The organism is Acinetobacter sp. SM34 (assembly GCF_022012365.1).
Classification (GTDB): Bacteria; Pseudomonadota; Gammaproteobacteria; order Pseudomonadales; family Moraxellaceae; genus Acinetobacter.
On record NZ_JAKLTP010000006.1, the window covers coordinates 1 to 115,343 of the forward strand.

The window sequence follows — 115,343 nt, forward strand, 5'->3', positions numbered from 1 at the left end:
TGACCAGTTCAATCGGGCTTTCCAGACGTTGCAGTAAGGTTTTAAGTTGGGCTGAAGTATTTTGATCTAACATGGCTAACGTCTCCAAGGGAGTAAATGCTTATTTAATAAAGCCATAGTAGGCTAAAATTATAAATAGGTAAAACGATTCATCTATATAAAAACAATCGCTTTAATAGATTGATAATTTATTTACGAATGATGTTCTATCAAATAGGTGATGGTTTAATGTGAATTTTCAAGTATTTAATCAAAATTAAAGCATTTTTTATAAATGATTGCATACTTCAGAGCAATTTTGATTATGATGGCATCATGCTCTAACAAGGTTATAAAAATGCAACTAAAATCTGGAATTTATCAACACTATAAAGGCAAATTATATCAGGTCTTCCATGTTGCCACCCATAGCGAAACGGCTGAGAAACTTGTGGTTTATCAATGTTTATATGGCGATTATTCAATGTGGGTACGTCCTTTAACCATGTTTCAAGAAATGGTCACCCTCGAGAATGGTGAAGTTGTGCCAAGATTTAAATTAATTCAAGAAACGACATAAGCTGGATTAAAGACATCGATAAACGCTAGACTCAACAGAATAATAAAATAGAGATATCTACGATGAGTATGAGTGCGACATTCCAAAAACGAATGCATGAGCTGTATCAGGGATTTATTAAATTTGATGCCTTACAAAAAGATCGTATCCAGCGTTATCGAAATATCGAGCCAGACTCTGCTTTATTTTTAGCCATGCAGGTGCGCCTGCAGCAATCCAAGGCTATTTTGGAGATTGGCACTTCAACCGGTTATTCGACTTTATGGCTGGCCAATGCAGCGCAGACTTCACAAGGTCATGTCACTACTTTGGAAATTGATCCGGCACGTACCCGGCAAGCTCACCAATATGCCCATGAACTGCAATTAAGTGAAGTGATTGATTTTTGGGTGGGGGATGCGCAAAGTTTTCTTGAAAATGCCGAACAGCAATATGACTTTATCTTGCTGGATGCGGAACGGGATACCTATGTTGATTACTGGCAGTATTTGCAGCATATGCTGCATCCCAAAAATGGAGTCATGTTTGTCGATAATGTGATATCGCATGCAGCAGAAGTTAAACAGTTTATTGAATTGGTGAAAAGTGATGAACGTTTTATGAGCATGACCCTGTCTATTGGGGCAGGCTTATTTATGATTTGTTATAAATAAAAAAATTAATTCATGGTGTTTAAAAATCAGGGATAAACCCTGATTTTTTTAATCAATCGAAACCCGGGTAAAGTGCAAATCATATTCGAGATATTTATGGACAAATGCTGCCTTATCATTGCTGCGAAGCAGGTTGTTATAAATGAATTCCGGAACAGGGTGATAGAGTTCAGCTGAACCATTATTATAAAAAATTTTAAGATAACGTGATGACGGACTGTATTTCCAAAAAGTTACAGCAATTTGTGTTCCCATAAGCACCTCATTTTTTATATGACCAAAGCCATTTGATGTCTTACTGAGCATGACCATACTGATAAGGTCATCATTGATGTATAACAGAAATAATTGCCGAAAGGTAGCTTGGAATTAAGATTTAGTGTCCTGTTATTTTCAAATACAACACAAACTAGACCGATTAAAATCTATACTGTCAAAGCACACCTTTAAACTTCACGATGATGATGTTTAGCATGTGGTAGATGTCTTTTGATCGGACGATTCATAGTCTACTAAATACGCATAAATGTGTATTTATAAAGTCTGAAATGCAAATGCAGATTAATTTAAGAACAAATCAATAACCAAAAAATTAATAGTAAAAAAACCACGCTAAAAAGCGTGGTTTTTGAATCAGTTCAATCTAATACAGATTAGATTTTACCAACTAGGTCAATTGAAGGAGCTAAAGTAGCATCGCCTTCTTTCCATTTAGCTGGGCAAACTTCACCTGGGTGAGCGTGAACATATTGAGCTGCTTTAACTTTACGAAGAAGTTCTTGAGCATCACGACCAACACCACCAGCGTTGATTTCAACGATCTGGATTTTACCTTCTGGATCGATAACGAAAGTACCACGGTCAGCAAGACCAGCAGCTTCGATTAATACGTCGAAGTTTTTAGCAAGAGTCCAGTTCGCATCACCAACCATTACGTATTGGATTTTTTTGATTTCTTCTGAAGAATCATGCCAAGCTTTGTGAGTGAAATGAGTGTCAGTAGAAACTGAATAGATTTCAACGCCTAATTTTTGGAATTCAGCATAGTTGTCTGCAAGGTCACCCAATTCAGTTGGGCAAACAAAAGTAAAGTCAGCTGGGTAGAAGAATACTACAGACCATTTGCCTTTAAGATCAGCTTCAGTTACTTCGATGAATTGACCATTTTGGAATGCAGTTGCTTTAAATGGTTTAACTTCTGTATTAATTAAGCTCATCATTGTCTCCATGATTGAGGTTTGTATTTGATTTCCAAAAGGATAGCGAATTTTTTGTTATTGCTGAAACAGTATTTTTATATTATTGAAATCGGAAAAACCGAATTAACTAATATAAAGCCTACAATTCCACCAAATCTGATTCTTCTATCTATCTATTCAATCATCTAAGCATGATGATTGAATGACAAAAGCGCAGTTCTTCAGCTTGTCTAACAACATGAAGGTTCATGCACTAAAATTCAAGGGTAAATTTTTTAAAAATTAAATTTGTTTTTAGGATGAATCAATTTTACTTATTTCTCATCATCCTGGCTTAGGCGACACTTGGTGATCAAGTGCTACTTGATCGCTTGAATTATGCTCAAAGCTAGAGGATTTAAAATATTCTTGTATTTAAAACAGCATGAATAAATATCTTGCTGGCTTTCTCTCTGCGACGTTACAGCGTAAAATACTCAGTTCAATTTTTTTGTTTTGGGATAAGTTATCTGTGGTCAGTCATTTAAATGTAGATCAATGGGTCATGGCACGTGACCGTCATCGTTTAAATCGACTTCGCAAAGGTAAAGATGCCAATGAAAAGCAATATCAGGAATTATTAGAAAAATCGAATCATAAAGTTCGTGAGCGTCTGTCACGTGTTCCGAACATCAAACTGAATCAAGACCTGCCGGTTACCCAATATAAAGACAAGCTGATTGAAGCGATTCAACAGCATCAAGTGATTATTGTGGCCGGTGAAACCGGTTCCGGTAAAACGACTCAGCTGCCGCAAATTGCCATGCTGGCCGGCCGGGGTTTAACCGGCATGATTGGACATACCCAGCCACGTCGACTGGCTGCACGTAGCGTATCGCAACGTATTGCCGAAGAAGTCGGGGAAAAGCTGGGTGAGTCGATCGGTTTTAAAATCCGTTTTAATGAACAGGGTTCGCAGGATTCCATTGTCCGCTTAATGACGGATGGTATTTTGTTGGCAGAACTGGCCAATGACCGCTACTTAACCAAATACGACACGATTATTATTGATGAAGCACATGAGCGTTCGCTGAATATCGACTTCATCATGGGCTATCTCAAACAGCTCTTGCCTAAGCGTCGTGATTTAAAAGTCATCATTACTTCAGCAACGCTGGACGTAAACCGCTTTAGTAATTACTTCTTTGATGCGCCGATCTTTGAAGTCGAAGGTCGTAGTTTTCCTGTAGAAGTGCGTTATCGTCCTGTTTCGGAAATGAGCATTGGCGGTAGTGATGATGATGAATTTGATGACTTTGAAGAAAACCTGCCGCGCGCAGTGGTTCAGGCTGTAGAAGAATGTTTTCAGGATGCGCAGGAAAAAGGCCATCCGGAACATGCCGATATCCTGATTTTTGCCAGTACCGAACAGGAGATTCGTGAACTGCAAGAAATCTTGCAAAAGCATGGTCCACGACATACCGAAATTTTACCTTTATATGCACGTTTAGCCATTGCAGAGCAGCAAAAAATTTTCAGTCCTGGCGGTGGTGGTCGACGGATTATTATTGCCACCAACGTGGCTGAAACGGCGCTGACTGTGCCGAATATCCGCTATGTGATTGACAGCGGTTTTGCGCGTATTTCACGCTATAGCTATCGTTCACGGGTGCAGCGCTTACCGATTGAAGCGGTATCGCAAGCGGCAGCCAATCAGCGTAAAGGGCGTTGTGGTCGTATTGCACCGGGTGTCTGTATTCGGCTGTATAGTGAGGAAGATTTCCAAAGCCGTCCTGAATTTACCGAACCCGAGATTAAACGAACCAACCTGGCTTCGGTAATTTTGCAGATGCAAAGTCTGAATCTGGGAGATTTGGAAAGTTTCGATTTTATTGAGCCACCTGATCATCGTTTGGTCAATGATGGTCGCAAGCTGCTGATTGAACTTGGGGCGATGAATGAGAAAAATTCTCCTAAAGTGGAAGAAGAAAAATTATCTTCAAATTCTAGCTCTTCTAAAAAAGTGGGAACACAAGGTGGACTAACTAAAATCGGTCAGCAAATGGCAAAAATGCCAATTGATCCACGTCTGGCACGCATGATTTTAGGCGGTGCACATTTTGGTGTGCTGAATGAAGTACTGATTATTGTCGCAGCTTTGGCTGTGCAGGATCCACGTGAACGTCCGGCCGATAAACAGATGCAAGCCGACCAGAAACATGCTTTATTCAAAGAAGCTGATTCTGACTTTCTGTTCTACATCAAGTTATGGGAAACCTTGCAAAATAATCGTGCGTCGATGAATGAAAACAAGCGTCGTAATTTTGCACGCCAGCACTTTTTAAGTTGGTTGCGTTTGCGTGAATGGAAAAAAACCCATGAGCAGCTTTTTGAGCTGGCACAGGGATTAAAACTATCTTTCAATGATAAAAAAGCCAGTTATGAAAACCTGCATCGTGCCTTATTGACCGGCCTGTTGTCCTTCATTGCTAACAAGACTGATGAACGTAATGTGTTTATGGCAGTGCGTCAGCAAAAGGCACGTATATTCCCGGCATCAACCTTGCATAAAACCAATACCCCTTGGGTGATGGCTTTTGAAATGGTGGAAACCTCACAGGTTTATCTGCGAACTTTGGCCAAAATTGAACCGGAATGGATTTTGCTGGCTGCGCGTGACTTGCTCAAGCATCACTATTTCGAGCCGCACTGGTCGAAGAAAGCCGGGATTGTCAACGCTTATGACCAGATTTCCTTGTTTGGTTTAATTATCGAACCGAAACGTTTGATGAATTATGAAAAAGTTGATCAGGCTGCGGCACATGAAATTTTCCTGCGCGATGCTTTAACCACAGGCAATCTGGGCATTACGCCACCATTCTTAAAACATAATTTACTCAAGCTGGAAGAAGTCGAACGGGTTGAAGATAAGCTGCGTCGTCGTGACCTAGTGGTGGATGAAGAAACCATCTATCAGTTCTATGCTTCGAAAGTGCCGCAAGAAGTCGCCAGCCGCAGTAGTTTTGAAGACTGGCGTGCCACGGTCGAGCCGCAATATCCACGCTATTTATTTGTGGAAGATGATGCGCTGTGGATAAATGACCAACCAACCACGCAGCAATTTCCGGATTATCTGCATAACGGTTCATTGCGCCTGGCGGCCAGCTACCGTTTTGATCCGAGCCATGATGAAGATGGCGCAACGGTTAAAATTCCAGTACAGGCATTGCCACAGGTCGATGAAAACATCTGGTCATGGGGCATTCCGGGCTGGCGTGAAGATTTGATTGAAGCACTATTAAAATCATTGCCTAAAGACAAGCGCCGTAATTTGGTACCGATTCCGGACACAGCACGTAAGCTGATGAAAGCAATAGATGCGGTAAATTTACGCCAGCATATTTTCAGCTTCCTGGCTTTTCAGCTACGTGGTGATCAGGTCAGTGAAAAAGATTTTTCCTTTGAGCGGATTGACCAGTATTTACTGCCGTTCATTAAAGTGATTGATGAAAAAGGCCGAGTAGTTGAAAAAGGCCGTGATCTGGCGGAACTTAAGGCGCGTTGCCGTACAGAAACTCATAGTCCGGTCAAACAGCTGAAAGGTGAGTTTAAAACTTTCCCCGACAATTTTACTTTTGAGGCCTCACAGAAAATCACTGGTGTGATGGTGAAGCAATATCAGGCTTTGGTACCGACCAAAACATTTGCAGCACTTGATGCCAAAGATGAATCTGGCGTGGTGATTCAAACCTTTAATGATCAGGCTGAAGCCATTAAACAGCATCGTGAAGGGGTGATTCGACTGGTTTATATGCAGTTGGGTGATTTGGTTCGACAACTGAAAAAACAGATTTCCAAACCGCTGGCTTTGGCTTATTCGCCTCTGGGGGATAAGGCCCAACTGGAGCAGATGTTAGTTTATGCCACACTTCAGATGACAATAAATGATCTTCCTGTCAATGCTGAAGAGTTTCAAAACTTGATTTTAAATGTAAAAAAATCTTTCCTAACTCATGGTCAAGTGGCATTATCTATACTGAGCGATATTTATATCCAGTGGCAGGATATTCGTCGGAAATTGTTGGTTTTAGACGATTCTATCTTTGGAAAAAATATTGATGATCTTGAAGATCAGCTTGATTTAATGAGTCTTTCCAACTGTGTGTATGTCAAATCTTCCGATATATGGCAAGAATTTCCACGCTATTTAAAGGCTTTGGTCTTGCGTCTAGAACGCTTGCCCAATAACCTGCAAAGGGATAATTCTGCCATTGAGCAAGTTGACCCATGGATGGAAAAATTGTTTAAGTTTAAAAATGACGCTCGCCTGAAAGATCTGTACTTTATGGTCGAAGAATTTCGTATTTCCCTGTTCTCACAACCAATGAAAACAAAAATGCCGGTTTCTCCAACCCGCCTGCAAAAAGTATGGAATCAATTGGGCATTAATTAACAGAGCGCAAAATTAACGGGAGTTTTACATGGGCATTCGTATTACCGGTACCGGTCTTTATCATCCAGAAGAATCCATTAGCAATGATGAATTGGTTGCAAGTTTAAATGCTTATGTGGAACAGTTTAACCACGACAACGCGGACAAAATTGCAGCGGGTGAGATTGAAGCGCGTCGCGGTTCAGATGCAGAATTTATTGAAAAAGCATCCGGTGTTAAAAGCCGTTATGTTGCTGAAAAATCAGGTGTGCTCGATCCTAAACGTCTTTATCCACGTTTACGTGAACGCAGCGATGACGAACTTTCTATTCAAGCGGAATGGGGCGTAACTGCCGCTAAACAGGCGATGGAAAATGCCGGTGTTACCGCTGAAGATATCGATGTGGTCATTCTTTCATGTTCAAACATCCAGCGTGCTTATCCTGCTGTAGCGATTGAAATTCAAACTGCTTTGGGCATTCAAGGCTATGCCTATGACATGAACGTTGCCTGTTCTGCTGCAACCTTCGGTTTAAAACAGGCTGCGGATGCAATCAGAAGCGGTGCGCGCCGTGTATTGTTGGTGAATGTGGAAATTACTTCTGGTCATACGGATTTCCGTTCACGTGACTGTCACTTCATTTTTGGTGATGTGGCTACCGCATCGATTATTGAAGATACGACCATTAAAACTGGTTTTGATATTGTAGATACGCATTTGTTTACCCAATTCTCAAACAACATCCGTAACAACTTCGGTTATTTAAACCGTAGTGAAGATGCGGTGGTGGACGACAAATTGTTCCGTCAAGACGGTCGTAAAGTGTTTAAAGAAGTGTGTCCACTGGTTGCTAAAATCATTACCAAGCAACTTGAGAAAAATGAAATTGCGCCCACTAACGTTAAACGTTTCTGGTTGCACCAAGCCAATGCCAGCATGAATGACCTCATTTTAAAATATGTGGTAGGTAAAGATGCGGACCGTTCCCTCGTGCCAATTATTCTGGATGAATTTGCCAATACCTCTTCTGCAGGTGTGATCATTGCATTGCACCGTACTGCACATGAAGTGAATGATGGCGAGTACGGTGTACTTTGCTCATTTGGTGCAGGTTATTCTGTAGGTTCGGTTCTTGTGCAAAAACACGTTGTTGAATAAGGAGCAATATATTGCAGGTTGAGCATGATGCAAGATGGATCAAGCGTCTAAGTACCTTGTCCAGAATGTATTTCACGCCAACCTTTTTAGGTGCTGAACATATATATGCCTCAAAACCTGCAATGTATGTCGGGAATCACACCTTGTATGGGGTGTTTGATTCACCAATCCTGATTGATTATTTATATAATCATCATAAAGTGGCTGTGGTCAGTATTGCTGATCATGGCCATTTTTATTTGCCGGGTTGGCGCACCCTGTTTAAGAAATTTGGTGCGGTGGACGGTGAAAAGGAGTATATCCGTGCAGCGATGCGACAGGGCTATTCTATTCTGGTCTTTCCTGGTGGTGGGCGCGAGGTATTGAAAAGAAAAGGTGAGGCTTATCAGTTGATCTGGAAACAGCGTTACGGTTTCCTAAAACTGGCGCAAGAATTTAACTATGATATTGTTCCGTTTGCAGCGCTAGGCGGAGATGAAATCTTTGAACTGGGTTTTGATGCCAATCTTATTGTGGAGAGTCACTGGTTCCAGAAACTGCTCAAGGTTCCACAGCTGGATAAACTGCTGAGGCATGGTGATGTGATTCCATCATTGCCTAAAAATATGATTCCAAAACGCTTAGCTTTTTATTTTCAGTTTATGCCACGACAAAATTTAGCGCATATTGAAGATATGCAGCAATTACAGGATTTTCGTGACCAAATCCAGCAGCAAATCTATGCAGGATTGGCTCATTTAAAACAACAGCGTGAAGTTGAGAGAGTTTGAGTAGGCTCGGTGAATCTTTTATTTCTATAGTTTTTTATAATGGATAATTTACAAATATTTAATATTTGATTTTTTAAAATCAGCACGGCCTCATTTGATTGATTCATTTTTTATGCCTTTGTGTAGGCATTGCCTCTACTTTTGCCAGGTAAAAATGAGGAACTCAAAATATATTTTGAGTCCGCGAGAAAAACCTTTTGTTTACGATATACGACATCCTGAGCCAGTTTTAAGCACTGCTTTAAAATGCAGCAAAAGGGATGGGAAACGTGTGGCATCCATGCCACAGTCATGACTCTAATACCTGTTAAAACCTATTTTAAATTTTAAATTTAATAGCGACTTGAAGTAATTGAAAAATGATTTATGAAAGAAGTCTAATGAATTATTAAACAATCAAACTAGGATGATTATCGAGCAGGTTTGATTAAATTCTAAAGTCAGCATACATTATTGTGATGAGATGATTATTTATCAAGATTGATAAGTTTAATTTGGGGCGAGTATGGAACAGGAAAGTTTAGTACCGCAATATCAAGGGATTGCGAAACAGTTACTCAGAATTTCTAAAAGTTTAAATGATATTTTTCAAGATCAGCTCAATATTGTCGGTGGGCTGAATGCACAAAATATGTTTCGTATCGATCAGGGGTGGCATGTTGTACAAGTCGCCAATGGCCTATTTCAACTGCAATTTCATGCACCAGAGTCGGGCCTGAAAAGCATTTTGCACTGTGATTTTACCTACTTGGGGCAGAAAGCTGAATTATTAGAAGAATTTATTCTGCATGACCTGTACTTTCTCACCAATGATTTAAAGCCGCAACATTCACTCTATTTGCGACAAAAATCCCAACAGCTGCGACAGCTATTGCTGGATCAAGTGTACCTGTGGGTGCATGGAGCAGAGCGAGTGAGCTCTTATTTGAAAAATCTTTCATTGCCGGAAGCTGAAATTATTGATCAGCTAATGATGAAAGCCAATATTTATTCTTTTGCTGTATTGACTGATTCTGTAGTGAATAAAAAGGCATTGCCTGAAGCGGTGATCCAGCTGTTGCAAGAGATCTGTTCCATTCAAAGGGTGTATGGCGATGAATTTTTACCCATCCAGTCCTTAATCGAAGCACTGGATGAGTTTTGTTTTAGTGCTGCGCAGTTTTTACCTGCGGCCATGTATCGCATTATGGCGCTTTCATTTGAAGAGCGCTTTAACTTGCATGAGTTAATGGAGCATCAGGATGATATCCAGTTGCTCTATCGGCATGCCCAGGAGCAACCTGCTTTACTTGGTTTTGTGCGATTAATGCGGCGTGAACTTTGGCAGCGTGATGATTTACTGTCTAAGCAGAATTTCCTCGATGCTTCGACCGTGGTCTGGCAAAAGAAAGTAGCAAAATTACCGTTATTTGATTATCCGCGTGCGGCAAACTGGCTGTTTAAACAGTCTGCGGAGGTTCTGGACTGGTTGAGCCGCAATATTCAACAGAGCAGTGTGCGAGTGGCAGTCACGGCCCTAAGTTTTGTCGATAGCAGTCAGGTTCATCCGCAAGTCATTCTGGCCACCTTGCAGTACTTTCAGCATTGTTCAGCCCGCATGTTTATTCATAGCTGCCACTATTTTGCCATGCAGGAAGCCTGGTTTGAGCATGAATATAATTATAGTGTGGTGCTGAAAGGGCAAGATCAAGCGCTGGATGATCATCGCATTGCCATTAGCCCTTCCATTTTATATCTGGATGAATGGATGGAACTCATGCGTAATGTCAGCAAAGGCAATGAACAAACCGTTAAAAAAATCTATTTGCGCCTAAGTCGGGTGATGCAAGCCTATATGCTGCATCTGTATAAAATCACCCAAGATTTTAGTCATGATTTAATGGCGTATATCCGGCCGGAAACCCATCAAAATCGTGAGTTTTATATGGTGTTGCAGCGCTACAAAATGCAGTTGGATGAGTTCCGGCAGGTATTTTATTTGCGTGGTCGGCACATCCGGGTGTCTGTGTTTGATTCCTATGTAAGGGATTATCTGGTCGAATTTTTTAAGGATAACCAGTCTGTACCAAAAAGTACCAGCTGGATCGGGTTTTATCATCAGGCAACAGATTGGCATAGTTACATTCAAAAGCAGGAAATTATCAGCCAGCTCAAGAAAAATTATGCACTCGTGGTATGGCAACCGGTGATGCCAGAAAAGATTATGCACTTCGCTAGCTGGAGCTTTGAAGAACTGGCAGATCTGGAGCGCATTATTCAGGAATCGCAAAGGTGCCATAATTGTCTGGCGGCAAGCTATGCACAGCGGATTATTGAAAGGGAATATGTGGCTTTTCATATGGTCTCGCAAACCGGCAAGCTGCATATGACTTTAGGCTGTTACCTGCGGGATGGTCAATTGATCTATGACCAGTTGGAATATCCGCACAATAAAAAAACTGAATACCTTTTTGTGAATATCGCGCTGCAATTTATCTCTTGGTTAAACCTGCAATTTGCGCCATTTAAGTGACAGTGGCTGTCGCTAAACTTTTTTCTGGGCTTAACTTTTAGGGAAAAAATCGGTAGGCTATAGCCGTTAATTTACGGTTATAGGTCTTATGAAACAAGAAACTGCACTCAAGCTTTTAAAAGCAGGCGAAAATGTCTTTTTAACAGGTTCGGCTGGTGCAGGGAAAACCTATACACTCAATCAGTACATCAATTATTTAAAAGCGCGTAAGGTGCCTGTGGCGATTACGGCATCAACCGGGATTGCTGCAACGCATATGAATGGCATGACCATTCATACCTGGGCGGGAATCGGCATCAAGGATTTTCTGGGCGATGCTGACCTGAAAAACATGAAAGAGCGCAAGTACCTTAAAGAGCATTTGGAAAATGCCCAGGTACTGATTATTGATGAAATTTCCATGCTGCATGCTAAGCAGCTGAATCTGGTCAATCAGGTTCTAAAATATTTTAAAGAAAGTGATGAAGCTTTTGGCGGGATTCAGGTGATTGTCGCAGGTGACTTTTTCCAGTTACCGCCGGTAGGTAAAAATGACGAACGCAACCGTGACAAATTTTGCTTTATGTCGGATGCCTGGGTTGAGGCGAAATTTCGGGTCTGTTATCTGACCGAGCAACACCGTCAGGGCAATGACTATTTAAATGACATCTTGAATGCCATTCGTAGTCAGAGCATTAGCACCGAGCATCTTCAAGCCTTGGAACAAACCCGTCATCAGGATATTGGCGAAACCTTTACCCGTTTATATACCCACAATATGGATGTGGATAGCATCAACTTTAAGCATCTGAATGCTATTGATGCCGAAAGCAAGCAGTTTGACGCCATCTGTGATGGCAATGACAAGTTGATCGAAACATTGAAATCTTCCGTTCGTGCGCCTGAAAATCTCACCTTAAAGAAAAATGCCAAAGTGATGTTTGTGAAAAACAACTTTGATATGGGCTATATCAACGGCAGTTTGGGCGAAGTGATTGGCTTTGAAGAAGATGATGAACACGGCATTTTGCCAAAAGTAAAATTGACCGATGGTACGGTACTGCTGGTGGAGCCTGAAACCTGGTCGGTCGATAGCGATGCTGGTAAAACCATTGCCAGCTTTCAGCAAATTCCATTACGTCTGGCTTGGGCCATTACCATTCATAAGTCACAAGGCATGACTCTGGAAGCGGCTGAAATCAACCTGGCGCATACCTTTGAGAAAGGTCAGGGCTATGTGGCTTTATCACGTTTAAAAGCTTTAAATGGCTTGAAACTTTTAGGTATGAATACTCAGGCGCTGGAACTGGATAGTTTGGCTATTAAGGCCGATCGCCGTTTTCAGGAATTGTCAGAAGAGGCGGAAAATCATTTTGCACTGATCGATTTAAGCCCGCAGCATAAGGCCTTTATCCGTCATTGTGGCGGTACCCTGAATGAAACTGAAATTCAGCGCAATGAAAAGAAAATTGCCAAGAGTGGCGGCAAAACCAATTATGCTACGGCTACACTGGATGAAACTCGTGAACTTTTTGAAGAAGGTTACGAAATTCAGGATATTGCCGTAGAGCGTGGTTTAACCCCAGCGACCATTATCAATCATTTGGCGAAATTGCATAAAGAGCAGGGTTTGGATATTTCCGTGGCTCATCCGGGGGATGAAGTGGTGGAACAGGTGCGTAAAATTTATAAACGCTTGATGAAACGTCAAAGTCCTGAAAACTTTAGTGAGGATGGTGCAATTAAGCTGCGTCCGATTGTAGAAGCGACCAGTCCACGTATGGGCTATGACCAAGTACGTTTAGCTTTGCTTTTTGTTGAATAAATTGCAGTAAAGTAAAATGAATGCGTGATGAGGGCTTCTTGGCTTGTCACGCATTACATCTTTTCCAACTTGGGTTAAACTACAGCCTTTAAATTACAATATGTACGGCTATGGCATTTAGCACGTGGTATACACTAAGAAAATTCGTTTATAACAATTTACATAATGAAGACTACGAAACCAGGTTTAGTCGGACGATCAACTATTTTTTAATTTTATTGATCCTGGGTAATGCGGTAGCCATATTATTAGAGTCGGTAAATGATGTGTATCAATCCTATGCGGCATTTTTCGATTTTTTCGAATATTTTTCTATCTTCATTTTTTCGCTTGAATATTTACTCCGTTTTTGGTCAGTTGCCGAAGAAAATCCATTTTACAGTGCATGGAAGAATCGCCTGAATTGGGTCAAAAGTGGTGCAGCAATCATTGATTTATTTGCCATCTTGCCGGCTTATATTAATTTCTGGGTGCCTATTGATTTACGCTTCCTGAGAATTTTACGGCTCATGCGACTGTTAAAATTGACACGTTATTTTGTCTCCCTACAAATTCTATTGCGCGTGATTGAACGTGAAAAAGGGTCTTTTCAGGCGGTCCTCTTTATTTTAAGCATCATGATTGTGATGGCTGCCGCCTGTATTTATGTGGTCGAAAGTAAAGCTCAACCTGATGTGTTTACTTCAATTCCGGCATCGATGTGGTGGGCGGTAGTGACCCTGACCACTGTGGGTTATGGAGATGTGACGCCGATTACTCCTTTGGGGCGTTTTTTGGGCGCAATTATTACCATTTTGGGCGTGGGGCTGGCCGCTTTACCGGCAGGTATCTTGGCAACCGGCCTGACCTATGAACTGGAACAGCGTAAGCAGAATCTGGAATTAAAATTTAGAGAGTTATTGCAAAGTTCTGAAATTGATCTATTCAATGATCAGGAAAAAATAGAAAGTATGCGTAAAGAGGTGGGACTCACTTCAGAGCAAACGCGCAATATTATTTTCCAATTGCTGCGTGAACAACGAGAAGATGCATTGAAGCAGGAACGGGAGCAATATGCCTATTGCCCACATTGTGGGAAAAAATTACCGGATTAAAAAATAGCTAATAATGCTTAAACTCTTCCATGAAATTGCTGATCAAGCTTGTGTTTAAGGATAAATTATTTCTAATAATTCGTTACTGAATGGCTGTGTCCATGACATATTTGAATGTCTATGTTGCTGTGAGTACAAGCAAGAATATGGGCGAATGTAAAGTCTCATAACAATTATCACTTTGAGTCAGAAAAATAATTTGTTATGTTGTTTCTGAATAACAATAATCTAGATCAGTTTGTAAAGTGAAAAAAACAGGATGATTTTTTCACTGACTTAAAATAATAAAAACTCAAAGGAAAATATATGAAACAGTATCAAAGAGCAGCGCTTGCCTTAGTGGTGGCCAAGCTGGAATTTGGCAATCATAAATCAAATATTTATGATTATAATGAAAGTGCATATCCTCAAATCAGCGGTAATGTAAATGCACAAGAAGCAAAACTGTATGATTACCAGCGGTCAGCGGTTTTTGAGGGACGAAACACTGGACGGGAATTTAACCTCTACGATTATGGTCATAGCGAATTTATAAGTTTAAAAAAGAAAGGCATAAAAAAATACGAAGGTTATCATTATGGCAACTCAAGTTATTATGAAATCACCATTTCAGGCTCGACCATCAGTCTGTATGACTTTAGCACCGGACAATATTATAACTTTAGCTAGTTCATTATGAATTTGATGATAAAAAAATAGCCCCTATAAAGGAGCTATCTTTGCTTTACTCTCTTTTTTGAAAATCTATGGCTCGACTCTATAGATTATGCAGCTTCCGCTTCTTTACGTACTTCTAACCCATGGACTTCAACTATGGGACAGCAGGGGCCATGATGTTTTTTCTAAAGGCAGCTCATTTTTGTTGAAAACATCCTCGGATAAAACCAAACATGAAACAGACTAATTAATTCTATGGTATAGTGAATTATATTCATTTATGAGTTGCTGAATTTGAGTATTCGTTTTCAGATAAATAGAAAAAATACAGTCAAATTCATGGTTTTCATTTATTTTAAGTTTTGCTTGATCCTCGCCACTCGAAGCATAGCTTCTCGTCTTGCGCTCAGGCAAAGCTGCTTTTATTGTCCTTCGCACTTCCAGCATAGCTGGAAGCCTTGCGTAAGGGCAAAACGATGTTTTGCTGGACCCTTACTCATGCTTGAAATTCGTCATCTCAAAACTTTAACGGCATTGCGTGAACATGGTTCACTGGTGGCTGCTGCCAATGACCTGTGTTTAACACCATCGGCCATTTCACATCAGTTAAAAGAACTCGATCACTGGTATGGGGTAGAAGTGGTGAATCGTCGTAGCCGTCCGGTCACTTTTTCGAATGTGGGGCAGCGTTTACTGAAATTGGCAGATGATGTATTGCCGCAAATCCAGATTACCCAAACCGACATTACCCGCATTGTGCATGGCCAGACCGGGCGAATTATTTTTTCATCTGAATGTCATAGCTGTTTTGACTGGTTGATGCCATTACTCAATCAATATCGTCATTTATATCCGGATGTAGACCTAGATTTTGCTTCAGGTTTTGAAGCCAATCCGCATGAATTGCTGCAAAATGCAGAATTTGATCTGCTGATTACCGCAGATCCGATTGCTTTAAAAGGTATTGAATATTTCCCGATTTTTGAATATGAATCGCGGTTAGTCTTATCCAACACCCATCCTTTAGTTCGTGCCGAACGCATCACCGTACAAGAATTGGCTGATGAAACCCTAATTACTTATCCGGTCGATAAACACCGTTTAGACATCATGGCGAAACTGTTTATTCCTGCGAATATTCAGCCGAAACAGGTCCGAACCACGGATTTAACTCAGATGTTAATTCAACTAGTGGCCAGTGGTCGCGGTATTGCGGCACTTCCAGACTGGGTGGTAAATGAATATGAGCAAAAAGGCTGGGTGACTTCACGCCGTTTAGACTGTGTATCTTCTACAGGTTTGCGCCGTACTTTGTATGCGGGCTATAGAACTGAAGAGAAAGAGAAAAGTTATTTTGAAGGTTTCTTAAAGCAACTGGCTAAATTCTCGCAAAAGCGTAATCAGTATTATTCTGTTTAAAAGGGTGTGCTGAATTTTGCACAGGTTCAAAACTCCAGATGAAATTTCTAATGGAATGAGTCAATACCAGACTGATTGTTCTAAGTTCTAAGTCGATATAAATCAACGATAAAAAATCGTTTTTATTCTTGCTAGTCTAGCGCTGGAATCGCTGAAGGAGAGGGTTGTGAGTTCCGTGCATTTGCTGAGCAAAGATTTATGGATTATTGCAGCAGGATTTGTCGCTGCTATGCATGTCGGGAAATTGCCACCTGCGGTTCCTGTACTACAAACCGAGTTAGGCATCAGTTTGGTGCAAGCCGGTTTTTTATTGTCCTTGGTGCAAGTTGCTGGTATGTGCATGGCACTCGTGCTGGGCAGTTATACCGCTAAAATTGGCTTAAAACGCTGTGTACTATTGGGCTTGAGTTTACTCGCATTCGCCAGTTTCACCGGTGGTTTTGTGCAGGAATTCTCGGCGTTGCTGGCACTGCGTGTGGTAGAGGGTTTTGGATTTTTACTGATTACTTTAAGTGGTCCTGCTTTTGTCCGCCAATTGGTTCCTGTTGAGCAGTTGCAAGCCAAGATGGGGCTGTGGAGCGCCTATATGGGAGGCGGGATGGGAATAGGCTTGTTATGTACTCCCTTTCTGCTCAATAACATCGGATGGCAAGGGGTCTGGATTTGTTTTGGCTTATTATCGCTCGCCTTGGCCTGTGTGATTTACGTGATTATTCCCACAGCGCAAACTTATACCCAGTCAGTTGCGATTTTAGATTTAATTCAAATGACTTTAAAACATCCTCCCGCGTGGATTCTGGCCATTATTTTTGGTGTATATGCTGGGCAATGGTTTGGTTTGGTCGGTTTTTTACCCAGTATTTATCAGCAATATCAAATTTCTTTAGCAATGGCAGGTGCCTTAACTGCTATGGTGGCAATTGCCAATGCCATTGGTACCTTTACCTGTGGCTTACTGTTACAGCGTGGTTTTCGGCCTCAAACTTTAGTCCAAACCGGTTTTGCTAACTTAATGGTATGTGCCCTGAGTTTTTATTTGTTACGTGAAATTTTGCCCTTTAGTCTGCAATTTATATTGGTTTTGAGCTTTTCATTATTTGGCGGCTTGGTAGCAGCTGTAGTGTTTTCCCAAGTGTTAAATTTTTCCGCAAAGCCAATTGCCATTACCACCACAATCGGGTTGGTCTTGCAATTTTCCGCCACATCGCAATTTCTGTTGCCGCCTCTAATTGCCTCAATTGTACTGGCCACAGGCGGATGGTTTTGGGTGGGAATTTTAATGGCAAGCCTGTCCCTGATTGGCATGCTTTTAACCGGAATTTTATTTCGAAAAGCTGCCTAGTTCTTGAGGTGAAGACCTATAAGTGCTGATTTGCAGGCTTAAGATTTGAGAATCTAAGAATGTCCAATAAACAGGGTCAGTATCCCTGCGGCAATTAAAGGACCTACCGGAACACCACGTAATACTGCAACGCCTGCAACTGTTCCGATGAGTAAACCTGCAACCACATCGGGTTGATTGGTCATTAGTTTCACTCCACGTCCACCCAACCATGCGACCAGTACGCCAATGGCGATGGCAAGCAATGATTTAAAGCTTAAGAAGGATTTTAAAATGGCATCTCCGGGAATTTTGCCACTGGCAATAGGCGTGAGCACACCAATGGTTAAAATAATGATGCCAATATTTAAACCGTGTTGCTGCAAGTAGGGGAAATATTCACTCAGTGGGGTAATGCGAAAAACAATCAGTACGCCCGCAGCAATGGTCACGGCACTATTATGGCTAAAGATACCGCAGGCCAATAAAACCAGCAGCACGATCAGGTTTAAATCTAAATGGGACATTATTTAAAGGGAGAAAGTGATAAATCATGCATATTGTATAAGGTTTTGACGGTAGATATGCCTGAAAAGGCAGGAACAAGAAAAATAGTCCTCATTTCAGTATAGAATGAGTATTCCGTGAGAGTAAAAGGTTGGGTCTATGTTGTTGGAAAAGATGTTGCAATCGCAGGGTTTTGGTTCGCGTAAACATTGCCAGCAGCTCATTAAAAATGGGGCGATTGCCATTCAAGGTGAAGTGATCACCAATCCAAAACATAAACTGGATTTAAACGGGCTCAGTTTTTCCGTCTATGGTGGAACTTTTGATTATCGGGAAAAGGTCTATATTGCCTTAAATAAGCCGCAAGGATATGAGTGTTCACATCAGGCTACCCATCATTTTAGCGTATTCGATTTGTTTGATGATGTGTTGATGAATCGTGGCTTGCAATGTGTAGGACGTCTGGATCAGGATACCAGTGGACTGTTATTACTTACCGATGATGGACAATTTTTACAAGCCTTAACCCATCCGAAAAAACATGTCGCGAAAGTATACCGCATGCATACGTCTGATCCTGTGACCGCCCAACAAATCCAGCAACTGGAGCAGGGCGTGGAATTACGCAACGAATCAGGTATTTTTGCTGCAACGGAGCTTGTGCAACTTGCAGAAAACGAATTGCAGTTTACCGTTCATCAGGGCGTTTATCATCAGGTGAAACGAATGCTGGCGGCGGTAGGCAATAAAGTTGAGCAATTACATCGTCAACAAATTGGTGCATTGGAATTGACTGATCTGGAAGAAGGGCAGTGGATTTATCTCAGCGCCGCACAGGTGGAACTGGCCAAGACACGAATGACGGTTTAATCGTTATTTGAGGAAACAATGATAAATTTGAAATTCATTATCTTTGACAAAACCCATTTTTTCATACAGCTGGTGTGATTTATAATTGGTTTTTTGTGTTTCCAGGCTAATGCGAATCGCATTTTCATGACGGGCAAATAAAATAGCAGTATCAATCAGTTGTTTAGCGGAACCCTGACGACGATAAGTTGGGGTGACGTAAACATCATCCAGAATATAATAAATAGAACACGATACTGAAGAAAAACCCAAATACAGCAAAATAAAACCGGTAAAGACATCATCTTTCACGTGAATAAAAATAATACTTTCCTGGTTTTTAAAACGTTGTTTTAAGTATTGATAAGATAAATCAAGATTGGAAGAAGCACCGTAAAATTGGCGATATTCATCGAATAAAACAGCAAGGGGATGTAAATCTTCTAAAGTTGCGCGTCTTACGATCATGCGATACTCCATGCTTTTTTATTGTCTTTGCATGAAGCATACCTAAGTTTATATAAGATTTTTTCTAAATTTTGTTTGTAAATGCGACACTGTTAAGTTTTGTCACTTTCGCCCAAAATCGCATTCAGCTCTTCAAACAAGTCTAAATGATCATCATCCAAATCAAACTCCTGATCATGAGAAACAGCCTGTTCTGTAGGGGTGTTTGAAGTGTTTTGTTGTTGCTTTAATTTTCGGATTTTTTGCAGTTGATCAAGGTTAATATTCTGATTTTCAATAGAAAATGGAATAGATTTTGTTAAAACAACTTGTCTGAAAAATAGTCGGACTGCTTGTGCAGGCGTAATGCCCAATTGTTTAAATACTGCAAAAGCATGCTTTTTTTCTTGGGAATCCAGTCGTATTTGATAAACTTCGGTTTTTCTCATGATTTTTTAAATACGTCTAATTACTTAACTTTTCAGCATTTATTTTAATCAAATCTAATGTAATTTCAATATTCATACACCATATTTACCAAAATAATTTGTAATGACAAGCATATTACAATGTCAGATCAAAATGAGATGAAAAAGCCATCTCCTGCTGGGAAAGAGGATCAAAAAAAGCAATATGCTGGGCTAAAAGCTGAAGTGGAGCAGAAAAATCATCTTCCCTTTTGTGTTGTACTGTTGGATAAAAGGGATCGTTTTTAATGGCAATGCCTAAACTACTTAAGTGCAGCCGCAGTTGGTGCTGCTTGCCGGTGGTGGGTTTAAGCTCATATTTAGCCCATGCTGCATCATGCTCGATTAAATCAATCTCTGTTTCACTGTTTATTGTTCCTTCAACCACTTGCATGGTGTAGAACGGCTGGCCTTTTTCCATGCGATAACGTGTATAACAAGGAAATGTTAAATTGGCATGAAAAGGCGCAATGGCATGATAGGTCTTTTTCACCTCACGTCTAGCAAACATCTCCTGATAAACTGCACGTGTAGAGGCTTGTTTGGAGAATAAAACCACACCTGCAGTTTCGCGGTCTAGCCGATGAATCGGAGTTAAAAACTCATTGCCAGTCTGTTTTTTTAATCGCACCAGCAAAGTTTCTTGCACATATTGTCCGGTCGGACTGATGGTTAAATAATGTGGTTTATCGACCACCAGCAAGTGTTCATTTTCAAATAAAACTTCATGTTCAAAAGGAACATGAATTTCATGAGCTAAAAAACGGTAATAAAACACATGACTATTTTCGGTATAAGGCGCATCACAGTTTAGTAGCTGACCGCAGGCATTATAAATTAAACCATCGGCAAAACGTTGCAGCCATTCATTCTGGGCAATATGTGGAAACTGCTGACACAGATATTGAAAGACATTGTTCGGTGCTGGAGAGATTTTGGGCAGAAAAACTTTACTTGCGCTTACGCCATCAATCATGGGGGGAATAAATTCAGTGCTGGTCATGTGATTTGTCTTGGATCAATCTGTCGTTAATCAAAATGAATAATATTTACAAGGAAATGTAGGAAAAGTTACACATTTGCAAGTGCGAGCATGGGCAATAAAGCGGTGCGATGCTATCATAATTGGTCTTTGAAATCATGTCGTGAGTAATATGCAGTATTCATTTAAACTGGCCTTAAACAATGAAGACGATACCCAAAATTTAGCACAGGTTTTGGCACAGCATTTTAGCGCGGGCGTGATTTACTTAATTGGTGATTTGGGTGCAGGCAAGACCACGCTTACCCGCTATTTCTTGCAAAGTTTGGGGCACAAAGGGGCAGTAAAAAGCCCAACTTATACCTTGGTAGAACCGTATAATATTCACGGAAAAGACATTTTCCACTTCGATTTATACCGCTTGAATGACCCTTATGAACTTGAACTGATGGGTATTCGTGACTATTTAGAAACACCGGATGCGCTATTTTTATTTGAATGGCCATCCAAAGGTGGTGATGAAATACCAGAGCCGGATCTGATCATCAATATTGAAAAGTCTGAAGATGAGCTAACACGTAGCGCAACTTTAAGTTTCTCATCTGAAGCATTACAACAAGCCTTAGCGAGTCAATTTAACAATGCATGATGATGTAAGCTTGCGTCGTATTCATACCCTTAATCCTGCACTGGCGAACCAGATTGCTGCGGGTGAGGTGATTGAACGTCCCGCCTCCGTAGTCAAAGAATTACTGGAAAACTCGATTGATGCGGGTGCGACGGAGCTTGTTATTCGGGTTGAGCAAGGTGGCAGCACCTTAATTGAAATTATTGACAATGGCCGTGGCATTCATCCTGAAGACTTGGCTCTGGCGGTAATGCGTCATGCCACTAGTAAAATTCAAACGGCAGATGATTTGCATGCCATTGTCAGTTTGGGCTTTCGTGGTGAAGCCTTGGCCTCTATTGCCGCAGTCTCGCGGCTAACCCTATGCAGCAGTCAAGACGATGAAGGAGTGGGCTATCAGGTTGAAGTCAATGGTACGGCTTTTGATCATCAGGAAATTCAAGCGGTCGCAACGCAAAAAGGCACCCATATTCGGGTACAGGATTTGTTTTTTAATGTGCCGGCACGTCGCAAGTTCTTAAAAAAACAGGGCACTGAATTTGGGCATATTGAAGAAATTGTCCGTCGTCTGGCCTTAACCCATTTTGATATTCGTTTTGTTTTAGAACATAATAACACTATTCGTTTGAATTTGCCGGTTGCAGATAGTGGTGAACTGCGCTTCCAGCGTGTACAGCAATTATTGGGCCGACAATTTACCGAGAATGCTTACTGGATCGATGCCGACAGTATTAATATGCGCCTATCTGGCTGGCTAGGACATCCATCAGATGCAAGAGCCCAGGCAGATTTACAATATGTCTATGTGAATGGACGGATTGTCAAAGATAAAACCATCTCGCATGCCTTGCGTATGGCTTATGACGGCATTCTGCATGGCCATCAACATGCTGCCTATTTGCTGTTTTTAGAGGTGGATCCTGAAAATATTGATGTCAATGTACATCCCACCAAACATGAAATCCGTTTTTTAAACCAGCGTGAAGTTCATGAATTTGTAAGGCATTTTGCTAAAGAAAAGTTGTCTCAATTTCAAACGGCCACAGCTGAGCTGGCTTCAGCAATGAAAAGAGATGAAGCAGACCAGATGGCTTCGCTACAACCTCAGCCGCGTTATCAGGAACAATTTCAACTGCATAAGGCGGTAGATGCCTATACGCCACAACCAGAAGCACAAATTTCCACGGATTTGCTCAGTAATTTTAATTCCAGCAGTCCGCAAACAGTGCATTATGCGTCATCCTCGGCAACAAATAGCTACGCAGGCTCACAGCAGCTGAATAATGCCTTAAAAAGCTATCTTGCACCGTTGCGGGAAGAAGCGGATGTTCAATCTTCCATAAGGAATAGCCTAAGTAATGCAGAAAAACAACAATCTACCTATGTGGATGAACATCCACTCGGTATTGCCATTGCACAGTTGCATGGCATTTATATTCTGGCACAGAACACTGAAGGCCTGATTATTGTCGATATGCATGCAGCGCATGAACGCATTGTATTGCAGCAAATGAAGACTGCATGGGATAAACCTGAATTCTGGACCTCACAACAATTGCTGATTCCTAAAGTGATCAGTATCAGTCGTATGCAGGCTATGCGTGTGGATGATTTAAAAAGTCAGTTGGCGCGCTTGGGTCTGGAAATTGACCAGTATGGTGATGAGCAGGTGATTGTACGCGGTGTGCCTGCTATTTTGCACAAGGCTGATTTTACAGCTTTAGTGCCTGAATTGCTGAATGATCTCGATCCCAATGACGAAGCTCAGGGATTGCTGCAAAAGCGCGATCAAATTTTAGCAGGTATGGCCTGTCATGGTGCTGTACGTGCACACCGTATCTTAAGTCTTTCGGAAATGAACGCTTTGCTGCGCCAAATGGAACAAACTGAATTTGCCAGTCAGTGTAATCATGGACGTCCAACTTGGCGTGCATTTCCACTTTCACAATTAGATAAACTTTTTGCTCGAGGAGAGTAGTTGTACATGTCGAATCAATTGCCGGTCATCAATTTAATGGGACCAACTGCAAGTGGTAAAACCGCTTTGGCATGTGAACTTTATGAGCAAGGTCATTTTGAGCTGATCTCTGTCGATTCTGCGCTGGTCTATCAGGATATGGACATTGGTACCGCCAAACCGACTAAAGAGGAACAGGCGCGCTATCCACATCATCTGATCGACATTATTACGCCCTTGGAAGTGTATTCGGCTGCCCAGTTTGTAGAAGATGCCTGTGTGTTGATTGATGATATCCATGCGCGCGGTAAAACTCCGATTTTAGTCGGAGGTACCATGCTGTATTTCAAGGCTTTATTGGAAGGATTGTCGAGTAATTTGCCCAGTTCAGATTATGCGGTACGTGCTGAAATTGAGGCTAAAGCAGAGCGTGAAGGCTGGGAAGCTATTTACCAGGAATTATGTGAAGTTGATGTTTTAGCGGGTCAGAAATTTAAAGTCACTGATAAACAACGCATCATCCGCGCCCTGGAAGTATTTAAGCTGACCGGACAGCCAATTACAAAACTACAAGCCGAGCAACCCAAAAATATACCCTATCGTTACACTTTTCATAATCATGCTTTATTGCCTGATCGTGTAGAATTACATAAGCGTATCGAACAACGCCTAAAAACTATGTGGGATATCGGATTTTTACATGAAGTGGAAAGGCTGATTGAAAAATACGATTTAAATGATAATTTACCATCCATGCGCTCAGTTGGTTATCGACAAGCTCTAGAATTTATACAAAAAAGTGACAGAAGTAACGAAAAACAACGAGAAATGGAGGATAAGTCTTTATTTGCAACACGACAACTGGCAAAACGTCAATATACCTGGTTAAGATCTTTGCAAGAATCGCATAAATTTAAAACATATTTGACGGTCACGCAGGCTCAAGAGGACTTGCGAAAGTGTTACGGATAAAGCAAAATTTAGTAACTATCTTTTTTATAATTTTTATTGAGAAATAAAGATAGTTTTTTGCGCTGATTTTTAAATTTTTTGGAGTTATAACATGTCTAAAGGTCAAACTTTACAAGATCCGTTCTTAAATTCTCTCCGTAAGGAACGTATTCCTGTTTCTATCTTCCTGGTGAATGGTATTAAATTGCAAGGCCATATTGAATCATTTGACCAATATGTAGTTTTGTTGAAAAATACTGTAAGTCAAATGGTTTATAAACATGCCATTTCTACAGTTGTTCCTGCACGTAACCCACGTCCTGCTGGTGCTCCTGCCGGTGCTCAAGGCGCTGGTGGCTTTGGTGGTGGTCAGCCTCAAGGTGGCTTCGGTGGTCAAGGTGGCTTCGGTGGTCAAGGTGGCTTCGGTGGTCAAGGTGGCTTTGGTAGTCAAGGTGGCTTTGGCGGTCAAACTGGTGGCTTCGGTGGTCAAGGTGGCTTCGGTGGTCAACAAGGCGGCTTCGGTGGTCAAGGTGGTTTTGGTGCTCAAGGTGGCTTCGGTGGTCAAGCAAACCCAGGTTTTGAAGGCGAAACAAAATTTGAAGATTCTCAAGATGACGAAAATAATCGTTAATTGTTAATTCTTAAAAGCCTCTCTTTATGAGAGGCTTTTTTATTTTGAGGTAAATGAGTTAATTAAATACTGTAGACAATTCATCTATGTTTGCTCAATTTGGGCATAAATTCATATATGAAATATCAACAAACCTTAATCAGTTTTCTTATCAGTAATAAAAAACCAGTTGTTAAAACAACTGGTTTTTTTAACTCAAATCGTCGAAGGGTTATTTATTTTTTTTACGGTCCAGATTTGAGTCTTTGATTTCTACAAAAGCATTGCTGCGAATTTCACGTAACCAGCTATCCAGTTCAGCATCGAATTGACGTTCACCTAGAATTTGACGTGCCATACGTTGTTGATATTCACCCGTCATATCTTGCTGGCGTGTATCAGTCACTTGAAGAATATGCCAGCCAAATTGAGTCTGGAAGGGTGCACTGATTTGACCTACAGGGGTATTCTTCATTTGAGCGTCGAATTCAGGCACCATCACACCCGGGCTAACCCAGCCTAAGCTACCGCCATCGCGTGCAGAACCCGGATCAGTGGAAAAAGTAGAGGCCAATACGGCAAAATCTTCACCTGCTTTTAAGCGGTTATAGATACTGTCAATTTGCTGTTTGGCATTTTCCGGACTCACCACTTCAGAAGGCTGAATCAAAATGTGGCGTGCCTGATATTGAGGTACAATCGCTTTCTGATCTGCACCTTTACGATCCACCAGTTTTAATACATGGATACCATCACGAACTGGAATCAGGTCTGTGGTTTGTCCAACTTGTAGCGGGCTTACACGTGCAGCCAGTTCACCAGGGATGTCGGATAGATTACGAAAGCCCATATCGGCACTTTCAACTTTTACGCCATTTGCAGTGAATTTTTTATCAAGGGCCTGAATATTATTACTCTCTTTGAGAGCAGCTTGAACTTGTTTGGCCACTTTCTCTATGTTGTTCTCACCAGAAATGCGGACATGCAATACGTGAACCTGATTGCCTAAAGCAGCTTGACCTTGTGGGGTCTTTAAGAAATTTTCTACATCCTGATCACTAATTTTAATGCGTGACATCACCACTTGTTGACGCAAGCGGTTAATTGCTAAATCTTCTGCGATACGATTACGCAAAGACTCATAAGTCCCTGGTGCAATACCGTCGAGCTTTTGTTGGAATGCTTCTAAACTCTTGCTACCCGATTGGCCCGCGACCTTAAGCACAGCTTCATTCAGTTCTTTTTCGTTCGGTTTGATATTGTAGCGTTTAACTTGCTCGAGTTGCGCTTGACGAATAATGAGCTGATCAAGTGCCTGTTGCTGTAAATACTGTTCAGGTGGAAGCTGTTTTTTTTGCGCTTCAAGCTGATGTTTGAGTTCGGCAATACCTTGTTCTAAATCACTTTTTAAAATGACACTATTGTCTACCAAGGCTACCACCTCATCTGAGGGTTGCGCGAATGTAGTCATTGATGAAGATAAAGCTAAAGCAAGAGCAGTCGCTTTAAAAAAATGTTTTAACTGTATTGTCTTCATTAACGTTGTGTCCAAGATTGATTAATTTTATTAAAACCTAGAATACGGTTTTCTAGTAATGATGAAAGCTTTTTGTTGAAACCACCTAAACCTTTGAGGCTGACTTCAGCCATAATCGCGCGTTTTGCATTTACGCCATCTGCATTTACATCATCTAGGTCATTATAATAAGAGCGTCCATAAACCGAAATGCCCCAGCAACATGACTCATAATTTACACCTAATAAATACTCGCGAGCGACGTTATTGTCCAGATCATATTGGGCATGACCTAAAATCCGCCAGTTATTTGCTACAGGTTGAATGAAAGATGCAACCACTTGGTCATATTGCTTTTGTCGGTTTGGAATATCTTTGCGATAAAAATAGCCTAGGTTATAAAGGTTGCCTTGATTGCCGGTATAATACAGTTGCAAGTCACGCTGAGCATTGTCACCATTTGACATCCAGGCTGAATTTGCGCCAATAGTGAAATTTTGTGATAGTTGGCTAGAAACGCTTAAGACTGGTCCGGTATGACGTTCAGTATCAAACTGGTCAGATTCATTATTTAGACTGACACGACGGTCTTCAAAGTAAAAGCTTTGGCCTACACTGGTTTTTAAGCGTTCCAGACCAATTTCATCAAACAGGCTATAACTTAGACCTAAAGATAAGAAATTGTTGTCTTCAAGTCGGTCATGACCATAGAAACGGCGTGGACTGAATAACTGATCATAATTGATAGAGGCGGTGGTAGAGTCAAAGTTTGGATAAGTATCCTGGTTTTTATACGGAGAATAGGCATAAAAAGCGCGAGGGGTAATCGTTTGTAGATATTTACCTTCTTTTTCAAAGGTTAAGCCTGTATCTAAAGTAAATTGCGGTACAGTGACAGACTTTGTTTCATCCGATGAGCGAATGTTTTGAGCTGCAATCGTGTTTTGATCATAGAAAGTATTGATATTACGCAGTGATATTTCCGGAATGACAAATGACCATGGATTACGGTAGTTGTAACGGACTGCAAAATCATTATAAATACGTGTGCCGCTTGGCTCTGTAGTTGTACTATTAAAATCGGAGATGTCTTTTTTGAAGTAAGCGGTGTCATTATTGAATTCATATTGCAAGCCTAATGGATTGCCATTTTTATAATTCAATAAAAACTGTGGTAGACGAGCATAAGGACGGTCTTCAGATGGAACAGTCTTGTCCAGTGTCTGGAAATCTTCCACCTTGAGCTGGGCCTTTAATCCCGGAATGCCATTTTTATAATTCAGTTCCCAGGCACGGCGTAAGTTTAAGTCGGTCTTGGAGTTGGGATTGTTATTTAAATCAGAAAAATAGTCTTTATCTGATGCATAGTTATATTCGAGATTGGTAGAAAACTGGTCGTTGATTTGCCAGTTATGTAAAAAATGTAAATCTTTACGGTCTTGGTCGTTATATTTACTATCCGAAGCTAGATAACCACCCCAAACCATACCCGAGCCAAAATTTTCCGTTAAATAGCGGAATTCACCTTCAAGCATGGCGCCACGATTGGCAATATATCGTGGAGTGACAGTCGCATCGTAATTCGGTGCCAGGTTTAAATAAACCGGAACTCCAAGCTCTACACCGCCATCATTAGAAAATCCGAAACTTGGGGTCAAAATACCTGTGGTACGGCGGTCATCAATCGGGAAGTTGAAGTAGGGTACTGCTAAAATGGGAACATCTTTTACATAAAGTTTGGTTCCACGTGTTTCACCACGTCCGGTTTCTTTATTTAAAGTAATTTTATTGGCCTGAATTTTCCAGGTTGGCGTTTCATCTGGTGGACATGTGCTATAGGTTGCATTGTTCATCACCACCACGTTTTCTGAGGTGCGGGCAATTTTTTCCGCATGGCCATGCGCATGCTGCTCTTCAGAAATGTAGAAGCTGTTATTCAGGTCGCCTTGCTGGGTTTTTAAGTTGTAATTGATCTGGTCACTCTGTGCCAGTAAACCGCCCTGTGCCATTTGTACACGACCTTGGGCATTGGCATAAGTCTGGGTTTGATCAATGGTGATTTTATCAGCACGAATTTGACGACCTTGCTGATCAATCAGCACATTGCCTTCCAATACCGAATCACCATTTGGATCATAATGACCATAATCGGCTGTTACTGTAGAGGTTGTGTTTTCCGGGTCTGCAGGCTGGGTTTCAGGACTAATCGGGGTAATCCAGGCTCCTTGACAATAAGCAGAGCTTAAATACTGTCCTTGGCGTTGCTGGGCTTCAGGTGAGGATTTGTCTACATAATATTGTTCAAAAAATTGTTGTCCAGGATATGATTCCTGAATACTGTCTTTCATTTTTTGGTTGTCGACAGTCGAAGCTGGAATTGTGGATTCAGCATAGCTTGAAATCGAGCTGCCACATAAAAGGGTAAAGATAGCAGTCGCTAAAGGATTAAATTTAAACTGATGCTTCATTTGTTCATTAACCAAGTATGCTTAATCGCAATTAATTATCCTCGCATCATAGAGAAAAAGTTGATAAGTGGCTACACTTAGCACTTTAAAAACTCAGCCTGTATTAGAATTTATCGCAAATGAATACACAACGTGAACAATTGATACAAACATGGATTACATCTGTACTTGGTTCAGATCAATTTGAAACTCATTTTTTGGCAGGCGATGCAAGCTTCCGTCGTTATGCACGAATCAAATTGAATAATAAAACATTTATGCTTATGGATGCACCACCAGAAAAAGAAGATTGTGGGCCTTTTGTGACGATCGATGAATTTTTTGATAAGAATGGTGTGCGTGTACCACATATTATTGCTAAAGACCTGGAACTAGGCTTCTTATTGCTGGAAGATTTTGGCGATGTTTTGCTCTCTACCTTGCTGAATGAGCAAACTGTAGATGCTTATTATGCGCAAAGCTTTAAACAATTGATTCAATTACAAGTAATTGATGGAACAAATCATTTTCCGAATTATTCCTATGAAAAACTGATTTCTGAAATGGAATTGCTGACTGACTGGATGTTGCCTTCATTGCAAATTCAGCCTACAGCAGAAGAAAGTGCTTTAATTAAACGCAGTTTTGCCATTTTAGCCAATGCTGCTTTGGCACAACCTCAAGTGATTGTACACCGTGATTTTCATAGCCGTAACTTGATGAAAATTGAAGGCGAAACTGATCTGGGCGTAATTGATTTTCAGGATGCCGTGATTGGTGCAGATACTTATGACCTGATTTCAATTACCCGTGATGCTTATGTGCAGTGGAATGCAGACCGTGTTTATATCTGGTTCAAAACCTTCTATGACCTGTTGCCGGAATCAGCAAAGCAGGACCGTGATTTCGAGCAGTTTAAAAAAGATGCCGATATGATGGCGATTCAGCGTCATATCAAAATCTTGGGTATTTTTGTGCGTCTGTTTGAGCGTGATGGCAAGTCAGGTTATCTCAAGGATTTACCGCGCGTGATGTGGTATTTGCTGGAAGAAAGTCAGTCTTATGCAGAACTACAACCCTTTATGCAGTTTATTCAGGCTAAAGTAATGCCGAAGTTTGAAGCCAAATATGGTCGTTATGAGGTTGCTGCATAAATGAAAGCCATGATTCTTGCTGCGGGTCTGGGTAACCGCATGCGTCCACTGACTCTGCATACACCAAAACCATTGCTGGAAGTGGGTGGCAAACCATTAATTGTTTGGCATATTGAAAAACTGCAAAAGATTGGCGTTACGGATATTGTCATCAACACTGCATGGCTGGGCGAAAAACTTGTCCAGACATTGGGAGATGGTTCAGAGTTTGGCGTCAATATCTTGTGGTCTCATGAAGGTGAAGGCTTGGAAACTGCGGGGGGTATTATTAATGCCTTGCCGCTTTTGGGTGAAGATCCTTTTATTCTGGTTAATGGTGATGTATGGACCACCATGGATTTTTCAACTTTACTGGATGTGAAACTGGAAAATGACCTCGCTCATCTGGTTTTTGTCGATAATCCGGCTCAACATCCGCAGGGTGACTTTATCCTGGCCAATGGTCGTGGTTATACTTTTGATCAAGATCAGCAAGGTGAAGCACTGACTTATAGTGGCGTTGCGGTGATTCATCCCCGCATGTTTGCAGGCCTAGAAAACGGCAAGCGACCACTCGCACCTTTGTTAAAGCAAGCTATGCTTGAGCAACAAATTTCTGCATCCAAAATGCAGGGTGTTTGGGTAGATGTTGGCACTCCTGAACGATTAAATGTACTGGATCAACAAATTAAGCAAGGCTTGTACGACTAAGTGCATATTCACTAAGCATAAGCTACTGTGACTTGTTGTATAAATCGGTATACTTCCATTAACTTTTCGAGACGTTATTTGTATATGCATCAGTTTTTTAAAGAACTTAAGCAGGGTAGTCAGGCTTTGGGTTTGGAGCTTAGCGATGAGGCTTTAAATTTATTACTCAAATACCAGGATGCTTTGGTACTGTGGAATAAAGCATATAATTTGACCGCGATTCGTGATCCGAAAGAAATGCTGGTGAAGCATTTACTGGATAGCTTGAGTATTTTGAAAGATTTACCACAAGGTCGCTTGCTTGATATTGGGACTGGTGGCGGTATGCCGGGCATGATCATTGCATTATGCCAACCTGAACGCCAATGTGTATTGCTGGATTCAAATGGTAAAAAAATCCGTTTCCTGAAACAGTTTATTGCTGATTTAAAACTAAAAAATGTGGTTGCGGTACAAACACGTGTTGAAAATGAAGAAAGCATTCAGGAACTGGGTCAGTTCGATGTCATTACCAGTCGGGCATTTGCCTCTTTAACTGATTTTGTAGCTGCATCTCAACCCTTTATGCATGAGCAAAGTATTATTGCATCGATGAAAGGTTTAATTCCTGCAGATGAAGTGGATGCTTTAAAAGATCAATTTAGTTGCGAGATTATTGAACTTAAAGTTCCGCGTTTAGACGAACAACGTCACTTGCTTTTATTGAAACATATTTAATTTTTTCGAAGGATTGGGGTCACCATGGCACAAATTATTGCGATTGCGAACCAAAAAGGTGGCGTAGGTAAAACCACAACCGCAGTAAATTTGGCAGCATCGTTAGCTGTTTTGAAAAAGCGCGTTTTACTTGTGGATATGGATTCACAAGGCAATGCCACGATGGGGTCTGGTATCCAGAAAAATGATCTTTTGTATTCGGTCACTGATGTGTTATTGGGCGAAGTTCCAATTGAAACCGCAATTACCAAAGCAGAAGTGGGTTATAGAGTTTTAGGTGCTAACCGTGACCTGGCTGGTGTAGAACTTGCTATTGCTGAACAGGATGGCCGCGAATATATTTTGCGTGACGCATTACAAGAAATTGAATCTTCTTTTGATTATATTATTGTTGACTGTGCACCCAGCTTGAGTTTGATTACGGTCAATGCTTTGGCAGCTGTGCAGAGTGTGCTGATTCCAATGCAATGTGAATATTATGCCCTGGAAGGTTTGGCTGATTTAACTCAAACCATTGACCGTATTCAGCAGGCTTTGAATCCGGATCTGCAAATTGTGGGTGTGCTGCGCACCATGTATGATGCGCGTAATGCGTTAACCCGTGATGTTTCTGAAGAACTGGAACAATATTTCGGTAAAAAACTGTATGAAACGGTCATTCCGCGTAATGTACGATTGGCTGAAGCACCTGCGCATGGTTTGCCGATTATCTATTTTGAAAAAAGCTCGAAGGGTGCGGTTGCCTATTTAAATCTGGCTGCTGAAATGTTAAAGAAAAGCAAAGTAAAAAAAGGAAGTAACGCATGACCACAAAAAAACGCGGACTAGCTAAAGGTCGTGGTTTGGATGCCTTGCTTGGGTCAATCCAGAAAGAAAAATTACAAATGGAAGCTCAAGCTTTAGATCATGGTCAGCTAAAACAGATAGATGTGCATTTATTAAAACGCGGTGAATATCAACCGCGACGTTTTATTCATGAACAGGATTTGCAGGAGCTTGCTGCTTCTATTGAAAAACACGGGGTGATGCAGCCGATTGTGATTCGTCCGATCGATGATGAAAAATATCCCTATGAAATTATTGCCGGTGAACGCCGTTGGCGTGCTGCACAACTGGCGGGTTTAACCGAAGTTCCTGCGATTGTTCGTGACTTGAACGATCAGGTGGCGATTGCGCTGGCATTGATTGAAAACATTCAGCGTCAAGATTTGAATCCGATTGACCAGGCCATGGCATTACAGCGTTTTCATGAAGAATTTGGTTTAAGTCATCAGGAAATTGCAGACACGGTAGGTAAGGCGCGTACTACAGTCAGTAACTTGTTGCGTTTACTGACACTGGCTGAATCGGTAAAAGACTTTATGCAGCAAGGCTTGCTGGATATGGGGCATGCGCGTGCAATTTTGACCTTAAAAGCGAAAGATCAGCTTAAGGTTGCAGAGCATGTGATTGAGAAAAGTTTATCTGTACGCCAAACCGAACAATTGGTGCGTGAGTTAAATACGCCAAAACAAGAAAAAGCCAAAGCGGAAGTTGCGCCAGATATTCAACAATTGACTCAGCGTTTGGCTGAGCGTTTTAGTGCAGATGTGAAAATTGATCATAATAAACAAGGCAAGGGTAAACTGGTTATTCAATATCACTCGCTTGATGAGCTAGATGGGATATTAAATATCTGTTTTGCAGAATAATATTTTTGTTTTTTATTGGGGAAAAACATGTGGGAATTAGTCAAGGCGGGTGGATGGCTTATGCTGCCACTGGTTTTATGTTCAATTTTTACCGCTGCAATCACGATTGAACGCTTTATTCGGTTAAAAAAAACCATGATTTTGCCTAAGGTATTGTTGTTAAATCCAGCGCAAAATGCCGAAGCGGTCATGCAGCAGTTGCAACAGAATCAAGTGCTACAAAGTACGACTTTGGGGCGCATTTTTATGGCGGGTTACCAAAGTAAAAATCACAATGAACAATTTGCTCGTGCACAAATGGAAGCTACTGCATCGCAAGAAATTGGTTATCTGGAAAAAAATATCAACTTCTTGGGCACACTCAGTGCTGTAGCACCATTATTGGGTTTGTTAGGTACTGTACTGGGGATTATCGAATCCTTTCTGGTGATTGATTTGGGTACCAATAGCAATCCGACTTTAATGATTCCAGGTATTTCCAAAGCCTTGATCACTACTGCAGCAGGGATGTTTATTGCTATTCCGGCATTGTTTGCCTATCGCTATTTTCAGCGTTTGGTTCAAGAATATATTGCAGAACTTGAGCAACAATCGACCTTATTTCATGCAGCACTTTTCTATCAAAATTCTACAGATCAAGAACAAGATATTAGAAAAGCAGGTTAAGGTGAAAAATGAAATTCAAACGCACACAAGTTGAAGATATTCACATTAACCTGACCCCCATGATCGACTGCTTGCTGTTTATCTTGGTGTTCTTACTGTTATCAACCACATTCAACCAGTTTAGCCGCATGAATTTAACCCTGCCAGATGCGCAAGGTGTACCACCTAAACAATATGATCATAAAATTGAAGTGGTAGTTGATGCTTCAGGGCATTATTCTATTAATGGACAATCGATTGCGACCAAGGATATTGCAGATTTAAGTACTGCAATTAAACAGATTTCCAATGATCGTCGTGATTTAATGTTTGTTATTGCTGCTGATGCCAAGGCAACGCATCAGGATGTGATTCGTGTAATGGATGTGGCAGGACAGTTAGGTTTTGTTAACGTCAATATTAGTACCAAAGTTCCGTCTAGAGGTTATGAGTGAAGCAAGATTTTAAAGTCTACCTGCGTCTTTTAGGATATCTGAAACCTTTTTGGGGTATAGCGATACTGGTTTTTGTTGGTTTTGCCATCAGTGCTGCGACTGAAGTATCGATTGCGAAATTACTGGAAAAAATCATTACCGCAATTCAGCATAGAGACCAGAGCTTTACTTCTATATTTCCTTTCCTGGTTATTTTATTGATGTTTTTTCGCGGTTTAGGTTCCTTTATTGGGGGCTATTATACTGCAGTGATCTCCCGGAATTTAGTCTTTAATATTCGTCAGGAAGTTTTTGGCAAATTGCTTAAGCTTCCATCGCAATATTATCTGGATAATACCAGTGGTCATATCACCGCTAAAATCATGTATAACGTGGAGCAATTAACCGCTGCTTCATCTGAATCGCTGAAAACCATTGTTCAACAAGGTCTGATCACCATTGGGTTGTTAGGGTATTTATTGTATAGCAACTGGCGACTTACCCTTATTATCCTTATTTTTGCTCCGTTAATGGGGTTGCTGGTTCGTAAAGCCTCAAAACGTATGCGTGAATTATCTATTCAGGTTCAGGATACCATGGGGGATGTTAACCATGTGGTGCAGGAAACGGTGAATGGCAATTTAATCGTTAAGGGTTTTGGTGGACAAGAATACGAGCAGGCTCGTTTTCGCAACAATTCGCTGGAAAACTTGAAACGTGGTTTAAAAATGGTGGTGGTACAGCAGCTGAATAGTCCTGTAGTGCAATTCATTATGTCGCTGGCTATGGGGATTATCATCTGGATTGCGTTACGACCAGAAATTTTACGTGATACCAGTGCAGGTGAGTTTGTTGCCTACATTACAGCAGCGGGTATGTTAAGCAAGCCGATTAAAGCTTTAACCGATGTGAATGAGAAATTACAACGCGGTATGGCTGCTGCGCATTCAGTTTTTGAATTGCTCGATTTACCAGAAGAACAAAATACCGGCACGGTTACTCCGCTACTTAAAGGTAACATTCAATTCCAGAACGCAAATTTAATTTATGCAGATGGTCATCATGCGATTCATGATTTTAACCTGGATGTTAAGGCGGGTGAAACCATTGCCTTGGTGGGGCGTTCAGGAGCGGGAAAGACTTCTCTGGTCAATTTGCTGGTACGTTTTCAGGAACTGAGTTCAGGCAATATTTATTTAGATCAGTATGCCATTCAAGAGCTGGAAATTAATACTTTACGTAACCAAATTGCCATGGTGAACCAGCAGGTGGTGTTATTTAACCGCACTGTGCGTGAAAATATCGCTTATGGACAACTGGAGAATGCATCGGAAGCGGAAATCATTGCAGCAGCAAAAGCAGCCTATGCGCATGACTTTATTATGGCTTTACCACAAGGTTATGATACACAATTAGGCGCACAAGGTTTAAATCTTTCAGGTGGGCAGCGCCAGCGTATTGCCATTGCCCGTGCTATTCTGAAAAATGCGCCGATCCTGATTCTTGATGAAGCCACCAGTGCACTCGATAATGAATCGGAATACTTTATCCAGAAAGCCTTTGATGCAGCCATGCAAGACCGTACCACCATTGTGATTGCACATCGTTTATCTACCATTGAAAATGCTGACCGTATTGTAGTGATGGATAAAGGTAGAATTGTGGAGCAAGGTAATCATGCAGAATTGATTGCCAAGCAGGGTGCTTATTATCAATTACATCAGCGTAATTTCGAGGAACATTGATTTATGTCAGTAGCACAATTGATTCAAGATGCTTGGAATAAACAGGCCAAGTGGTTGATTGTGCTTAGACCTTTGTCATGGATTTATCGTGGTGGTTTTTTACTGAATAAAAGACTTTACCAGCTAGGCATTAAAACCAGCTATCAATCACCCGTTCCGGTGATGGTGATTGGCAATATTACTGTTGGGGGCAGCGGGAAAACACCATTGCTGATTCAGCTGGTTAATTATCTGCAAGCTCAAGATGTTCGCGTGGGCGTGATTAGTCGTGGTTATGGTGGAAAGGGGCCTTTCCCAGCCTATGTCGATCTGGAATCGCTACCCGAAGTTGTTGGAGATGAACCCTGTCTGATTGTGCAGTCTACCGGTGTGCCGATGGTGGTGGGTTCGAATCGGCAACAGAGTATTGAATATTTACTGTCAAAGTATGATTTAGATTTAATTATCAGTGATGATGGTTTGCAACACTGGGCTTTGGCACGTCAAATTGAATGGATTGTGTTAGATCAAAATCGTGGTCTCGGCAATCAAAAGCTATTGCCTGAGGGATATTTACGCGAACCTCCAAGCCGATTAGCAACAGCGACTGTCATTGAGCATGCAGTTGAGCCGACATCTGCTTTAAATATGCATCTTGAAGTTACAGATCCCTATTTGCTAAATGCAATGGAAGCCAAACCCTTTAATCCGGATGATAATTTTTATGCCGTGGTCGGTATTGGGTTTCCACAGCGTTTTTATAGCACTTTAGAGTCTATGGGTATTCATCAATTCCAGTGTCATGAATTTCCAGATCACTATGATTATGAAATCACTGATCTGCAATTTGAAGATGCAAATCCTATTATTACCACGGAAAAAGATGCGGTTAAACTTTTGCCATTATTAAAGCAAAATCCTGATTTTAATCGCGAAATCTGGGTGGTTCCGGTTGAAGCGGTGCTTTCAGCACAGTGCTATGATGTATTAGGTCAGCAATTACAGCAATTCGGTATTCAAATTTCTTAAGGTTCATCGTTTATGAAACATATTGTTATTCCAGCACGTTTTGCAAGTTCACGTTTGCCGGGTAAACCGTTATTGGAAATTCATGGTCGTGCCATGATTTTACGTGTGGTGGATCAGGCAAAGAAAGTTGCTGGTTTTGATGATCTCTGTGTAGCCACGGATGATGAGCGTATTGCAGAAGTGTGTCGAGCTGAGGGCATAGATGTAGTGCTGACCAGTGCGGATCATCCCTCTGGCACCGACCGTTTAAGTGAAGTTGCACGCATTAAAGGCTGGGCCAACGAAGATATTATTGTCAACGTGCAAGGGGATGAACCTTTGCTTCCTGCTCAGTTGGTGCAGCAGGTGGCGCAGCTTTTAGAGTCACAACCTGAATCTTCCATGTCGACATTATGTGAGCCGATTCATAGTCTGGAAGAGTTCCAGCGCGACAGTATTGTAAAAGTGGTGATGTCCAAATATAACCAGGCTTTATATTTTAGCCGTGCCACTATTCCTTATGATCGTGATGGTGCTAAGCAAGCGGTTCAGCAATTGCATCAACAGGCGTTTCGCCATTTGGGCTTATATGCTTATCGTGTGAATTTGCTGCAGGAATATGTGTCTTGGAATATGGGGGTATTGGAAAAGCTGGAAAGTTTGGAGCAATTGCGTGTGCTGGAAAATGGGCATCGTATTGCGATTGCGGTTGCAGAAGCAAACTTGCCACCGGGTGTAGATACGCAGGCGGATCTGGATCGTCTGAATCAGATGGATGTTGCTTGCTTCGAATAAGGTGAATTCCTCCATGCAAAATAATGTTGTGGCACAAGTTTACCCATGGCAGCAAACGGTTTGGGATACCTTGACAGGGCGCTTTCCCAAACTGGGGCATGGCCTGCTTTTTTATGGCAAAAAAGGCTGTGGGAAGGAAGCTTTTGCACAATATTTTTTGGCTTGGGTATTGTGTGCTAACCGGCATGTAAACAATGTGCCGTGTGGTGAATGTGGCAGCTGTTTATGGTTAAAGTCAGATACCCATCCCAACTATGTCTATATCAGCACAGATGAAGACAATAAAAAGCAAAACGCCAAAATCAAGATTGAAAAAATCCGTGATTTATTGCCCTTTGTGCAGCAAACTGTGGATGGCTGGCGTGTGATCGTAATTGAGCCGGCAGAAGCCTTAAATATCGCATCTGCCAATGCCCTGCTTAAGACTCTGGAAGAGCCGGGTGATCGGGTAGTGATTATTTTATTGGCTGATCACTATTTAAAACTTCCTGCCACGATTCGCAGCCGGTTACAGCATTTTGCACTCGACCGTATTTCTGTGGCTCAAGCGGATAGCTATCTATCCGAGCATTTGCCTGATTTGGACCCAATCCAAAAACAGTTATTGATGAATTTATCCAATCAGATGCCATTGCAGGCGATGCAGCTGGCTGAAATGGAATGGTTGAACAAGCGGCAAGAATTTTTAACGGACTGGCAAAAACTGGTCACACAAAAAAATATGCCGATGGCAATTGCGACCAAGTGGAATAAAGCGCTGAGTTTTAGTGACTTTACACAAATGTTTGAATACTTGTTGTCAGATTTAATTTGTGTCAAGCTAAATCAGCAAGTTAAAAACTCAGATCTGGATTTGAGTGGATTATCAGAACAATATACTTTGGAATTTTTATTTACGGTTTATTCTGATTTACAGCAAGCTAAACAATATATTGAGCAAAATGTCCAAAGCAATTTAGTGCTGGATCAATTGTGTATAAAACTAATGAATATTTAAACATTTAAAAGGGGAATCAAATGCAACCACGTATGGGCGGTATTATTCAAGTCAATATCCCGGATAAAGACACGTTATATGCCAGTTATATGCCCTATGTTGTCGGTGGGGGATTGTTTATTCCTACCAAGCAACCGGTCACGCTGGGTGAAGAAGTATTTGTACTGGCGACATTGCCGGAACAATCACAAAAAATTCCTTTAACCGGTAAAGTTATTTGGATATCCCAAAAGCAAAATGGCATCAAATTACAAGGCTTTGGTATGCAGTTGACTGGGGAAAAGGGTGTTTATTACAAATCAGAGGCTGAAAAGATACTTACAGGTATTAAGTCTGAAGGTCGAACTAGTTACACTATGTAGCTGTTTAATCGATTTAGGATCTCACCGTGTTTGTAGATACTCACTGCCATTTAACCTTGCTGGATTTAACGCCTTATGATGGCAATCTGGATCTGGCATTAGCTCAGGCGCGTGAAGCGGGTGTATCCAAATTCATGAGCATCTCGGTTGACCTGGATGACCATATCGAGCTGGCTAAAATTGCCTCACGCCATGCGGATGTAGGATACAGCGTCGGTGTTCATCCCTGTGAAGATCCTGTGACTATGGCGCGTGCAACCACGGATTATCTGATTGAACTGGCGCAGCCTGAAAAAGTTTGGGCCATTGGTGAAACAGGACTGGATTATTTTCACAGTACCGATTTTATTACAGAACAAAAACAATGTTTTGCTCGCCATATTCATGCCTCTCAGGCGGTGAAAAAACCGGTGGTGGTACATACCCGCGCTGCCAAGCATGATACGGTCGATATCATCCGGGCTGAAAAATCTACCCATGGTATTTTGCATTGTTTTACTGAAGACTGGGAAACTGCAAAGGCTGTGCTGGATTGTGGCTATTATGTGTCATTTTCCGGGATTGTTTCTTTTAAAAATGCGCAGGATTTACGGGATGTGGCCAAGCAGGTTCCACTTGACCGCGTACTGATTGAGACTGATAGCCCTTATTTGGCACCAATGCCTTACAGAGGAAAATCTAATGAACCAAAATACGTTCCTTATGTAGCAAAAGCCTTGAGTGATGTATATGATAAGTCAGTTGAGGAAATTGCTTTCATTACAATGCAGAACTTTGAAAACCTCCTTAATTTAAAGTAAATAATTTAAATTGATATAAGCGCAGAAGAGAATTACAGAGTGAAGATGGATCGTCAGGCTCAGTTTCGAGCAAGAGAAGCGTTAATTTTTCAGGTTGCAGAGCAACTGCTGTTAGAAAATGGCGAATCAGGGATGACGCTAGATGCGTTGGCAGCAGAACTCGATCTGGCGAAGGGAACTCTATATAAACATTTCCAAAGTAAAGATGAGCTGTACATGTTGCTCATTATTCGTAATGAGAACATGCTACTCGAGATGATTAAGGACGCGGAGAAAGCCTTTCCAGAGCATTTAGCTTTCTTTATGCTGCATCATTTGCATCATCCTGAGCGCACGGTGCTGTTCCATCAAATAGAGGAACGCCTTTCTACAACCGGGATCGGCATTAATCTTTTGTTTAGTGAACTGTATCAGGTCAGAAAACAGCGTTTGCGTATTATTATCCGTATGACTGAAAGCTATTTAGAAAGTATTCAAAGTGGCATGTCGACACGTGATTATCTGGCATCCATTTGGGCCTTAACGCATGGCGCAGCAGCTATTCTGAATTCCAGTTTTTACCAGCGTTATCTGGGGTCACGTGACACATTGCGCGTGGCGTATATCGATCAGGCACTGGCCATGCCAAAACAGGTCAGTTCTGCGGAACAGTTTGCTTAAAGGTATGCCATGAAGCCAATCCGATCATCATCAATTCGTGGTTTTACCCTGATCGAGTTGATGGTGGTCATTGTGATTATGGCAATCATGGCTTCTTTAATTCTGACCAATATTAACGGGGTAGACCAGCGTAAAGCCATGCAGGCACGAGAAGTGTTTATTATGGATTTACGCAGAATTAACCGTGAAGCAAATGATCAAGCCCGCATTTTTGCCTTGAATGTACAAAGTGCTACGGATGTCTCACCCTTTCGTTATGGGGTGCTTGAATATCTACCTCTTTCCATTCAAACCACAAGCCCTCAAGTTCTTGAAGAAAACAAAAAATGGCAAGATTATGCGGAATTTACTGCCAGGACTTTGCCGGAGCATGTTTCGTTTACTATCACATCACTCGATCATGCTTATGAAAATGCCAATAATGAGGATTTGCTGAACTCGAATGCACCGCAACTGCTGTGGCTAGGCAATGGAGAGGCCAAACCGGTACGGATTCAATTTTATTTTGAACAGCGTCCGATTGGTGAAGAAATCGAGATTGACCATCTGGGTAAAATCAATGAAAGCTAGATACTCTACGCATAAATCTTTGTCTTGCTTTGCGGCAAAACAGTGTCTTGCTCATCGCAGCTCAGGATTTACGCTATTGGAAGTCATGGTGGCTTTGGCGATTTTCGCCACTGCTGCAATTGCTTTCACCAAGGTGGCTATGCAATATACCCAAGCAACCTCGAATGCCATTTTAAGAACCAAAGCGCAATTTGTGGCCTTGAACGAAGTGGCAATGATGGGAATTAATCAGGAATGGTTGCAGGGAACCCAATCCAAACAGGTCACCCAGCAAGGTGAAACCTGGCAAATTGGCAAATCTGCACAATCGACCATTAGTCCAAATGTGCAACGCATAGAAGTACAGGTCAGTTTGTTTAATGCTGAAACGGGTAAGGTTGAATCAGGAGTGACGCATTTGGTTTTCTTTAACCCGAAGGCCAAAGCATGAAAAAGCAGACTGAGAAAAATAAAAAAGGTTTCACTTTGGTTGAACTTTTGGTGGCAATTGCCATTTTTAGTGTGCTTTCGGCATTGGGCTGGAAAGTTTTTGATTATTTAATTAAAGTCAAAGACCGTAATGCTGAACATGAGATCAATTTAGGTCAGCTTCAGGAAGCCTACCAGCAAATTCTGCGTGATACCGTACAGGCTGTTCCTTTGAATGCCAATATGAACAATGATCTTCAGCCTGCATTGGTGTTGCAAAATGGACGTTTTAATTTTAGTAAGACAGGAGTAACGGATCCTTTGAATCAGGGGATATCTCCAGATGAGCGGGTTGAATATCAATATCGTGCCGATGAAAAAAAACTCTATCGCTTAAAATACCGTAACTTGAACAGTACCGGACGGGATCAGCCTGAATCCAGTGTGCTGCTCAATAATGTCGACCAGTTTGAGATTGTGGTATTAAATCCGAGTGAACTCAATGCGTGGCCAGAGGGTCAGGTAGATTTAAATGATGTCACGCAAAAACAGATCTTACCTAAAGGCATTAAAATCAAACTGACGGTAAAAGATGTGGCCTATGAGTGGGTTTTTAGTTTATTAAACACCGATTATTTAAAACAGCAAAATAGCAATCCGAATAATAATGCAAATAGCAATACAAATAACTCTACATCATAAGGTTTGACTCAATTGAACATGAAGCCGCAACAGGGCGTTGCCTTAATCACGATTTTGGTCATGGTGGCATTGGCGACCATCCTTGCTGCGACTATTGCCAAAAGACAGGCCAATACTGCGGAAAACACGGCATATTTGATGCGTCAAAACCAGTCGCTACTATATGCCAAAAGTGCAGAAGCATTTTTTTCAGAACTGTTGATTGATGATGCAGAGAATGCTGGCGATATTGATCATTTACAAGAAAACTGGGCCAAACCGATGCCGGCTTTCCCGGTAGAGGATGGTTTTGTAGCAGGTACTTTAGAGGATCAGTCGGGAAAATTTAATTTAAACAGCTTGCTGAATGCAGATGGTACGCCAAATCCTCAGGCAAAAGCCTGGTTTGAAAAACTGTTGCTGCGTGTTGGATTGCCGGAAAAGTTGAGTGAGGCTGTCATAGACTGGCAAGATGCCGATAATGAAACCATTGGCTCAATGGGTGCTGAAGCAAGCTATTATCAGGGATTGACACAAGGTTATTTACCGGCAAACAGCAAATTCCATAGTGTAGAAGAACTGAAACTGGTACGTGGCTTTGAAGGAAAAAAATATCTGCAAATTGCCGATTATGTCAGTGCAGTTCCAGACCTGGATACAAAGGTGAATATCAATACAGCACCAGCGATGCTACTGGCAAGTCTTGATCCCAAGCTGGATATCAAAGCAGTGCAACAGGTTTTACAACAGCGCCAGGCCAATTTGGAACATTTTTCCAGTGTGAATGATCTTTGGTCAATTGAGCCTTTTAACCAGGTCAGTGCCGATGTAAGAAGTGAAGTCAGCAATCTGTTAGGGGTGAAATCTGCGTATTTTAGCGCCAAAATTGAAGTGCTGCTCAGTGGGCGTAAACGCCAGTTCAGTAGTGCTTTGGTGCGCAAGGATAAGCACGTTTATGTGGCATCTCGCAGTATGGCGCCGTTTTAATCAAATAAAACAAGACATTTTATAAAAATTATATCTTCACTTCTATTGAGCTGCATCCATTTCACCAATGGTGTTGAACAGTAAAATTCATGCACCGCCTCTTAGTTTTACTTTATAACTTTTACTTTTGCTTTATAATTGAGATTAATTCACAAATTTTTGATTGCATCACGGCACATGTTAATTCGTAAGTTATTTAAGTTTGAAAATGCTCATATTGTGCGAAATTGCACATCGGATCGTTGTAAGCGTTCGATTCATGGGCATAGCTATAAAGTTGAATTGTTACTGAAAGCATCAAAGCTTGATCATGGGCAAATGGTGTATGACTTCGGATTATTAAAAGGTGTAATTAAAGATATTTTTGACAGTTTTGATCATGCGATCTGCTTCTGGCAGCATGATGATGCCGAATATATTGCCGCTTGCAAGAAATTTAGTGCACGCTGGGTATCTTTACCTGTTTCTCCATCCGCAGAACAATTTTCACGTATTTTCTTCTACTTGGCACAACAGGTACTTGTGTCTACTGAAACCCAAAACGGGGAAGGTGATGTAGAAGTCTATTCAGTGATTGTGCATGAAACCGATACAGGCTATGCACAAAGCTTTATTGAAGATATTGAAAATGAGCAAATGGGTGTGCTAAGTCTGAAACATATTGTATTTTCTGAACAGGTTCAAGCGGAATGGGCTGATCCGATGATGTATGAAAAATTACAACAAGGTATTAAATTCCAAAACCCAACGGTCGATCTTCAAGTACAAATTTGAAGATGGCGAAAAAGTTGGGTCTGGTAAATAAAAACTTAGGAAGTAGATATGTCTTTAACGGAACAACAGCAAACTAAACTAGACAAAATCCAGTTAGATGCGAGTTGGAAAAGTGCCTTGAGCGATTTTTTGCTCAGCACTAAAATGGATGATTTAAAACAGTTTCTAGTGACTGAAATACAGGCGGATAAAGTCATCTATCCACCAAATCCACTCATTTTTAACGCCTTAAATACAACTCCCTTGAACCATGTTAAAGTCGTTATTCTGGGGCAGGATCCTTATCATGGTCCCAATCAGGCACATGGCTTAAGTTTTTCAGTGCAAAAAGGGGTTGCGTTACCTCCATCTTTGCGTAATATTTTTCATGAATTAAATACTGATCTTGGTATTCCTGCTCCCAAGCATGGTGATTTAACCCGTTGGGCTGAACAAGGTGTGTTATTGCTCAATGCGGTTTTGACTGTTGAGGCAGGACAGCCGACATCCCATCAGAAGCGTGGTTGGGAAGATTTCACCGATCACATTATTGACGTTTTAAACGAGCAATGTGAGCATATCGTGTTTATCCTTTGGGGCGCTTATGCGCAACGTAAAGGGCAACGCATCGATCAAAATAAACATCTGGTATTGAAAGCTGCACATCCTTCTCCTTTGTCAGCAAACCGCGGTGGTTTTTTTGGTTGTAAAGTATTTTCTAAAGCAAATAATTATCTGAAACAAAATGGCATTGAGCCGATCAATTGGCAGCTGGACGCATGACACAATCTCCTGAACTAAAAAATTATCATCCCGATCTTATTGTAGAAGAAGCAAAGAATGGCTGGCGCATTGTTCGCCTGAACCGTCCGAAATCTCTGCATGCCTTGGATGAATCCATCGTTACCGCACTTTTGCAAGTATTCCAAGATTTTCATTATGATGATGCGGTAAAGGCAATTTGGCTGGATTCCACTACACCAAAAGCATTCTGTGCCGGTGGTGATGTACGTAAACTTCGTCAGTTGGTGATCAATGATGAAGTTGAAACGGCAAATAAATTCTTTGAGCAGGAATATGCACTGGATTTATTGCTGCATAACTATGCTAAACCTGTGCTGGTTTGGGGTGAAGGTTATGTCATGGGTGGTGGTTTAGGTTTATTTATGGCGGCGCCTTTCCGCCTGGTCACGCCTTATTCACGTTTGGCGATGCCTGAAATTAATATCGGTTTGTATCCCGATGTAGGCGCAACGCGCTTTCTGGCCGATCGTGGTGCCATTGGTTTGTTTACCGGCCTGACTGGATCAATCATGACTTCAGCGGGTGCTTACGGTATTGGTTGGGCAACCCATATTTGTGATGCGCAGCGTGATAACGTACTGGAAAAAATGCTTAATATTGATTGGGGGCATTATCCGGCGGGAGATTTCCGTGCCATTGATGATACTTTAAATAGCTTGCATCGTCCGGTAGGACCGGGTCCCTTACAAAATTCACTGGATGTGATTCACAGTGTTTGCCGTGGGGTGAACTTTGAACATGACTATGAATCTATTATAGGACTCAGTGATGCGCGCAGTGACTGGCTGCGTCAAGCCAGTGAAAATCTGCAAAAAGGTTCGCCTGCGACTGCTGCCATTACCTGGTTGTTATGGCAATGGGGTAAGCGAGTTCATTCCTGGAATGAAGTTTTTGAACTGGAAACACAAATTTCCAACTGGAAGATTCGTCATCCGGATTTTGTGGAAGGTGTGCGAGCACGTTTGGTGGATAAAGATTTATCGCCAGAATGGAAAAAGGGCAGTGATTTCTCTTTAAAAGCCATTTTATCTGATTACCCACCAATAACCACTATTCAAAGCTGGAATGATTTATTGAAGCATTATGGAGTCATCAGCTAAGCTTATGACTGATGCTACACAACTGACTGATGAGTACTGGATGCAGTTTGCTTATGAGCAAGCTGCCATTGCAGCATCAAAACAAGAGATTCCTGTGGGTGCAGTGATCGTCAGTCAAAATCAGATTATTGGTGCAGGTTATAATGCACCTATCTCATTGAATGATCCGACTGCGCATGCTGAAGTTCAAGCATTGCGTCAGGCTTGTGCTTATCTGAATAATTACCGTCTTCCTGATGATTCCGTTCTATATGTGACTTTGGAACCTTGTACCATGTGTGTTGGAGCTTTGATTCATGCGCGGGTATCCAGGGTGGTGTTTGGAACAACCGAGCCGAAAGCAGGTTCCCTGGTCAGTGCGCGTAAATTATTGCAAACCGGATACTATAACCATCAGTTTGATTTTGTCGCTGGATGTCTAGATGAACAGTGTTCTCAACAACTCAGTGATTTTTTTAAGATGCGCCGTGAGCAAAAAAGATTGCAGAAGTTACAAGAAAAGTCCCTAAATGATGAGAATCATTAATTCAAACCATGTAAACTATAATGACAATATCTATTGTCAATAAAAAATCAGGATAAGTCATGAATTCTATTCAAGTAAAAAAAGAATTTAACGCACCCATCGATCAGGTTTTTGATTTGTTATCAAAACATGCCACCTACAATGTCGCTTTTGCGCCGATTCAGGTTGAGCGAATTAAAGACTCAAATGATCCGGAGCGTCCGGATGGGGTGGGTTCGGTGCGTCGCATGGGTTTTGGTCCCATCAAGCCTTTACAGGAACAAATTACTTTGCTGGAGCCAAATCAGCGTATCGAATACCAGATTGTGAAGAATCCTCTGGTAAAACACCATTTGGGGATTATCGAGTTTGAAGCCAAAGATGCTGGAAAAACCTTGGTGACTTATACCATTGAATTGCAGGCGCGTGCTCCTTTTATCAGTAAATTAATCCTTGCACAGCTTAAATCTGCGATTAAACTAGGTTTTTCAAAATTAGCTAAAACTGTATAGCGTAAAGTGGAACATTAATGACAGTTCAAATTATTACCATAGATGGGCCAAGTGGTTCTGGAAAAGGCACACTTGCCGCTAAACTGGCAGCACATTATCAATTTCATTTGCTTGATTCTGGGGCTTTATATCGTCTGTTGGGGCTGTCATTACATCAACAGGATTTACTGGATGCTTTAGACTCGGCGCTTGATTCATGCATTAAAATTGCAACAAATTTAGACATAAAATTTGTTACAACTCAGGTGGGTGCGCAGGTTCAACTGGACGGCGAAGATGTCACCCAAACCATCCGTACTGAACGCGTCGGTGAATTTGCCTCAAAAGTTGCGGCAATTCCTGAGCTTAGAACTGCACTTTTAGAACGTCAGCGCGCATTTGCACAAGCCCCAGGCTTGGTTGCTGATGGTCGAGATATGGCCACTTCTATTTTTCCGGAAGCTCAAGCCAAGATTTACCTGACTGCATCGGCTGAATCCCGAGCGGAGCGACGAGTAAAGCAGTTGCAGGGTATGGGGCTAGATGTTAAAATGAACGACATTTTAGCTAATATACAAGCTCGAGACAAACGTGATATGGAGCGCACAGTCGCACCACTCAAGCCAGCAGCAGATGCATATATCATCGATAGTTCAGAACTGGGCATCGATGAAGTATTCAATTTGATGACGAACTTTGTCGACAAGCAATTAGCCAATTAACGAATTTTCAGCCAAAGCATAGCTAGATCAGTTTATTACGGACTATGTGGAAGCTTTATTAAACCGGCCTTGTCTGATCCAAGACCGCTGACTTTATCAGGTATATCATGACCGAATCTTTTGCAGCCCTCTTTGAAGAAAGCGAATTAAACCTCAACGTTGAAAAGGGTGCTGTCATCCAGGGCGTTGTAGTAAGCATTGACTCTGACTGGGTAACAGTTGACACTGGCCTTAAATCAGAAGGTATTGTTGACCGCGCTGAATTCTTAAACGACCAACGTGAACTTGAAGTTCAAGTTGGCGATACTGTTGACGTTGTTGTTGAAGCTCTTGACAACGGTATGGGTCAAACAGTTTTATCACGTGAAAAAGCTAAACGTGCTGAAACTTGGACTAAACTTGAAAAAATCTTTGAAGACGGCGAAATCGTTACTGGTGTTATCTCTGGTAAAGTTAAAGGCGGTTTCACTGTTGATATCGGTCCAGTACGTGCGTTCCTTCCAGGTTCTTTAGTTGATACTCGTCCTATTCGTGATACTACTCACTTAGAAGGTAAAGAGTTAGAATTTAAAGTAATCAAACTTGATGCTAAACGTAACAACGTTGTTGTATCTCGTCGTGCTGTTATGGAAGCTGAATCTTCAGCTGACCGTGAAGCTCTTCTTGCTCAGCTTGAAGAAGGTCAAACAGTTACAGGTACTATCAAGAACCTTACTGATTACGGCGCATTCGTTGACCTTGGCGGTATCGACGGTCTTCTTCACATCACTGACATGGCTTGGAAACGTATCAAGCATCCTTCAGAAGTTGTTGAAGTTGGACAAGAAGTTACTGTTAAAGTACTTAAATTCGACCGCGAACGTAACCGCGTATCTTTAGGCCTTAAACAATTAGGCGAAGATCCATGGTTAGCGATCATGAACCGTTACCCTAAAGGTTCTATCGTTAAAGCTCGCGTAACGAACCTTACTGACTACGGTTGTTTCGCTGAAATCGCTGAAGGCGTTGAAGGTTTAGTACACGTTTCAGAAATGGACCACACTAACAAAAACATCCACCCATCTAAAGTTGTTCAGATTGGTGACGAAGTTGATGTTATGGTTCTTGAAGTGGACGAAGAACGTCGTCGTATTTCTCTTGGTATCAAACAAACTCGTGCTAACCCATGGGAAGAGTTTGCTAAAGACCACGACAAAGGCGAAAAAGTTTCAGGTACGATCAAATCAATCACTGATTTCGGTATCTTCATCGGTTTACCAGGTGGTATCGATGGTCTGGTTCACTTGTCTGACATCTCTTGGAACGAACAAGGCGAAGAAGCTATCCGTCGTTACAAGAAAGGTGACACTGTTGAAGCGGTTATCTTGTCTGTAGATGCTGAAGGCAACCGTATCAGCCTTGGTATCAAACAAATGAACAGCGATCCGTTCAACGATTTCTTGGCTACTAACGAACGCGGTGCGCTTGTTAAAGGTACTGTAACTGCAGTTGACGCTCGTGGCGCTACTGTTAAGTTAGCTGACGAAGTTGAAGCGACTCTTAAAGCATCTGAAATCAACCGCGACCGCGTTGAAGATGCAACTAAGTTCCTTGAAGTTGGTCAAGAAGTTGAAGCTAAAATCATCAATGTAGACCGTAAATCTCGCTCTATCAACTTGTCAATCAAAGCGAAAGACGAAGCTGAAGAGAAAGAAGCAGTTGCTAACTTGAAAACAGCTGCAGCTGGTCAAGACAATGGTCCTAAGACTATTGGTGATTTGATCAAAGCTCAAATGGGTAACTAAGTAGGCGTCAAAATGTATTGTTAATGTAAATTAACTAATACTTTTTACACAAATACTGTAAACGGTAGCGTAGTATTAACTTATTACGCTACCGTTTTGTATTTAAACAGGTTATTATCTGATTATCTATAAAATAGCTTGATAATTAAAGAGGTCGCAGATGACTACGGAAGCACTGAATAAGTCTGACTTAATAGAGCGAATTTCCCTAAAAAATCCACACTTAGCAGAGCCTTTGGTTGAAGAAGCTGTTAAGATTATGATTGATCAAATGATAGCCGCATTGTCATCTGATAATCGTATTGAAATTCGTGGTTTTGGTAGTTTCGCTTTGCATCACCGTGATCCACGCGTGGGGCGTAATCCTAAAACAGGTCGTTCTGTTGAAGTGGCTGCAAAAGCAGTTCCGCATTTTAAACCTGGTAAAGCATTACGCGATGCAGTAAACGAATCTGCACAGTAATAGAAATTTTATGGGGTATTTATGCGTTACGTTTTAGTCGCATTACTAATAGTACTTTTTGGCTATTCATTGGCTCTCGTACTGCAAAATGGTACCGAACTCACGGTTGATTTATTGTTTACTCAAGTACCGGCAATGCGTTTAGGCCTGTTGTTGTTATTGACGTTAGCTTTAGGTGTAGTACTAGGATTGCTGTTGGGAGTACAAATTTTCCGGGTATTTCAGACTAACTGGGAAATTAAGCGATTACGTAAAGACATTGAACATCTACGAAAAGAACAAATACAAGCGGCACAGCTGGCAGCAGCTGAGGCGGCAGCTCATACCAGACATGAAAAGACAGTACTCGATATTCATCCGGAAGATCGTTCATCTACTCCATTATAATGTCGTATGTTGTATATAAGGTTTGGCTCAGTCAGTTAGAAGGCTGAGATTCAAAAATTTTAATTGAATTTTGAAACACCCTGAAAATAGATCACTTCAGGGTGTTTTTTTATGTTTTGAATCTGAAGCAGAGAACAATAATTCAGAATAATGACTTCAATTAACTTATTTTTTTAACACTATGTCTAAGCTGGAATAGCCCTTATAATAGACTTTCTTTTTTGTCTGAGTGAAGGTAAGTCTCTTGAGTATCATTGTTGCACTGGATGCTAAAAGCCAATATGACGCGTTAACAATTGCAGAGCAGCTGGATCCTGCATTATGTCGGGTGAAAGTTGGTAAAGAGCTATTTACTCATGAAGGCCCAAGCGTGGTTAAGGCATTGCATGACCAAGGCTTTGAAGTTTTCCTGGATTTGAAATTTCATGATATCCCGAATACTACAGCTCAAGCAGTATGTGCAGCAGCAGACTTGGGGGTCTGGATGGTGAATGTACATGCATCAGGTGGCCGTAAAATGATGGAAACCTGTGTAGCACGCTTAAAGACAGGGAATTATAAAACTCAACTGATTGCTGTGACTGTACTGACTTCAATGGGGCGTGAAGATTTAAAAGATATCGGATTGGATATCGAACCATTTGAGCAAGTAAAACGCCTGGCTGCTTTAACGAAAGACAGTGGTTTAGATGGTGTGGTGTGTTCTGCGCAAGAAGCGAAAATGCTGCGTGAAACTTTGGGTCAAGACTTTGCTTTAGTGACTCCTGGGATTCGTCCAGCAGGCTCGGCAGCAGATGACCAAAAACGTATTGTGACACCGAAACAAGCCATGCTTGATGGTTCTACACATTTAGTCATTGGTCGTCCCATTACTAAATCTGAAAATCCACGTCAGACATTGAAAGATATTTTGGCAACGTTGTAATTTTACACCCTCTCTCTAACTCTCTCCCAAAGGGAGAGAGAATGTCCCATTATTGTAAAAATGGACAAGTCCTCTTCCTCTGGGAGAGGATTTAGGTGAGGGATAAATATGAAAAATTAAACCACAGCCAAAACACTCACCATAATTGGTGCAAGCACAGAAAGAATAAAACCGCTAACCATGGCATGAGGAATAAAATCATTACCACAGGCCTGTTTTACCATCGGCAAGGTCACGTCCATAGCGGTTGCAGCAGCTGCTGAAATGGCAGAACGTGGATAACGCCAGCCAATCACATACATCATCAAAATTGAAATAATTTCCCGAAACAGATCATTCATTAAGGCGATGCTACCAAGTTCAGCATTTTTAAGTTCTGTCACCACAATGCCGGTCATGGAGTAAAAGCCATAACCTTGTGACAGCATGATCAGGTCTTTGAGTGAAATGTGCTCTATAAATAAAACGCTAATGAAGGCACCGAGCAATGAACCCATAATACAGCCTGCTGGCACGAGCATGATTTTCCAGTTTAGCCACGAGTGATCAAGTGGTGAATAGGCCAGATCAAGCCCAATAAGAAACATAAAGACCAGTAACAAATTCCAGGTGCTGATGTGCAGGCTATAACCTGAAAAACTGGCAGCTTCCGCAGCAAAATATCCTGTTGCTAATGCAATAAATGCATAGCTGATATTGAGTAGTGATTTAAACAACAGGCTCGCTGAAACCTTACCTTGGGTGGGCTGAAAGCCAATGCTTTTAAAGAGCAGGTAGCAACAGATAAATGCGCCAAATGAGGTACATAATGCAAGCGTCAGGGAAGAACCCAAAATTAAATGCGGGCTTGAGATGTTATGTAGGGTTTGAGAAAATTCAATTGCAATGGTAAACAGTAAAATATAGGTGAAATAGGGCAAAATTTGAAAAGCAAATTTTTCAAGTCGGGTAGGCAGTTTGCGGGCAAGCACAAAGCCCATCGCGAGGCTAGCGAGAAGTTGGAAGATTAACCAGATGGATTGCATAAAGAATTAAGCAGGTAAAAAATACCTGCTTATTATGAACAATATAAGATTAAGCTGCACGATTTCTCTTGGGGTGACTCAGTAGGCGGAAATCAGCTGGATTGAGTTTTTTAGTCTTTAACCAATATTTCCAGGTATAAGTAGGCCACAGGGCAAAGTTTTTGCCGCCATCCTGTTGATACCAGCTTACACAGCCAGATTGCCAGACTGTGCCATCAAGCAATTTTTGTACCTTCTGATTGAACTGGTCTTGTGCTTGATCTTTCACCACAATGGCATCGCTATGAGTTTGTTTGACCAGTTGAATCATTTGCAAGATGTAATTGACCTGAGATTCGATCATGAAGATCACGGAGTTGTGCGCCAAAACGGTATTAGGCCCCAGTAACTGAAATAAATTAGGGAAGCTTTTGGTACTAATGCCATAGTAACTCTCAGCACCATCTTTCCAGGCATCTTTAAGTTCCTGCCCATGTTCGCCAATACAGTGAAAGGATTTTAAATAGATGCGTGGATCGGTAATAAAACCTGTACCGTAAATGAGGCAATCAATGGCTCGTTCTTGCCCATCTTGGGTGATGATGCTGTTTTCAGTTAATTCCTGAATGGCCTCGGTGACTAGTTCAACATTGCTTCGGTTAAAAGTTGGATAGTACTTATTAGACACCAATATCCGTTTGCATCCCATGATGTAATCCGGTGTCAGTTTTTGAGCCAGCTTTTTATCTTTGACCTGAAACTTGATAAAAAATTCCGCCAGTTTTTGGGTGTATTTCATTACTGTAGGTTGAACAATGGGAACCACACGGGATTCGTTTGACCAATATAAACGTGCCCGATGCAGTTTTCTAAACCAGTCTAATTTTTTGAATAATTTCTTTTCAACATTCAAATAGTGGCGTTCATCCCGTGGTATGACCCAAGCCGCAGTACGCTGGAACACATAGAGTTGTTTGACTTGTGCTGCAATTTCTGGAATGTATTGAATTGCACTGCCACCTGTGCCAATGGATGCGACATTTTTGTCTGTTAAGTCGTATTGATGATCCCATTGTGAGGAATGAAAAACTTTACCTTGAAACTTTTCAATGCCCTTGATATGAGGGATATGGGGTACATGTAAAGGGCCGGATGCAAAAACCACAAATTGAGCAATCAGAGTTTGCTCATTATTGAGGGTAAGTTTCCAGTCACAACTTTGCTCATTGTATTCGGCAGCCAGAACTTCACAATTAAACTGGCAATACTTTTCCAGATCATAGTCTGTGATTAAATCTTGTATATATTTAAAAATTTCCGGTGCTTCAGCATAACGTTTTGACCAGTCGCTTTTTGGTGCGAAAGAGAGGGAATACATATGTGACTGTACGTCGCAGGCTGCACCGGGATATTGATTTTCACGCCAGGTTCCGCCTACCTCGTTGGCTTTTTCCAAAATCACAAAATCATCAATATTGCTTTGTAATAGGCGTATAGCCATTGCCAATCCACCAAAACCTGCACCAATGATGGCAATTTTTGTTTGTGTTGGCATAGGCTGGCTTTGTGTTGGATTATGCATTTTTTATTGGCCTTATGACTTTTCGTATTTTTTATAGCGTATAGCAATGGTGTAATAACCAACATGATAGTCATGACAGAAAAATTGATAGATTCGGCAATTTGCAAGTATGAAAAATTATAGTAAAAATTGAGATGCTATTTTAATGTGACCCTGCTATGAAACGATCAATTCTCGGCTTGATGTATTTAATTCAAGGCATGCGTAAAGCAGGTGTTGTAGTTGATCAAAAACTTCAAGCTATTGGACTGCGTGCGGATGCATTGGATCCCAGCTCTATTATTCATTCCAGTTTGGAATGGGATGTACTTAAAATCATTGGCCAGGATGTTGCACCAGAAAAAGGGCTGTTTATTGGACAGCATTATGCACTTGCAGGCTATGGTCCCTTACTGATGTTATTGGTCACTAGTGAAAATGTGTGTACTGCTTTAGAGCAGGGCATTCGCTATCAGGCATTAACGCATTTAACCGGTGTCTTAAGCTTAAAATATACCGCTCAAAAGGTGGCTTTATGTTATGCACCTGAAGATTTAAACAGTGATCTCGGGTTGTTGCGGGCACAATGTGAAATTTCGGGAACTTATAAATTTATTCAAGATCTTTATAAGATGATGGGCTTAAGTGTTCCGCAAATGCATATAGAACTGCCATTTGCACAGCCGGAAAATCTGCAGGCTTTAGATATCTATCATGATTATTATGGTGCCGAATTGCAGTTTGCTGCCGAGTGTGCGGAATTCTGGTTTGATGCTGCCGTATTAAATGTACAGATTCCTTCAGCGGATAAAATGACCTTTAAGATCTATGAAAGCAAATGTATCGCTGAATTAGAACGTTTAAAGGTGGATGAGTTAGCGCCATCCTTGGTGCAGCGTGTACAAGATTATTTAGAGCTGCAACAAGGGGTTATGCCGACCATGGCAGAAACGGCACAAGCCCTGCAAATTCCGGAGCGAACCTTGCGGCATCAGCTGCAACAATTGCAAAGCAGTTATAAACAGATACGTGAACAATTGATTAAGGACAAGGCTCTAAGGCTGATCGAGTACAAAGAGTATTCCATTGAAATGATTGCGGAATTACTGGGATATTCGGAGCCTGCAGCCTTTAATCATGCCTTCAAACGCTGGTTTGGACACAGTCCACGTCAGTACTTTAAATAGTTTAGTAAATAGCCTAAGTATATTAATGCCAAAGTGTTATATATTTCATCTCAATCTTCGCTATACTTTCAATAGCCTAAAATAGTATCCATGTTATGTCAGACTTAAATTCGAAGCACAGTACAGCCTTTATCCCTTTGTCACCTGCGGAACGTTATGCACAAGCCATCTCGTCTGGTCAGTTCATGCCGGATGATGCACAGGCGCAAGCTGTACATGAGTTGGATCGTGTCTGGCAAGAATTGATTCAGCGCTTTAAGGCGTCTAAAAAAGCGTTTCGTCGTTTCCGTCGTCAAACTTCACCACAAGGGGTATACATGTGGGGTGGTGTAGGCCGTGGTAAAACCTGGTTGATGGACCAGTTTTTTGAGTCGATTCCATTTCGCCGTAAAATGCGCATGCATTTTCATCATTTCATGCAGCATGTACATCGTGAACTGAACAAATTATCAGGACAGCGTAATCCGCTGGATCAGGTAGCAGACCAGATTTACCAGCAAGCTGTGGTGATCTGTTTTGATGAATTCTTTGTCTCCAATGTGACAGATGCCATGATTCTGAGCGAGTTATTCCAGAAACTGTTTACTCGCGGCATTACCTTGGTGGCTACCTCAAATATTGCACCGGATGGTTTGTATAAAAACGGAATCCATCGTGACCGTTTTATCCCCACCATTGAAATGGTAAAAAAACATTGTGTCATTTTGAATGTTGATGCGGGTGTGGATTATCGTTTGCGTGTGCTGAAACAGGCACAATTGTTTAAACATCCATTAACGCATGAGCATAAACTCTGGATTGCCCAGCGTTTTACGGCGCTGACACAAACGCAAACTATTTCGCAAGAGCCGATTATCATTAATAACCGTATTGTAGAAACTGTTGGCCATACTGAAGATGTATTGTGGTGTGAATATTCAGAGCTGTGCTTAAAGCCGCGCAGTCCAGCTGACTTTATTGAAATCGCCAATATTTATAATACGGTACTGGTCAGCAATGTACCGCATTTGACCGATTACCTGTCTGAAGGTACACGTCGCTTTATTTATCTGGTAGATGAGTTTTACGATCGTGGAGTCAAATTATTGCTGACTTCGGAAGACAGTATTATTGATATTTACCAAGGTGAAAAACTGGTCTTTGAAATTGAACGCACGCGTTCACGTTTACTGGAAATGCAGTCTGATGACTATCTGAACTCTGAACACCGACAAATACAGGGTTCAGCCTCAGAAGTCAGCTAAATATCAAGCGCCTAAACAGGCGCTTTTTTTATACAAATTCTTTGATTGTTTTATCGACATTTTGCCCTATTCATGGCTTAATCTTTGCTCGACAGCTGTGAGAAATAAAGCTTTTGGGTAGTTTTAAAGTAAAATTCTGCACTTAAGTCTAATTTCGACATTTCAAAAACTTTATAAACTATAAAAAGGTATTCAGGCAGATAATAATATTACATTGGTGATCTTCATTTTGTTGGATGATGGATATATTCATTTATTAGAAAATGATCATTATTTAGGAATGTGATAGTACTATTCAGCTAGGTATAAATCGGTATACTAGAATCTCTTGTTATAAAAAGTAGCAATATCAGGAAAGACAATGACTGCACGTATTCAAAAAGGCAAGTTAGCGATTGCTAAAGAACTTTACGATTTCATCGAAAATGAAGCATTACCAGGTTCTGGTTTAGACAGTGAAACATACTGGAAAAACTTTGAACAAGTCGTTGTCGATCTTAGTCCAAAGAACAAAGCACTATTGGCTAAGCGTGACGACATTCAAGCTAAAATTGATGAATGGCACCGCAACAACAAATTTGAATTAGAAGCTTACAAAGCTTTCCTTACAGAAATTGGCTACTTATTACCAGAAGTAGAAGATTTCCAAATCAGCACAGAAAATGTAGATGAAGAAATCGCATTATTGGCTGGTGCGCAATTGGTAGTACCTGTGCGTAATGCACGTTACTGCTTGAATGCTGCGAACGCACGTTGGGGTTCATTATACGATGCGCTTTACGGTTTCGACGTTATTCCTGAAGAAGGTGGCGCGGAAAAAGGCAAGGGCTATAACCCGGTTCGTGGTGATAAAGTTATCGCATTTGCTAAAAACTTCTTAAATGAAACATTCCCGTTGGCAAATGGTTCACACGCCGATGCAACTAAATATGCGGTAGAAGGCAAAAAACTTGCTGTAACCCTAAAAGACGGTTCAACGACTACATTAGCCAAAGAAGCACAATTCGTTGGTTTTAATGGCGATGAAGCTGCACCAACTGAAATCGTTCTTTTGAACAATGGCCTACACGTTGTAATCGAAATTGATGCAACCAGCCCGATTGGTCAAACTGATGCTGCTGGCGTAAAAGACCTTGTGCTTGAATCTGCTTTAACAACGATTCAAGATTTGGAAGACTCAATTGCAGCTGTAGATGCTGAAGAGAAAGTTGAAGGCTACCGTAACTGGTTAGGCTTAATGCGCGGTACTTTGGAAGAGTCTATCGAGAAAAACGGCAAAACCGTGACTCGTACACTGAATCAAGACCGTACACACAAAAACTTGATTGGTGGTGAGACTACACTTCACGGTCGTTCATTGATGCTTCTTCGTAACGTTGGTCACTTGATGACTAACCCGGCGATCCTTGTAGATGGTCAAGAGATCTACGAAGGTATTATGGATGCGTTAATCACTCCATTGCTTACTTTCGCAGACATCAAAGGCGAAAACACGATCAAGAACTCACGCAAAGGTTCTATGTACATCGTGAAGCCAAAAATGCATGGTCCTGAAGAAGTTGCATTTGCAGTTGAGCTATTTGAACGTGCTGAACAGGCGCTTGGCTTGCCTGCGAAAACTTTGAAAATCGGTATCATGGATGAAGAACGCCGTACATCTGTAAACTTGAAGAACTGTATTGCAGCAGCGAAAGACCGTACCATCTTCATTAACACAGGCTTCATGGACCGTACCGGTGATGAAATCCATACCTTCATGGAAGCAGGCCCATTCGTTCGTAAAGGCGAAGTGAAATCACAAATCTGGTTCCCAGCATATGAAAACCGTAATGTAATGATCGGTCTTCAAGCTGGCTTACGTGGCAAAGCACAGATTGGTAAAGGCATGTGGCCAAAACCAGACATGCTTTTAGACATGTACAAAACCAAGATTGAGCATCCAGAAGCGGGTGCGAGCTGTGCATGGGTTCCGTCTCCATCTGGTGCAGTCATTCACGCGATCCATTACCATCAATGCAACGTTTCGGCGCGTCAACAAGAATTGTTGAAAACTGAAGCATTGTCTCTAGATGACTTGTTAACGCCTCCTTTAGCAACCGATACCAACTGGACTGCTGAAGAGAAAACCAAAGAGCTCGAAAATAATCTTCAAGGGATCTTGGGTTATGTAGTTCGTTGGGTTGACCTGGGTGTAGGTTGTTCTAAAGTTCCAGATATCAACGACGTTGGTTTGATGGAAGACCGTGCAACATTACGTATTTCTTCTCAACATGTTGCAAACTGGTTACGTCACGGTATCGTAACTAAAGAGCAAGTTGAAGAAGTGATGCAGCGTATGGCGAAAATCGTGGATGAGCAAAATGCGAATGATCCGCTTTATACGCCAATGGCACCAGCATTCAACGGTTATGCTTATCAAGCTGCTTATGATCTGGTATTCAAAGGTGGTGAACAACCTTCTGGTTATACTGAGCCGCTACTTCATGCAGCACGTTTGAAGTTAAAAGGTTATACAGGTGACTAATTCTGTGTACTGAAAAAAGCCTCTTCGGAGGCTTTTTTTATGCTTGTTTTATTTTATCGGTTTTTTTAACTTTAGATACTAAACAACTTGGGGAAGTTCGGATTATTAAAATAAGTGGTGTTAAAAGCCAGTCAACTCATTTACTTTATGCCTTTTTGGTTTTTGGTATATATATAAAGCAATTCAGAAAATAAATTCCTGATTCTTTATTGCAGATTTGATTTTAAAAAGCCCGACTTTGGCAGATTGATACAATTGGTAATTTTGCTAGAACTTCTGCTCAATACCTCCTAGAGTAAAGCAATACATAATTCTAACGATGGATGAAAGAATGCAAGCTTATCAATTTCCCGATCAGCAATTTATTGCAGGACACTGGTTAAAAGGTACTTCAACCCATACGCTGAATAATCTCAATCCTTATAATCAAGAACTTATATTAAAACTACAGGCTGCGAGCATTGTCGATGTAGATAGCGCTTATTCGGCTGCAGAGCGTAGTTTTGTCACCTGGTCGCAATCATCTCAATCCGAGCGTAAAAGTATCATCCTTCGGGTTTTAGAAGTGGTCAAAAAAAGACGTGAAGAAATCATTGACTGGCTCATTCAGGAATCTGGCAGTACACGTTTCAAAGCCAATATTGAAGTAGATGCAGTATTGGGCATTATCAATGAGGCTGTCACATTTCCTGAAAGAATGGAAACCCAGGAATTGCACTCCACAGATCCTAGCCGCAAAAGTTATGCAATTCGAAAACCATTGGGTGTCATTGCGGTGATTAGCCCCTGGAACTTTCCATTTCACCTGAGTATGCGTTCTGTGGTTACAGCCATTGCGATTGGAAATTGCGTGGTGCTGAAGCCTGCAAGTGATACGCCTATTACCGGCGGATTGTTGCTGGCTAAAATTTTTGAGGAAGCAGCTGTGCCTCAAGGTATATTCAGTGTAGTGGCGGGTTTAGGTAGTGAAATTGGGGATTACTTTGTCGAGCACGATACGCCTAAAATGATTTCATTTACAGGTTCAACTTTGGTTGGAAAACGTGTCGGGCAATTGGCTGTTGGTGGCAATCATCTGAAGCGGATTGCACTGGAATTGGGAGGGAATGCCCCTTTGGTTGTTCTGGATGATGCTGATCTGGATTTGGCAGTGGAACTGGCTGTAATGGGACGTTTTTTGCATCAAGGGCAAATCTGCATGAGTACCAATCGGGTAATTGTTGATGCTAAAATTTATGATGCTTTTGTTGGAAAACTGCTGATCCGGACTCAAGACATTATCTATGGTGATCCAGATCAAGCAGATACCCTCATTGGCCCGATTATTAATAGCTCACAAGTGGAAAAAATAAAACACATCATTGATCAGGCACTACAACAGGGTACTAAACTCATCCTACGAGGAAAGATTCAAGGCAATATCATTCCACCGCATATTTTTATTGATGTAGATCCAGAATCCAGCTTAGCTAAAGAAGAAAGTTTTGGGCCAGTCCTACCGGTGATTAAGGCTCAGAATGAATCGGATGCCTTACGTTTAGCCAATGACACAGCTTATGGATTATCCAGTGCAGTATGTACCGCCGATATTGAGCGCGGAACGCGTTTTGCGATGCAGATTGATGCCGGGATGACCCATATCAATTCCATCACCGTGGCAGATCAACCCAATGCACCCTTTGGTGGGGAGAAAAATTCCGGCTTAGGTCGCTTTAATGGACAGTGGATATTGGAAGAATTTAGTCATACCCATTGGTTCACAGTTCCTGGCTAAACTTTCTTCAAGCTACAAAAGATAAACCAATGTCATTAAAGTGATCATGTAACGAATATCAGAGTGTAATTCATTGTATGTGCGCTAATTTTAAACCGCTCAGCTTAAAGCAGGTGAAGGATCTAAATCTTCCCGACATCCCTTTTGAATATCCGGATGAAGTCTATCCAAATTATGAATTGCCCTTGCTGTTTAAGTCTGTTCATGGTCTGGAGTGGCGCAAGGTGCATTTTGGCTTAATTCCGAAATGGGCAGAAGATAAAAGCATTGCACTTAAGACCTACAATGCACGTAGTGAAACACTTCTGCAAAAACCAACCTTTATGAATGCTGTTTCAAAATTTAAATTTGGAGTGATTCCAGTTTCAGAATTTTATGAATCTAAATACATTGAGAACAAGCCACAGCGCTGGGGTGTACGCCGAAAGGATGGTCAGGCCTGTTATATTGCTGCGTTATATGAAATTTCCAGGATAGGGGATGAAATTGTTCGTTCAGCCACAATGATTACCATGGATGCTATTGATCATCCGATGATGAAAGATTTTCATGAGCCAGGCAATGTTAAACGCTCAGTGATTGTGATTCCTCACCAGCGTCTAGATGAGTGGCTGAGCTGGAAATCTCAAGATATCCGTTCTTTTGTAGAAGGATTCCCGGTAGAAGAATTTGAGTGTTCATATGTTCCAAAAGCAAAAATCGAAAAAATTAGTCCCCAGCTTAATTTTTTCGATTAAGCATAGACTATTACGATAGATTCTTAAAAATATGTTTAAGGGTTTCCATCATTTTTTCAATTTGTAAAGGAGTTATACCCTCGTAAGACTGTTCCAGAATTATATTACTCAGATCCTTAATCTTCAGGGTCATTTGTTGTCCTTTATCGGTTAAGACAACTCGAGTAATACGAGCATCATCTTCACAAGAATAAGTTTCAACTAAACCTTCATCTTTTAAACGATAGACGATTTTGGTGGTAGTCGACATTTTGGAAACTACCATTTCAGAGAGATCTGATACGCTGGCATGAGGCTTGAATTTTAGAGAAAGTAAAATACGGCGACGTGAATTGTCCAGACCATATTTTTTCAGAGCATGGTCTAGTTTTTTTACACCTTGCGCGTGAACTTGAGTAATCCAGTAGTAGGGAAAGTCTTCTAAATCAAAATTTTCACTGGATAGAAGTAAAAATTTACTGTATTTCTTGGTCATTATTTATTTTCCACGATTTAATTGTTTTATTTAGAATCTCTTGCTTTTGTTAAAACATGTAAGAAAAATACATAAATTTTGCATTTATCTCTAAAGTCAAAAAGAAAAAAATTCAGTATTTACTGAACTTTTAAATTTAAGCCTAAATTATCGTGATAAATTTTTAAAAATATGTTTGAGACTTTCCATCATTTTTTCAATTTGTAATGGAGTGAGGCCTTCAAAAGATTGCTCCAGAACCACATTGGTCAGGTCATTAATTTTTTGCGTCATTTGTTGGCCTTTATCGGTTAAAACTACGCGAGTAATGCGGGCATCATCTTCACAGGAATAAGTTTCAACTAGACCTTCATCTTTTAATCGATAGACAATTTTGGTCGTGGTGGACATTTTGGAAACCATCATTTCAGAAAGATCTGAAACACTGGCATTAGGTTTTGATTTTAAAGCGAGTAGGATACGGCGACGTGAATTGTCCAGACCGTATTTTTTCAGTGCATGATCAACGTTTTGTACGTATTGGGCATGCACTTGGGTGACCCAGTAATAAGGAAAATTTTCTAAATTGAAATTTTCTGGTGAAGGTAAAAATTTACTGTATTTTTTTGTCATATGAACTTTCTCCCCAATAATTGTTGTAATTATATTTTATTATTGTAACTTTTTTTTAAGAAAGTTAAAGTGAAAAAAAAGATATATTTGTCTTACATTTTAAAGTAAAACTTAAAAATAGTTCATTAGTTACTTTTTCTTCAGCCCAAACTAATGGGCTAAATTTTTAAAAATATATTTTAAACTTTCCATCATTTTTTCAATTTGTAAGGGAGTGAGGCCTTCAAAAGATTGTTCCAATACCACATTGCTAATGTCATTAATCTTATGCGTCATTTGTTGTCCTTTATCGGTTAAGACAACTCGAGTAATGCGGGCATCATCTTCACAGGAATAAGTTTCAACCAGTCCTTCATCTTTTAAACGATAGACAATTTTGGTTGTGGTCGACATTTTGGAAATGACCATTTCAGAAAGGTCTGACACGCTAGCATGAGGCTTGGACCTTAGTGACAGTAAAATGCGACGGCGTGAATTGTCTAGACCATATTTTTTCAAGGCGTGATCTACATTTTGGACATATTGGGCATGTACTTGAGTGACCCAATAATAAGGAAAATTTTCTAAAGTGAAATTTTCTGCAACAGAAGGTAGAAATTTGCTGTATTTTTTAGTCATGGAGAAGATCTCCCTAAGATAATTGTAATTTTAATTTATTGAAAAGCGTCTTATTTAAATCAAATTATGCTTAACAATACACATTTTTTTTATGGTTATTAATATATATCAAGTTTTTTATAATGCAATAAGGAAACTTATCTTCTGATAAGTTTCCTTACAAAAAATCCAAATTACGCATGATCGTTTAGAAGGGATATGGTGGGCTGTATTGGTCTCAATGAAATCTCCCCAATACTTTGGATTGGGCAAAATTCAGCACTTCTAGTTGGGCTTCAGGATTTTGATAGGTTTCTGAAGTAAGGTTGCCTTAGGGATACCATATTGTAAGACAACGGGCAGGAGTATTTCAAACTTTTGCTTATTATGCGTGGCCACAATCTTAACTTGATGCTGACCAAATGATGAGTCTAAATTAAGATATGCACCTTCATAATTGGTATTGGCAATCGTTTTAGATGCTTTGCTGAAGGTCAATGCTTTTTCATTCGTCAGAGCAAATAATCCTATAATTTTTTTGATTGGATTAAAAAAACTTGAGCATCTAAGGTTAGCTATTGATTATTGAATGAAATAATCTTGGCTGTATTTTATTCTAGTGAAAAAAATGGCTTGAGGAACTGATATTTTATATAAAAAAATCTTAGTAGTTATTTCATACTGTTAATATATTTATTAATTTGAATAATTATATAAAACAATAGCTTGTGTGCTAAAGATTTTGCTATTTTGGGCTCTATGCTGGTGTGACTAAGTGTGGATTATTTTTAAATCTGTTGCTTCTTAAAAACATGATTTTTCGTGATTAAATAATATACTGATTTGAGATAACGCTAAGTTTAGTCAAGTTTTGGTAAATAAAAATACAAAAAACTTGTTACTCATTTTCAAGATTGTGCATAATCAGTTATCTATTGTTGAACAGGTCATATCTATGGATCCGTCGCCGTGCAGGTCTAGTTTTATTTTGAATTTACTCGTTTTTAAGCAAGTTCAAAAAACCGGAGATATAAACTAATGGAGTTTTTATTAGATCCGGGAATTTGGATTGGTTTGCTTACCCTTATTGTTTTAGAAATTGTTTTAGGTATTGATAACCTAGTCTTTATTGCCATTTTGGCTGAAAAACTTCCTCCAGAACAACGTGATAAAGCACGTGTAGTAGGTCTTTCCCTCGCTTTATTCATGCGCTTGGGCTTATTGTTTGCCATCTCTTGGTTAGTCACTTTGACCAAACCACTTATTACCGTCTTTGATTGGACATTCTCAGGTCGAGATCTTATTCTTTTATTTGGTGGTTTATTCCTGCTCTATAAAGCCGTGACTGAACTACATGAAAAGATTGAAGGCAAGCCTGAAGTTAAGGTTACCACCAATATTGTTTACGCAAGTTTTGCTGCAGTTGTTGCACAAATTGTGGTTTTAGACGCTGTATTCTCTTTAGATTCGGTCATTACTGCCGTAGGTATGGTCGACAATATCTATGTGATGATGGTAGCAATGATTGTTGCCATGGCTGTAATGTTACTGGCCTCCAAATCATTAACTGCTTTTGTAAACCGACATCCGACCGTTGTGATTCTGTGTCTAAGCTTCTTATTGTTAATTGGGATTAGCTTGATTGCAGAAGGTTTCGGTTTCCATATTCCGAAAGGCTATATTTATTCAGGTATTGGCGTTGCCATTGCAATTGAAGCATTTAACCAATTTGGTCAGCGCAATGTAGCCAAGCATGAATCTAAAATTCCACTGCGTCATCGTACTGCAGATTCCATCTTGAAATTGATGGGTGGCAAAATGGAGACGGTCACTGACTGTGCGCAACACTTTGAAGCTCAAGAAGCTTTTGCTGATGAAGAACGTTATATGATTGGCGGCGTATTAACCCTGGCAGAAAGATCTGTTGCCTCGATCATGACACCACGTAGCCAGATTTCTTGGGTCAATCTGGATGATACGCCTGAACAAATTCGTGAACAGGTGCTGTCTGTGCCGCATAGCTTGTTTCCAGTTTGTCGTGGCAGCCTAGATAAGGTTCTGAGCGTGGTTCGTGCCAAAGAACTGCTGGATGTACTGGAGGATGACGGACAACTTAAAGCTTTAATCAAACGTCATCGTCCTATTCACATTTTCCAGAAAATGAAAGTGATTGATGCCATTAATACCTTGCGTACCTCAAAAGGTTCACTGGTTTTGGTTAGTGATGAGTTTGGAAGTGTACAGGGTTTGATCTCTCCACTCGATGTGTTTGAAGCTATTGCCGGAGAATTCCCTGATGCGGATGAACAGCTCGATTTAGTGAAAATTGATGATCACACTTGGAAAGCATCAGGCATGCTGGATGTGTACCAGCTGGAATTAGAGTTGGGGATGATGGATTTAGTCGAAGAAGATGCGGGTTATATCAGTCTTGCGGGTCTAATTCTAGATAAAACTCATGGTGAAGTGAGCTTAGGTACTCATCTGGAGTATCACGGCATTCATTTTGACGTGACAGAATTGGAAGATAACCGTATTAAAACGGTTTTAATTACTTATCATTAGACCATGATTTTAAAGTGATAAAGAACTTGTTCTTCGAATAAATTCTTTTAGTCCTGGAAAAGCTCAACAGTCTTAAGCTGTTGGGCTTTTTTTATGCTTTTGATTGTAAAGTCGCAAGGTAAAAACTCAAATGAATCAGTGATTAAATCCCTATTTCTAGGGATATTTTAAATCAGCATAATAATCAATAATGGATAAAAAATGGGAGGAGACGGATCAAACTGATGGGGATTACTGAAAAGATTGTAGATTTTTCAAAATTGGCCTCTGATCATCAACAGCAGTTTTTTGAAACCATGCTGGCATTTGATCAGCAAATTTTTCCAGATTCCAGCAAAAAAGAAGTCTATGATTTTGTTTATGATGTAGATGCTGTTTCAGTTCAGGTTGTTCACTATTATCATCAGGAACAACTGATCGGACAAAATATTATTCCAATTCTTAAGCTTGATTTAAATGGGAAACCGATTTTTGTGGTGAGCTCGCGGGTGGGGATTTTACCTGCTTATCGTAGAGGAAACCGAACCCTGAAAACGGCCATTCGTGTTGCAGTTAATCACCGGATTCGTCATCCCAGCATTCCATTATGGTTTGTGCCTACCGTGATACAGCCTAAAATCTATACCTATTTGGCTTCGCGTTCACGTAACTTCTTTCCACGTGTGGGAAGTAAGATACCTGCTGAATATTTAAAAGTTTTGCAGATGATGCAGCAGCGTAAAGCTGAGGTGCATAAGCGTCGAGAAGATATTTTTGTGTATCCTTATGTGATGCCCTTGACCACACCTGCACAGATCAAACGTTTAAGAAATAACACAACCACCCACATCAATTTTTTTATGCAGCATGTGCCTGACTATTTTGATGGCATGGGTTTGCTGTGTATCTGTAAATTGGATTTAAAAACCATACTGGAAACGATCTGGAATCTGTCTACAGATCGCCGTGTATAATTTAAACCCAGTTTGGATTGGTTTTTTAATTGCGATGCTGTCATGGTGATAAGTGCAGATTGTATTTCTACAGTCTGAGCCAGCTGAACATCCGCCATACATCAGCAATAGTAATGCAGGATAGACTCAAAGGGTCAAAATTTTAATATCTGTATATTGCTGTATGAGTTCAGGATTTAAACTGTAAATCTGATCCATAAAAGCGACATTAAACTGTCCGAGCATAGGCGCTTGTTCAAATGCCAATTTCCCGGCAATGGCAAAATGGGTATGTGCTGCAAGCGTTGCAATAGTCGGGCTGCTTACCGCGCAGTAAGCAGCAATTAAGGCACCCAATGCACAGCCTGTGGCCGTTACTTTGGGTTGTAAATAAGAACCGCCATGCACCTGAATGACAGCATCCAATTCTTTGCTTAAAATAAAATCGGATTCACCTGAAATGGCGATACATTCCGCATGTTCGAGCAGGACTTTAGCATGGCTGTAAACGTCGGCGCTATCGAGCGTGCTGTCGACACCTTTAGATTGCGTTTGCTTGCCTGCGATCGTGCTAATTTCAGAAGCATTGCCCCGAATCACCGTTGGATGATATTGCAATAAATTATCCACCATGTCTGAGCGCCACTTTAAAATCGGTCCATATCCTACCGGGTCAAGCACCCAGGGGGTATCGCTACGCTGCGCCGTTTGTGCAGAAATTTGCATGGCCTGCATTTGTTCCTGTGTGGGTGTACCCAGGTTAATGCTCAGTGCCGCTGCAATCTGGGTAAAACTTTCAGCTTCAAACCGATTGTCTATCATGGCTGGTGAAGCACCAGCAGCCAATAAAACATTGGCTGTATAGTTGGCTGCCACGCTATTGGTAATGCATTGCACCAAAGGCTGCTGGCTATGCAGCTGTGTCCATGCTTCAACAATCTGCTCGACCAGTGCTGAAGTTTGATCCATGGGGTTATTCCTTAAATTATATAGGGTGGAATCGGAAAAATTGAACATATCGATCACCATTTAACGGGTGAAATTCTATTGGGTAAAATAGTGGTCTTGATGCTTGCAGGTGCGACAGCATAAAGTCACATAATTTTCGGCATCATAATCCACGCTAAGTTCATTGGAACCACAATACATACAGCGTTTTTGTGAATAGAAACTTAATCGGGGTTCAATTTTTTTCCATAGGCGCCAAATCGGCTGGAAAAAAATAGCTTCATCATAGCCAAGAAAGCGGAACAACAGGATTTCACTCATCTTGCTAAATGGAATGTTGTGCGGACGAGGCAGGGTGGAGGTTTCCCATTTTTCCGTCACTGAACGTTCACGGTATTGCTGTAAGGTTTTCTTTAACAAGTTGGTATTGATAAAGTTTTCATTGCGTGGCTGGAGTGCTTTCTGCTGATGCAAATATTCCAGCGCAGTTTGCACCAGATAATAGATTTGCCCCACCGCCAATGAATCCATCAGGCGATAGCAAAAAGTTTGAAAACTGTTGTTTCCCGCAATTTGAATGCCCCAAGTGCGGCAATAAAACTGGGCAAACTGAATAATTTCCTGATAGAGAACCAGATAAAGTACATTTTTTACTTCATCTGCATTTTTAAAGGGCACACCCATGGTTAAATTTTCATAAAACCAGTTACGAAGTTGCTGGGTAATGCTAAACAGACTCGGTTCAGAATAACCGTCTAAACGCACATTGACATAGTAATGATGTGCCTCAACGGCAAAATCTTTAGCAATCAGGATTTGTTCTTTAACCAGTTGCTTAACTAGATAATTTTGGAATAAATAGTTCGGGGTAATTGAATGGTATTTAATACTTTCCCAATCAATATATTCATGATGCGTGGTATGTTCCTGAACCTGATTATCCAGAATACTCAGTAAAAATAATTTATTCAGAAAGCTGATCTGATCCAGTCGATATTCGACATTATCTTTATTTTTCGATTTGATTTTGCGTTGCTCTTGAAGACGCGTTTCGGTGAGCATTTTTTTTCGATTGACTAGACATTTTTCACAATGACAGTTGGTGCGCCCATCTTGAAAGACACGATGTTGGCAGTGACTACATTCATGAAAATTAAGTGCTTGATCGTACTGTTCTGCTTCAATCCAGAACATGGATGCCTGACACAAAGGGCATGATGTACTTTCATCTAACTGTTTTTGCAGAATCTGAAGGAGCATGGAAAGAATCAATCACAAGTCTGGTTAATCATTCAAACGATTATACACATCTCTTTTATTGTAACGTGATTGAATAGCGCTGAATGAACAATAAATGCAAGCAGGAAAATATAAGCGAACTTTGCTCTAAAAAATAGCCTAAGTATTTATTATCCATTTATGTGGAGATGGAAAGGTAAATCCACCATCTCCACAAAAGAAAGGACTATCAGGGGCATTTAAATTCTTTAAATTAATACGAAGCAGGGCAAGGTAATGACTCATCCTCCTCGCCTAATTGCTTTGCATTGATTAAAGCCTGAACCTTTTTAGATGGAATTTTTTTGCTGCCTAATGAATCGTAATTATTCAAAATTGCGCAAATATCGGGCGATTGCATTGGAATACCTTCACAGCTCATAAACATGGCAATCACTTTATGATCGATTCCGGCAGCGTCGAGAGTTTGCATAGTCTTGATATTTTCCACACGGACAATATGGTCTTTTAAATACATGGGACACCTCTTCTAATTTTGATCTGATTTTATAGTGCGCTTTACACAAATATATACAAGCAAGAAACGTGCTCAAAATGTATTCATCTTGAAAATATCTGTCACTTTGAGTTATGCCAGTTTATAAGCCAGCTAATTCTTGCTCAAATAATATAAAGAGATATCAAAAGACACTTATTTTCTATTTACATTACTGAAAGGTATTGGCGTTATGGCGCATGATTTTTAACTGCACGTATGATAAGTAAGCAACTAAAATATTAATTGTACTGATGTTCGGACAACGAATTGAAAATTGTGAGCAATGTGCCCATATATAACTCAAATCAATCGCACAGACAGATTGTGAAAGTTGTCGTATGATCGAAGCACTCACAAAAAACAAAGTCTTGGCTTAAGAACTACAGGATTAGGACATTATATGAATATCGCGGCAAACCCAGTGGTTGAAGCAGACCAAACTGTTTATTTGAAAGACTACGAAAAACCCTCTTTTTTGGTTGATTCAATCAACTTGGATATTCAAGTTCATACAGATCGTACTGATGTAAACGCAACATTGGTGATGAAGCGCCAGACATCAGGCGATTTGGTACTGCTTGGTCGTGACCTGGAATTAAAATCAATTACTTTAAACGGTAAGCAACTCACCGAAGCAGACTACACACTGGATGCTGAACAACTGGTGATTGCCAATGCACCAAATGAAGTCATTCTTGAGACTGCAGTGGTGATTCATCCTGAAAGTAATACCCAGCTTGAAGGCTTATATCAGGCGGGTAGCGATTTATTTGTCACTCAAAATGAACCTGAGGGTTTCCGCAAAATCACTTTTTATCCAGACCGCCCGGATGTTCTTTCTGTCTTTACCACGCGTGTGGAAGCAGACAAAAAATTTCCGGTACTGTTAGCCAATGGTAACCTGATGGAAGCGGGTGAAGCTGGCGAAGGTCGTCACTATACGATCTGGCAAGATCCAACCAAGAAACCAAGCTATTTATTTGCCTGCGTGATTGGTGATTTGGCGGTTCTGAAAGATTCCTATGTGACTTCTGAAGGCCGCAATGTTTCTTTAGAAATTTATGCAGTCGAAAAAGATATTCCAAAATGTCACATTGCCATGGAAGCGCTGAAACATTCTATGCAATGGGATGAAGAACATTATGGTCGTCCGTATGATCTGGACAATTATATGATTGTGGCAACAAGTGCATTCAATATGGGTGCAATGGAAAATAAAGGTCTGAATATCTTTAATACGTCATGTGTGTTGGCAGATGAAGAATTCACCACTGATGCTGCAATTATGCGTGTACAGTCGGTGATTGCGCATGAATACTTTCATAACTGGACCGGTAACCGGATTACTTGCCGTGACTGGTTCCAGCTCTGCTTAAAAGAAGGTTTGACCGTATTCCGTGATCAGTCTTTCTCGGAAGATTTACAGTCGGCTGCGGTACAACGTATTGATGATGTTGCGGTACTCAAAGCGCATCAGTTCCCTGAAGATTCAGGTCCGCTTTCACATCCACCACGTCCAGATCACTTTGTCGAAATTAATAACTTCTATACAGCGACTGTGTACGAAAAAGGTGCGGAAATTAACCGCATGATGTCCACTTTACTCGGCAAGGAAAAATTCCGCCAAGGGACTGATGAATACTTCCGCCGTCATGATGGCCAAGCGGTAACGGTTGAAGATTGGGTTTCTGCATTGACAGCAGGTTCTGGTGTCGATTTATCGGCATTCCTGATCTGGTATAACCAGCCGGGTACACCAAAACTGGAAGCCAAAGGCGAGTACGATGCTGCAACTCAAATCTACCGTTTAAGCTTTAAACAATCGTTAAAAGATCACCATAAATATCCAAACCTAAAAGCTGTTCCAATTCCTGTGGCTTTGGCACTGTTCAATGCAGAAACAGGTGAGCAATATACTTTGCAATCTGAAGCACTATTTGAAAATGGTGTGAAAGATGGCGTGTATCTGTTTGATACAGATACGGCAAGCATTGAATTTACCGGCGTAACGGCAAAACCGGTGGTGTCATTACTGCGTAATTTCTCTGCACCAGTCAATCTTGAATTCAACTATTCCGATGAAGAACTGGCTTTCTTGATGCAATATGAAACCAATGGTTTCAACCAGTGGCAAGCCACTCAAACCTTGCTGGAACGTATTTTATTAAATGGCCATGATGCTGATATTTATATTCAAGCCATGAAAAATACTTTGCCAGAAGTCATTGAAAAAGATCCACTCTTGGCTTCACGTTTGTTTGATGTGCCGACAGAAGGCTATTTGGGTAGCCGTATTGATACAGATTATCAGCCTGCCAAAATCCAGGAACAGCGTAATGCCTTGCTAGATACCCTGGCACGTGAATTTGGCTCATTCTGTAAAGAGACCTATCTGGAATTAGATCCAGATATGCAAAGTGAATTTTCTCAAGCGATGGGTGTTCGTGCACTCAGAAACATCATGCTCAGCATGATCGCACGCCAAGGTGATGTATCTGCCTTTGATTTGGCTTATGAGCAGTATCATACCGGTAACATGTCTGAACGTTTGGGTGCGCTCAAAGTTCTGGTCTGGAATGATGCACCACAAGCCCAAGAAGTTTTGGCAGACTTCTATAGCCGCTTTGAAGATGAAGCCTTGTCTTTAGATCAATGGTTTATGGTTCAAGCAGCACATCCAAAAGCCAATGCAGAAACCATCAAATATTTAACCTCTCATCCTGATTATGATTTGGGTAATCCTAACCGTATTCGTTCGGTGAGTGGTGGTTTAAATGCCAATCCGGTCAATACCTGGAGTTTTGGTGTTCAGCACTATATCGATCTGGCTAAATATCTGGATGAGAAAAACCCGATTGTGGGTTCACGCTTACTGCAAGTACTTTCGCGCTGGTACACTTTGGCAGAGCCACAACGTACAGAAGTAAAAACTGCACTTGAGGCTTTAAAACCACAAGTGAAATCTAAAAATGTGGTCGAAACTTTAAACAGTATGTTGAACGTCTAACTCAGACAGACTGAATAAGCCGCAAAAGCCTTTTTCTGCTAAAGCCAGGAAAAGGCTTTTTTATATTTCAATCATTTTACTGATTATAAATTATGCTTATGTTTGGTTGAACTCCACTTCATTCTGCCATGTTAAGACTTAATTCCTATGAATTAATCGCTTTAAAAATGTCGAATTAATCACATTTTAGGGGTAATATAGGCATATAAAAGCTCATCTTAGGATGAGCTTTTGTTATTTAACAGACTGTGATTGAATTAGCCTGTGATTTTACTAAGTAGACTGGAGATTGGTTTTGTTAGTTAAAATTGAAGATGGTTTTTACCTAAATACTCAGCATATTATTGCAATTCGGGTTTCGAAAAATGCCACTGATGGTAATTTTGTTGTGGCGATTGAATATACGCCCAATAATATTCAATCCATGGGAAGCTATGAGAAAGTTTTTAACAGCAAACTTGAAGCGGAAATTTTCCTGCAAACCTTACATCAGCATATTTCTAAAGTATAAACAGGTGTTCAGGCCAAGATAAAATGTTCAGCCAGGATGGTTTTGGCTTCGCAGGGCTAAGAGATATTTTTCGTGCCTCGGATCAAGTGCGTGATTGGCATGATGAACAGATGGCCGATATCTGTATATAAAAAAAGTCCCTGTACTACAGGGACTTTTTTTTGCTTAGACTTTCATAATCAATACGGGAATTGGAGACTGGGTCAAGACTTCTTGTGCCACACTGCCTAACATCAATTTTTTAAATCCGGTACGACCATGAGAGCCCATAATAATTAAATCGGCGCCCACTTCATCAGCTATTTGCATAATACCTTCAGCAGGTGATACACCGCGAACAATTTTGGTGTCTACGGCAATTCCATCGCGAATGAAAGATTGTTTGATTTCCGCCAAGCGCAACTGCGCATTTTTTTCAGCTTCAATAAAATAATCGGTAATTGCAGGTGCGACCTTATAAAAATCTACACCGACAAAGGGATCAACAGCAATTACACTGGTAATGGTGACTTGGCAATTTAAAGGTTTGGCCAAGGCTAATGCTTGTTCAACAGCTGCATAAGAAATAGGGGATTCATCTACTGGAACCAAAATATGTTTATAAGACATGAAATTTCCTTATGAATATTGCTGAATGGATAAGAGTTATGATGATTTATAGCCAGTTATGATGACCATCTGGTGAAACGCCGGAATCGATAAAATGAGCCTTGCATTGATTGAAAGGCTCATTTTTTGAAATACTTATTCTTTTACCACTAAAACAGGAAGCTTGGTGCCTTTTAAAACATCCTGAGCAAAGCTGCCCAGTAAGAATTTTTGAAAACCTTTACGCCCATGGGAACCCATCACAATCAGGTCGGTTTTCAATTTTTCCGCAGTTTCAATAATACCTTCTTCGGAGATATTGCCTTTAATGATTTGAGGCGTTGCAATGATCCCATTCTCGGCAGCAATCGTTTTGGCTTTTTCTAATGCCTTTTCGGCATTGGCATAAGCCTCAACAAAATATTCTTTCATGATTGGAGATGGGTAATAGAAATCTGCTTCAGAAAATGGGTCTTCAGTGACCAGGCTGATCAATGTTAATTGGCTAGAAAATGCCTTAGCAATTTGAGCTGCATTTTTAACTGCAGAGAAAGAAATTTCTGAGCCGTCAACTGGGACTAGAATATTTTGATAAGACATAAGAATGATTCCTTAGCGTTTATTATGTAGCTATTGTTTATACATAGCACATTGTGTTGAATTGATCAATTTAGTCTGTGGAAATTGTTTTAAAATTCATTAAATTATATACAAATCATAAATATAAGTGTATTTAATTTTGCATTGAAAAATCGAGTGTAAAACTCAATATTCGAGCTAGTATTTCTAAATGTTTAAACCGCGATTAAAATGCGTAAAATATGATTATTCCTCTCAAAATTGTGGAGAGTAAGTTAATAGGTCAAATGTGTATTCAAAATCTTTTAGTCTAAGCTTATGTTTAATTGCCGCACTGTCTGGTAGTGGTTGCCAGAATGTGCAAAGTAGCAGCAGGGCCATTGCTGGCGTATTTAATGCCTCGACTAATATTCAAAAAAAGTTTATAGATCGGCATGCTCCAGAAGTGTTAGTTCAAACCAACATTGCCTATTTTCAAAATCCGGCGCTGCATCTGGATATTTACCAACCTTCTGATATTGTAGCATTGGGAATGCGGCCGACTGTGGTGTGGATTCATGGTGGTGGCTGGATTTCAGGCTCTAAAGAGCACGCTCGTGGCTACTTTAAACGTTTGGCTGATCAAGGCTATAACGTGGTTTCAGTCGAATACCAATTTGCTCCGCAAACGATTTATCCTGAGCAGCTGCTGCAAATTAATCAGGCGCTCAAATTCATTAGCGATCATGCTGATGCTTATCATATTAATCCCCAGCACATGTATCTGGCGGGCGACTCTGCAGGGGCCAATCTAGTTAGTCATTATGCCGCTTTACTCAGTAATCCTGATTTTGCCCAGCGGTCTGCTTTTACGCCATTAATCCAACGTGAACAGATTAAAGGTTTGATCCTACACTGTGGTATTTATGACCTGAATGCCTTTATTCATACTGCTCCGGATGAAATGAAACTCATTGAATGGGGCGTATTTAATCTGGTTCAGGCTTATACCGGAAATAAAAAAGATGATCCTGAGTTTTTAAAAATTATTTCTCCCATTCAATATTTAACTGCGAATTATCCGCCTGTATTTATTAGTGGAGGCAATAAAGACTTTTTAACCAAAACCCAGTCCATACCGTTTGTTGATGCGCTGATGCGTGAAAAAATAGCGGTGACCAGTGCATTTTATCCAGAGAGCAAAGAGTTTTTGGTACATGAATATCAATTTATGATGAGTAAAAAAGCCAGCCAGCAAACATTTAGGCAAACCATTCAGTTTATACAAAAATATAGTGATTCAAATTTGTAGTTTAATTTTAGATCGGTGAATATCTCAAAGATGGAGCGGCGCTTAATCTATGTGAGATAGCATTAAAGGTAGGAATCCTATTGTGTTGGCTTATACCTTATTGGGTTTGGCCATTATTTCAGAAGTGATAGGTTCAACTTTTCTGGTCAAGTCAGAAGGTTTTAGCAAATTAGCGTCGAGTCTGCTGGTATTTGTATTTTATGTGATTTCATTTTTTTATTATCGCAAGTGCTTAAGACCATTCCATTGGGCATCGCCTATGCGATCTGGAGTGGTGTAGGTATTATATTAACGGCTTTGATTGGTTTTTTCCTGTTCCGTCAAAGTCTAGATTTTCCGGCTATCTTGGGAGTTGCCATGATCATTGGGGGAGTGATTATTATGAATGTCTTTTCTAAATCCATCGGACATTAATAAAATCGATAGATTTAAAAAATCATAATCATGCTGCATATAAAGAACATAGCATAAGCCTGAGTATTCATATTTTCAGGCTGGATACCAATAACAGGGAGGGCTTATTTACTGGATTGCGCTGTTTTAAATTTCAGTATGCTGGATACGGCAAAACCAAAGACTAAGCCCCAGAAGGCTGAACCAATGCCGAAAAACTGTACCCCTGAAGCACTGAATAAAAAGGTCAATAATGCTGCTTCACGTTCAGCCGGCTGATGAAAAGCAAGCGCAATGTTGTGTCCAATGGTACCTAACAAGGCAATGCCTGCGAGTGCGGTAATAAACACGCTAGGGAATGACATCAAAAGGCTGGTCAGCGTTGCCGCAAACAAACCCATCAGGATATAAAAAAATCCACAGCTCATTCCGGCAATATAACGCTTTTTACTGTCAGGATGTGCCTGATCATCCAGGCTGATTGCAGCACTGATGGCGGCAATATTTACGCTAAAACATCCAAATGGTGCCAAAATACTTTGCGCCGTACCTGTCCAGCCAATCAGCTGGTTGATATTCGGCTCATAGCCATAGCTCTTGATCATGGCAAGACCGGGTAAATATTGCGATGCCATATTAATGACAAATAAAGGCAGGGCTAAGCCGAGAAAAGCTGACCAGCTAAATTCAGGGGTCACCCATAGCGGTTGGGCTAAACTAAGTTGAATATTTGCTGGATGGAACTGCATAAACATGGGGCACAGCAGCAGTCCGGCAATCACCGTAATCACGATGCTATAACGCGGCGACAGGCGTTTCGATAGAATGTAGACGCTTAATAATGAAAGGATGAATCCCCAATCATTTTGCATGCTGGCAAAAAGCGCGATACCAAATTTAAGCAGTACACCTGCCAGCATGGCACTGGTTAAGCTTTGGGGAATATAGGATAACACTCTCTGAAAAATACCCGAAAAACCTAAGATAGCGCTGAGTAAACCGCAAACCAGAAATGCACCGATGGCTTCATGCAAACTATAACCGCTGCCGGTAGCTAAAATAAGCGCCAGTCCAGCAGTAGACCATGAGGTGGCAACCGGATATTTAAATTTCCAGGATAAAATTAAACCTGACAGCCCAATCCCTAAGCCTAATGCCCAAAACCAGGACGTGATTTGAGCTGTAGATGCACCCAGTAATTGAGCCGATTGAATCACCAATATCGATGAAACACTGATTCCAACTAGAAAAGTAATAAATCCGGCAAAAACAGCAGGGACAGAAAAGTCATGGAGAAATTTTTGCATACATCCTTTGCAATGTGCATCTTATAATGATTGAAAAGCGTAGCAATGATACGCCTTTAATTTTTAAGCGGAAAGACAGTATAGTTATAATTTATAGGGTATTTACAGGTTTAGCTTGCTTCACTCAGCCTAAAAGCTACAAGGTGGAAGTCGCAAGTTTAATTCCAAAACCACAAAATAACAGTCCTACAGTTGCTACACATGCAGCCGTCACTTTATAACGGGCAGTAAAATAAGACGCGAGTTTTGCCCCAGAAAAAATCAGAATGGTTAAATAACTCATGCTAATGATCTGTAACACCACTGCAAGTGCAGTAAAGGTAATCGCCGGATAGGGATAGGTCGGATCGACAAACTGCACAAAAAAGGACAAATAAAACAAAATGGCTTTGGGGTTTAAAATACTGATGGTTAATGCAGTTTTAAACGGATGCAACTGTTCAATATTTTTTTCTATTGTGGTTATTTGAGCACTTGAAGGCAGGGCATTCCAGCTGTGATAGGCTGCTATCAGTAATTTTATACCTAAATAACTTAAGTAAATTGCACCAATAATTTTCAGTAAGGTAAACAACCAGGGAAAAGCATGTAGTAATGAGGCTGCACCCAATGCCGTCAGTAGAATTAAAATCAGGTCGCCGGTATAGACACCGAAAGCACTTTTATAACCGGCTTTTATCCCGAAGCGCGAAGCGATGGACATCACATAGAGCGAATTTGGACCGGGTAATAATACGATTAAGGTGGTACCAATAATATAGGTGCTGAGATCGGTTATGCCGAACAAAATATACTCTCAAATCATAAAAAAGCCGATCTGTTCACTATAACAAAATCGGCTTTTTTTATGGGGGAGATTTGAGTCAATTAAGCTTTAATTTCAGCATCTAAGCCAAAAGACTGGCGCAATAAAGTACTTAACTGGTCACGTGCTTTAATAAATCCGTCAATTCCGCTTTGTAAAAGCTGCGAAGCCATTAAGTCGTGTTCAATCTGAGCTTTAAAGGCTTCTTTAGTTAAAGGCTCGACCTGATGCTGATAATGTGCTTGAGCATGGTTGTTTGAAAGCTGAGCGACCACTTCACGCTGATCCTGTTCCAGTTCTGCCAAAAGGTTTGGAGAAACAGTGAGCAGGTCACAACCAGCCAGTCCAAGGACCTGATCGATACTGCGGAAACTTGCGCCCATTATTTCTGTTTTGATGCAGTTCTGTTTGTAGAAATGATAAATCTGTTTGACCGAAAGTACCCCCGGATCTTTTTCAACTGGATAATGGTCGACATTTTCTGCTTTTTTGAACCAGTCCAGAATACGGCCGACAAATGGTGAAATGAGGGTGACGTTGGCATCAGCACAGGCCTGAGCCTGATGCAAACCGAAGAGCAGGGTCAGGTTACAATGAATACCTTCCGCTTCTAATACTTTAGCTGCCTGAATGCCTTCCCAGGTAGAAGCAATTTTAATCAGGATACGGTTTTGATCAATACCATAAGTCTTATATAAATCCAGCAGTTCTTTGGCTTTGGCAATAGTGGCTTCAGTATCATAAGAAAGCGCTGCATCCACTTCGGTAGAAACTCGTCCTTGAATCAGTTTTAAAATTTCCACACCAAACTTGACCGTGAGTATATCGATGGTACGCTCAATCAAAAGATCGCCGCTATATCCTTCTGATTTTGCCTGTTCAAAGGCAGCTTCAATCAGTTCCTTATTTTCGGCTTGATTGGCTGCGGCTGTAATCAGTGAAGGATTGGTTGTTGCATCAAGTGGGCGAAATTTTTCGATCGCGGAAAGATCACTACTGTCGGCAACAATGGTGGTTAAGTTTTTTAATTGATTTAAGGCTGATTGAGTCATTGTCGTCTAGTTCTTAAAGTTATTTCCCATATTTGTTATATCACAATCTGCTTTTATCCAAAGTAAAAAGCGCGTATAAGCCCTGTCTATTTTGTGTTTTTTCTCGAATTTCGGATGTGATTAATCAAAAAATGAGCAGCTGCCCCCAGTTGGCTTTCACGACTCCAGACCAGATCGACAAAATATTCAAATTTAGGACTGAAATCCAGAAAGTTAAGTATTTTAAGTTGTTGTTGAATATGAGGATTCTGATTCAACATTTCTAAAGGTAAAACACCCCATCCCAGGCCTTGCTGAATCATGGTACAGGCCGATAGATGGTTATCTGTGCGCCAGTAGGTTTTTGAAAACAGCAATTCCGGTTTAATGCTGCGGTCACGACTTGCCACCACAATTTGCCGGCTTTGCAGAATTTGCTCATAGCTCACCTGCTCAAATGTGGCTAATGGGGAGTTGATCGCTGCGACAGGCACCAAGGCCTCACATTTAAGTTCAACAAACTGTTCGCGCGCTTCCAGCTGTTCACGTTCAAACATCAATGCCAATTGCGCCGTCTGATTGAGCAGCATTTTTAAAGCATCTTCTTGCGGTGCTGAAAAAATATTGATTTGCAGTTCAGGAAACTGTTTTTCCAGCAATGAAATATAGTCAATCCATTTTGTGTGCAACAGTTCAGAGACCACCACAATATTTAAAGCAGATTCCAGACCTTGACTCAGGGCAAAAGCCTGCTGTTTCCACTGGTTAATTTCAATTAAGAGCTGTTCGGTTTTTTCATACAAGGTCAGTGCTTGGGGTGTTGGAACAGGCTCACGGCCAATACGGGTGAAGAGGGATAAATTGAGGTCAATTTCCAGATTGGCAATCGACATGCTGACTGCTGAAGGCACTTTACCCAGCTTTCTGGCTGCAGCAGAAAAAGAGCCGCTTTCAATCACGGTTTTAAAAATGATCAGTTGTTCTTGGTTAATATTCATCTATCAAAACTTTTGAAAGAATCTAATTCGATTAATCAATATTATCAAAATAAAATACCTTCATCCAAGTGAAAGAGTTTTAAAATGTTGATTTCCAAAAGAAGGATGATTCATGCGCTGACTTATGAAATCATCCTGCTGGTGATCATTGCGATTGCGTTAAGCTTTATTTTTGCAATGCCTATGCAAGTGACGGGTACGCTAGGTATCGCTATGGCTGTGACTTCAGTGATTTGGAATATGACTTTCAATCATTTTTTTGAAAAGTTTGAAGCCAAACGCAAACTGAAAAGAACGGTCGGTGTGCGTATTTTGCACGCAATTGGCTTTGAAGGTGGTTTGATGCTGGCGACCATTCCCATGGTGGCTTATGCTTTGGAGATGCCAATCTGGCAGGCGATTTTGACTGATCTCAGTATGACCCTGTGTATTTTGGTGTACACCTTTATTTTTCAATGGTGTTATGACCATGCCGAAGCAAAGTTAGGACTTGGACCTTTAGCACAGTATTCAAATACCGAAATAAAAACCATACATTAAGCGTGGTTTTTTATGTTCTTAGATTCTCAGATGAAGTGCACCAGAGATTAATTTAGCGAGGAAGCAAGATGAGATAGCATTTTGCTTCCAGACCGACCAAAGTCAAAGTTGTACAATGAACTATTCTCATCTCACTCAAGAAGAAAGATATCAGATTTATGCTTTATTACGTGAAGGTTTTTCCACACGTCATATTGCCAGCAGATTGACTCGTGCTCCCTCTACGATTTCCAGGGAGATCAAACGCAATCGAAATAGAAATGGCTACTTTGCCAAGCATGCTTACAAACTGGCTAAAACACGCCATATTTCGAATTATAGAACCATAAATTCCACTGTATGGAAACAGGTTGAAAGCTATCTTGCTTTGCAATGGAGTCCTGAACAGATCGCTTCTCAAGTTGCTGTCAGCATGCATTCGATCTACCGTTATATCCAACAGGATAAAATAAAAGGAGGTGACCTGTATTTGCATTTACGTTTTAGAAACCAACGTAAAAGAAAGTATGGACATCCAGAAAAGCGTGGGAAACTCAATAACCGTAAAAGTATTCATGACAGACCGAAGATCATTGAAGAGCGGTCACGTTTTGGCGATTTAGAAATAGATACGATTGTCGGCAAGAATCATCATCAGTCTCTGGTTTCAATCGTCGATAGAAAAACCGGCTACTTATGGTTAAAGAAGTGTAGCACCCGTAAAAGTCAGGAGGTGGGTGAAGCAACGGTTCACTTGCTAGATCCAGTCAAAGAGAAATTACAGTCGATCACTGCTGATAATGGTAAAGAGTTTAGCTTGCATGAACAAATCGATGCTGAGTTAGGATTAGAATTCTACTTTGCCGATCCTTACAGTGCATGGCAGAGAGGGACGAATGAGAATACCAATGGTTTGATCAGGCAATATATTAGAAAAGGAAGTGATTTAAGGGACTATTCAGACGACTATATTACCGAGATTACTCACCGACTCAATCATCGCCCAAGAAAAAGACTCGGATTTAAAAGTCCGAGTCAGGTATTATTCCAAGAACATGGTGTTGCACTTCAAATGCTAATCTAAGATTCTAAAAAATTATACGTATTTTCGAGTATTGAAAATGTTGGTGAGCATTAAAGTAATAAATACAGTGATAGCATATTGAAAACTTATTGCAAAAGCTGAAATATAAGGGTGGGTGAAACCACGTAAATAGGTCACAGTATCACCTTTACGCCAACGCTCCTCGGCAGTTGGCATTTCATCGTCAATTAAAAACCAGGTGAAGTTGATAAAAACTAAGATAAAGCAGAAAAATAACACTCCGAGCCAGCCATATATGGATTGTTGTTGTGTGGTTAATGTGGCGTGATGCTGACGAATCTGCTGGATATGTATGGGTTTTAGTGGGAGTCGAAAGTAATTGAATAAGATCAGTCCGATCACGAAAAAATTACAAATCGCAAAGAAGTCATTGAGTAATTTGTGCTGACTCGAAAGTGTCGAGGCTATGGTTGTTGGAAAGATACCTTGAAATGAAAAATCAAAACTGACAATAAGCAGTGCAATGGTCAGTGGTACGAGATAAAAATAATAAAAGGGTGCGGTCGCATCTAAATAGTATAGAAATACCGAATTCTTTTTCATGATGTATACAATTTTTTAATTTGCTCAAAGCATATATCAAGATAGTGGTTGAGAAAATAAAAGAGTTAAAGTGATGGCTTGATTGAAATAAAAAAAGCACCTTTTTGAGGTGCTTTTTAAAATCACGCTAAGCGATTATTTTTCAATAATTGCTGTTACACCTTGACCACCAGCAGCACAGATCGAAACTAGAACACGGCCTGAACCTTTCTGGTTAAGCAATTTTGCTGCAGTAGCAATAAGACGACCGCCAGTAGCTGCAAATGGGTGACCTGCTGCAAGCGATGAACCTTTAATGTTCAATTTGCTACGGTCAATTGAACCCAATGGAGCATCTAAGCCTAAACGCTCTTTACAGAATTTAGGATCTTCCCAAGCTTTCAATGTAGAAAGAACTTGTGATGCGAATGCTTCGTGAATTTCATAGTAGTCGAAATCTTGAAGTTTAAGTCCAGCACGTTCAAGCATACGTGGAATTGCATAAGCAGGTGCCATCAACAAGCCTTCTTTTTTCTCTACAAAGTCAACTGCTGCAGTTTCCTGGAAGGTTAAGTAAGCTAAAATTTCGTGACCATTGGCTTTAGCCCATTCTTCAGAAGCTAACAATACACAAGATGCACCATCAGTCAGTGGAGTCGAGTTACCCGCAGTCATGGTACGTGCATCACCTTTACCAAATGCAGGTTTAAGTTTTGCAAGTTTTTCTACAGAAGAATCTGCACGTAAGTTATTGTCACGTTCTAAACCGAGGAATGGCGTGATCAGGTCATCGAAGAAACCCTCTTCATATGCAGCCGCCATTTTTTGGTGAGATGACGCTGCAAGTTCGTCCTGTGCTTCACGAGAGATGCCCCATTCAAGTGCAGTAATCGCCTGATGGTCACCCATAGAAAGACCGGTGCGTGGCTCACCGTTTTTAGGGGCATCCATCAAGTCTTTAATATTAATTTTGGTTAATGCTTTTAAACGGTCTTTCGCGGTTTTCGCAATGTTCAGTTCAAGCAAAGCTTTACGTAAACCATCACCGAATGCGATTGGCGCATCAGAAGTCGTATCTACACCACCCGCAATACCTACTTCAATTTGACCCAGTGCAATTTTGTTGGCAATCAGGAATGCTGCTTGTAAGCCCGTACCACAGGCTTGCTGAATATCGTAAGCAGGTGTTTCTGGAGCAAGTTCAGTATTTAATACGCACTCACGGGTCATGTTAAAGTCACGGCTGTGTTTTAAAACCGCGCCGGCAACGACTTCGCCTAAACGTTGACCTTGCAAATTAAAACGCTCAATCAGACCATTTAATGCTGCAGTAAACATGTCGCTGTTAGAAGCAGTAAAGTAAGCACCGTTTGAACGGGCAAAAGGAATGCGGTTACCACCGATAATTGCAACGCGGCGAACTGTGTTTTGGCTCATGGTATTATCCTGTTGAACAGACGTTTGAGGTGTAGATTCGGGTGTTGTTGTCGTTGAAGCTGTAGTTTTACTACGTGCCGATGTAGAACGGGTACGGGTTGTTTTAGGCGCAGCATTTGCTGCCGTGCCAGAAGTTTTAGTTGTGCGCGCAGTACTTTTTGATGGTTTTGACACAGTTTCCGTAGCAGAATTTTCGACTGCCGGATTTTCTTGAGTTGTTTTGCTCATCAGGCTTTTCCAAGCATTTTACAGTATTCTTGGCGTGTACATTAACATAATCTAAAAACAGCTAAATTGACTAAAATGACATTAGGCAAAACATTCAGGTCAAGACATCCATGATTTAACTCAAGTATGATTCTATGTAAACTGATGGATGTATTGAAATATAAGTGCCTGACATCATATTGAAGTTAAAAAGATATTTTCAAAACCATCAAAAATTAATTTGTATGAGAGATAATAAACATGACTGATCAATACCAAACCTTTGCTAAATCTCCTATTGGTAAATTTGTCATCAAAAATTTAGGTTTGCCGTCCCCAACTTCTTTAGAGCGTTTTGAGTCAGCTTCACCTGTAGTGAAAGGTGCGGTGTTATTTGGTGCTGCATCATCAAGTACATTATCTGGTGCAATTGCACAGGTTTTGGCCAACATTCATGCCAATGGCTATGCGGGTAACAATGCAGAACTGCAACAGGCTGCTGCAAAGGTTGGTTTAAACCTGAGTGCATTCAATGAAGGCGACAAAGAGTCAAAATTTAAGGCAGTCATTTTTGATGCTTCGGGTATTCAAAACTCAGAACAGTTGAAAGAATTGTATAACTTCTTTAACCCGATTGCGCGTCAAATTCAGGCTTCAGGCCGTGTTGTTGTTGTCGGTATTACCCCTGAAACTGCAAAAACGGTAAAACAGGCCATTGCTCAACGTGCGCTTGAAGGTTTTGTGAAATCTGTGGGTAAAGAATTCAAGAAAGGTATTGCAGCACAACTGGTTTATGTCGATGAAGGCGCTGAAGCCAACCTTGAATCTACAGTGCGTTTTTCAGTATCTCCGCGTTCTGCTTATGTGTCTGGTCAAGTCATCCGCGTTTCTAAGGCAGATGTGGTAGATGTAGACTGGGCTAAACCGCTTGCTGGCAAAACTGCCGTGGTAACTGGTGCAAGCCGTGGTATTGGTGAAGCGATTGCTCACGTACTTTCACGTGATGGCGCGCATGTGATCTGCCTGGATGTTCCTCAACAGCAAGCTGATCTAGACCGTGTTGCGGGAGAAATTGGCGGTTCAACTTTAGCAATTGACATCACTGCTGCGGATGCCGGTGAAAAAATTAAGGCTGCTGCAGCTGCTCAAGGCGGTCTGGATATTATTGTGCATAACGCAGGGATTACCCGTGATAAAACTTTGGCCAATATGAAGCCTGAGCTTTGGGATTTGGTGATCAACATTAACTTGTCTGCAATTGAACGTGTAAACGATTACTTGCTTGAAAATGAAGGTCTCAATGCCAATGGCCGTATTGTTTGCGTATCATCAATTTCAGGTATTGCGGGTAATTTAGGGCAAACCAACTATGCTGCTTCTAAAGCAGGCGTGATTGGTGTAGTGAAATTTACGGCACCTATTTTGAAAAATGGCGTAACCATTAATGCGGTTGCACCGGGCTTCATTGAAACTCAAATGACAGCTGCGATTCCATTTGCCATTCGTGAGGCAGGTCGCCGTATGAACTCAATGAGTCAAGGCGGTCTACCGGTTGATGTTGCTGAAACAATTGCATTATTTGCATCTTCAGCGTCTACAGGTTTAAATGGTAATGTCGTTCGTGTGTGTGGTCAAAGCTTGCTAGGGGCTTAAACTTGAATCCCCCTAAATTCCCCTTTAAAAAAGAGGGGGACTTCTCCTCCCTTTCATAAAGGGAGGTTGGGAGGGATTAGTTGATTTGGGATAGATTATATTTTATACCTCTCCCTAACCTTCTCCTAAGAAGAGAGGGAACTTGATAATGATAAAACTTCTCAAAGGTTCAGTATGAATACTCGCCATTTTAGTCAACTTCCAAAACCTTATTTAGCCTATCCGAAAGTGATTCAAGGCTTGATTTTTAAAAAGCCTAAAGGTGAAAAAGTGCTGCCGCAAGTTGAATATGTGGTGGATTCATTTAAGGTCGATCAAAAGCATCTTAAAGCTTACAATGAAGTATGCGGCTTCAAAAATAATGGTTATATTCCTGCCATTTATTTGGCGGTGCTGTCGCAAAGCCTACAGATGCACATGATGACCACAGAGACTTTCCCATTTGCAATTTTGGGCTTGGTGCATATTCGCAACCAGATTAAACAAAGCCGCAAAGTGGGCACCAATGAAGCATTAACATTGTCCTGCAAGTTTGGTGAGGTGCAACCACATGACAAGGGCGTGCAGTTTGACTTTATGACCACGGTGAAAGTTGGCAATGAAGTGGTGATGCAAGGAACCACCACCTATTTAGCTCGCCAAAAAACTGATGCTAAAGCTAAGCCTAAACTGGTGGAAAACAAAACACCTGCTTATGAATTGAATGCAGAATGGAATGTGTCTGAAAATACCGGCCGTCGTTATGCTTTAACTTCAGGTGACTTTAACCTGATTCATATCCATGCCATCACGGCAAAAGCATTCGGTTTTAAACAGGCAATTGCGCATGGCATGTGGAGTAAAGCGAAAGCTCTTGCCAGCTTAACTTTGCCAGATGCTTATGAAGCTGATGTCTGGTTTAAACTGCCAATGTATCTCCCTTCGAAAGTGGAGTTCTTGACCGCTCAGGAAGGAAAAGATACCGAGTTCGTCATTCGAAGCAGTAAAAACAAAAAGCCGCATGTTACGGGAAGTGTGAAAGCACTTTAAGACCAAAGCCTAAGTCACTGTCGATTTAGGCTTTTTTGTTTTAAGCTCATGGAAAATAGAGTTCTAGGGATGGAATGATGCAGCAACTAAAAGATTATCTTTTTGCGAATACTGCGAATTATCAAGGTCATGTCGATGAAAGATTTATAGACCTTGCCAGACAGTTCAGCCGGATGCAGGATGCACGGACGAATTTAGGTGGTGCAGCTCTGGTGATTTATTTTCAGGGTCAAAAAGTCGTTGATATCTGGACCGGGAAAAAGTCTGAAACTGAAAGCTGGCAGGCAGATACCCTATCTTTATGCTATTCCACTGGGAAAGGGGTTTTATCTACCTTAGCACATGTTTTAGTGAGCGAAGGTTTTCTTGATTATGACATACCTGTTACACAGTATTGGCCTGAATTTGCCCAACAGGGTAAAGATAAAATTACCTTAAGGCATATGTTGAGTCATCAAAGCGGTTTATATGATATTCGCAATCTTATTGCTGATGCCTCGGAAATGGCAGACTGGCCACATATGCTTGCTGTTATGGCACAGGCCAAACCACGTTTTGCAGTGGCTACAGATGCAGCATACCAGCCCTTAACCTTTGGCTGGCAAGTGGGCGGGTTATTGGAAAAAGCCACCGGTAAAACACTGACAGAACTGATGCAACAATATTTGGTTGTACCATTACAATTAGATGCTGCCTATTTTGGCGTACCGAAGGAAAAACTGGCTGAAGTTGCCCGGATTATTCCTCAGCAAAAAATTTCAAAAAATGAATTTCAAAATCCCAAGCCTAAAGTAAAAGTTGCACAGGCACGCAAAGCATCCCCATTCGATAAATTATTGGAGTTATCCGGCCAAGAACCTCAAGACTTTCAGGATGCGATGATTCCAAAAGGAATGAAAAATTTCAGCTTTTTTAGTGATGCAGGACTACAGGCCAGCATTCCTGCGGCAACAGGGGTGTTTAGTGCCAATAGCCTGGCTCGAATTTATGCCATGCTCGCCAAGGGTGGGAAGTGGCAAGGGCAGCAGTTGATACGCCCTGAAATCTTTAAGCAATTAAGTCAAATTCAGTATACCCGGCGTGACCGGATTATGCCGTTGCCCATGCACTGGCGTTTGGGGTATCACCGGATTTTAACTTTAGGCAAATCATCCTCAGGGTTTGGGCATATGGGCTTTAATGGCTCTGGCGCATGGTGTGACCCTGAAAGGGGTTTAAGTTTCGCTTATACCCATAACTTTGCCACCACTTCCATCACTGGCGATTACCGGCTTTGGGGCTTGACCCAGGAGACGCTACGCTGCGCGGATCGGGTCTTGGCAGGGCGTAAGGGCTGGTTTTAATTTGCAACATGTTGCTGAGGAAAATAACGGGAAAATATGCTACTTTGCCTGCGATTTTAGCTGCTGTTGATGTTTTATGAAAAATGTGGTGTTAATTCCTTTGCTGGCAAGTGCTGCGTTATTGGGATGTCAGGATGCCAATCAATCGGATACGCAAGGCAAGGCATCTATAGAATCGCAAAAGCAACTGGCAGCGTGGGCAGGAGAATATGAGGGTACAACGCCGTGCATGGGCTGTCTTTCACGTTGTGATGATTGTCCGGGCATGGCTGTGACTTTAGCATTGCATGAGGATCAAACCTATACCTTAACCCGTGAAAGTTTAAGTGGTCATAATGAAGTCGAAACCTTTAAGGGTAAGCTACGTTTTACAGATGAATCAAAGCAAAGAATTGAGCTGATCAATGTGGCAACGCGTAATTTACTCTATGTGAATTTAGATGAAAAAGTCCTTGAAATTCGTGAAGATCAAAGCGGTAAAAGCTACCAGATGCAAAGTGATTTTCTTTTGGGAAAACTGAGCTAATTTTAATGAATGTATAAATAGAAATTTCGTCTTCGTTTCGGTGGAATACAGGATTTTTATTGTTCATGCCTCCGCCATTTATTTCACTATTTTATAAAAAAACAGTATGCTTAGACCTGTAAAAAGGAGCATACATGTATCAAGTACTTGCACGAAAATACCGTCCACGTAATTTCAATGAATTGGTGGGGCAAAACCATGTGTCACGTGCACTGACGAGTGCCTTGGAACGTGGTCGGTTACATCATGCGTATTTGTTTACCGGGACGCGCGGGGTAGGTAAAACCACCATTGCCCGTATTTTGGCGAAATGTCTGAACTGTGAAACTGGCGTGACCTCAACGCCTTGCGAAGTCTGTGCAACCTGTAAGGCGGTGAATGAAGGCCGTTTTATCGATTTAATCGAAATTGATGCGGCATCACGTACTAAAGTAGAAGATACACGTGAATTGTTAGATAATGTTCCCTATGCACCTACTCAAGGTCGTTTTAAGGTTTATCTGATCGATGAAGTGCATATGCTATCGACGCATTCCTTTAATGCGCTACTCAAAACACTTGAAGAACCCCCTGAGCATGTAAAATTCCTTTTTGCTACAACCGATCCACAAAAATTACCGATTACCGTTATTTCACGCTGCCTGCAATTTACCTTGCGTCCGCTTGCTGTGGATGAAATTACTACACATTTGACGGATATTCTGCAAAAAGAACAGATTCAGGCAGAACAGGATGCGATCTGGCAAATTGCCGAATCTGCCCAAGGTTCACTGCGTGATGCATTGTCTTTAACTGATCAGGCGATTGCTTATGGTCAGGGTGCAATCCAGCATCAAGATGTCAAAGAGATGCTGGGCCTGATTGACCGCACCATTATTTATGATTTAATTCTGGCGATTCATCAGAATCAGAAAGCCCGTGTCAGTGAATTGCTGATGCAATTCAGGCAACAGGCGCTGGATGTGTCACTGGTTCTGGATCAGTTGATTTCGACCCTGCATGAGCTGGCATTATTGCAGTATCTGCCTGAGCTGAGCTTGAAATATAGTGCTGAAATCAATCAAAAGATTATGCAGTTATCTCAACGCATTTCAGCACAAGATTTACAGTTGTATTATCAGGTGGCCTGTAAAGGCCGTGCTGACCTGCAACTTGCCGTGACGCAAGAGCAGGGCTTTGAAATGTGCGTATTGCGCTTATTGGCGTTCCGTCCATTACAGCCCAATGAAATTCCGGTATCACAAGCACAAGTCGTTACCCAACATGAGCCACTAGTACAACAGTCGGTTCAACCCGAAATTCCGCAGCAGCAATCATCGCAACATGTAGCTGTAGAACTGGTCACACCTATTGAATCAGCACCTGTATATGACGATTTTCATGAGTCTCAATATGATGACGATCCATTTAATGAAGTTGCAGTTCAATCTGTTTCCGTAGATGAACCAAGTTCGGATGATTTCCTGGAACAGGACACGGTAGAAGATGAAGTTCTATCTACCACCTCTAATGTTCCATTGAATCCGGCTCAAGCACAGTCGGAAAAAATTGTCTTCGATCCATCCAGTGATGATGCATTATTTGGCTTTGATGATGAGCCAGAAGCTGTGAGTACTACAGCTGATGAAAGCAGTAGTGATGATTTCTTGTTTGATGAAATAGCACCTTTAGTAACAGAGGAAACAACGCCTGTCAAAGCTCCAGCGGAAGTTCTGGCGCAAGCTCAGCAACCTGTAGAACAAACAGCACAAGATTCATTATTTGATTTGGCTGCTGAACCGGCTGTTCCGGCACATCAAGATGTACAAGGCAATTTGACAGATACTTCATCGAAACTGATGCCACAAGATATTTTAAAACTAAAGCCTCAAGTGCTTGAAGGCGAGTGGACAGTGGATAAATGGGAGTATTGGTTCCGTAATAGTGAATTATCTCCAGCAGTTCAAGAACTTGCTCAACAAGGAGTAATGACCGGACAAATTAACGGTGATTCAACCTTCCATATTCCAAAACAATATGAAGCATTGTTGACTCAGTTGCAGCATGCCTTGGAGCAGGCATTGAAAACCGAATGGTCGGGTACACATTTCCAGGTTCATTATGCAGATGTAGAAACCACAACGCCGTATAGCATGCAAAGTGAGCGTAAAGAAAAAGCCTATGCGCGTGCGGCAGAGCTACTGCATGCAGAACCTGTGGTCAAAGAGCTTCTGCAAAACTTTGAGGGTAAAATTCAGAATATCCAGCTCAAATAAGTTTATTCATTCACGCTATATTGATACAGGGCATCCCGCATTTTAATTGGAATCGGGGTGCTTTTTCGTGTTTGGCGGTCTACAAACACATGCACGAAATGCCCCTGCGCAGCAGCGACATCATGAAACTGTTTAAAGATTGCTAAATCGTATTGTACTGATGAATTACCCAGTTTAGAAATCGCCACACCCACCTCAATAATTTCAGGATAGGAAAGTTCCTGAAAAAAGCTGCATGCTGAATCGACCACCAAGCCAATGACTGGAGAATAGCGAATATCAAAGTCTGCCTTTTCAATTAGCAGGGCATTGGCAGCGGTATCAAAATAACTGTAATAAGTCACATTGTTGACATGACCATAAATATCGTTATCCGACCAGCGGGTTTGAATAGGTAAAAAGTATGAAAAATCGGCACGATGTTTGGGTATTTGTTTCATTTAATTTTATTGTTTGGGGGTATGAGCATTTAGTTGTACTGCGAAAAATAAATCAATGCAACTGGGTTAAAACTAAGGATATTCATCGCAAGAATAATACCCTTAGTTTTTTGATTTTGAATCTGACTTTGAGATGACACTACAAAAACAGGTCAGCCTTAGTGTCAATAAAAGATTGAATCCTTATCCATAAATAGCCTGATAGATCTGTTGTGCATCCTGCTGAGACAATTCACGCGGATTATTTTGTAAAAGACGGGTTTGTAACATCGCATCATTTGCCAATTGCTCAAGCATATTTTCAGGAATATTCAGTGCTTGGAGTTTTAAAACCAAACCACTTTTATCTAAATGATTTTGCATATGATCAATAAATAAATCACACAAACCATCGGTACTGCCAGTACTTTTGGGATCTAGCCAGCACATCAGTTCAGCATAGAGCTGCTTTGCATTCGGCGCATTGAATTTTAAAACTTCAGTCAACACCAGGGCATTGCTATGGCCATGTGAAATATGGAAATGTCCACCTAAGGGATAAGCTAGAGCATGGACAGCTGCGACTGGTGCATTGGCAAAGGCCTGGCCGGCCAGCATGGAACCTACCAGCATATTCTGCCGTGCTTCTAAATTACTGCCATCTGCCAGAACCAGACTTAGGTTTTTATTGAGTAATCTTAAAGCCTGTTTGGCCAACATATCGGCATAAGGATTTTTTTTGATTTTGGATGTGTAGGCCTCAATGGCATGTACCATCGCATCGATGCCGGTTGCAGCCGTAATATGGGCAGGCAAGTTTTGAGTAAAGCTTGCATCCAAAATGGCGACATCAGCAAATAAAACTGGCGAGACAATGCCAGTTTTGGTGGTTTCGCCAGTGGTGACAATAGAAATGGGAGTGACTTCGGAACCTGTACCTGCCGTGGTTGGAACTAAAAATAACGGTAATCGTGGATTTTTAGCATTATTGATACCGTATAAATCTTTTAACGTTTGCTGCTGCTCAGGATGCACCAGAACAGCAATCACTTTGGCGACATCTAGGGAACTTCCGCCACCGAAACCTAAAACAATGTCCACTTTTTCATTCTTGGCAAATTGAACAGCATCTAACACAATGTGTTCAGGCGGGTCAGCCTGAACGTTTGAATAAATCGCATAGGGCAGTCGAATGCTGTGCAAAATTTCAATAATCGGCAAATGCAGTTGCTGTTGAATCATGCCTGCATCGGTGACCAGCAACAGTTTTTTATAAGCGTGTTGTTGAAGCAGTTGCTTTAACTCATAGATCGAGCCGAGCCCTGAAATAATATTCGAGACGGTCTGAAATTGAAAATGGCTCATCTATTGCATCCTTTTTTATATCAAATTCAAGATTATTGTTTTAGTGTTCTATAGGATTCATCCTGTAAATAACTTAACATAAGACACCTGAAAATAAAGCGGTTATCGAGGTTGTTATGTCATCCCAAACGCCCTATAAGGTGTTATGTGTATGTTTAGGAAATATTTGTCGCTCTCCCACGGCAGAAGTGGTTCTTAGACATTATTGTGATAAACAGCAACTTAATATTGTGATCGACTCAGCCGGTACCAGTAATTACCATCCCGGAAAAGCACCGGATTTGCGTAGCCAGAAGTATGCCTTAAAGCGCGGCTATGATTTGTCAACTTTGCGTGCGCGTCAGTTAATCATTCAAGATTTCATTGATTTTGATTTGATTCTGGCGATGGATCATGAAAATTTGTTCAATATTCAAGTACTTTTAACACAAGCACAGGCAGAATACGGTGGCAGCCAAATTCGGGCAAAAATTGCATTGATGAGTGAATACGATCAAACTTATTTGAAACAGGCTTTGCCGGATCCCTACTATGGTGGGGAGGAGGGTTTTGAGCGTGTATTAAATCAGTGTGAATCGAGCAGTTTGGCGTGGATCAGTGTTTTTAAACAGCAATTTCAACAACAGTTTAAACAACAGATAGATGTGAAATAAAGGTTTAAGCACATGAATATTCAAACACAAATTCAACTTAAGCCTTTTAATACCTTAAGTCTTGATGCAACAGCATCACATTATGTCAAGGTTCAGTCCACAGCTGAATTGGTGGATGCCTTAAATTATGCTCAGCAACAACAGCTAAATGTTTTGATTTTGTCGGGTGGCAGCAACATGCTATTGCCGGAAAAAATTCACGCGTTAGTCATCCATATGGATATTCAGGGCATTGAAGATATTGCTGAAGATGATTACAGCAAAACCATTCGTGTTGGCGCTGGACAAGTCTGGCATGACTTCGTGTTATGGACGACAGAGAATCATTTATATGGCCTGCAAAATCTGGCGCTGATTCCTGGCCTGGTGGGGGCATCTCCGGTACAGAATATTGGTGCCTATGGTGTGGAAGCGGGCGAGTTTATTGAGTCGGTTGAGGTTTATGACCGCCAGATAGAACAGTTCAACACCATCCTGGCTCAAGATTGTGATTTTTCCTATCGGCATAGTATTTTTAAAGACGATCCAAAGCGCTTTGTGATTACTCATGTGACTTTTAGGTTACTTAAGCATGCGAATCTAATGTTGAATTATGGCGATCTCAAGCAAGCTGTAGGCGATGAACAAACTGCTGAAAACCTGCAAAAGCAAGTGATTCAAATACGTCAAACTAAGCTGCCAGATCCCAAAGAATATCCAAATGTGGGAAGTTTCTTTAAAAATCCGATCATTTCGGAACAATTATTTGACCATTTAGCACAAATATTTCCGAATTTGCCCCATTATCCTCAGGCTAAAGGTGGCGTTAAAATTGCAGCAGGTTGGTTGATTGATCAATCGGGCTGGAAGGGCAAGAAATTGGGTGTGGTCGGCATGTTTCATAAGCAGGCCTTGGTACTGGTGAATTATGATCAGGCTAATCTGTTGGATGTTCAAGCCACTTACCATGCTGTACAACATGATGTGCAGCAAAAATTTGATATTTTGTTAGAACCTGAACCGGTACTGTTTGATGAAAGCGGTTTAATTCGTTCACACATGGAATAAGAGAAAGATGGCGAAATCACATTGGATGGTTCGACTGGTACAAACAGCTTCAGTGCTATTTGTATTGTTTGGCTGTTTCATGGTTTTGATTTATTCGCCATTTTATTCAGGATGGGTGGTGAAAGCCCTGAATAGTTTTGTTCCTGTTGAGGTCAATCAGGTGGCTGCGAAAAGCCAGCAAATGGCTGCATTAAGCGAGCATGACAGTTTGGAGCCAGGCTCCAAGTTATGGATTGCCCGTCAAGCGTATTTAAAGTTGATGGAAGAGGCGATTCAAAGCCATAACTCTCAGGATCTGACAGTGATTCAGGCACGCTATAAAGCCTTGCAGCAAATGATTGAGGATGAGCAACAGCAAGAAAATGATGATCAGGAAAAACCACAGATTCCACTCATTGCAAAACCCGCATCTGAAGCAGCTGAGTCAGAAGATCCCGCTCAAGCGGTGAAAGATTTATTAGACTTGAACAGTACGGAAAATAAAGCATTGATGGAGAAATACGTAGAATTTCTTCGCACGCATAAAATTGAACAGGAACAAGTCGCTCAAGAACCTGTTGATGAAACCATTTATCAAGATATTGCATTAATTCACGAACAGAATGAACAACCTCAGCTGCAAAGTTCAAAACCTTATGCCATTGTGGTATTAGGAGGTGGACTGACACTGGATAAAAATGGCAAAGATATCGTGGTAAATGATTACACCCGTCTACGTTTGGAGACGACTTTGGCCACAGAAAAACAATATCAACTTCCGATTGTACTCAGCGGCGTGGAAGCCCCATATATGCAGCGCTGGTTGAAAGAACATGATGTGGATGCCAAATTGCTGGAAGACCGCAGCATGAATACCTGTGAAAATTCGCGGTTTAGCTCATTGTTACTGCAAAAAAAGGGTGGAGCACCACGAGTGATTCTAATTACCGACCGTTATCATATGCCGCGTACCCGTCGTTTATTTGCATTAAATGGTATTGAAACTGTACCTGTAGAGGCACCAATGCCTACACGTCTGACAAACTGGCGTCCAAGTGAACGAAATTATGATCATAGTCGCCGTGCCAATTATGAAATGCTAGCCACGATTCGCGATGTCTGGTTTGGTTCCAGTGATTGCCGAGAGGTACCTTAATGCCCGATATCCCATTTTTAAATCCGACGATTTTAAAACAGTTGGATTTACCCGTTCCAAGTCGTGAAACCACACCGCAATTACTTGAAGCTTTAAATCTGAATAAAACGTATCAACCTTCCGTAGAGATACAGGCTTACCGTAAATTATATGGTTTGCATTTACTAGATTGTGAACATTGGCAAGGCTATGTGCAAATGCCTTTGTTTAAACTGCATGTACAGGTATTTCAGCCGAATTTGGAAAAAATTGCCTTGCCGAAAATACGCGGCACGGTATTTTTACTGCACGGCTATCTGGAACATAGCGGAATTTACCAGCCAATTATTCGCGAATTGCTGGAACAGGGTTTTAGCGTCATTACCTATGATTTGCCTGGTCATGGCCTGAGTGATGGTTCGCCGGCAAATATCAAGAATTTTGACCATTATCAGCAGGTCTTACACGCTGTTTATCACTACATTAAAAATGCGGATCAATTACCCAAACCCTGGTTGGGCATTGGGCAGAGTACCGGTGGTGCCATCTGGATGCATCATTTGCTGGAATTTGCCCAGCGTCGTGAAAATCCGTATGTGGACCGTGTGTTATTGCTTTCACCACTGCTTCGACCAGCCAAGTCGGCATGGTGGCATAATTCGGTCGGTCTGGGTATTATCCGACGCATTAAACGTCAGGTACCACGGCATTTTAGACGCAATAACCACAACCCGGAATTTCTGCGTTTTGTCCGTTTAAAAGATCCATTACAGCCGCGTATGATGGGGATGGACTGGATTTTAGCCATGTCGAAATGGATGCAGGAAATGGAAGCACGTCCTGCTTGCCGCATTCCAGTCTGGCTGGCACAAGGTGCACAGGATCAGACTGTAGACTGGCGTTATAACATTGAGTTTATTCGTCGCAAGTTCCGCTTGCAGACCTTATTGATGCTGGAAGAAGGTTCACATCAGTTGATTAATGAACGTGCTGATATTCGTGCCGCCTTAACCGGTTTGATTCCTGCTTTTTTACATGCTCAAAGCTCGTCTGGTTATTATTGATTTTCTTTGCATTACTACATAAAAGAGGCTCATATGGCTTCTTTGTTTATTTTTTTAATGAGTTTCACTGTGAATTTGAGCCATGATTAAAATCTATCTGCATGGGCTAAATTCCAGATCCGATAATAGAAGTTTTCGGTATCTTCAGCTTTGCAGTTGAGTAATTCACCTTCTTTTAGCCAGAAGTGTAACTGGGCATAGTTCTTGATTTCCCGGTCATTAATGCGCTGGGCTAAATGATGTGGCTTGATATCCGCTGGATGTTTTAAGCCTGCGACTGCAATCATTTCGGATAAGGCACGCAGGGTATTTTTTTGAAAATTCAAAACACGCACTGCCTTGCTGGGAACATGCAGGGCTTTTTGCCGTTCCTGGTCCTGAGTGGTAACACCTACCGGGCATTGGTTGGTATGACAACTTTGCGCCTGAATACAACCTACGGCAAACATAAAGCCACGTGCCGAATTCACCCAGTCTGCGCCAATCGCCATGGTGCTGGAAATATCAAAAGCACTGATAATTTTGCCGCTTGCTCCTATCTTGATTTGATCTCTTAAACCTGCACCGACCAAGGTGTTATGAACAAACAGTAAACCTTCTCGTAAAGGTGTACCCACGTGGTCAATCAATTCAATCGGGGCAGCACCACTACCACCTTCAGAGCCATCTACTACAATAAAGTCCGGCACAATTTGAGTTTCAAGCATGGCTTTCACAATACTCATAAATTGCCAGGGCTGACCAATACAGAGTTTAAAGCCCACCGGTTTACCGCCAGACAGTTCACGCAGTTGCTGGATGAAATGCATCATTTCAATGGGGGTACTAAATGTAGAATGCTGGGCCGGAGAAACACAATCATGCTCCCGGCTGACTCCACGTATCTGGGCAATTTCTTCTGAAATTTTACTTTTAGGCAAAATTCCGCCATGACCCGGTTTTGCCCCCTGAGACAGCTTGATTTCAATCATTTTGATTTGCGGTAATCGGGCTTGTCTGGTAAATTTTTCTGGATCAAACTGACCCTCCAGGCTACGGCAGCCAAAGTAGGCACTACCCAGTTCCCAGACGATATCTCCGCCATTTTCCAGATGATAAGGACTGATACTGCCTTCACCGGTATCATGGTAAAAATTGCCCATTTTCGCCCCCAGATTCAATGCTCGAATGGCGTTGGCACTCAGGCTGCCAAAACTCAGGGCAGAGATATTCATAATGGAGGCACTATAGGGTTGCCGACACTGATGATTGCCGATTTGAATACGGAAGCTTTCAGGATCGGCAGGCTTGCATGGCGTAATGGAATGGGTAATAAAACGGTAATCTTGCTGGTAGACATTGATAAGTGAACCAAAAGGTTTATCGGCATTTTTATTCTTTGCACGTTGATAAACCAGACTGCGTTGCATCCGTGAAAATGGCAGGGCATCCTGATCGTCTTCAATAAAATATTGCCGGATTTCAGGACGAAACTCTTCAAAAATAAAGCGGAAATGTCCAATGATGGGATAATTTTTCAGGATTGAATGTTGATTTTGCAAGATATCATATACGCCAACAAGCGTCAGGATTCCTGAGATCAGCCATAAAGAATTCAGAAAGGGATCTGAAAGAAAATAATGAATAGATTGAGGCTCATAGATAATTCGAAACCAGCTAATGGTTAAGGTAATAAAAATACAGCTAAACCAGACTGAGTATCGTGAGAAAAAAGTATTTAAAAGTCTATGTCTGACGGCTTGGGCTGGAACTGGCATTTTCATGTTTTCCATCGAATTCTGCATAACATGAATCTGCCTATTTTATATACACTGTACAAGTTCTGATTTGTAAAACCTAAGGAATAAGTAATGGGAAATCTCAGCTGTTAAGGTTGAGTACAGGCATTCTTGAATTTAATGAAAGTTGGACTGAACACTACAGATGAACGGTATATAAACACAGTGAAATAAAAATCCAGAATAAATGCTTAATAAAAAATCAGCTTAACGCTTCTGATCTTATGCTTTCACAAAGCAGAGATTATGGACTACATTGGTTTTACGTTAGCAACAGAGGTAATGCATATGACGATGAAATCAATTCGATATAACACGGGAGATTTGGCGTGCTAAAGCACAATATTTGCTACTCCACAAATGAAATAAGACGCCATCAAGCTTTGTATCGGGGTGAGAAAATAAAGCTTGATGTTCTTGAAGCCCACAGTACGACAATAAAAATAGATCCAAACAGAAATATCCTATAGTCCCAATCATTGGGACTTTTTTTATTTAATTGATTCTTGTTAGAAGTATTTTTATTTCACTAATCTTATTTATTAGCAATTTGATGCACAGCATTGGAAACTTCAACGGGTTCAATATGCTGAATTTTATTGCCAAAACTTCTTAACCACCATACCAACTGTGAAGTGAAGGGCACAGTTGCAGTGACTTGTGCTAAGCCATGATCCAGTTTGTTTATGACCTGGTCTGTACTGAGCTGGCTTTCATCAAAATAATGTGCATCTTCTTCTGTCATGATCAGTTTTAACGCTACATTTTCAGTCGGCTTGTTATAGTCGACTCTAAAGCCTAAGGCACCGGATTCAATATAGGCATCAATATCAAAGTTAACCGGGTGCATCGCGCGTGAATTCAATACGATAGCCGATTTGAAACGGTGCAGGGCAAAGGTTTGAATGTCGGTTTTATCATGACGGGTACAGATTAAATAAATAATTGCACCTTTTTGTACCAATGCCAGCGGATTTAAAATATAAGTTTTTTCTTCTCCCGAATGGCTGCGTCCCTGATAAACGCATTCAAGCTGTTTGTCTTGCAACAAACCTTCATAAATAGACTGCTGCGCCAGTTTATCGACCACAGGCGGAATCAATGGTTGAGTCGCTGGAACAATGCGCACGCGGTTAATCCATTGGCGTACATTGTTTTGGGTCGACAAGCTGCGGCGTGCCAGATCAAACCAGGGGTTCATCTCTTCAATCAGGCTAGGCGGTAACAGGTGTTTTAGATGTTCTTCGACCATCATAAAGGTAACGGCCTGCGAGCTGGTCATATGCGGCAAACTTTGAATAGGCGCATCTGAGCGCCAGCGCCAGCCCTGAGGCACGGTTTTACTGCTTTCAATCGGAAAACGTAACGATATCTGATTTAAATCACGTTGAATGGTACGCAGGCTGATATCAATCCCTTCACGTTGCAAAATTTCCTGCAATTCACGCGTGCCCATCCATTTCCCGGTAGAAAGACGAGATAAAATTTGCCACTGACGATACAGGCTATTTGACGTTTCTTTTTCTTGTGAAGACATAACTAAAATTAAAGAACCAGTAGAGTGTTTATATATCCATTAAATGATGAACACAATAAAAAAACTGAATTTTTTTTCGCAGGCATTTGCGCCTGAAAGCTTGCATGTTTTGATATGAGCAAGAACAAAGCACGGCTTTGTTTGCAGCGCAAGGCACAGCTGGGGACTAGGATATTTTTGACGCTACGTCGTTGTGAACTACGCATTTAGAATAACTAAATTTTTCAGTTTACGCCTCGTATCGCTTAAAAAAATACGCGTAGTCGCAAACATAGAAGAATTACCAACAGACCCTAAAACGCAAGTGGATAAATAACTTAAACGATAGCTGGCATGTTTGTTGCTTAACTCTATTGACAATAGAGAAAATTACGAGGTTTGTATGCTTAAAGAAAATCAAGATACAAATTCGATTCCGTCACTGGAGACGTTTGCCCATCATGAAGCAGGGGCAAAAAGCAATGTGTCTTTAGCAACACAATTAAAACCAAACGCTAAATTTAATACCTTATTTCAACAGTTTAAATCACATTTTTTTAATGAATTGGTTGACGATCAAAGCATGTCCGGTGAAACCTGCCAAAAAATAGAACACTGGCTATCACAACATACGCTGGAAGAGTTGAAGTCGCTGAATCAGGCAGCCAAAGATCATTTTTTATATGAAGGGATTACTTTTACTGTATATGGCGAGTCTGAAGGGATTGAGCGAACCATTCCCTATGATTTAATTCCACGGGTGATTGAAAAAAAGCAATGGAACAAGGTATCGCTTGGTTGTGCACAAAGGGTACGGGCACTGAATTTATTTTTACACGATATTTACCATCAACAAGACATTTTGAAAGCCAATGTGGTACCGGAATTACAAGTGCTTACTCATGAAGCCTATCTGCCTCATATGTATCAGCATGACTTAAAAGGGAAAATATACAGCCAAATTAGCGGGATTGATATTATTCGTGACCGCCACGGTGAATTTTATGTGCTGGAAGATAATTTAAGAACGCCATCCGGTGTGTCTTATATGCTGGAATGCCGCAAAATTAGCCAAGAACTCATGCCACAGCTTTTTCAGCAAAATAATGTTCTGGGTATTGAGCAATATCCTCAGCTACTCAAAGAAATCCTGGCTGAAAATGCTTATGTCGATAATCCTTTTATCGTGGTGCTAACGCCGGGACGCTATAACAGTGCATATTATGAACATTCCTTCCTGGCAAGGGAAATGGATGTGCCTTTAGTGACATCGCGTGACCTTTTTGTAGAGAACGATAAGGTTTATGTCAAAACGATTCGTGGCAGACAGAAGGTTGATGTAATTTATCGACGGGTCGATGATGCATATCTCGATCCTCTATGCTTTTTGCCCGATAGCACCTTGGGTGTACCAGGTTTAATGTCGGCCTATCTCAATCACAATGTGGTGATTGCCAATGCACCGGGTACTGGAGTGGCAGATGACAAATCGATTTATCCTTATGTCGATAAAATGATTCATTTTTATTTGGGCGAGCAGGCTATCTTAAAAAATGTGCCTACGTATCAATGCCGGGAAACTGAAGATCTAGACTATGTTTTATCCAATTTAGAACAATTGGTGGTGAAAGAAGCTCAAGGTTCAGGCGGTTATGGCATGTTGATTGGCCCTCAGGCTTCAAACAGCCAGATTGAGTCTTTCAGAGACAAAATTATTGCTGTACCGCATTTGTATATTGCACAGCCGACGCTGGATTTATCGGTTTGCCCGACTTTGACCGATTTTGGAGTGGCAGAGCGTCATATCGATTTGCGGCCTTTTGTTCTCAGTTCGCCTTACCGAACCGAAATTGTTTCGGGCGGTTTGACACGGGTGGCCATGCAGGCAGGGTCACTGGTAGTGAATTCTTCACAAGGTGGTGGAGTTAAAGACACATGGGTTGTCGATAACCTGCATTCATAGACATCTAACCATGGGAAGGAAATTATGATTTTATTAAATAGTAATGCTCAGCACATTTTTTGGTTAGGTCGGTATTTAACACGGATTCAATATGCATGTGGCCAGTTTCCGTTTCTGGATAATCAGGATGCATTGCAATATGCTCATGGCTTTTGCTTGCCCGCTTTTGATGCAAGCTCACTCAATTCGTTATTTCTGGATGCTGAACAGCCTTCATCGTTCAGTCAACAATTTCAATATGCTAAAGATAATATCCAGGATTTGCGTGGCATTCTTTCGGCAAAAGCCTATGCAGAACTGAATCAGCTGATTAAGAATGCCAATGCCAATGCGACTTATATTTGTGATGTGGCGGGAGATTGCCATGAGGTGATAGAAGCTGAATCGGAAGAGGTGTTTCTGTTTTTTAGTTTGGGACAAAATATTGAGCAGCTTGACCGGCAAATTCGTCTGAAACAGGATCAGACTGTAACCTTGAACAACCTGAATAAAATTGTCGATCTATTAGCCCAGATTGGCTGGGATCGGTTGGATAGCGCGTGGCAGCAACTTAAATTAAACCCGGATAATATGAATTTTTATCACTTTAGTGACCATATTCAAAATCTATTTGAGGTGGATGTATGAAGTTGATGATCAATCACCAAACGCATTATCAGTATAGTGATCAGGCCTGCAACAGTATCCAGTACATTAAAATGACACCGACCAGCAATGCCCATCAGCAGGTACATTGCTGGGATGTCAGCGTGCCGGGGCAAAAAGAAATAAAATATGATGCCTTTAACAATCTCTGGATTACCAGTTCGCAGCGCCAGCCCTACAGCCAACTGACCATCATGGCGCAGGGCATCGTCGAGATCAACCCTGATACGCAGTTCGGAATTGGTACAAACCTCAATCCGCAATTATTTTTGCAGCCTACGGCAAGCACATTATGCAATGCGGAGATGAAAAGTTTTGCAGATTGCTATGTTCCTCGCATTAATCGGGCTAACTTGATTGTGCTGTCTGAAGCCATCTTGAATTATATTCCCTATACACCTGACCGAACTTCGGTACAAACTTCAGCTCTAGATGCTTTTCAATGCCGACAGGGGGTATGTCAGGATCATAGCCATGTCTTTATTGCCATGTGTAAATATCTAGGCTTGCCGGCGCGATATGTCTCGGGTTACTTATTTGTACCCCAGACATCTCATCTTTCCAGTCACGCTTGGGCAGAGGTTTTTTTTGAAAATTCGTGGTATTGTTTTGATACCAGCAACCAGTTATTTACGCCGAATGCGCACATTTATGTAGCTGTAGGTCGTGATTACTGGGATGTTGCACCAGTGCGAGGCATACGAGAGCGCGGTGGTGTTGAATCCATGAACTCTATCGTTCAAGTGCTCGCTTGCTGAAAACTTAAAAGTCATAAGGAGTTCTCATGACTTATTGCTGTGCGCTACGATTAGAAGATGGTCTAGTCTTTGTGAGCGATACCCGTACCAATGCCGGGGTCGATCACATCTCAGTATTTCGCAAGCTCTATATCTTTGGTGTAGAGGGCGAAAGATTTCTCACGATACAGACATCAGGAAATTTAGCCACAACCCAGGCTGTGATTGGACATTTAAATAATCATCTGGAACTTAAACAAGAACCGAACTTGTACAGTGTGAACACCATGTTTGAAATGGCGGAACTGGTGGGGCATACACTAAAAAAAGTCATTGCTGATGTCACAGAAGACTCGCATATGCATGAACAAAGTAATTATTATTGTAGTATTTTGTTGGGCGGGCAGATTCAAGGTTCAGATATGCAGCTGTACAATATTTACCCGCAAGGCAATTTTATTTGTGCAACAGAAGATACGCCTTATTTCCAGATTGGTGAAAGTAAATATGGCAAGCCAATACTTGATCGGGCCTTAATTTATCAAATGCCTTTAGATGAAGCGGTACGTTGCAGTTTAATTTCTTTTGATTCTACCTTGCGTTCCAATGTTTCTGTGGGTATGCCACTCGATATGGTGGTGTATAAAAAAGACACTTTGCATATCCCAAATGGCAAACGAATTTATGAAGAAGATCCCTATTTTTGGAAACTCAGTAAACAATGGTCAGATACTTTGCGCCGTGGCCTGCAAGAGTTACCTATCCCGACTGATGATTATTTAGCTTAATAAGCTATTATAAGAATGAAAAAACCCAAGTATGAACTTGGGTTTTTTATTGAGTTTAAAGTGTTATTTTCTTATAGGACGCGGGCTTAAACGACATAGCAGCTCATAGCCAATGGTGCCATTGGCTTCGGCAACATCATCCACCAAACGGTCTTTACCCCAAAGTTCAACTTCAGTACCAAGTGGTGCATTTATACCGGTCACATCGATCGCAATCATGTCCATGGCAACGCGGCCAATCACGCGAGCGGCTTGACCGTTAATAGATACATAGTTCTGTTTTGGGAAGGCGCGGGGGTAGCCATCTCCATAGCCAATGGAAACGATGGCGAGGTCCATTTCTTTGTCTGCGGTAAAAGTTGAACCATAACCAACATGTTCACCAGCTTGAATGTGGTTTAGGGCAATAATTTCAGCACTAAAGGTCATGACTGGTTTGAGGTCTAAATCATGGACTGATTTATCCGCAAACGGAGATGCACCATAGAGCATGATTCCTGGACGCACAAAATCAAAATTCAATTCAGGCCATTTATAAATGGCAGCCGAATTACAGCAAGAGCCCATCACTGGCGCACAGGCTTGTTTTACTTGTAGAAATTGTGATTTTTGCTGTTCATTGAGAGGGTGGTCTGCATCGGCATTGGCAAAGTGCATTGCCAGTACACAAGTAAAACCTTCAGCTTTAAGTGAGTTAATCACTTCAATAATTTCGGGTACTTTGAAACCCAGACGGTTCATGCCGCTGTTGAGCTTGACCCAAACTTTTAAGTTTTTGCCAATGTAGCGTGCTTTGTGTGTAAGTAACCAGTCCAGTTGCTGCTGATGATGGATCACACATTCAATATTGTTCTCCACCACAACCTGCATTTCATCTTCAGAGAAAATGCCTTCAATGAGCGTAATCGGTTGTTGATAGCCAAGTTCGCGAATTTCTAAAGCTTCTTCAAGGCAGGCGACACCAAAGGCATCCGTATCACCTAAGGCTGCTAAACAGTCTTTGACTCCATGTCCATAAGCATTAGCTTTAACCATACTTACAATTTGAGTTGTTGGTGCAAGTTGTTTGACACGGTTTAAATTATATTGAAGGGCTTCTCTATCAATATAAACTGTTGCTTGGCGCACCCTAGTTACTCCTTGGGATTACAATGAAACATTACAGCAATTCGTTGGATCAAATCGCTTATAAGCTACGTAAGAATATTATAGATATGCTTGTGATCTCAGTATTGAAAATGAGGAACTTAAGCAAAATGGAGAGGGATATTGTAGTCCTCTGGCTGAAAATAAACACTAAGTTAAAGTGTATTTTTCACCAAATATTAAACAGAAAAAATTTATGCAATATGCAGCAGTGATGAATTAAAGCAATAGCACAAGAAAAATAAATTTAAAAAAACGAGGTCATCACCCCCGTTTTTTTATGTCTTATTCTTCATCATTATATTGAGAATAAAACTCGGGTGACAGGTTGCTAAAACGCGTATATTGACCTTCAAATGCCAGACGAACAGTACCAATTGGACCGTTACGTTGTTTACCGATAATAATTTCCGCTGTGCCTGCTTCTTTGGATTCTTTGTTATAAACTTCATCACGGTAAATAAACATAATTAAGTCAGCATCCTGCTCGATTGCACCTGATTCACGAAGATCGGACATCACAGGACGTTTATTGGGTCTGTTTTCCAGTGAACGGTTGAGCTGAGATAATGCAATGACAGGGCACATCATTTCTTTAGCCAGTGCTTTTAAGCTTCGTGAAATTTCTGAGATCTCGCCCACACGGTTATCACCCATACCTGGCACTTTCATCAATTGTAAGTAATCGACCATGATACAGCCAATTTTACCACCATGCATTTTGGCAATACGACGTGCACGTGCACGTAATTCTGTCGGAGGCAGGGCAGAAGAATCATCAATGTAGAGATTTTTTTCCTGTAGTTGTAAAATGGTGCCTGTGACTTTAGACCATTCATCGCCATCCAGTTTACCGGCACGCAAATGGCCCTGATGCACTTTACCGTAAGCAGAAATTAAACGCATGGCAATGGAATCTGCGGGCATCTCCATGGAAAAAACCAAAGCTGGCAAATCGCAATTAAACAGCACACTTTCGACCAGGTTCATGGCGAAGGTGGTTTTACCCATAGATGGACGGGCCGCAACAATGATCAAATCACCCGCTTGCATGCCTGAAGTTTTATTATCCAGTTCCAGAAAGCCTGAAGTTAAACCGGTAATATTGCCTTCCATTTGCGAAAGTTCATTTAACTTGTCAAAAACATCGGCGACTACAGCATTGATCGGTTTTGGGCCTTGAGCTTTGGCATTATTATTATGCTGTTCGGCAATCGAAAAAATATTGGTTTCAGCCAAGTCTAAAATTTCACTGACACTGCGGCCTTTGGTGTCATAGGCGTTTTGTAGAATTTCAGAGCTGACTTTAATCATGCTGCGTAAAGTTGAAAATTCTTTAATTTTATTGGCATAGGTTTCCAGGTTATAAAAGCTGGAAGGGGAATCTGCCATCAATTGCATTAAATATTCTTCACCGCCTACGGCCTCTAGAAGATTCTGTTTGATTAGCCAATCATTGACTAGGACCGCGTCATAAGGTGAATTTTCTTGGGCTAATTTTTCAATGGCACGGAAAATATATTTATGCCGTGTAGCATAGAAATCATTTTCACTTAATACATCACCGACTTGCTCAAAAGATTCGGCTACCGTCATAAGTGCGGCAAGAACGGCCTGTTCAATCGCCAAGTTATGCGGAGGGGTACGAAACTCTTTGAGTTGGCCCGACTCGCTTGCTTTATTATCGACTTTAGCTGAGTTAAGCATAGCGTTGGCATTCGCCTGTGACATATAAAACCCTAATTTTAAATGCAATAAATGAGTAATTTAGAAAAAGTGACAAAGAGAAAAAAGGTATTCTCTTCGTATAAGCAGATGATACGCGCTCTTAAAAAAAATGCGAATCGAAAATTTCATTTATTGAAGTGTTTAAAAATAGTCAAAATAAGTGAAGTAAACAAGCGCTAAACAACGTGATTCAACTATTTTGACTATTTTCAGAGATAAAAAAAGAGCATGCAAAAGCATGCTCTTTTTCTTGCAAGAAATTACTCAGATACGATAGTAACGAGAACTTCAGCAACAACATCATGATGCAATTGGATTGCGATGTTGAATTCACCAGTGTTACGAAGCGCACCGTTTGGTAAACGAACTTCTGCACGGTCAACTTCAAGACCAGCATTAGTTAAAGCGTCTGCGATGTCACGAGTACCGATAGAACCGAATAGTTTACCTTCGTCACCAGCTTTAGCAGTGATTACGATGTTAACTTCGTTCAATTGGTCAGCACGTGCTTGAGCAGCAGCTAAAACGTCAGCTTCAGCTTTCTCAAGTTCAGCACGACGAGCTTCAAAAGCAGCAGTGTTAGCTTCAGTAGCTGCAACTGCTTTACCTTGAGGGATAAGGAAGTTACGGCCGTAACCAGCTTTAACTGATACTTTATCGCCTAATTTACCAAGGTTTTTAATGCGTTGTAATAAGATAATATCCACAGCTCAACCTCACTTATGATTGTCAGTGTAAGGGATCAACGCTAAGTAGCGAGCTTGTTTAATAGCAAGCGCCAATTGACGTTGGTAACGAGCTTTAGTACCTGTAATACGGCTAGGAACAATCTTGCCGTTTTCAGTGATGTACTGTTTTAAAGTATCGATATCTTTGTAGTCGATGTACGCAACTTTCTCAGCTGTAAAGCGGCAGAACTTGCGACGACGGTAAAAACGTGCCATTTATGTTCTCCTTATGCTTCAGCAGAGTCTTGAGATTGTTGTGCTTCTTCACGTTGTGCTTTACGCGCACGTTTTTCTTCAGCACTTTTAGCAAGCAATGACTCTTCAGTAATTGCATGTTCACGACGAATAATAACATTACGAAGGATTGCGTCGTTATAACGGAACAATTCTTCTAATTCATTAAGCGTAGTTTGACCACATTCAACGTTCATTAAAATGTAGTGAGCTTTGTGAATTTTATTAATTGGGTAAGCCAATTGACGACGGCCCCAATCTTCTAAACGGTGAATTTGACCTTCAGCTTCTTTGATGTGAGTTAGGTAACGTTCTACCATACCCACAACTTGATCGCTTTGGTCTGGATGTACCAAAAGTACGATTTCGTAGTGACGCATTGTCAGCTCCTTACGGTTTAAACAGCCTCAATTTAACTAAATTGAAGCAAGGAGTCACAACCAAGGTTGTGTCGCATAAATTTGCGAAGCGTGAATTTTAGAGCTTTTGCTTGCTAAATACAAGGTTTAAGCACAGGAAAACGGAAAAATACTGAAAAAGGTAGATACTAAATTTTGCTTTTCACAAGCTTTATGAGTAATACGCTTACTTAAAGTTTGTAAGTGAAAAACAGAAATTAAAAATAGCAAAGAGGGAAGTTAGAAGCGAATATGAAATATCTCATTAAAAGATAGAGTGTAACTCTATCTTTTAAAAAAATACGATTTGTGTTGCCGGTGCAGTCGCTGTGAAACTAAAACAGATACTGATTACTGTAATTAAAATCACTGAATAGAGGAAAAAGCGTTTAGCCCAAAGTTGGTCATTTTCAGCTTTAAATCCAATTACACCAATATATAACCAGTAAATACATAAAGCATTTAATATCACTAAATAAAGCCAATTTGCATAACCATATACAAATAAGGCATTCATGGTGATGGTAAATAAAACAACATAAATCAACGATTCAATTTTAGTGCGTAAGATTGAACGCGCTACAGGAAGAATCGGAACACCTGCATTTTTGTAATCGTCAAAACGATAAACAGCAATGGCCCATGAATGAGGCATTTGCCAAAGTGCATAACCGATGAAAACCAGTAAGGCACCCAAATCAAAATGTTGAGCGACAGCGGTATAACCGATAACAGGCGGTGCTGCACCAGAAATACTACCAACGATTGTTTGATGAATAGTCGTTCGTTTTGTCCATAAGCTGTAAAAGCCAACGTATACGACAAAACCAAGGACTGCGAATAGGAAAGCGTATGCATTTACCCAAAACCATAAAATGCTAAAACCAATAAGCCCAAGTACCAATGCATAGGCATAAGCAACAGGTTCTGAAATGGATTTTTTAACCATCGCACGATTTTGCGTGCGCTGCATTTTTTGGTCGATGTCTTGATCAATAACATTATTGACCACGCATCCAGAAGCAACAACGAAGAGTGTGCCTAAGAGAGTAAGGAGCAGAAGAAGGAAATCTACAGAACCTTGGGCAGCTACAAAGTAGCCACCCAAAGTGGTAACGAAGTTACCAAAGAGAATTCCTGGCTTAGTCAGGAATAAATACTTTTTCAGCATGACAACCAGTTTAGATCATCATGTTGTAGTGAAGGTAGTTCATGATCCATACAGAACCAACCAAAAGGATGGCAATGGTCAGAATCGTATAAACGAATGCAATCACGTTCCAACGTTGCTCTGAAGAAGAATTCATGTGCAGGAAATAAATTAACTGTACAAGAATCTGAGCAACGGCAGTAATTGCAATCACGGTAATCAGAATACCGCGGTCAAAACCACCTGCCATTACCATTCCAAAAGGAATAATGGTAAGGACAATAGAGAGGATAAAACCGACTGTATACTGTTTAACGTTACCGTGTGCTGCACCAGTAGAGTTGTGATCGTGACTCATTTAGAGAACTCCCATCAAGTAAACTACGCTGAATACACAGATCCAAACGATGTCAAGGAAGTGCCAGAACAAGCTTAAGCATGCAAGACGACGTGTGTTTGGAAGTGTCAAACCATTTTTCTTGATTTGAATCATTAACACGATCATCCAAACCAAACCTGAAGTTACGTGAATACCGTGTGTACCTACCAACGTAAAGAACGAAGATAAGAATGCACTTGTACTAGGGCCATGACCAGCATGAACTAAATGATTAAACTCATATAATTCCATGCCGATGAACGAAGCACCAAATACCCAAGTAATTGCAAGCCAAGTCAGAACTTTAGATACGTCTTTCTTGTAGGCAGCAAGAACAGCAAAGCCGAACGTTACAGACGAAATCAAGAGGGCGAATGTTTCAGTTAATACGAAACTGAGAGATTCACCAAAAAGATCTCGTGCACTTGGAGTACCAACTGGAACGTGACTGCTTAATACAGCAAACGCGATGAAGAGTGTACCGAATAGGATCAAGTCACTCATCAAGTAAGACCAGAAACCAAAGACCGTGATGTCAGTATCATCGTGATGATGATGTTCATCGTGTCCGTGGTTATCGTGATGAAGTACTTCAGCCATAGTCTTAGTCCTTCTTCAAGTGTTTTTCAAGTTGTGCATAACGTTCGTTTTCGATACGTTCAACTTCAGCAGCAGGTACATAGTAATCCACTTTCTTAGTGAAAGAAGACACGATGAAGCTGATGATTGCTGATACGAAAGTAACGACTACTAGCCACCAGATGTGCCAGATTAATGCGAAGCCCATTACTGTAATAAACATTGCAATAACGAAACCAGCCGCACGGTTTGTTGGCATATGAATGTCTTCATATTTGGTTGGTTTAGTGTATGCAATACCGTTTTCTTTGTCAGTCCAGAAAGTATCAATACCATTGATCTTTGGAAGATAGGCAAAGTTATAGAACGGAGCTGGAGATGAAGTAGACCATTCTAAAGTACGGCCATCCCAGATATCGCCAGTTACATCTATACCTTTTTCGCGTTGTAGGAAACCTACCACGATTTGCATAACGAAACATGCAATACCCAATGCAATCAGAACTGCACCAAACAATGCGATATTTACATATGGATCCCATTCAGGGTTGTCAAATGTATTCAAACGACGAGTCATACCCATGAAACCAAGGATATAAAGTGGCATGAATGCAAAATAGAAACCGATGAACCAGAACCAGAATGCAGCTTTACCCCAAGTTTCATTTAACTTCCAGCCAAACATTTTTGGCCAGTAGAAAATGATACCTGCGAACATCGCGAATACTACACCACCGATAATTACGTTATGGAAGTGAGCAATTAGGAATAAAGAGTTGTGTACCAGGAAGTCCGCTGGTGGAACAGCCATCAATACACCTGTTAAACCACCAATACCGAAAGTCACAAGGAAGCCAAGTGTCCACAGCATAGGGGTTGTATAGGTAATGCGGCCCTTGTACATGGTGAACAGCCAAGAGAAGATTTTTACACCAGTCGGGATCGCAATAATCATGGTCATGATACCAAAGAACGCGTTAACGTTGGCACCTGCACCCATAGTAAAGAAGTGGTGAACCCAAACAACAAGTGATAACACACCGATTGCTACAGTTGCGTACACCATTGATTTGTAACCGAACAATGCTTTACGGCAGAACACGGCAGTAACTTCTGAGTAAATACCAAAAGCTGGTAATACCAAGATGTATACTTCTGGGTGACCCCAAGTCCAAATCAAGTTTACATACAACATTGGGCTACCACCCAAGTCATTTGTAAAGAAGTGGAAGCCGAAATAACGGTCAAGTGTCAACATTGCAAGAGTCGCAGTTAATACTGGGAATGTAGCAATGATAAGTACAACAGTGACTAAAGCTGTCCAAGTAAAAATAGGCATATCCATAAGAGTCATGCCAGGCGCACGCATTTTGATGATGGTAACAAAGAAGTTAACACCCGTTAAAAGCGTACCCAGACCAGAAACCTGGAGTGCCCAAATGTAGTAGTCTACACCTACGCCAGGAGAATATTCGATACCTGAAAGAGGAGGATAAGCCATCCAGCCTGTTGCAGCGAACTCACCAATCGCAAGAGAAGCCATCATCAAACCGGCAGCACCGGCAAATAGCCAGAAACTTAAAGAGTTTAATAATGGGAATGCCACGTCACGTGCACCAATTTGAAGTGGTACAGAGATGTTCATTAAACCAACTACCAGACCCATTGCCACGAAGAAGATCATGATTACGCCATGCGCAGTAAAGATCTGATCGTAATGTTCCGGGTGTAAATAACCTTCACCGCCACCTTTTGCAAGGAACTGTTGAAGACGCATCATGATCGCATCGGCAAAGCCACGCACAAGCATGACAATGGATACCAAAATATACATGATACCAATTTTTTTATGGTCTACAGATGTGAACCATTCAGTCCACAAATAGTTCCATTTTTTGAAATAGGTGATACCTGCAACAGCTGCGATACCGCCTAGAACCATCAGTGCAACAGTAACCAGCACGATTGGATCGGTTGGAATTGCATCCGGACCTAACTTACCTAAGAAGCTCATGTCTTATTCCTCTACAGAAGCAGTCGCATGTTCAACATTTACATGGGCTCCAGAAGCAGCAGCTTCATGACCAGCAGTTGCTGAGTGATCAGCACCGTGGTAATTACTCATGTATTTGTTAATCACAGATTCGAACAATTTAGGTTCTACTGAAGAGTAGTAAGTCACTGGATGTGGCTTAGTCGGATAAGACTTCATTGCTTCTGCAGCAGCTTTTTCTTCAGGAGTACTTGCTTTCGCAACTAATGCTTCGATTTGGTGCTTAGAACGGTTACCGTCACGTAAATTTGCTAATTCAGCCTGGTCTAAAACAGTTTTTTGAATTGCTTTAGGGTTTACTGAAGTGCCATTACCGGCTTTAACAGCAGCTACCCATTCAGCGAACTGAGCGTCAGTAACAGAGTGAGCACGGAAACGCATTTGCGAGAATCCATAACCTGAATAGACAGAAGAGAAACCGCGGTAGCCATCGGCTGGACTAGTTTCATTTGCCAAGAAATTCAAGTGAGTCTGCATACCCGCCATTGCATAAATCTGACCAGATAATGCAGGAATAAAGAACGCGTTCATTGTGAAGTTAGATGTCAAACGCAGGGTGACCGGAGTTTTTTCCGGGAAGCGGATTTCGTTAACTGTCGCAATGCCTTGTTCTGGATAGATAAAGATCCATTTGAATTGTTCAGCAATAACCTGAACAGTTAAAGGGGCTTTATCTGATTCTAGCGGACGGTATGGGTCATACTTGTGGGAGCCCCACCAAGTTAACCAAGCTAAAATACCAATAATAATGACAGGAATACCCCAAACTACAATCTCAATTGCAGTAGAGTGTGCCCATGTAGGTTTATAGTCTGCATCTTTATTTGACGCGCGATATTTCCAACCAAACCACAATGCCATAATTGCTGATGGAATTACGACCAAAAGCATTAAGTAGATCGCAGTCATCATTAGGCCACTTTGACCTTCTGCTACTGGACCTTTTGAGTTTAGAAGTACCATATCACCACCACACCCAGTCAAGAGTGCAGCAATCGCAGATAAAGACAATACAGCTAAAATCGTTTGTCTCATTTTACAACCTCGGTGAAGAGTCCCATTCCCTAATTTAATATGGGATAGCGATTAAAGTGTCGCATGATTGGAAATGTTTATTTTCGCTTAGAAAACCCAAGCATAGAAAATCCTTCCCAATCATGAGACACCGCTACGTTGTAGGGCATTATGCCTCATATCGAGCAACTAAGCTATATGTAAAATGGCTTTAAATATCTGTTATAAAAACTGATTTTTTTACTCGGAATTGAACTTTTATTATATGAATTTTATTTTAATATCAATATTCTGGGGAAAAACAGGGATGTAAAAACAATCCCTGTCTAATTAAATAGTTATTGTTTAACCACTTTGGTTTTGGCTAATTTATCATGCAAAGTTTGACGCTTTTCAGTGATTGCGAAAACATGATCAATAATTGTAATAAACGGCATAAATAGCAAATTTAAAACAATAAAGATAAAGCTGCGTAAAGTGAAAGCACGCATCAGACTGACTTTTTCGCCACTGTCGGCATCGACAATTTTAATTTTAGTCAGCTTTTTACCAATGCTTTGGCCTGATTTTGCCAGCATAAATGCCTGTATACCCAGCATAATGATGATGTAAACAAACATGGTTTGCCATGCTTCAGGGGGAATAAGGGCAAATAATTCCTGTTGCAATTGAACGGCTTGAGTTGAGCTCTGAGCCTCTTGCATTTTTTGCTGAATCTCGGAGAGCTGGTTAAATTGTTCAGGTTTTAAAAAAAATGAAGGAATTGCTGCTGCAGGTAACCACAGTAGTAAATCGATAATTTTTGCCAATATGCGGGTTGTAATTGAAGCCAGTTCTTTTTGGGCAGTGGCTTTTTTTTCAACCTGAATTTTACGAATAGCTGAATTCTGTAAAGGGCTTTGTTCGGGAGAGGATAGAGGTGAGGTATATCCTTCAGGTTCATATACAAGTTTACCTTGGGTTAATTCACCTAAAGCCTTCCATTCGGTCATACCTTGATGCCAGGCCAAGTCTGTAAGCAGTACTTGTTGACTGGCGAGCATCTGGTTCAGTTGCTCCAGGGTGTAGGGACCGGCTTGTTGATTATTTCTCGCCAAGTAAATTTGCATAAAACTAAATTCTCAAAATAAATCTAAAAATATAAAAAATCGCAGATGAAAAAAAGACCCACGAATGGGTCTTTTTTAACATGTTTTATTACGCTTGTTGAGCTTTTTCTTCAGCAAGGAAGAACCAGGTATCTAAAACTGAGTCCGGGTTTAAAGAAACAGACTCAATACCTTGTTCCATCAACCATTTAGCTAGGTCAGGGTGGTCAGAAGGACCTTGACCACAAATACCTACGTATTTACCTGCTTTACGGCATGCATGGATTGCCATAGAAAGAAGCGCTTTAACCGCTGGGTCACGTTCATCAAACAAATGAGAAACAATACCAGAGTCACGGTCTAGACCAAGTGTTAACTGAGTCAAGTCGTTAGAACCGATAGAGAAACCATCGAAGTGTTCAAGGAATTGTTCAGCCAATAATGCATTGGTTGGCAATTCGCACATCATGATCACTTTAAGACCATTTTCACCGCGTTTAAGACCGTTTAGAGCCAATAATTCAATCACACGTTTCGCTTCAGCAACTGTACGTACGAAAGGAATCATGATTTGAATGTTGGTTAAGCCCATTTCGTCACGTGCTTTTTTCAACGCACGGCATTCAAGTTCGAAGCAGTCACGGAAGTTGTCAGAAACGTAGCGGCTTGCACCACGAAAGCCCAACATTGGGTTTTCTTCTTCTGGTTCGTATAACTTACCACCGATCAAGTTTGCATATTCATTTGACTTAAAGTCAGACATACGCACGATCACAGGTTTGTCAGCGAATGCAGCAGCAAGGGTAGAAATACCTTCTACCAATTTTTCTACATAGAACTCGATTGGCGAAGAGTAACCTGCAGTACGTGCCATTACAGCAGCACGAGTTTCGCGTGGCAGGCTGTCAATGTTCAATAATGCTTTAGGATGCACACCAATCATACGGTTGATGATGAATTCTAGACGTGCAAGACCAATACCTGCGTTTGGAATTTGAGCAAAGTCAAATGCACGGTCAGGGTTACCCACGTTCATCATGACTTTAAATGGAAGCGCAGGCATAGATTCGATAGAGTTGCGTTGAACTTCGAAATCTAAAGAGCCTTCGTAGATGAAACCTGTATCACCCTCAGCACAAGAAACAGTCACTTCTTGACCATCAGTTAATACTTCAGTTGCATTACCACAACCGACAATTGCTGGTACACCGAGTTCACGTGCAATGATGGCAGCGTGACAAGTACGACCACCACGGTTAGTGACAATGGCAGCAGCACGTTTCATTACTGGTTCCCAATCCGGGTCAGTCATGTCAGATACAAGCACGTCACCGTCTTGTACTTTGTCCATTTCTTTGATTGACGTGACGATGCGGACTTTACCAGAACCGATACGTTGACCGATTGAACGGCCTTCACAAAGCACAGTACCTTTTTGTTTCAACAGGTAGCGTTCCATAGTGCCGACATTTTCACGGCTTTTTACTGTTTCTGGACGTGCCTGAACGATGTAAAGCTGTTGGTCGTCGCCATCTTTT

The 115,343-nt window shown here is 41.1% G+C and carries 109 protein-coding genes and 1 pseudogene (1 of these 110 running past the window's edge); 70 read left to right on the top strand and 40 right to left on the bottom strand.

Translation table 11 applies throughout. The annotated features are described in order from the left end of the window. Positions 1-337: 337 nt before the first annotated feature. Positions 338-559, top strand: coding sequence for a DUF1653 domain-containing protein (locus LZZ98_RS06610; RefSeq protein WP_237787158.1), 222 nt, complete (start codon positions 338-340; stop codon positions 557-559). Between the two features lie 62 nt (positions 560-621). Beyond that, the gene (locus LZZ98_RS06615; protein ID WP_237787159.1) at positions 622-1,212 is read left to right on the top strand and encodes an O-methyltransferase; all 591 of its coding nucleotides are present in this window, start codon (positions 622-624) and stop codon (positions 1,210-1,212) included. Positions 1,213-1,260: 48 nt separating this feature from the next. On the opposite strand, the gene LZZ98_RS06620 is transcribed toward LZZ98_RS06615, so the two are convergent. Next, complete coding sequence (locus LZZ98_RS06620) at positions 1,261-1,467, bottom strand: KTSC domain-containing protein (RefSeq protein WP_237787160.1); 207 nt, start codon at positions 1,465-1,467, stop codon at positions 1,261-1,263. A gap of 398 nt (positions 1,468-1,865) precedes the next feature. Further along, entirely contained in the window at positions 1,866-2,429 is a 564-nt protein-coding gene (gene ahpC / locus LZZ98_RS06625; protein ID WP_086175987.1) for an alkyl hydroperoxide reductase subunit C, read from the bottom strand. A 526-nt stretch (positions 2,430-2,955) separates the two neighbouring features. On the opposite strand from ahpC, the gene hrpA reads away from it, so the two are divergent. From hrpA to LZZ98_RS06670, 9 genes are all read left to right on the top strand, one after another. Continuing rightward, the gene (hrpA, locus tag LZZ98_RS06630) at positions 2,956-6,843 is read left to right on the top strand and encodes an ATP-dependent RNA helicase HrpA (RefSeq protein ID WP_269091600.1); all 3,888 of its coding nucleotides are present in this window, start codon (positions 2,956-2,958) and stop codon (positions 6,841-6,843) included. A gap of 28 nt (positions 6,844-6,871) precedes the next feature. Next, positions 6,872-7,981 (top strand): beta-ketoacyl-ACP synthase III, encoded by a 1,110-nt coding sequence (locus LZZ98_RS06635; RefSeq protein WP_237787161.1) that lies wholly within the window; start codon positions 6,872-6,874, stop codon positions 7,979-7,981. 11 nt (positions 7,982-7,992) lie between these two features. Next, on the top strand, positions 7,993-8,751 hold the full coding sequence (locus LZZ98_RS06640; protein ID WP_237787162.1) for a lysophospholipid acyltransferase family protein: 759 nt from the start codon (positions 7,993-7,995) through the stop codon (positions 8,749-8,751). Positions 8,752-9,256: 505 nt separating this feature from the next. Further along, a complete protein-coding gene (locus tag LZZ98_RS06645; RefSeq protein WP_237787163.1) occupies positions 9,257-11,263 on the top strand; it encodes a hypothetical protein in 2,007 nt (668 codons plus the stop codon). Positions 11,264-11,351: 88 nt separating this feature from the next. After that, positions 11,352-13,067 carry an AAA family ATPase gene (locus LZZ98_RS06650; protein WP_237787164.1) on the top strand — a complete coding sequence of 572 codons (1,716 nt, stop codon included), beginning with the start codon at positions 11,352-11,354 and terminating at the stop codon, positions 13,065-13,067. 110 nt (positions 13,068-13,177) lie between these two features. Further along, on the top strand, positions 13,178-14,161 hold the full coding sequence (locus LZZ98_RS06655) for an ion transporter (protein WP_237787165.1): 984 nt from the start codon (positions 13,178-13,180) through the stop codon (positions 14,159-14,161). 306 nt (positions 14,162-14,467) lie between these two features. After that, on the top strand, positions 14,468-14,830 hold the full coding sequence (locus LZZ98_RS06660) for a hypothetical protein (RefSeq protein ID WP_086199941.1): 363 nt from the start codon (positions 14,468-14,470) through the stop codon (positions 14,828-14,830). A gap of 486 nt (positions 14,831-15,316) precedes the next feature. After that, positions 15,317-16,237 carry a LysR family transcriptional regulator gene (locus tag LZZ98_RS06665; protein WP_237787166.1) on the top strand — a complete coding sequence of 307 codons (921 nt, stop codon included), beginning with the start codon at positions 15,317-15,319 and terminating at the stop codon, positions 16,235-16,237. A 166-nt stretch (positions 16,238-16,403) separates the two neighbouring features. Further along, entirely contained in the window at positions 16,404-17,579 is a 1,176-nt protein-coding gene (locus LZZ98_RS06670) for an MFS transporter (RefSeq protein ID WP_237787167.1), read from the top strand. 53 nt (positions 17,580-17,632) lie between these two features. Here LZZ98_RS06670 and LZZ98_RS06675 read toward each other — a convergent pair whose 3' ends face one another. Further along, entirely contained in the window at positions 17,633-18,085 is a 453-nt protein-coding gene (locus tag LZZ98_RS06675; protein ID WP_269091592.1) for a DUF441 domain-containing protein, read from the bottom strand. 139 nt (positions 18,086-18,224) lie between these two features. Here LZZ98_RS06675 and LZZ98_RS06680 point away from each other — a divergent pair, with 139 nt between their 5' ends. Further along, positions 18,225-18,935 (top strand): pseudouridine synthase, encoded by a 711-nt coding sequence (locus LZZ98_RS06680; protein WP_237787168.1) that lies wholly within the window; start codon positions 18,225-18,227, stop codon positions 18,933-18,935. Between the two features lie 3 nt (positions 18,936-18,938). On the opposite strand, the gene LZZ98_RS06685 is transcribed toward LZZ98_RS06680, so the two are convergent. The 3 genes from LZZ98_RS06685 to LZZ98_RS06695 form a co-directional block, all read right to left on the bottom strand. Further along, on the bottom strand, positions 18,939-19,382 hold the full coding sequence (locus tag LZZ98_RS06685; RefSeq protein ID WP_237787169.1) for a GNAT family N-acetyltransferase: 444 nt from the start codon (positions 19,380-19,382) through the stop codon (positions 18,939-18,941). A gap of 92 nt (positions 19,383-19,474) precedes the next feature. Then, positions 19,475-19,810 (bottom strand): type II toxin-antitoxin system RelB/DinJ family antitoxin, encoded by a 336-nt coding sequence (locus LZZ98_RS06690; protein ID WP_237787170.1) that lies wholly within the window; start codon positions 19,808-19,810, stop codon positions 19,475-19,477. A 115-nt stretch (positions 19,811-19,925) separates the two neighbouring features. Beyond that, positions 19,926-20,831 carry a pseudouridine synthase gene (locus tag LZZ98_RS06695; protein WP_237787171.1) on the bottom strand — a complete coding sequence of 302 codons (906 nt, stop codon included), beginning with the start codon at positions 20,829-20,831 and terminating at the stop codon, positions 19,926-19,928. 151 nt (positions 20,832-20,982) lie between these two features. Between LZZ98_RS06695 and tsaE the strand changes: the two genes are divergently transcribed. The 4 genes from tsaE (at position 20,983) to hfq (ending at position 24,977) form a co-directional block, all read left to right on the top strand. After that, positions 20,983-21,459, top strand: coding sequence for a tRNA (adenosine(37)-N6)-threonylcarbamoyltransferase complex ATPase subunit type 1 TsaE (tsaE, locus tag LZZ98_RS06700; RefSeq protein WP_237787290.1), 477 nt, complete (start codon positions 20,983-20,985; stop codon positions 21,457-21,459). Beyond that, on the top strand, positions 21,452-23,416 hold the full coding sequence (gene mutL, locus LZZ98_RS06705) for a DNA mismatch repair endonuclease MutL (RefSeq protein WP_237787172.1): 1,965 nt from the start codon (positions 21,452-21,454) through the stop codon (positions 23,414-23,416). Before tsaE ends, mutL begins: the two co-directional genes overlap by 8 nt. A 6-nt stretch (positions 23,417-23,422) precedes the next feature. After that, positions 23,423-24,367, top strand: coding sequence for a tRNA (adenosine(37)-N6)-dimethylallyltransferase MiaA (miaA, locus tag LZZ98_RS06710; RefSeq protein WP_237787173.1), 945 nt, complete (start codon positions 23,423-23,425; stop codon positions 24,365-24,367). A 91-nt stretch (positions 24,368-24,458) separates the two neighbouring features. Next, positions 24,459-24,977, top strand: coding sequence for an RNA chaperone Hfq (gene hfq, locus LZZ98_RS06715; protein WP_237787174.1), 519 nt, complete (start codon positions 24,459-24,461; stop codon positions 24,975-24,977). 211 nt (positions 24,978-25,188) lie between these two features. On the opposite strand, the gene LZZ98_RS06720 is transcribed toward hfq, so the two are convergent. After that, the gene (locus LZZ98_RS06720; RefSeq protein WP_237787175.1) at positions 25,189-26,493 is read right to left on the bottom strand and encodes a peptidylprolyl isomerase; all 1,305 of its coding nucleotides are present in this window, start codon (positions 26,491-26,493) and stop codon (positions 25,189-25,191) included. Continuing rightward, positions 26,493-28,940 carry an LPS-assembly protein LptD gene (locus tag LZZ98_RS06725; protein WP_237787176.1) on the bottom strand — a complete coding sequence of 816 codons (2,448 nt, stop codon included), beginning with the start codon at positions 28,938-28,940 and terminating at the stop codon, positions 26,493-26,495. The genes LZZ98_RS06720 and LZZ98_RS06725 overlap by 1 nt, the downstream gene beginning before the upstream one ends. A gap of 119 nt (positions 28,941-29,059) precedes the next feature. Here LZZ98_RS06725 and LZZ98_RS06730 point away from each other — a divergent pair, with 119 nt between their 5' ends. From LZZ98_RS06730 to pyrF, 28 genes are all read left to right on the top strand, one after another. Next, complete coding sequence (locus tag LZZ98_RS06730) at positions 29,060-30,073, top strand: aminoglycoside phosphotransferase family protein (RefSeq protein WP_237787177.1); 1,014 nt, start codon at positions 29,060-29,062, stop codon at positions 30,071-30,073. Continuing rightward, on the top strand, positions 30,074-30,763 hold the full coding sequence (murU, locus tag LZZ98_RS06735) for an N-acetylmuramate alpha-1-phosphate uridylyltransferase MurU (protein ID WP_237787178.1): 690 nt from the start codon (positions 30,074-30,076) through the stop codon (positions 30,761-30,763). It begins immediately after the preceding gene. Positions 30,764-30,847: 84 nt separating this feature from the next. Further along, positions 30,848-31,480, top strand: a complete 633-nt coding sequence (gene rsmG, locus LZZ98_RS06740; protein WP_237787179.1) for a 16S rRNA (guanine(527)-N(7))-methyltransferase RsmG — start codon at positions 30,848-30,850, stop codon at positions 31,478-31,480. 24 nt (positions 31,481-31,504) lie between these two features. After that, complete coding sequence (locus LZZ98_RS06745) at positions 31,505-32,287, top strand: ParA family protein (protein ID WP_086174970.1); 783 nt, start codon at positions 31,505-31,507, stop codon at positions 32,285-32,287. Further along, positions 32,284-33,171, top strand: a complete 888-nt coding sequence (locus LZZ98_RS06750; RefSeq protein WP_237787180.1) for a ParB/RepB/Spo0J family partition protein — start codon at positions 32,284-32,286, stop codon at positions 33,169-33,171. Before LZZ98_RS06745 ends, LZZ98_RS06750 begins: the two co-directional genes overlap by 4 nt. Positions 33,172-33,198: 27 nt before the next feature. Then, positions 33,199-33,837: a MotA/TolQ/ExbB proton channel family protein gene (locus LZZ98_RS06755; RefSeq protein WP_237787181.1), complete on the top strand. Its 639-nt coding sequence runs from the start codon at positions 33,199-33,201 to the stop codon at positions 33,835-33,837. Positions 33,838-33,845: 8 nt separating this feature from the next. Next, entirely contained in the window at positions 33,846-34,271 is a 426-nt protein-coding gene (locus tag LZZ98_RS06760) for an ExbD/TolR family protein (protein WP_086174973.1), read from the top strand. Beyond that, entirely contained in the window at positions 34,268-35,995 is a 1,728-nt protein-coding gene (gene msbA / locus LZZ98_RS06765) for a lipid A export permease/ATP-binding protein MsbA (RefSeq protein WP_237787182.1), read from the top strand. Before LZZ98_RS06760 ends, msbA begins: the two co-directional genes overlap by 4 nt. Positions 35,996-35,998: 3 nt before the next feature. Beyond that, a complete protein-coding gene (gene lpxK / locus LZZ98_RS06770) occupies positions 35,999-37,003 on the top strand; it encodes a tetraacyldisaccharide 4'-kinase (protein WP_237787183.1) in 1,005 nt (334 codons plus the stop codon). Positions 37,004-37,015: 12 nt separating this feature from the next. Continuing rightward, positions 37,016-37,777, top strand: a complete 762-nt coding sequence (kdsB, locus tag LZZ98_RS06775; RefSeq protein ID WP_237787184.1) for a 3-deoxy-manno-octulosonate cytidylyltransferase — start codon at positions 37,016-37,018, stop codon at positions 37,775-37,777. 13 nt (positions 37,778-37,790) lie between these two features. After that, positions 37,791-38,774 (top strand): DNA polymerase III subunit delta', encoded by a 984-nt coding sequence (locus tag LZZ98_RS06780; RefSeq protein WP_237787185.1) that lies wholly within the window; start codon positions 37,791-37,793, stop codon positions 38,772-38,774. Between the two features lie 20 nt (positions 38,775-38,794). Further along, complete coding sequence (locus LZZ98_RS06785) at positions 38,795-39,136, top strand: PilZ domain-containing protein (protein ID WP_086174977.1); 342 nt, start codon at positions 38,795-38,797, stop codon at positions 39,134-39,136. A 26-nt stretch (positions 39,137-39,162) separates the two neighbouring features. Continuing rightward, positions 39,163-39,936: a TatD family hydrolase gene (locus LZZ98_RS06790; RefSeq protein ID WP_237787186.1), complete on the top strand. Its 774-nt coding sequence runs from the start codon at positions 39,163-39,165 to the stop codon at positions 39,934-39,936. 45 nt (positions 39,937-39,981) lie between these two features. Beyond that, entirely contained in the window at positions 39,982-40,596 is a 615-nt protein-coding gene (locus LZZ98_RS06795; RefSeq protein ID WP_086174979.1) for a TetR/AcrR family transcriptional regulator, read from the top strand. Positions 40,597-40,605: 9 nt separating this feature from the next. Continuing rightward, on the top strand, positions 40,606-41,166 hold the full coding sequence (locus LZZ98_RS06800; RefSeq protein WP_237787187.1) for a pilus assembly FimT family protein: 561 nt from the start codon (positions 40,606-40,608) through the stop codon (positions 41,164-41,166). Beyond that, a complete protein-coding gene (gene gspI / locus LZZ98_RS06805; RefSeq protein WP_269091593.1) occupies positions 41,156-41,596 on the top strand; it encodes a type II secretion system minor pseudopilin GspI in 441 nt (146 codons plus the stop codon). Before LZZ98_RS06800 ends, gspI begins: the two co-directional genes overlap by 11 nt. Beyond that, positions 41,593-42,276, top strand: coding sequence for a type II secretion system minor pseudopilin GspJ (gene gspJ, locus LZZ98_RS06810; protein WP_237787188.1), 684 nt, complete (start codon positions 41,593-41,595; stop codon positions 42,274-42,276). Before gspI ends, gspJ begins: the two co-directional genes overlap by 4 nt. Before the next feature lie 18 nt (positions 42,277-42,294). Then, positions 42,295-43,242: a type II secretion system minor pseudopilin GspK gene (gene gspK, locus LZZ98_RS06815; protein WP_237787189.1), complete on the top strand. Its 948-nt coding sequence runs from the start codon at positions 42,295-42,297 to the stop codon at positions 43,240-43,242. Positions 43,243-43,419: 177 nt separating this feature from the next. Beyond that, a complete protein-coding gene (locus tag LZZ98_RS06820) occupies positions 43,420-44,016 on the top strand; it encodes a 6-pyruvoyl trahydropterin synthase family protein (protein WP_237787190.1) in 597 nt (198 codons plus the stop codon). A gap of 48 nt (positions 44,017-44,064) precedes the next feature. Continuing rightward, positions 44,065-44,778 (top strand): uracil-DNA glycosylase, encoded by a 714-nt coding sequence (ung, locus tag LZZ98_RS06825; RefSeq protein ID WP_237787191.1) that lies wholly within the window; start codon positions 44,065-44,067, stop codon positions 44,776-44,778. After that, on the top strand, positions 44,775-45,899 hold the full coding sequence (locus tag LZZ98_RS06830; protein ID WP_237787192.1) for an enoyl-CoA hydratase/isomerase family protein: 1,125 nt from the start codon (positions 44,775-44,777) through the stop codon (positions 45,897-45,899). Before ung ends, LZZ98_RS06830 begins: the two co-directional genes overlap by 4 nt. A gap of 4 nt (positions 45,900-45,903) precedes the next feature. Further along, on the top strand, positions 45,904-46,425 hold the full coding sequence (tadA, locus tag LZZ98_RS06835; RefSeq protein ID WP_237787193.1) for a tRNA adenosine(34) deaminase TadA: 522 nt from the start codon (positions 45,904-45,906) through the stop codon (positions 46,423-46,425). A gap of 59 nt (positions 46,426-46,484) precedes the next feature. Next, on the top strand, positions 46,485-46,916 hold the full coding sequence (locus LZZ98_RS06840; RefSeq protein WP_237787194.1) for an SRPBCC family protein: 432 nt from the start codon (positions 46,485-46,487) through the stop codon (positions 46,914-46,916). Positions 46,917-46,933: 17 nt separating this feature from the next. Then, a complete protein-coding gene (cmk, locus tag LZZ98_RS06845; RefSeq protein ID WP_237787195.1) occupies positions 46,934-47,617 on the top strand; it encodes a (d)CMP kinase in 684 nt (227 codons plus the stop codon). Positions 47,618-47,724: 107 nt separating this feature from the next. Then, a complete protein-coding gene (gene rpsA / locus LZZ98_RS06850) occupies positions 47,725-49,401 on the top strand; it encodes a 30S ribosomal protein S1 (RefSeq protein WP_086174990.1) in 1,677 nt (558 codons plus the stop codon). A 160-nt stretch (positions 49,402-49,561) separates the two neighbouring features. After that, a complete protein-coding gene (locus LZZ98_RS06855; RefSeq protein WP_086174991.1) occupies positions 49,562-49,864 on the top strand; it encodes an integration host factor subunit beta in 303 nt (100 codons plus the stop codon). A 21-nt stretch (positions 49,865-49,885) separates the two neighbouring features. Next, the gene (locus tag LZZ98_RS06860; protein WP_086199980.1) at positions 49,886-50,251 is read left to right on the top strand and encodes a lipopolysaccharide assembly protein LapA domain-containing protein; all 366 of its coding nucleotides are present in this window, start codon (positions 49,886-49,888) and stop codon (positions 50,249-50,251) included. Positions 50,252-50,480: 229 nt separating this feature from the next. Then, a complete protein-coding gene (pyrF, locus tag LZZ98_RS06865) occupies positions 50,481-51,176 on the top strand; it encodes an orotidine-5'-phosphate decarboxylase (protein ID WP_237787196.1) in 696 nt (231 codons plus the stop codon). Positions 51,177-51,292: 116 nt separating this feature from the next. Here the strand turns inward: pyrF and LZZ98_RS06870 are convergent, their stop codons facing one another. Both LZZ98_RS06870 and LZZ98_RS06875 read right to left on the bottom strand, forming a co-directional pair. Beyond that, positions 51,293-52,201, bottom strand: a complete 909-nt coding sequence (locus tag LZZ98_RS06870) for a lysine exporter LysO family protein (protein WP_237787197.1) — start codon at positions 52,199-52,201, stop codon at positions 51,293-51,295. A gap of 49 nt (positions 52,202-52,250) precedes the next feature. Then, on the bottom strand, positions 52,251-53,762 hold the full coding sequence (locus LZZ98_RS06875) for a flavin-containing monooxygenase (RefSeq protein WP_237787198.1): 1,512 nt from the start codon (positions 53,760-53,762) through the stop codon (positions 52,251-52,253). A gap of 158 nt (positions 53,763-53,920) precedes the next feature. On the opposite strand from LZZ98_RS06875, the gene LZZ98_RS06880 reads away from it, so the two are divergent. The 5 genes from LZZ98_RS06880 to LZZ98_RS06900 all read left to right on the top strand — a co-directional run bounded on the left by LZZ98_RS06880 (position 53,921) and on the right by LZZ98_RS06900 (position 61,207). Then, positions 53,921-54,928: an AraC family transcriptional regulator gene (locus LZZ98_RS06880; protein ID WP_237787199.1), complete on the top strand. Its 1,008-nt coding sequence runs from the start codon at positions 53,921-53,923 to the stop codon at positions 54,926-54,928. Between the two features lie 95 nt (positions 54,929-55,023). Continuing rightward, complete coding sequence (gene zapE / locus LZZ98_RS06885; RefSeq protein ID WP_237787200.1) at positions 55,024-56,172, top strand: cell division protein ZapE; 1,149 nt, start codon at positions 55,024-55,026, stop codon at positions 56,170-56,172. Positions 56,173-56,533: 361 nt separating this feature from the next. After that, positions 56,534-58,696 carry a malate synthase G gene (locus LZZ98_RS06890; protein ID WP_237787201.1) on the top strand — a complete coding sequence of 721 codons (2,163 nt, stop codon included), beginning with the start codon at positions 56,534-56,536 and terminating at the stop codon, positions 58,694-58,696. Between the two features lie 331 nt (positions 58,697-59,027). Then, on the top strand, positions 59,028-60,470 hold the full coding sequence (locus LZZ98_RS06895; RefSeq protein ID WP_237787202.1) for an aldehyde dehydrogenase family protein: 1,443 nt from the start codon (positions 59,028-59,030) through the stop codon (positions 60,468-60,470). A 77-nt stretch (positions 60,471-60,547) separates the two neighbouring features. Beyond that, entirely contained in the window at positions 60,548-61,207 is a 660-nt protein-coding gene (locus LZZ98_RS06900; protein ID WP_237787203.1) for an SOS response-associated peptidase family protein, read from the top strand. 10 nt (positions 61,208-61,217) lie between these two features. Here the strand turns inward: LZZ98_RS06900 and LZZ98_RS06905 are convergent, their stop codons facing one another. The 3 genes from LZZ98_RS06905 to LZZ98_RS06915 all read right to left on the bottom strand — a co-directional run bounded on the left by LZZ98_RS06905 (position 61,218) and on the right by LZZ98_RS06915 (position 62,912). Further along, on the bottom strand, positions 61,218-61,682 hold the full coding sequence (locus tag LZZ98_RS06905; protein ID WP_237787204.1) for a MarR family winged helix-turn-helix transcriptional regulator: 465 nt from the start codon (positions 61,680-61,682) through the stop codon (positions 61,218-61,220). Between the two features lie 147 nt (positions 61,683-61,829). Further along, positions 61,830-62,294: a MarR family winged helix-turn-helix transcriptional regulator gene (locus tag LZZ98_RS06910; RefSeq protein WP_086175001.1), complete on the bottom strand. Its 465-nt coding sequence runs from the start codon at positions 62,292-62,294 to the stop codon at positions 61,830-61,832. 150 nt (positions 62,295-62,444) lie between these two features. Then, positions 62,445-62,912: a MarR family winged helix-turn-helix transcriptional regulator gene (locus LZZ98_RS06915; protein ID WP_237787205.1), complete on the bottom strand. Its 468-nt coding sequence runs from the start codon at positions 62,910-62,912 to the stop codon at positions 62,445-62,447. Between the two features lie 1,017 nt (positions 62,913-63,929). On the opposite strand from LZZ98_RS06915, the gene LZZ98_RS06920 reads away from it, so the two are divergent. After that, positions 63,930-65,456: a TerC family protein gene (locus LZZ98_RS06920; RefSeq protein WP_237787206.1), complete on the top strand. Its 1,527-nt coding sequence runs from the start codon at positions 63,930-63,932 to the stop codon at positions 65,454-65,456. A gap of 224 nt (positions 65,457-65,680) precedes the next feature. Beyond that, positions 65,681-66,409 carry a hypothetical protein gene (locus LZZ98_RS06925; RefSeq protein WP_237787207.1) on the top strand — a complete coding sequence of 243 codons (729 nt, stop codon included), beginning with the start codon at positions 65,681-65,683 and terminating at the stop codon, positions 66,407-66,409. Positions 66,410-66,535: 126 nt separating this feature from the next. Here the strand turns inward: LZZ98_RS06925 and thiM are convergent, their stop codons facing one another. The 3 genes from thiM to LZZ98_RS06940 form a co-directional block, all read right to left on the bottom strand. After that, on the bottom strand, positions 66,536-67,357 hold the full coding sequence (gene thiM / locus LZZ98_RS06930; RefSeq protein WP_237787208.1) for a hydroxyethylthiazole kinase: 822 nt from the start codon (positions 67,355-67,357) through the stop codon (positions 66,536-66,538). A 75-nt stretch (positions 67,358-67,432) separates the two neighbouring features. Next, positions 67,433-68,596, bottom strand: a complete 1,164-nt coding sequence (locus tag LZZ98_RS06935) for a hypothetical protein (RefSeq protein WP_237787209.1) — start codon at positions 68,594-68,596, stop codon at positions 67,433-67,435. 232 nt (positions 68,597-68,828) lie between these two features. Further along, complete coding sequence (locus LZZ98_RS06940; protein ID WP_067726101.1) at positions 68,829-69,092, bottom strand: hypothetical protein; 264 nt, start codon at positions 69,090-69,092, stop codon at positions 68,829-68,831. Positions 69,093-69,513: 421 nt separating this feature from the next. On the opposite strand from LZZ98_RS06940, the gene pepN reads away from it, so the two are divergent. Both pepN and LZZ98_RS06950 read left to right on the top strand, forming a co-directional pair. Next, on the top strand, positions 69,514-72,120 hold the full coding sequence (pepN, locus tag LZZ98_RS06945; protein ID WP_237787210.1) for an aminopeptidase N: 2,607 nt from the start codon (positions 69,514-69,516) through the stop codon (positions 72,118-72,120). A 295-nt stretch (positions 72,121-72,415) separates the two neighbouring features. Beyond that, on the top strand, positions 72,416-72,631 hold the full coding sequence (locus LZZ98_RS06950) for a hypothetical protein (RefSeq protein ID WP_237787211.1): 216 nt from the start codon (positions 72,416-72,418) through the stop codon (positions 72,629-72,631). A gap of 165 nt (positions 72,632-72,796) precedes the next feature. On the opposite strand, the gene LZZ98_RS06955 is transcribed toward LZZ98_RS06950, so the two are convergent. Together LZZ98_RS06955 and LZZ98_RS06960 are read right to left on the bottom strand one after the other, a co-directional pair. Next, positions 72,797-73,240, bottom strand: a complete 444-nt coding sequence (locus tag LZZ98_RS06955) for a universal stress protein (RefSeq protein WP_086175008.1) — start codon at positions 73,238-73,240, stop codon at positions 72,797-72,799. Between the two features lie 135 nt (positions 73,241-73,375). Next, complete coding sequence (locus LZZ98_RS06960; RefSeq protein WP_237787212.1) at positions 73,376-73,819, bottom strand: universal stress protein; 444 nt, start codon at positions 73,817-73,819, stop codon at positions 73,376-73,378. A gap of 268 nt (positions 73,820-74,087) precedes the next feature. Here LZZ98_RS06960 and LZZ98_RS06965 point away from each other — a divergent pair, with 268 nt between their 5' ends. Both LZZ98_RS06965 and LZZ98_RS06970 read left to right on the top strand, forming a co-directional pair. Continuing rightward, on the top strand, positions 74,088-75,089 hold the full coding sequence (locus tag LZZ98_RS06965; RefSeq protein WP_237787213.1) for an alpha/beta hydrolase: 1,002 nt from the start codon (positions 74,088-74,090) through the stop codon (positions 75,087-75,089). Positions 75,090-75,213: 124 nt separating this feature from the next. Then, positions 75,214-75,503: pseudogene (locus LZZ98_RS06970) on the top strand (DMT family transporter). Positions 75,504-75,607: 104 nt separating this feature from the next. Here the strand turns inward: LZZ98_RS06970 and LZZ98_RS06975 are convergent. The 4 genes from LZZ98_RS06975 to LZZ98_RS06990 all read right to left on the bottom strand — a co-directional run bounded on the left by LZZ98_RS06975 (position 75,608) and on the right by LZZ98_RS06990 (position 79,623). After that, positions 75,608-76,789, bottom strand: coding sequence for a benzoate/H(+) symporter BenE family transporter (locus LZZ98_RS06975; RefSeq protein WP_237787214.1), 1,182 nt, complete (start codon positions 76,787-76,789; stop codon positions 75,608-75,610). Between the two features lie 136 nt (positions 76,790-76,925). After that, positions 76,926-77,576 carry a leucine efflux protein LeuE gene (gene leuE / locus LZZ98_RS06980; protein ID WP_237787215.1) on the bottom strand — a complete coding sequence of 217 codons (651 nt, stop codon included), beginning with the start codon at positions 77,574-77,576 and terminating at the stop codon, positions 76,926-76,928. Positions 77,577-77,656: 80 nt separating this feature from the next. Next, the gene (gene tal / locus LZZ98_RS06985; RefSeq protein ID WP_237787216.1) at positions 77,657-78,646 is read right to left on the bottom strand and encodes a transaldolase; all 990 of its coding nucleotides are present in this window, start codon (positions 78,644-78,646) and stop codon (positions 77,657-77,659) included. Between the two features lie 86 nt (positions 78,647-78,732). Further along, a complete protein-coding gene (locus LZZ98_RS06990; RefSeq protein ID WP_237787217.1) occupies positions 78,733-79,623 on the bottom strand; it encodes a LysR family transcriptional regulator in 891 nt (296 codons plus the stop codon). Between the two features lie 84 nt (positions 79,624-79,707). On the opposite strand from LZZ98_RS06990, the gene LZZ98_RS06995 reads away from it, so the two are divergent. Next, a complete protein-coding gene (locus LZZ98_RS06995) occupies positions 79,708-80,163 on the top strand; it encodes an AceI family chlorhexidine efflux PACE transporter (RefSeq protein WP_237787218.1) in 456 nt (151 codons plus the stop codon). Positions 80,164-80,278: 115 nt separating this feature from the next. Then, positions 80,279-81,226 carry an IS30 family transposase gene (locus tag LZZ98_RS07000; RefSeq protein ID WP_237787219.1) on the top strand — a complete coding sequence of 316 codons (948 nt, stop codon included), beginning with the start codon at positions 80,279-80,281 and terminating at the stop codon, positions 81,224-81,226. A gap of 12 nt (positions 81,227-81,238) precedes the next feature. Here LZZ98_RS07000 and LZZ98_RS07005 read toward each other — a convergent pair whose 3' ends face one another. Beyond that, the gene (locus tag LZZ98_RS07005) at positions 81,239-81,790 is read right to left on the bottom strand and encodes a hypothetical protein (RefSeq protein WP_237787220.1); all 552 of its coding nucleotides are present in this window, start codon (positions 81,788-81,790) and stop codon (positions 81,239-81,241) included. Positions 81,791-81,925: 135 nt separating this feature from the next. Next, the gene (locus LZZ98_RS07010; protein ID WP_237787221.1) at positions 81,926-83,434 is read right to left on the bottom strand and encodes an acetyl-CoA C-acetyltransferase; all 1,509 of its coding nucleotides are present in this window, start codon (positions 83,432-83,434) and stop codon (positions 81,926-81,928) included. 240 nt (positions 83,435-83,674) lie between these two features. On the opposite strand from LZZ98_RS07010, the gene LZZ98_RS07015 reads away from it, so the two are divergent. The 5 genes from LZZ98_RS07015 (at position 83,675) to dnaX (ending at position 90,219) form a co-directional block, all read left to right on the top strand. Beyond that, positions 83,675-85,066: a 3-oxoacyl-ACP reductase gene (locus tag LZZ98_RS07015; protein WP_237787222.1), complete on the top strand. Its 1,392-nt coding sequence runs from the start codon at positions 83,675-83,677 to the stop codon at positions 85,064-85,066. A 174-nt stretch (positions 85,067-85,240) separates the two neighbouring features. Next, positions 85,241-86,095: a MaoC family dehydratase gene (locus LZZ98_RS07020; protein ID WP_237787223.1), complete on the top strand. Its 855-nt coding sequence runs from the start codon at positions 85,241-85,243 to the stop codon at positions 86,093-86,095. Between the two features lie 77 nt (positions 86,096-86,172). Further along, positions 86,173-87,438, top strand: coding sequence for a serine hydrolase domain-containing protein (locus tag LZZ98_RS07025; protein ID WP_237787224.1), 1,266 nt, complete (start codon positions 86,173-86,175; stop codon positions 87,436-87,438). Positions 87,439-87,514: 76 nt separating this feature from the next. Continuing rightward, complete coding sequence (locus LZZ98_RS07030; protein ID WP_237787225.1) at positions 87,515-87,964, top strand: copper resistance protein NlpE N-terminal domain-containing protein; 450 nt, start codon at positions 87,515-87,517, stop codon at positions 87,962-87,964. A gap of 134 nt (positions 87,965-88,098) precedes the next feature. Next, positions 88,099-90,219 carry a DNA polymerase III subunit gamma/tau gene (gene dnaX / locus LZZ98_RS07035; protein WP_237787226.1) on the top strand — a complete coding sequence of 707 codons (2,121 nt, stop codon included), beginning with the start codon at positions 88,099-88,101 and terminating at the stop codon, positions 90,217-90,219. Positions 90,220-90,221: 2 nt separating this feature from the next. Here dnaX and LZZ98_RS07040 read toward each other — a convergent pair whose 3' ends face one another. Both LZZ98_RS07040 and LZZ98_RS07045 read right to left on the bottom strand, forming a co-directional pair. After that, entirely contained in the window at positions 90,222-90,659 is a 438-nt protein-coding gene (locus LZZ98_RS07040; RefSeq protein WP_237787227.1) for an acyl-CoA thioesterase, read from the bottom strand. A gap of 183 nt (positions 90,660-90,842) precedes the next feature. Beyond that, the gene (locus LZZ98_RS07045; RefSeq protein WP_237787228.1) at positions 90,843-92,003 is read right to left on the bottom strand and encodes an iron-containing alcohol dehydrogenase; all 1,161 of its coding nucleotides are present in this window, start codon (positions 92,001-92,003) and stop codon (positions 90,843-90,845) included. A gap of 116 nt (positions 92,004-92,119) precedes the next feature. On the opposite strand from LZZ98_RS07045, the gene LZZ98_RS07050 reads away from it, so the two are divergent. Genes LZZ98_RS07050 through LZZ98_RS07065 form a run of 4 tightly spaced genes read left to right on the top strand, consistent with a single transcriptional unit; the run spans position 92,120 to position 95,881 of the window. Next, positions 92,120-92,656: a low molecular weight protein-tyrosine-phosphatase gene (locus LZZ98_RS07050; protein ID WP_237787229.1), complete on the top strand. Its 537-nt coding sequence runs from the start codon at positions 92,120-92,122 to the stop codon at positions 92,654-92,656. Positions 92,657-92,668: 12 nt separating this feature from the next. Further along, positions 92,669-93,703 carry a UDP-N-acetylmuramate dehydrogenase gene (murB, locus tag LZZ98_RS07055; RefSeq protein WP_237787230.1) on the top strand — a complete coding sequence of 345 codons (1,035 nt, stop codon included), beginning with the start codon at positions 92,669-92,671 and terminating at the stop codon, positions 93,701-93,703. A 7-nt stretch (positions 93,704-93,710) separates the two neighbouring features. Continuing rightward, the gene (locus tag LZZ98_RS07060) at positions 93,711-94,838 is read left to right on the top strand and encodes a YdcF family protein (RefSeq protein ID WP_237787231.1); all 1,128 of its coding nucleotides are present in this window, start codon (positions 93,711-93,713) and stop codon (positions 94,836-94,838) included. Next, a complete protein-coding gene (locus LZZ98_RS07065) occupies positions 94,838-95,881 on the top strand; it encodes an alpha/beta hydrolase (RefSeq protein ID WP_237787232.1) in 1,044 nt (347 codons plus the stop codon). The genes LZZ98_RS07060 and LZZ98_RS07065 overlap by 1 nt, the downstream gene beginning before the upstream one ends. A gap of 86 nt (positions 95,882-95,967) precedes the next feature. On the opposite strand, the gene LZZ98_RS07070 is transcribed toward LZZ98_RS07065, so the two are convergent. Together LZZ98_RS07070 and LZZ98_RS07075 are read right to left on the bottom strand one after the other, a co-directional pair. Beyond that, positions 95,968-97,638: an FMN-binding glutamate synthase family protein gene (locus LZZ98_RS07070; protein ID WP_237787292.1), complete on the bottom strand. Its 1,671-nt coding sequence runs from the start codon at positions 97,636-97,638 to the stop codon at positions 95,968-95,970. Positions 97,639-98,194: 556 nt separating this feature from the next. Next, the gene (locus tag LZZ98_RS07075; protein WP_237787233.1) at positions 98,195-99,196 is read right to left on the bottom strand and encodes a helix-turn-helix transcriptional regulator; all 1,002 of its coding nucleotides are present in this window, start codon (positions 99,194-99,196) and stop codon (positions 98,195-98,197) included. Positions 99,197-99,578: 382 nt separating this feature from the next. Between LZZ98_RS07075 and LZZ98_RS07080 the strand changes: the two genes are divergently transcribed. From LZZ98_RS07080 to LZZ98_RS07095, 4 genes are read left to right on the top strand one after another with little or no spacing between them, the layout of a single operon-like run. After that, positions 99,579-101,138 carry a circularly permuted type 2 ATP-grasp protein gene (locus LZZ98_RS07080; protein ID WP_237787234.1) on the top strand — a complete coding sequence of 520 codons (1,560 nt, stop codon included), beginning with the start codon at positions 99,579-99,581 and terminating at the stop codon, positions 101,136-101,138. 24 nt (positions 101,139-101,162) lie between these two features. Further along, complete coding sequence (locus LZZ98_RS07085) at positions 101,163-101,765, top strand: alpha-E domain-containing protein (RefSeq protein ID WP_237787235.1); 603 nt, start codon at positions 101,163-101,165, stop codon at positions 101,763-101,765. Continuing rightward, on the top strand, positions 101,762-102,541 hold the full coding sequence (locus LZZ98_RS07090) for a transglutaminase family protein (RefSeq protein ID WP_237787236.1): 780 nt from the start codon (positions 101,762-101,764) through the stop codon (positions 102,539-102,541). Before LZZ98_RS07085 ends, LZZ98_RS07090 begins: the two co-directional genes overlap by 4 nt. Positions 102,542-102,567: 26 nt before the next feature. Beyond that, positions 102,568-103,308: a proteasome-type protease gene (locus LZZ98_RS07095; RefSeq protein ID WP_237787237.1), complete on the top strand. Its 741-nt coding sequence runs from the start codon at positions 102,568-102,570 to the stop codon at positions 103,306-103,308. Between the two features lie 63 nt (positions 103,309-103,371). On the opposite strand, the gene alr is transcribed toward LZZ98_RS07095, so the two are convergent. The 12 genes from alr to ppsA form a co-directional block, all read right to left on the bottom strand. Beyond that, positions 103,372-104,436: an alanine racemase gene (gene alr / locus LZZ98_RS07100; protein WP_237787238.1), complete on the bottom strand. Its 1,065-nt coding sequence runs from the start codon at positions 104,434-104,436 to the stop codon at positions 103,372-103,374. Positions 104,437-104,739: 303 nt separating this feature from the next. Next, positions 104,740-106,185 (bottom strand): replicative DNA helicase, encoded by a 1,446-nt coding sequence (gene dnaB, locus LZZ98_RS07105; RefSeq protein WP_086175038.1) that lies wholly within the window; start codon positions 106,183-106,185, stop codon positions 104,740-104,742. A 257-nt stretch (positions 106,186-106,442) separates the two neighbouring features. Next, positions 106,443-106,889: a 50S ribosomal protein L9 gene (gene rplI, locus LZZ98_RS07110; protein ID WP_086175039.1), complete on the bottom strand. Its 447-nt coding sequence runs from the start codon at positions 106,887-106,889 to the stop codon at positions 106,443-106,445. Positions 106,890-106,898: 9 nt separating this feature from the next. Next, complete coding sequence (gene rpsR / locus LZZ98_RS07115) at positions 106,899-107,126, bottom strand: 30S ribosomal protein S18 (protein WP_004676982.1); 228 nt, start codon at positions 107,124-107,126, stop codon at positions 106,899-106,901. Positions 107,127-107,137: 11 nt separating this feature from the next. Beyond that, positions 107,138-107,524, bottom strand: a complete 387-nt coding sequence (gene rpsF / locus LZZ98_RS07120) for a 30S ribosomal protein S6 (protein ID WP_004648827.1) — start codon at positions 107,522-107,524, stop codon at positions 107,138-107,140. A gap of 310 nt (positions 107,525-107,834) precedes the next feature. Further along, positions 107,835-108,713 (bottom strand): heme o synthase, encoded by an 879-nt coding sequence (gene cyoE, locus LZZ98_RS07125; RefSeq protein ID WP_086175040.1) that lies wholly within the window; start codon positions 108,711-108,713, stop codon positions 107,835-107,837. A gap of 10 nt (positions 108,714-108,723) precedes the next feature. Then, positions 108,724-109,050, bottom strand: coding sequence for a cytochrome o ubiquinol oxidase subunit IV (locus LZZ98_RS07130; protein ID WP_086175041.1), 327 nt, complete (start codon positions 109,048-109,050; stop codon positions 108,724-108,726). Then, positions 109,051-109,671, bottom strand: a complete 621-nt coding sequence (cyoC, locus tag LZZ98_RS07135; RefSeq protein WP_086175042.1) for a cytochrome o ubiquinol oxidase subunit III — start codon at positions 109,669-109,671, stop codon at positions 109,051-109,053. A gap of 4 nt (positions 109,672-109,675) precedes the next feature. Beyond that, positions 109,676-111,664 carry a cytochrome o ubiquinol oxidase subunit I gene (gene cyoB / locus LZZ98_RS07140; protein ID WP_237787239.1) on the bottom strand — a complete coding sequence of 663 codons (1,989 nt, stop codon included), beginning with the start codon at positions 111,662-111,664 and terminating at the stop codon, positions 109,676-109,678. Between the two features lie 3 nt (positions 111,665-111,667). After that, a complete protein-coding gene (gene cyoA / locus LZZ98_RS07145) occupies positions 111,668-112,738 on the bottom strand; it encodes a ubiquinol oxidase subunit II (protein WP_237787240.1) in 1,071 nt (356 codons plus the stop codon). Between the two features lie 317 nt (positions 112,739-113,055). Beyond that, entirely contained in the window at positions 113,056-113,826 is a 771-nt protein-coding gene (locus tag LZZ98_RS07150; protein ID WP_237787241.1) for an RDD family protein, read from the bottom strand. A gap of 88 nt (positions 113,827-113,914) precedes the next feature. Next, positions 113,915-115,343 carry the 3' portion of a phosphoenolpyruvate synthase gene (ppsA, locus tag LZZ98_RS07155; RefSeq protein ID WP_237787242.1) on the bottom strand. Its footprint extends 950 nt past the window's final position, so the window shows 1,429 of its 2,379 coding nt (coding positions 951-2,379); its start codon lies beyond the right edge, outside the window — the gene reads right to left on this strand; the stop codon is at positions 113,915-113,917.

What these genes read in the sequence shown, in the direction of transcription:
- LZZ98_RS06940 (WP_067726101.1), bottom strand. Translation starts at nt 69,092, where the DNA reads ATGTATTTAAAAGACCATATTGTCCGTGTGGAAAATATCAAGACTATG.
- LZZ98_RS07050 (WP_237787229.1), top strand. Translation starts at nt 92,120, where the DNA reads ATGTCATCCCAAACGCCCTATAAGGTGTTATGTGTATGTTTAGGAAAT.
- LZZ98_RS06690 (WP_237787170.1), bottom strand. Translation starts at nt 19,810, where the DNA reads ATGAGAAAAACCGAAGTTTATCAAATACGACTGGATTCCCAAGAAAAA.
- LZZ98_RS06745 (WP_086174970.1), top strand. Translation starts at nt 31,505, where the DNA reads ATGGCACAAATTATTGCGATTGCGAACCAAAAAGGTGGCGTAGGTAAA.
- tal (WP_237787216.1), bottom strand. Translation starts at nt 78,646, where the DNA reads ATGACTCAATCAGCCTTAAATCAATTAAAAAACTTAACCACCATTGTT.
- LZZ98_RS06665 (WP_237787166.1), top strand. Translation starts at nt 15,317, where the DNA reads ATGCTTGAAATTCGTCATCTCAAAACTTTAACGGCATTGCGTGAACAT.
- miaA (WP_237787173.1), top strand. Translation starts at nt 23,423, where the DNA reads ATGTCGAATCAATTGCCGGTCATCAATTTAATGGGACCAACTGCAAGT.
- LZZ98_RS06660 (WP_086199941.1), top strand. Translation starts at nt 14,468, where the DNA reads ATGAAACAGTATCAAAGAGCAGCGCTTGCCTTAGTGGTGGCCAAGCTG.
- cyoB (WP_237787239.1), bottom strand. Translation starts at nt 111,664, where the DNA reads ATGAGCTTCTTAGGTAAGTTAGGTCCGGATGCAATTCCAACCGATCCA.
- LZZ98_RS06755 (WP_237787181.1), top strand. Translation starts at nt 33,199, where the DNA reads ATGTGGGAATTAGTCAAGGCGGGTGGATGGCTTATGCTGCCACTGGTT.
- LZZ98_RS06870 (WP_237787197.1), bottom strand. Translation starts at nt 52,201, where the DNA reads ATGCAATCCATCTGGTTAATCTTCCAACTTCTCGCTAGCCTCGCGATG.
- LZZ98_RS07020 (WP_237787223.1), top strand. Translation starts at nt 85,241, where the DNA reads ATGAATACTCGCCATTTTAGTCAACTTCCAAAACCTTATTTAGCCTAT.
- LZZ98_RS07070 (WP_237787292.1), bottom strand. Translation starts at nt 97,638, where the DNA reads ATGCCAGTTCCAGCCCAAGCCGTCAGACATAGACTTTTAAATACTTTT.
- gspJ (WP_237787188.1), top strand. Translation starts at nt 41,593, where the DNA reads ATGAAAAAGCAGACTGAGAAAAATAAAAAAGGTTTCACTTTGGTTGAA.
- LZZ98_RS07075 (WP_237787233.1), bottom strand. Translation starts at nt 99,196, where the DNA reads ATGTCTTCACAAGAAAAAGAAACGTCAAATAGCCTGTATCGTCAGTGG.
- cyoC (WP_086175042.1), bottom strand. Translation starts at nt 109,671, where the DNA reads ATGGCTGAAGTACTTCATCACGATAACCACGGACACGATGAACATCAT.
- LZZ98_RS06725 (WP_237787176.1), bottom strand. Translation starts at nt 28,940, where the DNA reads ATGAAGCATCAGTTTAAATTTAATCCTTTAGCGACTGCTATCTTTACC.
- ung (WP_237787191.1), top strand. Translation starts at nt 44,065, where the DNA reads ATGTCTTTAACGGAACAACAGCAAACTAAACTAGACAAAATCCAGTTA.
- LZZ98_RS07030 (WP_237787225.1), top strand. Translation starts at nt 87,515, where the DNA reads ATGAAAAATGTGGTGTTAATTCCTTTGCTGGCAAGTGCTGCGTTATTG.
- LZZ98_RS06920 (WP_237787206.1), top strand. Translation starts at nt 63,930, where the DNA reads ATGGAGTTTTTATTAGATCCGGGAATTTGGATTGGTTTGCTTACCCTT.
- LZZ98_RS07130 (WP_086175041.1), bottom strand. Translation starts at nt 109,050, where the DNA reads ATGAGTCACGATCACAACTCTACTGGTGCAGCACACGGTAACGTTAAA.
- LZZ98_RS06960 (WP_237787212.1), bottom strand. Translation starts at nt 73,819, where the DNA reads ATGTCTTATCAAAATATTCTAGTCCCAGTTGACGGCTCAGAAATTTCT.
- kdsB (WP_237787184.1), top strand. Translation starts at nt 37,016, where the DNA reads ATGAAACATATTGTTATTCCAGCACGTTTTGCAAGTTCACGTTTGCCG.
- LZZ98_RS06685 (WP_237787169.1), bottom strand. Translation starts at nt 19,382, where the DNA reads ATGATCGTAAGACGCGCAACTTTAGAAGATTTACATCCCCTTGCTGTT.
- rpsF (WP_004648827.1), bottom strand. Translation starts at nt 107,524, where the DNA reads ATGCGTCACTACGAAATCGTACTTTTGGTACATCCAGACCAAAGCGAT.
- LZZ98_RS06645 (WP_237787163.1), top strand. Translation starts at nt 9,257, where the DNA reads ATGGAACAGGAAAGTTTAGTACCGCAATATCAAGGGATTGCGAAACAG.
- LZZ98_RS07065 (WP_237787232.1), top strand. Translation starts at nt 94,838, where the DNA reads ATGCCCGATATCCCATTTTTAAATCCGACGATTTTAAAACAGTTGGAT.
- LZZ98_RS06935 (WP_237787209.1), bottom strand. Translation starts at nt 68,596, where the DNA reads ATGCTCCTTCAGATTCTGCAAAAACAGTTAGATGAAAGTACATCATGC.
- LZZ98_RS06800 (WP_237787187.1), top strand. Translation starts at nt 40,606, where the DNA reads ATGAAGCCAATCCGATCATCATCAATTCGTGGTTTTACCCTGATCGAG.
- tadA (WP_237787193.1), top strand. Translation starts at nt 45,904, where the DNA reads ATGACTGATGCTACACAACTGACTGATGAGTACTGGATGCAGTTTGCT.
- hrpA (WP_269091600.1), top strand. Translation starts at nt 2,956, where the DNA reads ATGGCACGTGACCGTCATCGTTTAAATCGACTTCGCAAAGGTAAAGAT.
- LZZ98_RS06860 (WP_086199980.1), top strand. Translation starts at nt 49,886, where the DNA reads ATGCGTTACGTTTTAGTCGCATTACTAATAGTACTTTTTGGCTATTCA.
- rsmG (WP_237787179.1), top strand. Translation starts at nt 30,848, where the DNA reads ATGCATCAGTTTTTTAAAGAACTTAAGCAGGGTAGTCAGGCTTTGGGT.
- zapE (WP_237787200.1), top strand. Translation starts at nt 55,024, where the DNA reads ATGTCAGACTTAAATTCGAAGCACAGTACAGCCTTTATCCCTTTGTCA.
- LZZ98_RS06695 (WP_237787171.1), bottom strand. Translation starts at nt 20,831, where the DNA reads ATGACCAGCACTGAATTTATTCCCCCCATGATTGATGGCGTAAGCGCA.
- gspI (WP_269091593.1), top strand. Translation starts at nt 41,156, where the DNA reads ATGAAAGCTAGATACTCTACGCATAAATCTTTGTCTTGCTTTGCGGCA.
- LZZ98_RS07150 (WP_237787241.1), bottom strand. Translation starts at nt 113,826, where the DNA reads ATGCAAATTTACTTGGCGAGAAATAATCAACAAGCCGGTCCCTACACC.
- LZZ98_RS06975 (WP_237787214.1), bottom strand. Translation starts at nt 76,789, where the DNA reads ATGCAAAAATTTCTCCATGACTTTTCTGTCCCTGCTGTTTTTGCCGGA.
- LZZ98_RS06895 (WP_237787202.1), top strand. Translation starts at nt 59,028, where the DNA reads ATGCAAGCTTATCAATTTCCCGATCAGCAATTTATTGCAGGACACTGG.
- LZZ98_RS06820 (WP_237787190.1), top strand. Translation starts at nt 43,420, where the DNA reads ATGTTAATTCGTAAGTTATTTAAGTTTGAAAATGCTCATATTGTGCGA.
- LZZ98_RS06730 (WP_237787177.1), top strand. Translation starts at nt 29,060, where the DNA reads ATGAATACACAACGTGAACAATTGATACAAACATGGATTACATCTGTA.
- cyoA (WP_237787240.1), bottom strand. Translation starts at nt 112,738, where the DNA reads ATGAGACAAACGATTTTAGCTGTATTGTCTTTATCTGCGATTGCTGCA.
- mutL (WP_237787172.1), top strand. Translation starts at nt 21,452, where the DNA reads ATGCATGATGATGTAAGCTTGCGTCGTATTCATACCCTTAATCCTGCA.
- LZZ98_RS06655 (WP_237787165.1), top strand. Translation starts at nt 13,178, where the DNA reads ATGGCATTTAGCACGTGGTATACACTAAGAAAATTCGTTTATAACAAT.
- LZZ98_RS06900 (WP_237787203.1), top strand. Translation starts at nt 60,548, where the DNA reads ATGTGCGCTAATTTTAAACCGCTCAGCTTAAAGCAGGTGAAGGATCTA.
- murU (WP_237787178.1), top strand. Translation starts at nt 30,074, where the DNA reads ATGAAAGCCATGATTCTTGCTGCGGGTCTGGGTAACCGCATGCGTCCA.
- pepN (WP_237787210.1), top strand. Translation starts at nt 69,514, where the DNA reads ATGAATATCGCGGCAAACCCAGTGGTTGAAGCAGACCAAACTGTTTAT.
- LZZ98_RS06620 (WP_237787160.1), bottom strand. Translation starts at nt 1,467, where the DNA reads ATGGGAACACAAATTGCTGTAACTTTTTGGAAATACAGTCCGTCATCA.
- LZZ98_RS06955 (WP_086175008.1), bottom strand. Translation starts at nt 73,240, where the DNA reads ATGTCTTATAAACATATTTTGGTTCCAGTAGATGAATCCCCTATTTCT.
- gspK (WP_237787189.1), top strand. Translation starts at nt 42,295, where the DNA reads ATGAAGCCGCAACAGGGCGTTGCCTTAATCACGATTTTGGTCATGGTG.
- LZZ98_RS07080 (WP_237787234.1), top strand. Translation starts at nt 99,579, where the DNA reads ATGCTTAAAGAAAATCAAGATACAAATTCGATTCCGTCACTGGAGACG.
- thiM (WP_237787208.1), bottom strand. Translation starts at nt 67,357, where the DNA reads ATGGATCAAACTTCAGCACTGGTCGAGCAGATTGTTGAAGCATGGACA.
- LZZ98_RS06780 (WP_237787185.1), top strand. Translation starts at nt 37,791, where the DNA reads ATGCAAAATAATGTTGTGGCACAAGTTTACCCATGGCAGCAAACGGTT.
- LZZ98_RS06875 (WP_237787198.1), bottom strand. Translation starts at nt 53,762, where the DNA reads ATGCATAATCCAACACAAAGCCAGCCTATGCCAACACAAACAAAAATT.
- LZZ98_RS06890 (WP_237787201.1), top strand. Translation starts at nt 56,534, where the DNA reads ATGACTGCACGTATTCAAAAAGGCAAGTTAGCGATTGCTAAAGAACTT.
- rpsA (WP_086174990.1), top strand. Translation starts at nt 47,725, where the DNA reads ATGACCGAATCTTTTGCAGCCCTCTTTGAAGAAAGCGAATTAAACCTC.
- LZZ98_RS06990 (WP_237787217.1), bottom strand. Translation starts at nt 79,623, where the DNA reads ATGAATATTAACCAAGAACAACTGATCATTTTTAAAACCGTGATTGAA.
- LZZ98_RS06830 (WP_237787192.1), top strand. Translation starts at nt 44,775, where the DNA reads ATGACACAATCTCCTGAACTAAAAAATTATCATCCCGATCTTATTGTA.
- LZZ98_RS06785 (WP_086174977.1), top strand. Translation starts at nt 38,795, where the DNA reads ATGCAACCACGTATGGGCGGTATTATTCAAGTCAATATCCCGGATAAA.
- LZZ98_RS06910 (WP_086175001.1), bottom strand. Translation starts at nt 62,294, where the DNA reads ATGACAAAAAAATACAGTAAATTTTTACCTTCACCAGAAAATTTCAAT.
- LZZ98_RS06680 (WP_237787168.1), top strand. Translation starts at nt 18,225, where the DNA reads ATGTTGTTGGAAAAGATGTTGCAATCGCAGGGTTTTGGTTCGCGTAAA.
- LZZ98_RS06635 (WP_237787161.1), top strand. Translation starts at nt 6,872, where the DNA reads ATGGGCATTCGTATTACCGGTACCGGTCTTTATCATCCAGAAGAATCC.
- LZZ98_RS06750 (WP_237787180.1), top strand. Translation starts at nt 32,284, where the DNA reads ATGACCACAAAAAAACGCGGACTAGCTAAAGGTCGTGGTTTGGATGCC.
- LZZ98_RS06880 (WP_237787199.1), top strand. Translation starts at nt 53,921, where the DNA reads ATGAAACGATCAATTCTCGGCTTGATGTATTTAATTCAAGGCATGCGT.
- cmk (WP_237787195.1), top strand. Translation starts at nt 46,934, where the DNA reads ATGACAGTTCAAATTATTACCATAGATGGGCCAAGTGGTTCTGGAAAA.
- LZZ98_RS06650 (WP_237787164.1), top strand. Translation starts at nt 11,352, where the DNA reads ATGAAACAAGAAACTGCACTCAAGCTTTTAAAAGCAGGCGAAAATGTC.
- LZZ98_RS07025 (WP_237787224.1), top strand. Translation starts at nt 86,173, where the DNA reads ATGCAGCAACTAAAAGATTATCTTTTTGCGAATACTGCGAATTATCAA.
- LZZ98_RS07040 (WP_237787227.1), bottom strand. Translation starts at nt 90,659, where the DNA reads ATGAAACAAATACCCAAACATCGTGCCGATTTTTCATACTTTTTACCT.
- rpsR (WP_004676982.1), bottom strand. Translation starts at nt 107,126, where the DNA reads ATGGCACGTTTTTACCGTCGTCGCAAGTTCTGCCGCTTTACAGCTGAG.
- LZZ98_RS06610 (WP_237787158.1), top strand. Translation starts at nt 338, where the DNA reads ATGCAACTAAAATCTGGAATTTATCAACACTATAAAGGCAAATTATAT.
- cyoE (WP_086175040.1), bottom strand. Translation starts at nt 108,713, where the DNA reads ATGCTGAAAAAGTATTTATTCCTGACTAAGCCAGGAATTCTCTTTGGT.
- LZZ98_RS06615 (WP_237787159.1), top strand. Translation starts at nt 622, where the DNA reads ATGAGTATGAGTGCGACATTCCAAAAACGAATGCATGAGCTGTATCAG.
- LZZ98_RS07000 (WP_237787219.1), top strand. Translation starts at nt 80,279, where the DNA reads ATGAACTATTCTCATCTCACTCAAGAAGAAAGATATCAGATTTATGCT.
- LZZ98_RS06855 (WP_086174991.1), top strand. Translation starts at nt 49,562, where the DNA reads ATGACTACGGAAGCACTGAATAAGTCTGACTTAATAGAGCGAATTTCC.
- lpxK (WP_237787183.1), top strand. Translation starts at nt 35,999, where the DNA reads ATGTCAGTAGCACAATTGATTCAAGATGCTTGGAATAAACAGGCCAAG.
- LZZ98_RS07045 (WP_237787228.1), bottom strand. Translation starts at nt 92,003, where the DNA reads ATGAGCCATTTTCAATTTCAGACCGTCTCGAATATTATTTCAGGGCTC.
- LZZ98_RS06915 (WP_237787205.1), bottom strand. Translation starts at nt 62,912, where the DNA reads ATGACTAAAAAATACAGCAAATTTCTACCTTCTGTTGCAGAAAATTTC.
- LZZ98_RS07015 (WP_237787222.1), top strand. Translation starts at nt 83,675, where the DNA reads ATGACTGATCAATACCAAACCTTTGCTAAATCTCCTATTGGTAAATTT.
- LZZ98_RS07085 (WP_237787235.1), top strand. Translation starts at nt 101,163, where the DNA reads ATGATTTTATTAAATAGTAATGCTCAGCACATTTTTTGGTTAGGTCGG.
- LZZ98_RS07090 (WP_237787236.1), top strand. Translation starts at nt 101,762, where the DNA reads ATGAAGTTGATGATCAATCACCAAACGCATTATCAGTATAGTGATCAG.
- LZZ98_RS07095 (WP_237787237.1), top strand. Translation starts at nt 102,568, where the DNA reads ATGACTTATTGCTGTGCGCTACGATTAGAAGATGGTCTAGTCTTTGTG.
- tsaE (WP_237787290.1), top strand. Translation starts at nt 20,983, where the DNA reads ATGCAGTATTCATTTAAACTGGCCTTAAACAATGAAGACGATACCCAA.
- LZZ98_RS06840 (WP_237787194.1), top strand. Translation starts at nt 46,485, where the DNA reads ATGAATTCTATTCAAGTAAAAAAAGAATTTAACGCACCCATCGATCAG.
- LZZ98_RS06760 (WP_086174973.1), top strand. Translation starts at nt 33,846, where the DNA reads ATGAAATTCAAACGCACACAAGTTGAAGATATTCACATTAACCTGACC.
- LZZ98_RS07010 (WP_237787221.1), bottom strand. Translation starts at nt 83,434, where the DNA reads ATGAGCAAAACAACTCAAGAAAATCCGGCAGTCGAAAATTCTGCTACG.
- LZZ98_RS06925 (WP_237787207.1), top strand. Translation starts at nt 65,681, where the DNA reads ATGGGGATTACTGAAAAGATTGTAGATTTTTCAAAATTGGCCTCTGAT.
- LZZ98_RS06795 (WP_086174979.1), top strand. Translation starts at nt 39,982, where the DNA reads ATGGATCGTCAGGCTCAGTTTCGAGCAAGAGAAGCGTTAATTTTTCAG.
- murB (WP_237787230.1), top strand. Translation starts at nt 92,669, where the DNA reads ATGAATATTCAAACACAAATTCAACTTAAGCCTTTTAATACCTTAAGT.
- ahpC (WP_086175987.1), bottom strand. Translation starts at nt 2,429, where the DNA reads ATGAGCTTAATTAATACAGAAGTTAAACCATTTAAAGCAACTGCATTC.
- LZZ98_RS06905 (WP_237787204.1), bottom strand. Translation starts at nt 61,682, where the DNA reads ATGACCAAGAAATACAGTAAATTTTTACTTCTATCCAGTGAAAATTTT.
- LZZ98_RS06720 (WP_237787175.1), bottom strand. Translation starts at nt 26,493, where the DNA reads ATGAAGACAATACAGTTAAAACATTTTTTTAAAGCGACTGCTCTTGCT.
- dnaB (WP_086175038.1), bottom strand. Translation starts at nt 106,185, where the DNA reads ATGTCACAGGCGAATGCCAACGCTATGCTTAACTCAGCTAAAGTCGAT.
- dnaX (WP_237787226.1), top strand. Translation starts at nt 88,099, where the DNA reads ATGTATCAAGTACTTGCACGAAAATACCGTCCACGTAATTTCAATGAA.
- LZZ98_RS06995 (WP_237787218.1), top strand. Translation starts at nt 79,708, where the DNA reads ATGTTGATTTCCAAAAGAAGGATGATTCATGCGCTGACTTATGAAATC.
- hfq (WP_237787174.1), top strand. Translation starts at nt 24,459, where the DNA reads ATGTCTAAAGGTCAAACTTTACAAGATCCGTTCTTAAATTCTCTCCGT.
- LZZ98_RS07005 (WP_237787220.1), bottom strand. Translation starts at nt 81,790, where the DNA reads ATGAAAAAGAATTCGGTATTTCTATACTATTTAGATGCGACCGCACCC.
- LZZ98_RS06675 (WP_269091592.1), bottom strand. Translation starts at nt 18,085, where the DNA reads ATGTCCCATTTAGATTTAAACCTGATCGTGCTGCTGGTTTTATTGGCC.
- LZZ98_RS07060 (WP_237787231.1), top strand. Translation starts at nt 93,711, where the DNA reads ATGGCGAAATCACATTGGATGGTTCGACTGGTACAAACAGCTTCAGTG.